This is a genomic window from Candidatus Erwinia haradaeae (assembly GCF_900698955.1).
In the GTDB taxonomy this organism is placed as follows: domain Bacteria; phylum Pseudomonadota; class Gammaproteobacteria; order Enterobacterales; family Enterobacteriaceae; genus Erwinia_E; species Erwinia_E haradaeae_G.
In genome coordinates this window covers 922,744-1,038,086 of sequence record NZ_LR217720.1, presented here as the reverse complement: position 1 = coordinate 1,038,086, position 115,343 = coordinate 922,744, and the positions used below count along the sequence as shown (strand labels likewise).

68 protein-coding genes, 7 tRNA genes, 3 rRNA genes and 1 pseudogene are annotated in these 115,343 nt (G+C 35.4%); 36 read left to right on the top strand and 43 right to left on the bottom strand.

The annotated features are described in order from the left end of the window. Window positions 1-18: 18 nt before the first annotated feature. From ERCILAFE3058_RS03380 to sdhC, 4 genes are read right to left on the bottom strand one after another with little or no spacing between them, the layout of a single operon-like run. Window positions 19-735, bottom strand: coding sequence for a succinate dehydrogenase iron-sulfur subunit (locus ERCILAFE3058_RS03380; protein WP_157990018.1), 717 nt, complete (start codon window positions 733-735; stop codon window positions 19-21). A gap of 28 nt (window positions 736-763) precedes the next feature. Then, entirely contained in the window at window positions 764-2,530 is a 1,767-nt protein-coding gene (gene sdhA, locus ERCILAFE3058_RS03375) for a succinate dehydrogenase flavoprotein subunit (protein WP_157990017.1), read from the bottom strand. Further along, on the bottom strand, window positions 2,530-2,877 hold the full coding sequence (gene sdhD, locus ERCILAFE3058_RS03370; RefSeq protein ID WP_157990016.1) for a succinate dehydrogenase, hydrophobic membrane anchor protein: 348 nt from the start codon (window positions 2,875-2,877) through the stop codon (window positions 2,530-2,532). The genes sdhA and sdhD overlap by 1 nt, the downstream gene beginning before the upstream one ends. After that, window positions 2,871-3,251 carry a succinate dehydrogenase cytochrome b556 subunit gene (gene sdhC / locus ERCILAFE3058_RS03365; protein ID WP_157990088.1) on the bottom strand — a complete coding sequence of 127 codons (381 nt, stop codon included), beginning with the start codon at window positions 3,249-3,251 and terminating at the stop codon, window positions 2,871-2,873. The genes sdhD and sdhC overlap by 7 nt, the downstream gene beginning before the upstream one ends. 529 nt (window positions 3,252-3,780) lie before the next feature. Between sdhC and ERCILAFE3058_RS03360 the strand changes: the two genes are divergently transcribed. From ERCILAFE3058_RS03360 to rrf, 11 genes are all read left to right on the top strand, one after another. Next, window positions 3,781-5,064, top strand: a complete 1,284-nt coding sequence (locus tag ERCILAFE3058_RS03360) for a citrate synthase (RefSeq protein ID WP_157990015.1) — start codon at window positions 3,781-3,783, stop codon at window positions 5,062-5,064. A 112-nt stretch (window positions 5,065-5,176) separates the two neighbouring features. After that, on the top strand, window positions 5,177-5,974 hold the full coding sequence (truA, locus tag ERCILAFE3058_RS03355; RefSeq protein WP_232037580.1) for a tRNA pseudouridine(38-40) synthase TruA: 798 nt from the start codon (window positions 5,177-5,179) through the stop codon (window positions 5,972-5,974). A 194-nt stretch (window positions 5,975-6,168) separates the two neighbouring features. Continuing rightward, the gene (locus ERCILAFE3058_RS03350) at window positions 6,169-6,846 is read left to right on the top strand and encodes a YggS family pyridoxal phosphate-dependent enzyme (RefSeq protein WP_157990014.1); all 678 of its coding nucleotides are present in this window, start codon (window positions 6,169-6,171) and stop codon (window positions 6,844-6,846) included. A gap of 154 nt (window positions 6,847-7,000) precedes the next feature. Further along, window positions 7,001-7,540, top strand: a complete 540-nt coding sequence (locus ERCILAFE3058_RS03345; RefSeq protein WP_157990013.1) for a YggT family protein — start codon at window positions 7,001-7,003, stop codon at window positions 7,538-7,540. A gap of 940 nt (window positions 7,541-8,480) precedes the next feature. Further along, entirely contained in the window at window positions 8,481-8,774 is a 294-nt protein-coding gene (locus ERCILAFE3058_RS03340) for a co-chaperone GroES (RefSeq protein ID WP_157990012.1), read from the top strand. Window positions 8,775-8,852: 78 nt separating this feature from the next. Continuing rightward, entirely contained in the window at window positions 8,853-10,493 is a 1,641-nt protein-coding gene (gene groL, locus ERCILAFE3058_RS03335) for a chaperonin GroEL (RefSeq protein WP_157990011.1), read from the top strand. A 320-nt stretch (window positions 10,494-10,813) separates the two neighbouring features. Further along, window positions 10,814-12,356: ribosomal RNA gene (locus ERCILAFE3058_RS03330) — 16S ribosomal RNA — on the top strand. A gap of 73 nt (window positions 12,357-12,429) precedes the next feature. After that, window positions 12,430-12,506 (top strand) — tRNA-Ile (locus tag ERCILAFE3058_RS03325). Between the two features lie 121 nt (window positions 12,507-12,627). After that, window positions 12,628-12,703, top strand: a tRNA-Ala gene (locus tag ERCILAFE3058_RS03320). Window positions 12,704-12,969: 266 nt separating this feature from the next. Continuing rightward, window positions 12,970-15,916: ribosomal RNA gene (locus ERCILAFE3058_RS03315) — 23S ribosomal RNA — on the top strand. A 105-nt stretch (window positions 15,917-16,021) separates the two neighbouring features. After that, window positions 16,022-16,137: ribosomal RNA gene (gene rrf, locus ERCILAFE3058_RS03310) — 5S ribosomal RNA — on the top strand. Together the 16S, 23S and 5S rRNA genes with 2 tRNA genes alongside form the textbook arrangement of a ribosomal RNA operon. Before the next feature lie 104 nt (window positions 16,138-16,241). Here rrf and ERCILAFE3058_RS03305 read toward each other — a convergent pair. The 9 genes from ERCILAFE3058_RS03305 to kdsD form a co-directional block, all read right to left on the bottom strand. Further along, window positions 16,242-17,462, bottom strand: a complete 1,221-nt coding sequence (locus ERCILAFE3058_RS03305) for an FAD-dependent monooxygenase (RefSeq protein WP_157990010.1) — start codon at window positions 17,460-17,462, stop codon at window positions 16,242-16,244. Further along, window positions 17,449-18,663: a 2-octaprenyl-6-methoxyphenyl hydroxylase gene (ubiH, locus tag ERCILAFE3058_RS03300; RefSeq protein ID WP_157990009.1), complete on the bottom strand. Its 1,215-nt coding sequence runs from the start codon at window positions 18,661-18,663 to the stop codon at window positions 17,449-17,451. Before ubiH ends, ERCILAFE3058_RS03305 begins: the two co-directional genes overlap by 14 nt. Next, window positions 18,660-19,976, bottom strand: a complete 1,317-nt coding sequence (gene pepP / locus ERCILAFE3058_RS03295; protein WP_157990008.1) for a Xaa-Pro aminopeptidase — start codon at window positions 19,974-19,976, stop codon at window positions 18,660-18,662. Before pepP ends, ubiH begins: the two co-directional genes overlap by 4 nt. Window positions 19,977-21,825: 1,849 nt before the next feature. Further along, window positions 21,826-22,293, bottom strand: coding sequence for a PTS IIA-like nitrogen regulatory protein PtsN (gene ptsN, locus ERCILAFE3058_RS03290; protein WP_157990007.1), 468 nt, complete (start codon window positions 22,291-22,293; stop codon window positions 21,826-21,828). Window positions 22,294-23,781: 1,488 nt separating this feature from the next. Continuing rightward, the gene (lptB, locus tag ERCILAFE3058_RS03285; protein ID WP_157990006.1) at window positions 23,782-24,519 is read right to left on the bottom strand and encodes an LPS export ABC transporter ATP-binding protein; all 738 of its coding nucleotides are present in this window, start codon (window positions 24,517-24,519) and stop codon (window positions 23,782-23,784) included. A 28-nt stretch (window positions 24,520-24,547) separates the two neighbouring features. Then, on the bottom strand, window positions 24,548-25,063 hold the full coding sequence (lptA, locus tag ERCILAFE3058_RS03280; protein WP_157990005.1) for a lipopolysaccharide transport periplasmic protein LptA: 516 nt from the start codon (window positions 25,061-25,063) through the stop codon (window positions 24,548-24,550). Then, on the bottom strand, window positions 25,032-25,616 hold the full coding sequence (gene lptC / locus ERCILAFE3058_RS03275) for an LPS export ABC transporter periplasmic protein LptC (protein ID WP_157990004.1): 585 nt from the start codon (window positions 25,614-25,616) through the stop codon (window positions 25,032-25,034). Before lptC ends, lptA begins: the two co-directional genes overlap by 32 nt. 1 nt (window position 25,617) lies before the next feature. Continuing rightward, window positions 25,618-26,181 carry a 3-deoxy-manno-octulosonate-8-phosphatase KdsC gene (gene kdsC, locus ERCILAFE3058_RS03270; RefSeq protein ID WP_157990003.1) on the bottom strand — a complete coding sequence of 188 codons (564 nt, stop codon included), beginning with the start codon at window positions 26,179-26,181 and terminating at the stop codon, window positions 25,618-25,620. Window positions 26,182-27,135: 954 nt separating this feature from the next. Further along, window positions 27,136-28,128 (bottom strand): arabinose-5-phosphate isomerase KdsD, encoded by a 993-nt coding sequence (kdsD, locus tag ERCILAFE3058_RS03265; RefSeq protein ID WP_157990002.1) that lies wholly within the window; start codon window positions 28,126-28,128, stop codon window positions 27,136-27,138. A gap of 3,299 nt (window positions 28,129-31,427) precedes the next feature. Between kdsD and recD the strand changes: the two genes are divergently transcribed. Continuing rightward, window positions 31,428-33,275: an exodeoxyribonuclease V subunit alpha gene (gene recD, locus ERCILAFE3058_RS03260; RefSeq protein WP_157990001.1), complete on the top strand. Its 1,848-nt coding sequence runs from the start codon at window positions 31,428-31,430 to the stop codon at window positions 33,273-33,275. 1,175 nt (window positions 33,276-34,450) lie between these two features. Here the strand turns inward: recD and ansP are convergent. The 3 genes from ansP to gmk form a co-directional block, all read right to left on the bottom strand. Further along, on the bottom strand, window positions 34,451-35,923 hold the full coding sequence (ansP, locus tag ERCILAFE3058_RS03255; RefSeq protein WP_157990000.1) for an L-asparagine permease: 1,473 nt from the start codon (window positions 35,921-35,923) through the stop codon (window positions 34,451-34,453). Between the two features lie 937 nt (window positions 35,924-36,860). After that, the gene (gene rpoZ, locus ERCILAFE3058_RS03250; RefSeq protein ID WP_157989999.1) at window positions 36,861-37,136 is read right to left on the bottom strand and encodes a DNA-directed RNA polymerase subunit omega; all 276 of its coding nucleotides are present in this window, start codon (window positions 37,134-37,136) and stop codon (window positions 36,861-36,863) included. A gap of 58 nt (window positions 37,137-37,194) precedes the next feature. Beyond that, complete coding sequence (gene gmk / locus ERCILAFE3058_RS03245) at window positions 37,195-37,818, bottom strand: guanylate kinase (RefSeq protein ID WP_157989998.1); 624 nt, start codon at window positions 37,816-37,818, stop codon at window positions 37,195-37,197. A 1,081-nt stretch (window positions 37,819-38,899) separates the two neighbouring features. On the opposite strand from gmk, the gene csdE reads away from it, so the two are divergent. The 6 genes from csdE to purB all read left to right on the top strand — a co-directional run bounded on the left by csdE (window position 38,900) and on the right by purB (window position 46,209). Beyond that, window positions 38,900-39,367 (top strand): cysteine desulfurase sulfur acceptor subunit CsdE, encoded by a 468-nt coding sequence (gene csdE, locus ERCILAFE3058_RS03240; protein WP_157989997.1) that lies wholly within the window; start codon window positions 38,900-38,902, stop codon window positions 39,365-39,367. A 129-nt stretch (window positions 39,368-39,496) separates the two neighbouring features. Continuing rightward, complete coding sequence (locus tag ERCILAFE3058_RS03235) at window positions 39,497-40,105, top strand: riboflavin synthase subunit alpha (protein WP_157989996.1); 609 nt, start codon at window positions 39,497-39,499, stop codon at window positions 40,103-40,105. A gap of 785 nt (window positions 40,106-40,890) precedes the next feature. Continuing rightward, window positions 40,891-42,099 (top strand): cysteine desulfurase CsdA, encoded by a 1,209-nt coding sequence (csdA, locus tag ERCILAFE3058_RS03230; RefSeq protein WP_157990086.1) that lies wholly within the window; start codon window positions 40,891-40,893, stop codon window positions 42,097-42,099. Window positions 42,100-43,034: 935 nt separating this feature from the next. After that, entirely contained in the window at window positions 43,035-44,144 is a 1,110-nt protein-coding gene (gene mnmA / locus ERCILAFE3058_RS03225; protein ID WP_157989995.1) for a tRNA 2-thiouridine(34) synthase MnmA, read from the top strand. Between the two features lie 21 nt (window positions 44,145-44,165). Beyond that, window positions 44,166-44,804 carry a high frequency lysogenization protein HflD gene (gene hflD / locus ERCILAFE3058_RS03220; RefSeq protein WP_157989994.1) on the top strand — a complete coding sequence of 213 codons (639 nt, stop codon included), beginning with the start codon at window positions 44,166-44,168 and terminating at the stop codon, window positions 44,802-44,804. Between the two features lie 37 nt (window positions 44,805-44,841). Continuing rightward, a complete protein-coding gene (gene purB, locus ERCILAFE3058_RS03215; RefSeq protein WP_157989993.1) occupies window positions 44,842-46,209 on the top strand; it encodes an adenylosuccinate lyase in 1,368 nt (455 codons plus the stop codon). A 393-nt stretch (window positions 46,210-46,602) separates the two neighbouring features. Here the strand turns inward: purB and cysQ are convergent, their stop codons facing one another. The 3 genes from cysQ to pitA form a co-directional block, all read right to left on the bottom strand. Continuing rightward, the gene (gene cysQ, locus ERCILAFE3058_RS03210) at window positions 46,603-47,370 is read right to left on the bottom strand and encodes a 3'(2'),5'-bisphosphate nucleotidase CysQ (protein ID WP_157989992.1); all 768 of its coding nucleotides are present in this window, start codon (window positions 47,368-47,370) and stop codon (window positions 46,603-46,605) included. Between the two features lie 1,548 nt (window positions 47,371-48,918). Then, window positions 48,919-49,356, bottom strand: a complete 438-nt coding sequence (locus ERCILAFE3058_RS03565; protein ID WP_157989991.1) for a SoxR reducing system RseC family protein — start codon at window positions 49,354-49,356, stop codon at window positions 48,919-48,921. An 802-nt stretch (window positions 49,357-50,158) separates the two neighbouring features. Then, complete coding sequence (gene pitA / locus ERCILAFE3058_RS03200; protein WP_157989990.1) at window positions 50,159-51,667, bottom strand: inorganic phosphate transporter PitA; 1,509 nt, start codon at window positions 51,665-51,667, stop codon at window positions 50,159-50,161. Window positions 51,668-52,576: 909 nt separating this feature from the next. On the opposite strand from pitA, the gene ERCILAFE3058_RS03195 reads away from it, so the two are divergent. Further along, window positions 52,577-53,431, top strand: a complete 855-nt coding sequence (locus ERCILAFE3058_RS03195) for an NAD-dependent epimerase/dehydratase family protein (RefSeq protein ID WP_157990085.1) — start codon at window positions 52,577-52,579, stop codon at window positions 53,429-53,431. Between the two features lie 839 nt (window positions 53,432-54,270). Here the strand turns inward: ERCILAFE3058_RS03195 and rpe are convergent. Then, a complete protein-coding gene (gene rpe, locus ERCILAFE3058_RS03190; RefSeq protein WP_157989989.1) occupies window positions 54,271-54,957 on the bottom strand; it encodes a ribulose-phosphate 3-epimerase in 687 nt (228 codons plus the stop codon). 1,828 nt (window positions 54,958-56,785) lie between these two features. Between rpe and pykF the strand changes: the two genes are divergently transcribed. Then, complete coding sequence (pykF, locus tag ERCILAFE3058_RS03185; RefSeq protein WP_157989988.1) at window positions 56,786-58,198, top strand: pyruvate kinase PykF; 1,413 nt, start codon at window positions 56,786-56,788, stop codon at window positions 58,196-58,198. A gap of 1,398 nt (window positions 58,199-59,596) precedes the next feature. After that, a complete protein-coding gene (locus tag ERCILAFE3058_RS03180) occupies window positions 59,597-60,346 on the top strand; it encodes a Nif3-like dinuclear metal center hexameric protein (protein WP_157990084.1) in 750 nt (249 codons plus the stop codon). Window positions 60,347-61,421: 1,075 nt separating this feature from the next. On the opposite strand, the gene djlA is transcribed toward ERCILAFE3058_RS03180, so the two are convergent. After that, entirely contained in the window at window positions 61,422-62,249 is an 828-nt protein-coding gene (djlA, locus tag ERCILAFE3058_RS03175) for a co-chaperone DjlA (RefSeq protein ID WP_157989987.1), read from the bottom strand. 1,639 nt (window positions 62,250-63,888) lie between these two features. On the opposite strand from djlA, the gene lptD reads away from it, so the two are divergent. Continuing rightward, window positions 63,889-66,243, top strand: coding sequence for an LPS assembly protein LptD (gene lptD / locus ERCILAFE3058_RS03170; RefSeq protein ID WP_157989986.1), 2,355 nt, complete (start codon window positions 63,889-63,891; stop codon window positions 66,241-66,243). 59 nt (window positions 66,244-66,302) lie between these two features. Continuing rightward, window positions 66,303-67,583 (top strand): peptidylprolyl isomerase SurA, encoded by a 1,281-nt coding sequence (surA, locus tag ERCILAFE3058_RS03165; RefSeq protein ID WP_157989985.1) that lies wholly within the window; start codon window positions 66,303-66,305, stop codon window positions 67,581-67,583. Window positions 67,584-68,777: 1,194 nt separating this feature from the next. Here the strand turns inward: surA and ispF are convergent. From ispF to cysJ, 10 genes are all read right to left on the bottom strand, one after another. Further along, entirely contained in the window at window positions 68,778-69,254 is a 477-nt protein-coding gene (ispF, locus tag ERCILAFE3058_RS03160; RefSeq protein WP_157989984.1) for a 2-C-methyl-D-erythritol 2,4-cyclodiphosphate synthase, read from the bottom strand. A 9-nt stretch (window positions 69,255-69,263) separates the two neighbouring features. Further along, window positions 69,264-69,974 (bottom strand): 2-C-methyl-D-erythritol 4-phosphate cytidylyltransferase, encoded by a 711-nt coding sequence (gene ispD, locus ERCILAFE3058_RS03155; RefSeq protein ID WP_414973857.1) that lies wholly within the window; start codon window positions 69,972-69,974, stop codon window positions 69,264-69,266. A 119-nt stretch (window positions 69,975-70,093) separates the two neighbouring features. Further along, on the bottom strand, window positions 70,094-70,381 hold the full coding sequence (locus ERCILAFE3058_RS03150; RefSeq protein ID WP_157989982.1) for a septum formation initiator family protein: 288 nt from the start codon (window positions 70,379-70,381) through the stop codon (window positions 70,094-70,096). 210 nt (window positions 70,382-70,591) lie between these two features. Further along, window positions 70,592-71,197, bottom strand: a complete 606-nt coding sequence (gene cysC, locus ERCILAFE3058_RS03145) for an adenylyl-sulfate kinase (protein WP_157989981.1) — start codon at window positions 71,195-71,197, stop codon at window positions 70,592-70,594. Between the two features lie 12 nt (window positions 71,198-71,209). Next, window positions 71,210-72,631: a sulfate adenylyltransferase subunit CysN gene (cysN, locus tag ERCILAFE3058_RS03140; RefSeq protein WP_157989980.1), complete on the bottom strand. Its 1,422-nt coding sequence runs from the start codon at window positions 72,629-72,631 to the stop codon at window positions 71,210-71,212. Between the two features lie 9 nt (window positions 72,632-72,640). Further along, window positions 72,641-73,549, bottom strand: coding sequence for a sulfate adenylyltransferase subunit CysD (cysD, locus tag ERCILAFE3058_RS03135; protein ID WP_157989979.1), 909 nt, complete (start codon window positions 73,547-73,549; stop codon window positions 72,641-72,643). 59 nt (window positions 73,550-73,608) lie between these two features. Continuing rightward, complete coding sequence (cysG, locus tag ERCILAFE3058_RS03130; protein ID WP_157990083.1) at window positions 73,609-74,985, bottom strand: siroheme synthase CysG; 1,377 nt, start codon at window positions 74,983-74,985, stop codon at window positions 73,609-73,611. 464 nt (window positions 74,986-75,449) lie between these two features. Next, a complete protein-coding gene (locus ERCILAFE3058_RS03125) occupies window positions 75,450-76,187 on the bottom strand; it encodes a phosphoadenylyl-sulfate reductase (protein WP_157989978.1) in 738 nt (245 codons plus the stop codon). A gap of 11 nt (window positions 76,188-76,198) precedes the next feature. Beyond that, window positions 76,199-77,914 carry an assimilatory sulfite reductase (NADPH) hemoprotein subunit gene (gene cysI, locus ERCILAFE3058_RS03120; RefSeq protein WP_157989977.1) on the bottom strand — a complete coding sequence of 572 codons (1,716 nt, stop codon included), beginning with the start codon at window positions 77,912-77,914 and terminating at the stop codon, window positions 76,199-76,201. Further along, window positions 77,914-79,728 carry an NADPH-dependent assimilatory sulfite reductase flavoprotein subunit gene (gene cysJ / locus ERCILAFE3058_RS03115; protein ID WP_157989976.1) on the bottom strand — a complete coding sequence of 605 codons (1,815 nt, stop codon included), beginning with the start codon at window positions 79,726-79,728 and terminating at the stop codon, window positions 77,914-77,916. Before cysJ ends, cysI begins: the two co-directional genes overlap by 1 nt. A gap of 803 nt (window positions 79,729-80,531) precedes the next feature. Here cysJ and queD point away from each other — a divergent pair. Further along, window positions 80,532-80,891 carry a 6-carboxytetrahydropterin synthase QueD gene (gene queD, locus ERCILAFE3058_RS03110; RefSeq protein WP_157989975.1) on the top strand — a complete coding sequence of 120 codons (360 nt, stop codon included), beginning with the start codon at window positions 80,532-80,534 and terminating at the stop codon, window positions 80,889-80,891. A 480-nt stretch (window positions 80,892-81,371) separates the two neighbouring features. On the opposite strand, the gene queE is transcribed toward queD, so the two are convergent. The 4 genes from queE to metK form a co-directional block, all read right to left on the bottom strand. Then, window positions 81,372-82,043, bottom strand: a complete 672-nt coding sequence (queE, locus tag ERCILAFE3058_RS03105) for a 7-carboxy-7-deazaguanine synthase QueE (protein ID WP_157990082.1) — start codon at window positions 82,041-82,043, stop codon at window positions 81,372-81,374. A 281-nt stretch (window positions 82,044-82,324) separates the two neighbouring features. After that, window positions 82,325-82,831: a DNA polymerase III subunit chi gene (locus ERCILAFE3058_RS03100; protein ID WP_157989974.1), complete on the bottom strand. Its 507-nt coding sequence runs from the start codon at window positions 82,829-82,831 to the stop codon at window positions 82,325-82,327. A gap of 173 nt (window positions 82,832-83,004) precedes the next feature. Continuing rightward, entirely contained in the window at window positions 83,005-84,537 is a 1,533-nt protein-coding gene (gene pepA, locus ERCILAFE3058_RS03095; protein WP_157989973.1) for a leucyl aminopeptidase, read from the bottom strand. A 308-nt stretch (window positions 84,538-84,845) separates the two neighbouring features. Then, entirely contained in the window at window positions 84,846-86,018 is a 1,173-nt protein-coding gene (gene metK, locus ERCILAFE3058_RS03090; RefSeq protein WP_157989972.1) for a methionine adenosyltransferase, read from the bottom strand. Between the two features lie 380 nt (window positions 86,019-86,398). Here metK and ERCILAFE3058_RS03085 point away from each other — a divergent pair, with 380 nt between their 5' ends. After that, entirely contained in the window at window positions 86,399-88,612 is a 2,214-nt protein-coding gene (locus ERCILAFE3058_RS03085) for a hypothetical protein (RefSeq protein WP_157989971.1), read from the top strand. 1,028 nt (window positions 88,613-89,640) lie between these two features. On the opposite strand, the gene ERCILAFE3058_RS03080 is transcribed toward ERCILAFE3058_RS03085, so the two are convergent. Then, window positions 89,641-89,784 (bottom strand): hypothetical protein, encoded by a 144-nt coding sequence (locus tag ERCILAFE3058_RS03080; protein ID WP_157989970.1) that lies wholly within the window; start codon window positions 89,782-89,784, stop codon window positions 89,641-89,643. 1,131 nt (window positions 89,785-90,915) lie between these two features. Here ERCILAFE3058_RS03080 and bioD point away from each other — a divergent pair. Next, window positions 90,916-91,605: a dethiobiotin synthase gene (gene bioD, locus ERCILAFE3058_RS03075; protein ID WP_232037576.1), complete on the top strand. Its 690-nt coding sequence runs from the start codon at window positions 90,916-90,918 to the stop codon at window positions 91,603-91,605. A gap of 1,546 nt (window positions 91,606-93,151) precedes the next feature. On the opposite strand, the gene ubiB is transcribed toward bioD, so the two are convergent. The 5 genes from ubiB to rpmE form a co-directional block, all read right to left on the bottom strand. Further along, window positions 93,152-94,813, bottom strand: coding sequence for a ubiquinone biosynthesis regulatory protein kinase UbiB (gene ubiB / locus ERCILAFE3058_RS03070; RefSeq protein WP_157989969.1), 1,662 nt, complete (start codon window positions 94,811-94,813; stop codon window positions 93,152-93,154). Beyond that, on the bottom strand, window positions 94,810-95,076 hold the full coding sequence (locus ERCILAFE3058_RS03065; protein WP_157989968.1) for a hypothetical protein: 267 nt from the start codon (window positions 95,074-95,076) through the stop codon (window positions 94,810-94,812). The genes ubiB and ERCILAFE3058_RS03065 overlap by 4 nt, the downstream gene beginning before the upstream one ends. Before the next feature lie 347 nt (window positions 95,077-95,423). Further along, window positions 95,424-96,179: a bifunctional demethylmenaquinone methyltransferase/2-methoxy-6-polyprenyl-1,4-benzoquinol methylase UbiE gene (ubiE, locus tag ERCILAFE3058_RS03060; protein ID WP_157989967.1), complete on the bottom strand. Its 756-nt coding sequence runs from the start codon at window positions 96,177-96,179 to the stop codon at window positions 95,424-95,426. A 1,373-nt stretch (window positions 96,180-97,552) separates the two neighbouring features. Further along, complete coding sequence (gene rmuC / locus ERCILAFE3058_RS03055) at window positions 97,553-99,109, bottom strand: DNA recombination protein RmuC (RefSeq protein ID WP_414973852.1); 1,557 nt, start codon at window positions 99,107-99,109, stop codon at window positions 97,553-97,555. Window positions 99,110-99,834: 725 nt separating this feature from the next. Beyond that, on the bottom strand, window positions 99,835-100,047 hold the full coding sequence (gene rpmE / locus ERCILAFE3058_RS03050; protein WP_157989965.1) for a 50S ribosomal protein L31: 213 nt from the start codon (window positions 100,045-100,047) through the stop codon (window positions 99,835-99,837). A gap of 1,843 nt (window positions 100,048-101,890) precedes the next feature. Here rpmE and proP point away from each other — a divergent pair. The 6 genes and pseudogenes from proP (at window position 101,891) to ERCILAFE3058_RS03020 (ending at window position 107,124) form a co-directional block, all read left to right on the top strand. Beyond that, window positions 101,891-103,411 (top strand): glycine betaine/L-proline transporter ProP, encoded by a 1,521-nt coding sequence (gene proP / locus ERCILAFE3058_RS03045; protein ID WP_157989964.1) that lies wholly within the window; start codon window positions 101,891-101,893, stop codon window positions 103,409-103,411. Window positions 103,412-103,896: 485 nt separating this feature from the next. Then, window positions 103,897-103,989, top strand: a tRNA-Ser gene (locus ERCILAFE3058_RS03040). Window positions 103,990-103,993: 4 nt separating this feature from the next. Beyond that, a tRNA-Arg gene (locus tag ERCILAFE3058_RS03035) sits at window positions 103,994-104,070 on the top strand. Window positions 104,071-104,857: 787 nt separating this feature from the next. Beyond that, window positions 104,858-105,643: pseudogene (murI, locus tag ERCILAFE3058_RS03030) on the top strand (glutamate racemase); the annotation flags it as partial. Window positions 105,644-106,121: 478 nt separating this feature from the next. Beyond that, window positions 106,122-106,197, top strand: a tRNA-Glu gene (locus tag ERCILAFE3058_RS03025). A gap of 851 nt (window positions 106,198-107,048) precedes the next feature. Further along, window positions 107,049-107,124 (top strand) — tRNA-Trp (locus ERCILAFE3058_RS03020). A gap of 233 nt (window positions 107,125-107,357) precedes the next feature. On the opposite strand, the gene tsaB is transcribed toward ERCILAFE3058_RS03020, so the two are convergent. Further along, a complete protein-coding gene (gene tsaB, locus ERCILAFE3058_RS03015) occupies window positions 107,358-108,029 on the bottom strand; it encodes a tRNA (adenosine(37)-N6)-threonylcarbamoyltransferase complex dimerization subunit type 1 TsaB (protein ID WP_157989962.1) in 672 nt (223 codons plus the stop codon). A gap of 598 nt (window positions 108,030-108,627) precedes the next feature. On the opposite strand from tsaB, the gene msbA reads away from it, so the two are divergent. The 3 genes from msbA to ERCILAFE3058_RS03000 all read left to right on the top strand — a co-directional run bounded on the left by msbA (window position 108,628) and on the right by ERCILAFE3058_RS03000 (window position 113,429). Then, window positions 108,628-110,376 carry a lipid A ABC transporter ATP-binding protein/permease MsbA gene (gene msbA / locus ERCILAFE3058_RS03010; RefSeq protein ID WP_157990080.1) on the top strand — a complete coding sequence of 583 codons (1,749 nt, stop codon included), beginning with the start codon at window positions 108,628-108,630 and terminating at the stop codon, window positions 110,374-110,376. Continuing rightward, entirely contained in the window at window positions 110,373-111,365 is a 993-nt protein-coding gene (gene lpxK, locus ERCILAFE3058_RS03005) for a tetraacyldisaccharide 4'-kinase (RefSeq protein WP_157989961.1), read from the top strand. Before msbA ends, lpxK begins: the two co-directional genes overlap by 4 nt. 1,857 nt (window positions 111,366-113,222) lie before the next feature. Then, entirely contained in the window at window positions 113,223-113,429 is a 207-nt protein-coding gene (locus ERCILAFE3058_RS03000) for a hypothetical protein (RefSeq protein WP_157989960.1), read from the top strand. 59 nt (window positions 113,430-113,488) lie between these two features. On the opposite strand, the gene ERCILAFE3058_RS02995 is transcribed toward ERCILAFE3058_RS03000, so the two are convergent. Further along, window positions 113,489-113,564, bottom strand: a tRNA-Ala gene (locus ERCILAFE3058_RS02995). Between the two features lie 1,184 nt (window positions 113,565-114,748). On the opposite strand from ERCILAFE3058_RS02995, the gene folA reads away from it, so the two are divergent. Continuing rightward, window positions 114,749-115,285 (top strand): type 3 dihydrofolate reductase, encoded by a 537-nt coding sequence (gene folA, locus ERCILAFE3058_RS02990; protein ID WP_157990079.1) that lies wholly within the window; start codon window positions 114,749-114,751, stop codon window positions 115,283-115,285. Window positions 115,286-115,343 lie beyond the last annotated feature (58 nt).

The window sequence follows — 115,343 nt, the reverse complement described above, 5'->3', positions numbered from 1 at the left end:
CATATGTTTATATATAAACTAAGCGCCTCGATGTAGCAGCATTAATTTAATCTCACCAATTGCGCGTGTAGGGTTGAGTCCTTTTGGGCATACGCTTGTACAATTCATAATGCTATGACAGCGAAAGACACTAAAGGCATCATTAAGATGATCTAATCGCCAATCTGTTGCAGTATCACGATTATCAACAAGAAAACGATAAGCGGCTAACAGACCGGCTGGACCTATAAACTTATCTGGGTTCCACCAAAAAGAAGGGCATGCTGTAGAGCAACATGCACAGAGTATGCATTCATAGAGTCCATCTAGTCGTGCGCGTTGCTCTTGATTTTGTAGATTTTCTCTTGTCGAGAAAACTTGGGTATTGTGTAGTAAGTACGGCTTGACTTTGGCATATTGTTCATAGAACGGCTTCATGTCTACTACGAGGTCACGAATGACAGGCAATAATGGTAGCGGTCGAAGAATAATGATCTTTTTCCCGCCGCCTAGTGCGGAAATGGGGGTGATACACGCTAATCCGTTTTTGCCGTTGATATTTAGTCCATCAGAACCGCATACTCCTTCACGACAGGAGCGTCTAAATGTTAGTGTAGGGTCATGTTCTTTTAAACGAATGAGTGCATCTAATAACATGAGATCTTGATTATCTTCTAATTCTAAAAAATAATCTTGCATGTATGGATGACCATCCAGTTCTGGATTGTAACGATAGATAGAAAATTCCAGTTTCATGTGTAGATGCTTTCCTCCAACGACTTATTTAATACGAACGCTCTTGAGGCGCAAAGGCTGGACGTAATACTGGTTGCATGTTAACGTTTCGACGAGTCATACATTGACGTTGTGGTAAATACAAAGTATGGCATAGCCAGTTATGATCATCACGCACAGGATAATCATAACGACTGTGCGCTCCGCGGCTTTCTGTACGGTAATGGGCTGCTAAAGCCGTAACATAAGCGGTTTCCATCAAATTATCCAGTTCTAGGCATTCAATGCGTTGAGTATTAAAGTCATCAGATCGGTCATCAAGTCGTGCCTTTTGTAGACGTTTACGGAGATCTTGTAATTCAGCTATTCCTCTTTGCATCTCCAACCCCTCTCGAAATACCGAGAAATTTTTTTGCATGCAGTGTTGTAAAGCTTTACGTAATGCTACTGGGTCTTCGCCTGTATTGTTGTTGTTCCAACGTTCTAGACGTACTAGGGAATGCTGAATTTCTTCTTCTGTAGCTTCTAATAAAACCCCTTGTTCTTGCATAGATTTCTGCATACATAAACCCACAGCTCTTCCAAAGACGATCAGGTCAAGTAGAGAATTCCCCCCTAGGCGATTCGCTCCATGCACTGATACGCAAGCGGTTTCTCCTACAGCAAATAGTCCAGGAATGATCATATCTTTCCCTTGTTCATTCACAGTTAATACTTGACCTGTAATTTTAGTGGGAATCCCCCCCATCATATAATGGCAGGTTGGGATGACTGGAATGGGGTCTTTAACTGGATCAATATGGGCAAAGGTACGTGACATCTCAAGAATACCAGGGAGGCGTGATTCTAGCACTTCTTTTCCTAGGTGATCTAGTTTTAATTTTGCATGCGGACCAAAAGGTCCCTCGTATCCGCGGTTCTCACGAATTTCAATCATAATTGAACGTGCGACTACATCACGACTGGCGAGGTCTTTAGCTTTTGGTGCATAACGTTCCATGAATCTTTCGCCATGTTTGTTTAATAAATAACCTCCCTCCCCGCGGCAACCTTCTGTTATTAAGACACCCACTCCAGCAATTCCTGTTGGGTGAAATTGCCACATTTCCATATCTTGTACGGGCACACCTGCACGAAGTGCCATTCCAATGCCATCACCGGTATTAATATAGGCATTAGTGGTGGATTCATAAATCCGTCCGGCTCCTCCAGTAGCTAGTATTGTTGCATTGGCTTTAAAGTATACCACTTCACTATTTTCGATATTTAAAGCAGTACAACCAACAATGGCTCCATGAGCATTTTTCACTAAATCGAGTGCATACCATTCTGCAAAAATAGTAGTGTTATTTTTTAAGTTTTGTTGATAAAGCGTATGCAGAAGTGCGTGACCTGTCCGATCAGCAGCAGCGGCGGTGCGCGCCGCTTGTTTTTCGCCAAAGTTTGTTGATTGCCCACCAAAAGGACGTTGATAAATGCGCCCATCTTCTAATCTTGAAAATGGCAAACCCATATGTTCTAATTCTAGAATGGCCTGTGGCCCAGTTTTACACATGTATTCAATAGCACGTTGATCACCGATATAATCAGAACCTTTTATAGTATCATACATGTGCCACTCCCAGTTATCTCTATGCGCATTACCCAATGCCACTGTAATTCCGCCTTGTGCGGACACTGTGTGCGAGCGGGTTGGAAATACTTTAGATAACAGAGCGCAATTGTGGCCCGATTGGGTAATCTGTAATGCTGCGCGCATACCTGCACCGCCTGCACCAATAACAATGGCGTCAAATTCTATTACTGATAACTTCATTACGTACTCCAGACAACGAGGGTACCATAAATAGCATATACAAATAGCACTACGATGATTGCTAGCTGTAGCAGCATACGCATTGCCAATGATTTTATATAGTCAGTTAATACTTGCCACATTCCAATCCAGCCATGTATCAGTATAGAAAATAGTGTGAGGCACGTGAAAACTTTAGTAAGTGGTAAGTGAAAAAATCTACACCAAGAACTATAGGTAATAGTGTCTGATATTGTCATCATAACGAGGATATAGAAAACGTAGAAGGTTATAATAATCGCTGTGGCACGTACTAGTAACCAGTCATGCAAACCGTGACGCCCCAATGCAGAAGCATTGTTTACCATATAAGAACTCCAGATAAAATTGAAAGCACCATGGCAATAAAAAATGATATTTGTGCAGAGAATTTTCCTACTTGCAGGGTGACTCCAAGTAGATTAAAGTCCATCATCATATGTCGAATACCACTAACAATATGGTATGATAGTGTGCTTAAAACCCCCCACATAAAAAATTTAAAGACAAAATTATCCATCATCAAGGATGCTCGAAGGAATCCTTTAGGAGAGGAGAGAGATAAATCTAACAACCATAGTATTACTCCAATCGATAAAAATATGATTACACCGGATATGCGATGAAGAATAGACGCAATGGCAGTTAAAGGAAAGTGTATTGTAGAAAGATCTAAATTAATTGGTCTTTTTTTTTTCACGATATTTCCATTAAAGTTTGTCGTATTGATGCAGACTCAGCTTATAGTACGGTATAATAATATTTACCATGCTTTCACAAAAAAGAAGATAATTTTTAATTAAATTATTTTACTAATGATTTTATGTCATGTTATCTTAAATTTTATTACAAGCAAGATGTCCGTGTAATTTAATACCTAGTTTACTTCAGATTTTATTTGTTTTTAAATTAAAGTGGATTCTTGAGTTAGCAAGCGGTTTTTTGATGCAACTGTTTTTCTTAGCATGCGATATTTTCATCGAAATATCATGACCGTGATTCTATCAATTCTATCAATCATTAAAATTAAAATTAATTTCGAAGGCTATCTACTTATTATACTATGATATAGTATGATTATTTTCAATTTATTTTTCATCATGAATAACGGTGTAGATGATAAATTTTTGTATTAGTGTTCAATAGATTATACCGTTAACACGGTACAGTGCTAGCAACTATAAATAGGATTTCAGATATATAGGATTAAGTGAGATGACGGAGGATGAGGAATGACTGGAAAAAAGGCAACGATGACTGTTGAGGGAAGATCCCCAATTGAGCTAGATGTTTTAACAGGGACTTTAGGGTGTGAGGAAATTGATATTCGCACTCTTGGTTCCCACGGATATTTTACTTTTGACCCTGGCTTTACCTCTACCGCATCATGTCAATCTAAAATTACTTTTATTGATGGCGATAAAGGAATTCTGTTACATCGGGGATTTCCGATTGACCAGTTAGCATTGTATTCAAATTATTTAGAAGTCTGTTATATTCTTTTACATGGAGAGCCACCCAATAGGGAACAGTTCAAAGATTTTCGCCTTGCTATAACTCGCCATACTATGTTACATGAACAGATTCATCATTTATTTCGTGGTTTTCGTCGTGATTCTCACCCAATGGCAGTCATGTGTGGAATTACTGGAGCGCTAGCTGCATTTTACCATGATGCAATGGATGTAAATATTGAATGGCATCGTGAAGTTACTGCCATCCGTTTGTTAGCCAAAATGCCCACCATGGCTGCGATGTGCTATAAATATTCTATAGGTCAGCCATTTGTATATCCTCGCAATGACCTTTCATACGCAGGTAATCTTTTGCATATGATGTTTTCTACACCGTGCGAAGAATACATCATCAACCCTGTTGTTGAGCAAGCCATGGATCGTATTCTTATTTTACATGCTGATCACGAGCAGAATGCATCTACTTCCACCGTGCGTACTGCCGGCTCATCCGGTGCCAATCCTTTCGCGTGTATTGCAGCAGGTATCGCTTCGCTATGGGGGCCGGCACATGGTGGAGCAAATGAAGCTTGTTTGCGTATGTTAGAAGAGATTAGCACTGTAGATCATATTCCTGAGTTCTTACAACGTGCTAAGGATAAGAATGATCCGTTTCGTTTGATGGGATTTGGTCACAGAGTGTATAAAAATTATGATCCTCGTGCCCGTGTGATGCGAGACACTTGTCATGCAGTGCTGAGAGAACTAGATCTCAGAAAAGATTTAATGGAAGTAGCGATGAAATTAGAATATATCGCATTACATGATCCCTATTTTATTGAACGAAAACTTTATCCTAACGTTGACTTCTATTCAGGAATTATTCTTAAAGCAATGGGTATTCCTTTATCTATGTTTACAGTGATTTTCGCTATGGCACGCACTGTTGGCTGGATAGCACACTGGAAAGAAATGTATGATAATGGGATTAAAATTGCTCGCCCGCGCCAACTTTATACTGGTTATGCGCAGCGTCCATTTAGCTCACAGGTTCAAAAATAATATACATTGATTGATAATATAGAGATATTTTCTATGTGTTTACACTGTAAACAGCCTTAGGTGCTTTGTTCATCTGTTGAAGTAACGTGTGTATTGGAGGATATGTTTAATATTGACTTTAAAAATAGCACTTGGTATAGAATATGATGGCACTCATTATTGTGGTTGGCAAAGACAGAGGGAGGTACATAGTGTACAAGAGAAATTAGAACAGGCATTGGCAAAAGTGGCTGATCATGCAGTCAGTGTAGTGTGCGCAGGACGCACTGACTCTGGAGTACATGCCACCGGACAGGTTGTTCATTTCCAGACTGTTTCTCGCCGTAAGGATAGTGCTTGGGTACGAGGTGTGAACGCTTTCCTGCCAGAAGATATCGCTGTACGTTGGGCTAAAGTTGTACCGGATATATTTCATGCTCGATTTAGCGCTCTTTTTCGACGCTATCGTTATGTGATTTATAATCAACCGCACCATCGCCCTGCTATCTTTGCTAATGGTGTCATGCATTGTCCTATCATCCTAGATACCAATAAAATGCAGCGTGCTGGAGCATATCTGATAGGTGAAAATAATTTCACTTCTTTTCGAGCAAGCCAATGTCAATCGCAATCCCCTATCAGACAGGTTATACATCTTCATGTGACTCGACATGACTTATACGTACTTATTGATATTAAGGCGAATGCCTTTTTGTATCATATGGTGCGTAATATTGTTGGTAGTTTGATAGAGGTGGGTTATGGTCATCAGACTGAAGATTGGATCCATGATCTATTATTAGCTAAAGATCGTAAATTAGCGCCTGCTATTGCATCTGCAAAAGGATTATATTTAGTATCAGTAGACTATCCTAGTGATTATGCAATCCCAAGTTTTTCAATAGGACCACTCTTTTTACTACCGGAATGACATCTATCTTGTATTTTTATAAGAATAAAATGATATAGTTTTTGCATAAAATGGTTGCATTAGGTGTAATAACGATATACAAGAGCCTTTCATACTTGAAAGAATATTCTACAGATGCATTAAATAGCTTGATATGCCGTGGATTACATATTGTAATGGCATAGTAGTATTGGGTTATGAGTGGGTAATATGTAATGATTAAAACAAACCTACAGAATATACATCAGAAAATCACGATGACAGCATTAAGATGTGGTCGTGACCCAAAAGAGATTACTTTACTTGCAGTGAGTAAAAAGAAAACTGTGAGAGAGATAGAACAAGCAGTCAGTGTTGGACAGAATTTTTTTGCTGAAAACTATGTACAGGAAGGAATAAGCAAAATTAAATTATTGTCTGATGTAAAATTGGTTTGGCATTTTATTGGATCACTGCAATCTAATAAGAGTCGACTTGTCGCAAAGTATTTTGATTGGTGTCATACCGTAAATTCTTTACACTTAGCCCATAGATTAAATTTTCAACGGTCAGGCATGCCTAATCCATTAAATGTATTAATTCAGATCAATATTAGCAATGAAGAGCAAAAATCAGGAATTTTATTAAAGGAACTCCCAAATTTAGCGCAAGCAATCAGTGTTTTACCGTGCCTAATATTACGAGGAATAATGGCCATGCCTATTTTACATCATAGTAACGAGCGCCAACTTGTCGCGTATCATAAGATGGCAGAAGTGTTTCAACAACTGAAAGATACTTATCCGAGTGTCGATACTTTATCTCTTGGCACGAGCAGTGATATAGATTCTGCTATTATAGTAGGTAGTACCATGGTTCGTGTGGGTACTGCTATTTTTGGTACAAGAGGGTAAGCTAGGCGCGTGCTTTTATATAATTTATGGTGACTTCAATATGTGTTGAGTTTAATAATTTAATAATTTCATAATTTAATACTGAAGTGAAATCTTTATTCATTAAGATATGCGTTATGATTAATACATGTACTATATATAGCTGAGGAGCTCCATGCTAGCCTTGATTTTTCTAGTAACTACTATAATGACGCTTTATATTAAAATATTATTACTACATACTTGGATGCAGTTATCGCGATGTGACTTTTATAACTCGTTTGTACAATTAATTATGAAAATCACTTACCCGATTGTTAATCCGTTCCGACGTATACTTAAATATAACGGTCCATGGGATATAGTCTCTGTGTTTATATCTTATGTTATTAGTGTACTCATGGTCCCCATCATGCTTAAATTAGTGCATTTTGATTTAATTTTATTTTACTTAGGATTGGTGATCTTACTGAAATCTTTTGGTGTTCTGGTTTTCTGGGTGATAATTGGGCGATCTTTAACAAGTTGGGTGAATCAAGGAAGTAATGCGGTAGACGAAATACTTTTACAATTAACTGAGCCACTTATGATTCCTATTCGTCGTGTAGTGCCGCCTACTAGTGGTCTTGATTTTTCTGTCATGATAGTAATTGGCATACTCTATATTCTGAATTTTATTGGGATAGAATATATTCCAGGCTGGGCTCATCTCTAGAGAAAGCATGTCACTTTAAATTAAAAGTATACTCAAAGCATATCACTTTACATGAATATTGGATGCGTATCACGTCACGTGCATATATTACAGCTTGTTAACAGAAGAAACGTAAAAATCATTATAAATTTGTGATTATGCTAAGATCTTTAAATATTGAAAGATACGTATTATAGTATAATATTATTATCTCTAAAGTTAGGTCTATACGATATTTCATCTTCATCTATGCTGTAAGTTTTGTTTTTGTTCTTTTGTCTTTTCTCTAATTTTTATGATCTTATATGTCATAAGATCTAGCTCTCATCTCTATCGTTCTATGCATCAATATCTATAAATGTTATATATTATAGCGTGTCATATACTTTATATACTATGTAGTGTAGCTTTATAATGTTATATGGTTTAGCTTAAACAGTTAGTGTGATGGGATTTAATTATATTAAATAGTAACAGTAAATAAATAGAAACAGTGATATAGAATTATAGAAATCTATTCAAGCTTATTAGCTTAATAAGCGCTGAATCATACAAATTGTATTTTGTAATGTAACACTACAAATAGTATACTATCATAGTCTTTAAGATTTTTATGATAACTGATCTTGATAACTGAGCTACATTTATTTGTCATACAATGAAACTATATGACTAAATGATAACATAAGGCTATAATAATAGAATCCAAAGATCATGTGAAGTTTATATGCAATCTTATGATGAATCTCTGCGTGTTACTTTTCTTCTCTAAGCAGAAAACATCTTATATTGATATTATATGTTTTTGGATGTCGCTAGACGTAGAGTATAATGAAAAAAAAACCTTACCCCCCTTGAAAGGTTGCAAGTATAACCGCATATACTAATTCATAGAGGTCTATTTTAGTAGTCGGTTTTTATCTGACATTCAAATTAAGGTTGTTCACAGGAGAGATTAAGAATGAAAATTCGTCCGTTACATGATCGTGTCATTGTTAAGCGTGCAGAAGCTGAATCTAAATCATCTGGTGGTATTGTGTTGACTGGATCGGCGGCAGGAAAATCCACTCGTGGTGAAGTGATGGCGGTTGGCAATGGTCGCGTATTAGAAAATGGTAATGTTAAGCCTATGGATGTAAAAGTAAATGATATAGTGATCTTTAACGAGGGGTATGGGGTTAAAACTGAAAAAATCGATAATGAAGAATTTTTGATTCTTTCAGAAAGTGACATTCTAGCGGTTGTTGAAGGATAAAGCATATCTATAAATGTATAGCATATCTATAAATGTATAGAGTTGAATGCACACTAACGAAGATAAGGAAAATACATAATGGCAGCTAAAGATGTAAAATTTGGAAATGATGCTCGCGCGAAAATGCTGTGTGGAGTGAATATATTAGCTGATGCAGTAAAAGTGACTTTAGGACCAAAGGGACGTAACGTCATTCTTGATAAATCTTTTGGATCACCAAATATTACTAAAGATGGTGTCACTGTAGCTCGTGAAATAGAACTAGAAGATAAGTTCGAAAATATGGGCGCCCAGATGGTAAAAGAAGTAGCCTCTAAAGCTAATGAAGCCGCTGGAGATGGTACTACTACTGCCACTGTATTAGCTCAGTCTATTGTAAATGAGGGTTTAAAAGCAGTTGCCGCTAGCATGAATCCAATGGACTTAAAACGTGGTATTGATAAAGCAGTTATTGCAGCGGTAGAGGAACTTAAAAAATTATCTGTACCGTGTAGTGACTATAAGGGCATCGCTCAAGTAGGAACTATTTCTGCTAATGCTGATGAAACTGTTGGTGAGCTTATCGCACAGGCAATGGAAAGAGTTGGGAAAGAAGGTGTTATTAGCGTTGAAGAAGGAACTAGTTTAAATGATGAGCTAGACGTGGTTGAAGGAATGCAATTTGATCGTGGCTATTTATCCCCATATTTCATTAATAAACCAGACACTGGTTCGGTAGAATTAGAATCTCCATTTATCCTTCTTGTAGATAAAAAATTATCCAACATTCGTGAACTTTTACCAACGTTAGAAGCAGTTGCTAAATCTGGTAAATCATTATTAATTATCGCAGAAGATGTTGAAGGTGAGGCGTTAGCTACTTTAGTAGTGAATACTATGCGTGGTATCGTAAAAGTAGCTGCAGTTAAAGCACCAGGTTTCGGCGACCGACGCAAAGCAATGTTACAAGATATAGCGGTATTAACTGGTGGTACTGTTATTTCAGAAGAAATTGGTATGGAATTGGAAAAAGCATCTTTAGAAGATATGGGGCAAGCAAAACGTGTAGTAGTTAGCAAGGACACTACAACTATTATCGATGGTAGCGGCAAAGAAAATTCTATTTCTGGTCGTGTAACTCAAATTCGCCAGCAGATAGAAGAAGCTACTTCAGATTATGATCGTGAAAAACTACAAGAACGTGTCGCTAAGCTTGCTGGTGGGGTTGCTGTAGTAAAAGTCGGTGCAGCAACGGAAGTTGAAATGAAAGAGAAAAAAGCGCGAGTAGAAGATGCTTTAAATGCTACTCGTGCTGCGGTAGATGAGGGTGTAGTAGCTGGTGGTGGTGTAGCTTTAGTACGTGTTGCATCATTGCTTGCGAATTTACGCGGTCAAAACGAAGATCAAAATGTTGGCATTAAAGTAGCTTTACGTGCAATGGAGTCCCCAATGCGTCAAATTGTCTCTAATGCGGGCGCGGAAGCCTCTGTAGTGACAAATACAGTTAAAGCAGGCTCAGGGAACTATGGTTATAACGCTCAAACTGAAGAATACGGGAATATGATTGATTTTGGTATTCTTGACCCAACTAAAGTAACTCGTTCTGCTTTGCAGTACGCAGCGTCTGTAGCTGGTCTTATGATTACAACTGAATGCATGGTCACAGATTTACCTAAAAATGATACCCCAGATGTAAATGCCAGTAATGGTATGGGTGGTGGAATGGGCGGCATGATGTAATGTCGTTTTTTGATAAAAACCCCTTGTTTAAAGCAAGGGGTTTTTTTATATATAATATAATAGAAAAATTTTTAAAAAGAGGTTGACTTTTAAGAAGAACAGTATAGAATGAAAATTCATAGCAGAAAGAATTTGAAATCTTTGAAAACTATGTAGCTCTTTAACAATTTATCAGATAATCTGTGTGGACACTCAAAAGATTGCTATCAGCATTGATATATGTAAAATATATAGAATCTTAAGAGTGAACGCATAATTCATTATGATGTCTTACACTTAAGACATATATTGCTGTATTTTTTGCAGTAAAATCGAACTTTTAATTGAAGAGTTTGATCATGGCTCAGATTGAACGCTGGCGGCAGGCCTAACACATGCAAGTCGAACGGTAGCGGAAAGAAGCTTGCTTCTTTGCCGACGAGTGGCGAACGGGTGAGTAATATCCGGGAAACTACCCGATGGAGGGGGATAACTACTGGAAACGGTAGCTAATACCGCATAAAGTCTATGGACCAAAGTGGGGGATCTTCGGACCTCACACCATCGGATGTGCCCAGACGGGATTAGCTTGTGGGTGAGGTAATGGCTCACCCAGGCCACGATCCCTAGCTGGTCTGAGAGGATGACCAGCCACACTGGAACTGAGACACGGTCCAGACTCCTGCGGGAGGCAGCAGTGGGGAATATTGCACAATGGGCGAAAGCCTGATGCAGCCATGCCGTGTGTATGAAGAAGGCCTTCGGGTTGTAAAGTACTTTCAGCGGGAAAGAAATTGAGAAGGTTAAAACCTTTCTTTCATTGACGTTACCCGCAAAAGAAGCACCGGCTAACTCCGTGCCAGCAGCCGCGGTAATACGGAGGGTGCGAGCGTTAATCGGAATTACTGGGCGTAAAGGGCACGCAGGCGGACTATCAAGTCGGATGTGAAATCCCTGGGCTTAACCTAGGAACTGCATTCGAAACTGGTAGACTGGAGTTTCGTAGAGGGGGGTAGAATTCTAGGTGTAGCGGTGAAATGCGTAGAGATCTGGAGGAATACCGATGGCGAAGGCGTCCCCCTGGACGAAAACTGACGCTCATGTGCGAAAGCGTGGGGAGCAAACAGGATTAGATACCCTGGTAGTCCATGCCGTAAACAATGTCGACTTGGAGGTTGTTCCCTAGTGGAGTGGCTTCCGTAGCTAACGCGTTAAGTCGACCGCCTGGGGAGTACGGCCGCAAGGTTAAAACTCAAATGAATTGACGGGGGCCCGCACAAGCGGTGGAGCATGTGGTTTAATTCGATGCAACGCGAAAAACCTTACCTAACCTTGACATCCGTGGGATTTTATAGAAATATAAAAGTGCCTTAGGGAACCACGAGACAGGTGCTGCATGGCTGTCGTCAGCTCGTGTTGTGAAATGTTGGGTTAAGTCCCGCAACGAGCGCAACCCTTATCCTTTTTTGCCATCGATTCGGTCGGGAACTCAAAGGAGACTGCCGGTGATAAACCGGAGGAAGGTGGGGATGACGTCAAGTCATCATGGCCCTTATGGTTAGGGCTACACACGTGCTACAATGGTGCATACAAAGAGAAGCTACCTCGCGAGAGCAAGCGGACCTCACAAAGTGCGTCGTAGTCCGGATCGGAGTCTGCAACTCGACTCCGTGAAGTCGGAATCGCTAGTAATCGTGGATTAGAATGCCACGGTGAATACGTTCCCGGGCCTTGTACACACCGCCCGTCACACCATGGGAGTGACTTGCAAAAGAAGTAGGTAGCTTAACTTTCGAGAGGGCGCCTACCACTTTGTGATTCATGACTGGGGTGAAGTCGTAACAAGGTAACCGTAGGGGAACCTGCGGTTGGATCACCTCCTTACAATATAAGGGTAGCATTCTCGAGTAGTGTCCACACAGATTGTCTGATGAAAAGAAACGAGCAAAACCTTTGTAGGCTTGTAGCTCAGGCGGTTAGAGCGCACCCCTGATAAGGGTGAGGTCGGTGGTTCAAGTCCACTCAGGCCTACCACATTTTTATAAACTCTATGGTAGACGCCCCAATTTTGAAGGGAAAATTGTATTTTGTTTCATACATTTTTAACCACCTGAGCATATACAGCATATTAATATAGAGATTTTGCTTATTTTATGGGGTTATAGCTCAGATGGGAGAGCGCCTGCTTTGCACGCAGGAGGTCAGCGGTTCGAGACCGCTTAGCTCCACCATAAATATAATTTAAATATATGTTGTATAAAAAGAATGAAAGTAATATACTATAAAAATATTAATAGTATAATAATAAGTATTCCGCTCTTTAATAATTTGAAACAAGCTGAAAAATGAGGGTTTTACAAAACCTCGAATTACCGATTGAATTACATCTTAATATAGAAATAAGATTTATGTTTTCTTTTTTTTAAAAAGAATCAATAGATTTTTTTAATTACAAGAGAAAATAATAGAAAAATAGTGAGACGCTTGTGGGTTGTAAGGTTAAGTGAAAAAGCGTACACGGTGGATGCCTAGGCAGTCAGAGGCGATGAAGGGCGTGCTAATCTGCGAAAAGCGTCGGGAAGGTGATATGAACCGCAATATCCGACGATACCCGAATGGGGAAACCCGATGCAATTTTTTTGCATCATTATGTTATAAATTCATAGTAACATAAGGCGAACCGGGGGAACTGAAACATCTAAGTACCCCGAGGAAAAGAAATCAATTGAGATTCCCTGAGTAGCGGCGAGCGAACGGGGATAAGAGCCCAGAACTACCATCATTTTTCGAATTAGCAGAATCGTCTGGAAAGTCGTACAATAAAGGGTGACAGTCCCGTATGCGAAAATACGTAAAGTGTGAGTTCGAAGAGTAGGGCGGGACACGTGACATCCTGTCTGAATACGGGGGGACCATCCTCCAAGGCTAAATACTACTGACTGACCGATAGTGAACTAGTACCGTGAGGGAAAGGCGAAAAGAACCCCTATAAGGGGAGTGAAAAGAACCTGAAACCGTGTACGTACAAGCAGTGGGAGCATCTACATGGTGTGACTGCGTACCTTTTGTATAATGGGTCAGCGACTTGTTCTCTGTAGCAAGGTTAACCGTATAGGGGAGCCGTAGGGAAACCGAGTCTTAAATGGGCGTTAAGTTGCAGGGTACAGACCCGAAACCCGGTGATCTAGCCACGGGCAGGTTGAAGGTTGGGTAACACTAACTGGAGGACCGAACCGACTAATGTTGAAAAATTAGCGGATGACCTATGGTTAGGGGTGAAAGGCCAATCAAACCGGGAGATAGCTGGTTCTCCCCGAAAGCTATTTAGGTAGCGCCTTGTGAACTCATCTTTGGGGGTAGAGCACTGTTTTGGTCAGGGGGCCATACCGGCTTACCAAGCCAATGCAAACTATGAATACCAAAGAATGTAATCACGGGAGACACACGGCGGGTGCTAACGTCCGTCGTGAAGAGGGAAACAACCCAGACCGCCAGCTAAGGTCCCAAAGTCATAGTTAAGTGGGAAACGATGTGAGAAGGCCCGGACAGCCAGGATGTTGGCTTAGAAGCAGCCATCATTTAAAGAAAGCGTAAAAGCTCACTGGTCGAGTCGGCTTGCGCGGAAGATGTAACGGGGCTAAACTATGCACCGAAGCTGCGGCATTTGATATATTTTTATGAGAATGTATATTTTAGTTCTTTTAGAATGAATGTGTCGGATGGGTAGGGGAGCGTTCTGTAAGTCGTTGAAGGTGTGCTGTGAGGCACATTGGAGATATCAGAAGTGCGAATGCTGACATGAGTAACGATAAAGTGGGTGAAATGCCTACTCGCCGAAAGACTAAGGGTTCCTGTCCAACGTTAATCGAGGCAGGGTGAGTCGACACCTAAGGTGAGGCCGAAAGGCGTAATCGATGGACAACGGGTTAATATTCCCGTACTGATTATGACTACGAAGGGGGGACGGAGAAGGCTATGTTATCCGGGCGTCGGTTGTCCCGGTTTAAGCATATAGGTTTGAGCGTTAGGCAAATCCTTCGCTCAGAATAGCTGAGGTGTGATGACGAAGTACTACGGTGCTGAAGTAACAAACGCCATGCTTCCAGGAAAAGCCTCTAAGTATAGGTCATAGTTAATCGTACCCCAAACCGACACAGGTGGTCAGGTAGAGCATACCTAGGCGCTTGAGAGAACCCGGGTGAAGGAACTAGGCAAAATGGTGCCGTAACTTCGGGAGAAGGCACGCTGACTTAGGTGAAACGATGTACTCGTGTAGCTAAAGTCAGTCGCAGATACCAGCTAGCTGCAACTGTTTATTAAAAACACAGCACTGTGCAAACACGAAAGTGGACGTATACGGTGTGACGCCTGCCCGGTGCCGGAAGGTTAATTGATGGGGTTATCCACACAAGGAGAAGCTCTTGATCGAAGCCCCGGTAAACGGCGGCCGTAACTATAACGGTCCTAAGGTAGCGAAATTCCTTGTCGGGTAAGTTCCGACCTGCACGAATGGCGTAATGATGGCTAGGCTGTCTCCACCCGGGACTCAGTGAAATTGAAATCGCTGTGAAGATGCAGTGTACCCGCGGCAAGACGGAAAGACCCCGTGAACCTTTACTATAGCTTGACACTGAACACTGATCTTTAATGTGTAGGATAGGTGGGAGGCTATGAAGCATGAACGCTAGTTCTTGTGGAGCCACCCTTGAAATACCACCCTTTACAGTTTATTGTTCTAACCTAGCACCGTTAACCGGTGTGGGGACAGTGTCTGGTGGGTAGTTTGACTGGGGCGGTCTCCTCCTAAAGAGTAACGGAGGAGCACTAAGGTCAGCTAATCACGGTCGGATATCGTGAGGTTAGTGCAATGGCATAAGCTGGCTTGACTGCGAGAGTGACAATTCGAGCAGGTGCGAAAGCAGGTCATAATGATCCGGTGGTGCTGTATGGAAGGGCCATCGCTCAACGAATAAAAGGTACTCCGGGGATAACAGGCTGATACCGCCCAAGAGTTCATATCGACGGCGGTGTTTGGCACCTCGATGTCGGCTCATCACATCCCGGGGCTGAAGCAGGTCCCAAGGGTACGGTTGTTCGCCGTTTAAAGTGGTACGCGAGCTGGGTTTAGAACGTCGTGAGACAGTTCGGTCCCTATCTGCCGTGGGCGTTGGAAGATTGAGAGGGGTTGCTCCTAGTACGAGAGGACCGGAGTGAACGCACCGCTGGTGTTCGGGTTGTCATGCCAATGGCATTGCCCGGTAGCTAAGTGCGGAAAAGATAAGCGCTGAAAGCATATAAGCGCGAAACTTGCCTCAAGATGAGTCTTCCCAGACTCTTAAAGAGTCCTAAAGGGACGTTGAAGACAACGACGTTGATAGGCCGGATGTGTAAGCGTAGTAATGCGTTGAGCTAACCGGTACTAATGACCCGTGAGGCTTAACCTTACAACACCAGAAGCGTTTTAATAAAAAATATTGGTTCAAATCATATCGATTCAGCTTGTATTGATTAAGAGAATAAAAATTTAATAAATTATAAAAAGAATTTTGTCTAGCGGCCATAGCGCGGTGGTACCACCTGATCCCATACCGAACTCAGAAGTGAAACGCCGTAGCGCCAATGGTAGTATGGGGCCTCCCCATGTGAGAGTAGGGAACCGCTAGACATCAAATCAAAAAAACAAAAGGCCGCCTGACAGTAATATTTGTTCAGGCGGCCTTTTGTTTTTTTGATTTGATGTCTAGCGGTTTGTATGGAGCGGTGATATTATCAACGCAATAACCATTGAGGGATATTTATAATTCCTTGTGCGTGTTGCAATAGATAGAACTTAACCGCTGGCATCTGATTTACGAGCATTAATAAACTGTTACGTAAAATTTTTTTTTCAGCATGGTTGCCATGAAATATTAAATAGAAACCTTGTGCTCCCATTAACATTAACAAAGCACTATATTTTCGGCGCCGTTCGTAAGCACGAAGGTTTTTATATTGACCAATATCACAACACTGGTAGTGAATGCGCTTTATTTCGCTAATTAACTCAGCCGCATCCATTAACCCAAGATTTAATCCTTGCCCGATTAACGGGTGAATAGTATGTGCAGAATTACCCACTAGTGCTAATCGATGCTGTGCAAAATTATGTGCATAACATCCCGTTAATGGAAGCGTTTGTCGCTTACTCGCTAGTCGACAAAGACCTAAGCGCAGATCGTGAGATATTGATAAATATTGATTAAATAAAATTTCTGATGTTGTTTGAAGGAAAGAAGCTTTCTCTGGGGATACAGACCATACAATAGAACTTAAATAAGGATCGCTAAGAGGAAGAAAAGCAAGGATGCTTTCGCTGTGAAAGATCTGATATGCGACTGATTGGTGTGGTTTTTCTGTTCGAATGGTTGCTACAAGAGCATGATGTCTATAGTCCCAAAAAGTTAGTGGGATATTAGCATGTTCGCGTATCCAAGAATGAGTGCCATCTGCTGCGATAACTAAATAAGTAGAAAGAACGCTACCATTTTCTAATGTTAGTATAGCGTGGTCACTTTCAAACGAGACATTGTGAAATTTTACTGAAGTGAAAATTGTAATATCCTTGCTATTTTGTACATACTGCCACAACATATGATGTAACTCTTGATTTGACACAATGTAGCCGAGTGGATCTTTTATTCTCTGTTTTTGAGAATCAAAATTAATTTTTCCGCAGCCATCCATATCCCATACTTCTACACCATAAAATGGATTAGTAGCATATATATCTAATATTTTTTGCCATATCCCTAAATGTTGTAAAAAACGTTTACTAGCTACATTTAGTGCCGAAAAACGTTCTGTATTTTGGATGATAGTATCATCATTTAACACTCGTTTATATTTCGTACATTCTACTATCAGTACCTGAAGACCGATGCCTTGTAAACCACAGGCTATTGCTAATCCAACAATGCCCCCTCCAGAGATGATGATATCATAATGTTTCATGTGTTTTATCTCTGAATAATGTATTCCACTGAATCCAACCTAAAGTCCATTGAGCGAGTAAATAACGCAATAGAGGGCTTTGATCTATCATGATTAAACCAAAAGATCGTCCAATGGTCAGTCCTTTATGTGTATTAGAAAATAAACGTAGTAGTTCATCGGTAATCTTGATGGTAGCCCTCACGTCTCTTTTTCTCGATTGTTGATAATATCGCAAGGTAGAGTAATCCCCAGCTCCTTTACCTTGTTGCCAAGCGGTTTGTAGCGTTTCTACTAACGAAATAATATCACGCATACCCAGATTAAATCCTTGAGCAGCAACTGGATGCAAAGTCTGTGCAGCATCACCAATTAACACAAGGCGATGAGAGATATTGTGAGTAGCAGATTGTAACTGCAAAGGATATATTTGTCGCTTCTCCGCATGCAAAAAACGCCCCAGACGCCAACCAAAAGCACTCTGAAGTTCAGTTATAAACTGTTTGTCATTCCATTGCGCTATCTTATGTCTACCGACATCAGATTGGCACCATACTAATGCACTATAGCCACTGGAAATGGGTAGCATAGCCAGTGGGCCTTGATCAGTGAATCGTTCAAATGCCCATCCATTATGAGATACTTGTGTAGAAACAGTAGATACTATTGCTATTTGTTTATAATTAACAGATTGTCTTTTAATTCCACACATTTTAGCGACTTCGGAGCGCCAACCATCAGCAGCTACCAATAATTCACCATAAATTTTTTCTCCATTATCTAATGTTACACAAACATGTTGTTCTGAACGTTTAATCTCAGAGACTTTGTGTGGACAGTACAAGTATACACCTGGTGCCTTTTGTAGGCAGGAAAATAGATTATTCATAACTTGAGATAATTCTATAACATGTCCTAATGCTGAAACATTGTACTCTTTAGAGTCAAGAGAGATGAATCCAAGTGATCCGCGATCACTAATATGAATATGTGTGATCGCGGTAGCACTGGGTTTGATGGCAGACCAAAGATCAAAAGAAGCTATTTTTTGACAAGTGTCCGCAGATAATGCAATGACTCTTCCATCATAGGTAGTAGGCACAGGTTTTTTTGGTTCGGTTTCTTCTATCAAAAAGACTGTTTTCTTACCTTTTGTTGCATGAGAAATAGCTAACGCGAGCGTAGTACCAACTAATCCACCTCCCGCAATAATTATACTCATGGTATATTTGCAGTCATCATAAAGTGTTCAATGGCGTTAGTCTCTTTGACTACAGAGGCAGTAAAATTTTCGTTACCATCTTTTGTGATAAGAATATCGTCTTCAATACGTACACCTATCCCGCGATACTCTTTGGGTACATGTGATCTCTTGGAGATATAAAGACCGGGTTCAATAGTGAGTGTCATACCAGGTTTTAAAACACGATGATCATTCTCACCATAACCACCGACATCATGTACATCTAACCCGATCCAGTGACTTAATTTATGCATAAAAAATGGATGTATGGCATTTGTGGAAATGAGAGTATCGAGATCACCTTGTATAATGTTGAGTTGTATTAAGCGTTTTACCATCATACGTACTACAGCTTGTGTAACCGAATAAATAGTCGTGCCAGGTCTGTAAAGCTTGAGTCCTAAAGTGATTGCATCTAATACTATATTATAAATAGCACGCTGTGGTGTACTAAATGTACCATTAACCGGCACGGTTCTAGTAACATCTGCAGCATATCCTTTAAATTCACAACCTGCATCAATGAGTACTAGTTGTCCGGCGTACATCCTTTGATCATTATTGGTGTAGTGTAAAATGCAGGCATTTTCACCCGAAGCAATAATTGTGTTATAAGCTGGAAATCGTGCACCATTATCATGAAATGTGCGTTGGATCTCACCCTCTAGCTGATATTCATACATATCAGGGCGTGCTATTTTTATAGCAGATTGATGGGCTAGCGCACTAATACGCCCTGCTTCTCGTAGAGCTCTCTGCTCTTCTTGTGATTTAAGCAAACGTAACTCACGTACCCATGGACGCCAGTCAAGTAATGTGATGGGAGAGGTCGTATGTGTAAGTGATTGGTGCCGGATTTGATTCAATGCATGTAAGACAATACGATCAGCAAAGTCGTATTGTCCTTGTGCGTGATAAACGATGGTGATATTTTGCAGAAAATGATAGAGCTCATCATTAATGCAATCCCATGGTAACGCATAGTTCACTGATAGTGTTTTCAATGCATCTTTTTGTCCCAGGTAATTGCCACACCAGATTTGGTTCTGTAAGCTATTTCTACGATTAAAGAGTACGCTGTAATCATTATTACAAGAAATTTTAATAAGTAATAAAGCTGCTTCTGATTCATTAAATCCAGTAAAATACCAAAAATCACTATTTTGCCGATAAGGATATGTGCTTGTATGACTACGAATTACTATTGGGGCGGCAAAAATTAACACTACACTAGATGGAGCCATATATGATAAAAGTGCTTGACGGCGACGTAAAAATTCTTTGTCAGTCATTAAATTCTCTTTATATATGCGATGACTTTCTACCGAAGTAGAATTGTTTTATTAAGGTGCCGTAGAGCATGCTAAAGATCGTGCATTGATACTACATAGCAAATATTATCATATATTATCACGATAATGATGATAAAATTATGCATTCACTCTATGTGCGTTTCTGTAAAAATATGTCACGCTATCAACGTCTTTCCTAAAATAATGTGTATTTATTCATAAACAATTCATCGTGTATTACACTTAACGATAGTATATATCTTTTTATATTAAAATTACGTAATATTCTCTTACAAAAAAGAGGTCATAAGTAAAAATTCATCGCATATTAGAGGGGTATGATTTTATAGTATGTATTATAGAATGGTCAGTAAGGGATGAATAAAAATATAATTAAAATTTCTTATGATATACAAAAATGATCACATGCGGTATTTTTTGTGCAATATAGAAAAAAATTTCTTTCGAATTTTTCTAAAGGATTAATGATTTTGAGGAAAGATGAATGGTGGTATATTTAAAGTTTATTTTCTTGCCTATGAATATAATGCGATAGTGACTTATTGAGCTTTGCACCATTATATTGACGCAACGTAATTTGCCTTAACTGAAGGTAAATGTTAAATCTTTAATTTTATATAGATATATCTTATGCATAATGAGCCATCGACACTTATATATGAGTACGATGATTGTTTAAAATATACCTATATCTTATATTGTCGATGTATATAATGATTCGAGTCATTTTTTAAAAATCTATCTTTGGTACGGTATACAATATAAAATATAATAATGGATATGCTATGTCAGATATAGTATAACTTATATTCTAAATGAATGCATAGATATTGATATAAAAAGATAGAAATAATATGATATATAATCAGAGTGTACAATAAATAATTTTTACGTAGCTAATATATCATAGTGTATGACTATAAATAAAGAACAAGATTATTTATAATAGATCATTAAAAGCTACTAAATATTATATTTTATTATTAATATACTTCCATCCATCGATTCTACAGCGTATTAATTTTGATTAATACAGATTATGAGACATATAATTATCGTTGATTTTGAAGAGTAATCCTTCGTACAATATTAGTCGAGGCATAGTACATGAGCTATACTATATTAGCACTTATCATATAAGAATCGTGTATTCGACTATACAATTGAAGTTGATAGGAAGATACGATAACTCTTTGTACATTAAAATAAGGATAGTAATATGTCGAGAGAATTAATAATAATATATATTTGCGGTTATGTTTACGCATAAGCTACCCTGTAGAACAAAAAGAAGCATTACATGTAACCGTAGAAGATCTTATAAAACGATTACAGGATGTAAAATTACGTACTAAGATTATACTAACGTTAATAAGTTTATTTTTAGTACTGCATGCAATCTTTGTTATGTGTTAGATCAAAAAAGATAAATACATATGAGAAAATCGCACATGCAGAATGTCGTATGCATAAGTTAAAAGTCATGCTAGAAAAAGCACCGCATGCAGCAGGTGGTTATACCAGATGTATTGAAAATACTATGAATAACCTTGACGTTAATAATGAGTGATGCATCCCTTTCATTAATATTAATTCCATGGTTAGTAATCTAATTAGCATTAGATATTGTTAGTTTTTTACGGATACAAGCACTACATAGGTGGCTTGAGTATAGAATGTGACTTCTAGTGCGTTTATACCCTTTGTGCACTGATTTAATATATTACTGAGACAATGCCATTAGCATAATATTTTTATATCGTACACATCGCTCATATCGTTTATGTCTAGTCATATCATGATATCTAAGTCATACGAGCATGTGATATTATTCCGTAATAATCTTATATAGGTCTTCATCACTACGTGCTGCACGAAGACGGCTTAAAATTTTTTTATCCGCCAATCTTTTCGCGACTATTGATAAGGTATGTAAATGAGTTTTACATTTATCAGCTGGTACCAATAAGGCAAATAATAAATCTACCGGTTGATTGTCAATGGCATCAAAAGTAATCGGGTTTTCAAGACGAATAAAGGCTCCAACAGTTTGTAAAGTATCATTTTCCAGTGTACCATGTGGGATAGCAATGCCATTTCCAATACCAGTGCTACCCATTTTTTCACGTGTTTGCATTGCATCAAAAATTGTTTTTTGCGGAAGACTGAGCTGTTTAGCTGCTAGTTCACTAATAATTTCCAGCGCTCTTTTTTTACTATGACAGTATACATCATGTCGCGTACATGAGACGCTTAATACTGCTCCTAATGCTAGTTTTTGTTCGTTATTTATCATATTTTTAATTACTTATGCACGGGTATAAGATAAATTTTTATTTTATTAAAAAGAGAACATACAGTCTGTAATGCCAGCTACGGTGTATAATTCAATGGTAGATGGTGCAATTCATTTAATTTGTTTAGAAAAGAGATGTCGCTATACATGACAGCGATTCTATGATGAATGAAGTCTGGTGCGATGCTCTTATTGCAGGTTATAGTATATTGCAGATAAATAATATAAGAGATCTCACCTATAGTAATCATATAGATTGCTTGATTAATAATTGTAATGTTGTTTGTTTTTTATAATTTCTCCCCTTCTATCCTAGACTCGCATGATCTGTAAAGTTTAACTATGCTGTTATAGAACACGTCTAAATGTACTCTTCTATAGTTTTTATGATATATCAAATATCTCACACATGTTTCTTTATTGTTAAAACAACCACTCCATAAGTCGTATATATCTTTAGAACAATTATAGTAGTATTCTTTTATATATTTTTTTCTTAGACTTCGTCTAATTATGAATCAACATAAACATCGATAAAATTTTCGGTACACATGCAGATAGCTCTAAACATGACGATTACTAGTGATTTATGAATGTTCATATGTATTCTTACTTTATATTTAACATGTATGTAAAAGAGTATACGAAATATATATTGAGTGTTTATTTAGCATACTCGCATTAGTATAGATACACAGAATCCCCACTTGCTATTGAGACAAATCGATCATCAGAGCGAGATAGGTTCCTCCATTCCAATTCGGCGCATGGAGGAGATATAAACATATCGGTTAGCAGCCACAGTATATATACTATTACGTGCAATAATCTAATTATAAGGATTTAAAATGTCTTTTGCATATGATTGATTCTATAAAAATATTTTATATATTTTATACCATAGAAGTTTATAATGACTATTGTGTCACACACCGATAGAGCTGTGTGAAATTATTTTTCTCTAAGGCATCATAATAAACACTGTGTTCATAATCTTACATTACAGATCTCACCTTTTTTATGTGTAAGTGTTGTAAAAACGGATAGTTTTGTAGCTTTTATCATTTTTTGTATCTTAACTGATATTATCTGTACATTTTACAAGCATCGTTTTTAGTATTGTAGCGTCCATAGCATTAGGATACATGTCATGAGTATACATATTCATCACGAGTGGTATATAGTATATAAATGCCGTGAGAGGTGTGTGGCTAAATATTTACTGTTCTAGAGATTATCATCTGATAGTCTAGACAATGTCAAAAATTGCATTAAAGATTCATACTTTACTAATGATAAATGCAATAGATCGATTGAAGGAAGAATATAGCGTGTTTGTATTTGTAGTACAAATAGGGATGGAAAATATCTCACAATAGACATAATATTCTTGCAATATATGCAGTTATTACCAAAGATGAGTAAATCATATCTAGGATTACATATTTTAACATGGGATAACGCTATTTTTGTAATTTATAAAATTATTTAGAGTTTAAACTCTTCGCCTAAATATACACGCTGTACTTGTTTATCTGCAAGGATCACTGCAGGAGTTCCATGAGAAATTAGACGTCCTTTATTCACAATATATGCGCGTTCACACACTGCTAGAGTGTCACGGACGTTATGATCTGTAATTAATACACCTAGACCATGTTCACTTAATTGTTTTATAATGTTTTTAATATCTGTGACGGAAATAGGATCTACGCCGGCAAAAGGTTCATCTAATAGAATAAATTTCGGGTTTGCTGCTAACATTCGCGCTATTTCTACGCGTCGTCGCTCACCCCCAGACAATGTATTCCCCATATTATTATGCAAGTGCGGTCCAATATGAAATTCATCTAGTAGTTCATGAGCACGATGTACGCGTTGTTGCTTGGTGAGATCATGACGTACCTGTAGCACAGCCATGATATTGTCATAAACACTAAGACCTCTAAAAATAGAACCTTCTTGCGGAAGATATCCAATTCCTCGACGTGCTCTAGCATGTAGAGGGAGCAGACTAATATCTTCTTTATCGATTATTATTCTTCCTGCATCACGTGATATAATTCCTACTACCATATAGAATGTTGTTGTTTTACCCGCCCCATTTGGTCCAAGTAGACCAATAATTTCGCCGGACTGTACATGAAGACTAACACCTTCTACGACTAGGCGACCTTTGTAACTTTTTACTAAATTATCAATAATTAAGTGTGACTGATTAATCATGTATGTGAACGCTATCGTCTCTTTTGCTTTATTTTTTTAGTTGTGATGGTGTCAGTGTACTAGTTATACGGTGACCGTGATTACTTATAGCATCTATTTTATTTTCTTTTATGAAATATACGAGATGATCGCACTGAATATTACTATTAAGTTGTTCCATGGAGGCGTTTCCGTTGAGCTCCACTTTATTAGTATTGAACTCATAGTGAATTTGTTTTGCATGACCTTGAATAGGTTTACCATTATTTTGCATTTGGTAGAACGTTGTGAAATTACCATAAGCATCAATAATAATCTTTTGGTTGTCACCATTTGGACGAGTTACAATTATTTTATCAGCCATAAGTTTAATTGAACCTTGCGTTACCAGTACATGACCAGTAGCGGTAGCAATATTTCCAAGCATGTCAACCATCTGATTATCCGCATGGATATGGATAGATTGACTAAAATCTTCAGTTAGAGATAATATTGGCATACTGCATATGAAACAAAAGCTTCCAGTAAGCCATTTAATGATGTATGCGCGTGTGATGCATTTCATAAGAGGTTTGCACTTGATCTATTAATTCAGCCGTTTTTTGTCGCAAATTTCCATGTATCTTCATACTAGTGGCATAAAATGTCCGACCATACAAGAATACATTATCCTCAGAGCTAATATCTTGAGTAATTAAACTAATTTTTGCGTTATGCATCTTAATTTTTTCTATTTCTGTTGTATGAGTTAAGCTATCTATTAGTACGTTTCCATATAAATACAGGATTTTATCATGTGTTAGCATAGCTGTATCTGCTTGTATCTTCCAGGATGGACTATGATCATCCTCGTATGTTTTTATAATAGGTTTTACAAAGTAAATATTTTTTTTATCAGAATAATATGTAGCTTGATCTGCACTAATTTTATTAGCTAAAGCTCCCTGCATGTTATATGTTAGCATATGTAAGTGAGTGCTTGTGTAAGCTGGTTCTAGAGAAGAGTGGTTTATGCGTACAATGTTATCTATATTGCTATGCTCGTTTAATATCCAGCCTATTAAAATGATTGAAAATAACGCCACTAATATCGTTATACAGCGTTGAATATTAATCACATCAACTACATAAACTATCCGGCGTAAAGTTGCCTTGCGACATTAATATAAGATCACATATTTCTCGTATAGCACCATCTCCACCAGCTAATCGTGTTACATAATCCACTCGAGGTAGCAATATCGGATGGGCATTAGATACTGCGATACTTAAACCTACCACTGTCATAACTGGCCAATCTAACACGTCATCGCCGATATATGCTACCTGTGTTTCTCTAATTTGCAGTTTTTCAAGCAATAGATGGAATGGTTTGATTTTATTAGAACATCCTTGATATAGGTGTTTTACACCTAGTGTGGCACAACGATCTTTTAAGAGCTGCGATTCTCTGCCAGTAATAACTGCTACTTCTATTTTAGAAATCAATAAACAATTAATCCCATACCCGTCGCGTACATGAAAACCTTTCAGTTCTTCACCAGCATTACCCTGATAAATGATTCCGTTAGACATCACACCGTCAGCATCACAAATTAATAATTTTACGTTTTTTGCTTTTTGCATCACGATTGGATTGATTGGTCCATAACAGGTGGTAAAAGCAGCTTGTTGATTATTCATAATAATTTTCCCGTGTTATATACATAGTGCAATGTGTTAAAATCTGCGCAGGATTTATTATCCTGACTTATGATGCCTATTAGGTAACATGGATCTATAGTAATGTTATTAATTATAGTTTTTATCCATAGTAGTATATTGATAAATGCATTTATATGAAAGATCATATAGATGATAATAGAAATATATATTGATGTATCATACTATATATAAAGGAAGCACAGTACGAACATTAAATCAGGATGCTTGCGGTATTTTTTTGTAAAACAGCATATAACTTTCTGCATTCTATATTTTCTAATTATAGTAAAATAACATTGACAATAATTTTGTCTATATAAAACTTCAGTTTAGACATATGGAAACTAAAAAGTTTTACATATTACAATAATAAGCATGGTAATATTATGTATTTGTACATTCAATGCATCAACGATGCTAACCTCAGGAGTCGTATATATGTACATTACATCATGCATGCATGGAGATACTGTTTCTATATATAAATTTATTAGCTACTTTCCATAGCGTGTATCTTTTTTTTGAGATATAGAAGATAATTATGCATAGATATAAAGACTACATAATAAATAGTAATATACTAGCTGCCTTTAAGTCGTGTGAGAAAATATGCTTTTATCAACATTCTCACGAAAGATCATGTATGATAGTTTTATCATAAATGCTTTAGAAATTGTTTTGTATTTTCAGTGAGTAGCGCGTACCGTTAATTGTTTTGGAATATCAAATAGATTTTATATGTGTAAACATTGAGCGGAAGGCGTATAAAAATATGATGTTCTCCAGATGGTATATCTGTTATTATATTTAATCAAGCAACCACCGAAGAACATGATACACATATTTTAGTATAATGTGTCATTATTATGTGCATTGATTTTCCAATAGATGGGGTTTGACGTTCGTGTAACAGAACTTCATATAACATTTAGATTAAAATGCGTTTGTACGAAGAATATCGTAAATATGTACTAATCCTATTAGTTTATTTTTCTCAGCTATGATAATACAGGTAATATTTTTACTTTGCATGACATTCATGGCCTCTATCACTAATGTATCCGGTTTTATACGTACCCCGACTGGGGTCATAATACTAGAAATACGTATACGATGCATATTAATGTTAGCACCCACATCTAGTAGGCGCCGTAAATCACCATCAGTAAAAATGCCTTGAATGAGTTTATTCGTGTTGCAAATTACAATCACTCCCATTTTTTTAGAGGTCATTGTTAGCAAAGCTTGGTGTAAGGAGGCGTCTGGATGTAGGTATGGAATAGCATGACCTACGCGCATAATATTATCAACACGAATTAATAATTTACGGCCTAACGCTCCCCCAGGATGGGAGAGCGAAAAATCTTTTTGTGTAAAACCCTTAGCTCTTAATAACGCAACTGCTAAAGCATCACCCATAACAAGCGTAGCTGTGCTACTACTGGTTGGAACCAGACCAAGAGAACATGCTTCTTGCGGCACCTTGGTGCATATATGAACTTCTGCGGCATCTGCCATTCTACTATTTGGGCGACTAGTCATGCAAATTAATATGACATGACGACGTTTTAAAATCGGAATAAGCGTTAAAATCTCTAAAGATTCACCGGAGTTAGAAATAGCAATAACGATATCATCAGAACAAACCATGCCTAGGTCGCCATGATTAGCTTCAGCGGGGTGTATAAAAAAAGCAGGCGTTCCGGTGCTAGCAAAAGTAGAAGCAATTTTTTTACCAATATGCCCCGATTTTCCCATACCCATAATTATTACCTTTCCACGACAATGGAAAATTATTTCACAAGCACGTACAAAATCTTCGTTGATATACTGATCTAGTTGTTGAAGCCCCTCACGTACAATCTGTAATACCACTTTCCCGGTTTTCTGAAAATCATAGGGATGTTCGGTAGAAAGATGTGTCATGATGCTAAGATCCTTGCGTTTAGGAAAAATTATAATATATTAACAATATTTTAATTATGACATACATGTGTTACATATTATATGTAGCATATCTGGAATAGAGACTCTTTGATTACAATGGGTAGCATTTTACTTATTGCAATGTAAAGAATTTTATCTTTTTCTGTTATGTAGCAATATGAAAGATATTGCAAAGCAATTATAGATACAGGTTATATAATTGTTATCTTTCATTGGAGTGTGAGAAATATACGCACTCCATACCAAATGTTTCAATTTTCAATAGAGCAGATTATGTACACTGTGATGTGAAAATATGCATTAATTGTATTTAATAAAATTATAGTACGATTACTTGCGGTGCTGTAAGTTTGCTTTTTCAGGTGGAAAGCGTTGTAGCATGGACGCTAGAATGACCAAGAAGATAATCTAGAGTATCTCATTATCTATTGGAGCATCTATTGACTGATATAATAAAGCAGTGTGTATCTAATATAGATACTTTGTATATTACACTATATCCATTGAAGATACCTAAAATATTCAGCTGATTAATTGATGGCATGGAAATGTAGTATGTATTTTGTTTAACAGCATAACTTTAATAGATCTATATATTTGAAAATAACTTATGATAGCTAAGTGTTTTGATGCTACATTTTTTGTTTCCACACAAGCGCCTATGCAGATTAACAGCAAACTTATGGTTAGAATACTACTCTATCTCAATACAATAATATACTATAGATATAGGGGCTATTCTTGTAGTGTTTTAATCCATAAACTATCATAGTACTGTACTATAAGTCTGTCTTTAGATTTGTGGATTATTTTAGTTCCATATGCAGCAATCAATGCATTGAAAGATCTATAGTATCATGCATATATGAAGATTTCTTAAATATATTTCATGCTAATGACCATTTTTATTTTTGTGAAAACATTAATTTATACTGTATGCATATAGTTTAGCTAATAGCTAATCTAAGAAGAAATCTAGATAGATATTACTTCAGATTAAAATAGTGTCTTTATAGTAAGATAGGATTAATTAGAATATAGAATATAGAATATAGAATATAGAGTATTGGAGGGATTATTAGAGATCAATACACATTCTGACACAATATTATGTACATTCCCCTTTGGTCTTCTGATAATCTAGAGTAGGTGGTAAGGTTCATATAACAGTTTATTGATATATAGAGAGTGCAGGTAGACATTGTCATGCTGTACATTTTGTGTTTCTTTTTATAACAGATGCACGCTGCCTATTTGAGATTTAATACTACCCTAATATACTCGATAGTAAATAAGATTACATACAACTCAAAAGAATGGGAAACATAAAGTGACTAGCTCATCGTAAGTGAGCTTAGTTGATGCATATTTGTTAATATGATATCAAAATTATGTGATAGGTTGCATCAATTTCTATCCATCAATAAGAGTAGTGTGGTATAGCTACTACAAGGGATATAAATGTATTGATAGATAACTACGCCGAATCATTAACAATTTTGTCTATATGTTTTTTGTTAATAAAAATATGGATAATTTTTGTGAGGACATGTCTCTATCTTATAGACATCCATTATAGGCATCACATTCACGTAAAGATGTGACAGCATTAGGTCGATACACCCATAGTATGGAGTGTCACTCAAGATCTATACACCACGCATTATCATCAGCCTAGCTCCTTCTTCACTAAAATTTTTATGTGAAACATTATACATAGCAATTTTAGATGTTATAAGAGCTGTAATATTCCTAGTGAATCCCGAGAGCTACGTATCTTATATTGGTGTATGGGGGATAACATGATGCATACCAATATACGTGCTGTATATGCAGTGTGTAGACTTGTGGTATGTGTCTTTGATGATGGTACAAAAAATATGAATATTTTATCTATGAGTGAAGTGCACACTTTATAGTACATTATATCATGATATAAACAGTAAAAATATAAGATTGATCATATTTATAGACTGTGAAGTAATATGATCGATGACCTAGTACGTGGGTAGACTTGTGAAGCATCCATGTTGCTCAATATGCGAGATGTATATATTATTGTGATGTTAGTGATTCTGATACATTGTGTTTTATGATTGTACTAAATATATACTATATAATATATAGAGTACGGCCATGATGGAGAGAGCGCTTCATAGACAAGAGAAAGTGATCTTTCTACATATATATCAGCAGCATCCTTACAGAGAAGATATTGTTTTAATGTCAATTGTGAATTCATGATACACAAGTGACCGCTATGTAGCGAGCTATTCTCATATATTAATTAGCGATTATGTTGCAGAAGAGACGTGCCTACACCGAAAAACGTAAATCTACATAGGTAGCTCATGCTAGTTTTTGGTGTTTTTTTTGTTATGTTAAACAAGTATGTGTATTAAATGCTATTAAGCAGTCGTATGATTTTGTCAGGAGTGATCAGAAAAACAAAGAATTTTCTCACGAGAAAACGTATAGCATGGTATGACTTATTGTAAATTGTGTATGTTTTTCTGTCTATTTTTACTATATGCTATAATAGTCACATTCATTGCTAATTTTAGCGTTTAAGTGTTATTAAATTCCGATAGCTTCGATTTGTATCTTATATGACATGTTTACATTTTATACAAATATAAATTTTTGCTATAATTTTATCTTTGTAGAGTACAATGGGCTCTAATACTAAAGAAAGAATTCATTCTCAATGCATGTATTATGCAACATGAGACTATAGAATCTGCAATTCATCCCCATGTCAATACATTATAAGGCACTAAAACTTTGTAGTCTAATACTGGAAGAGATGATGTTGACATGGATTAGATGAGCATTATCATACATACAATATCTGATGCCATATTAAAAAATAGAGAACGACTTGGCGGCATAATGCTAAAAATCTACTGACTGGAAGATGTATCAGTATTTTGATTTTATGAAATAACGCAGTATTAAATTTAATTTATATTCCATCATATGCATTATATATACTAATAAAAATGACGTGATATAAAGATAAAGCCGATAAAAATATTATAGTATTTATACTTTTATAAATTGAATCAAGTATTTATTGCCAAGAGAATCAGATCATTCACCGAGTAAAATGTGATTTCAAAATAGTTTTAAAAGATTTTTGTATGTGTTGTAATAAAAGATTAAAATTTATGTGTATAGCATTAATGTTATTTCATATTCCTGAAAATAGACGGCGTATTTTTCTATGTCTATTTAAATCAGTCTAGCGTATTTGTATGTATTGAAGAGCGTTAAGAATGCGATTACTAGAAGCATTATGTGTAGCAAAAAATAATGGTTTAATACACCCCCTTGATATACAGTTTGCACATATGATTGCCGGAGATTATCAACCTGTATTAATGTTAGCAGCTGTTTTCCTCAGTCGTGATACTCGAGTTGGTCATGTTTGTTTACCTCTAAGAAATCTATGTCCTGCAGCTTTTTTTTCTGGGCTTCATCAGGGTTTAGCTCACATGATATGGGAGTCTTCCGGCAATCCAAAAGATATTGAGCGCGTGTTATTAGCATGCCCGGTAGTCAGTAATGGTCAGACAGTAACACCGCTAGTTCTGGAAAAAAAATCTCTTTATTTATATCGTATGTGGCATAATGAGGTAATAGTTGCGCAGTTTATCCAGCGGAAAAACTTATTACTAGATGTAGAGGAAAAAAAAACACGTAAAATTTTAGATAGTTACTTTGATCAGAATAACATTTTAAATTGGCAGAAAATTGCTGTTGCTATAGCTATCACATGTAAGCTAGCAATTATAGCTGGTGGCCCAGGCACTGGCAAAACTACTACGATAGCTAAACTTTTAGGTGTATTGATTGAATTATTACCAGTACCCCAGCGGATTAAAGTAGTGGCATCGACTGGTAAGGCAGCGGCGCGGTTAACGGAATCTTTAAACCTTACTCTACAGAAGATTCATAGGATTGATCTTGTATCAAGAGGTTTTCCTCGTGAAGCAATTACATTGCATCGTCTTTTAGGGATTACACCAGGCGGTCAGAGAATTCGGTTTAATAAAGACAACCCCCTTCCTGTAGACGTATTAGTTATTGACGAAGCCTCTATGATTGATCTAGCCATCATGGCTTATTTATTTTCTGTACTTTCTCATCATACAAGAGTTGTATTTCTCGGTGATCATCATCAACTATCCTCAGTAGAGGCGGGATCAGTGTTCGGTGATCTGTGTTATAACGCAAGTAATCATTATAGCCTGTATCGTGCTGAGCAATTATCTCGTTTAACTGGTTATAAGGTGATAGGCAGGGAAGATTATACGCACAATGCTATATCTGACATGATATGCGTATTACCTACCAGTTATCGTTTTAAGCAGTCATCCGGTATTGGTCAGTTAGCAATCGCAGTAAATGCTGGAAAAGCACAATTATCCATAAAGATACTAAATGATAACTTCAGTGATGTCTGTTATTTTTCACTCAAATCTGCTGCAGACTATCAGCACCTATTAGATAATTGTATTGAAGGATATCGTATATATTTGCGTTTATTACAAGCTGGCGAAAAACCGCATAAAATTTTAATGGCTTTTAGAGATTTTCGGGTGCTATGTACAATTTGTCATGGATTATTCGGTACTGCAGGACTGAATGAATATATCGAAAAAATGTTACATCAGATAGGATTAATTTTTGCACATACCTCTTGGAAATATCCATGGTATATTGGACGACCAATCATGATCATGCGCAATAATCCTGCTCTACAGTTATGTAATGGTGATATCGGTATAGCTATTTTAGATGATGCTCGCGAGATGAAAGTGTGGTTTTTGTTACCTAATGGACACACTAAGGCATTTAATCCTTTGCTGTTACCATTGCATAGTACAGCTTTTGCTATGACCGTGCATAAAGCTCAAGGATCAGAGTTTGATCATGTGATACTTGTTTTACCTCATCAGAAAATATCAATTATAACACGTAAATTAATATATACAGCCATTACTCGTGCTAAAAGAAAAATAACCATTTATGCTGATCAGGGGGTTTTTCAGAAAGCAGTAAGCTTGGATATACTACGTCGCAGTGGTTTATTAGATAAACTTTATGCAAACGGATGTTAATGCTTGTATGGGAATTATAATTTTAGCTTTGAATTGGTTTGTTTATACAGAAGCGCGTTATCAATGGGATTATAATGCATCCGTATTATGCTTTCTCATGAAAATAAGGTGAATACTTCTTGTAGCGTGTAAAACTATACTGATAGTGACATCAAACAGTGAAGATTAATATCTTATATGGTTTAAAATATAGCATGGATCTTTAGATTTTTATTGTACACCTACTGGATGTGATATGTCTGTTATGGTGCATAAATTTATTCTTAATAATACATAAGGTATGCACATCTACCCCTATAGTGCATAATATTTATTACTGATCTTTTAGTGTATTTGCCATCTTTCTTGTTATCACATATGCAGATTCATCTTAAGTGCACAGTAAGTATGTTGAATTATCTTGACTATTCTGCATTCGGTATATATTACTGTGTAGTGTATATATACACGCTTATCTTGGATATTAATGAGTTAGTTGCTAACATAAACATATGTTGGTTTTATGACATAATTTTGGTATAACTAACAAGAGCGGTATATTTCTGAATCAAGAGTTGTATTTTATCGCCCTATAAAAACTCGATACATACATAGTTGCTCTGTCATTGCAATAGAGAAGAATCTGAAGGCACAGTACTAAAATACAAGAAATCAGTTAATAGGGAGCACGCATTTTCATAGCTTGTACATATATACATATCTCTTTTTCTTAAAAACAGTATATTTAGTCATCTAAAAATAGAAAGTATACAGTTGTAACTCATTGTCAAACTGCCACTTCTAATATCATAGGTTTCAAAAACTCGTGTGTTTAGTGCGTGTGTACAGTATATGCAGATACACCAATCATCATGTATAACTTTGGAGTGTTTCTGAATGCATGGAATACCCTATTATTTAGGGAAAAGAAGAGGAGATACTTTGTAATGTAGTGGTTGTGGTTGCAAATTTCTCTCGTTTCATGCGTACAACTATGATACAGGCTGATAGCCTGTATCATGATATAAACCTTCATGATTTGGAGATGAGATGCCTTGTAAGTAGTTACTTTTTACATAACTACAATGATCATCAAATTGTTCCTCTTTTCGTTATAACCCATATAAGATACTGAATTATTGTCTTAGATAGTCATCTATAATCATATTTCTTTCCATTTCAAGTTGTATAAACGTTTAATAGGGAGATTTTATGACGTTTGTAGGATTGACTTCCTCTTCTGTAAGAGAATGTACCCGTTTGCGCACACGGAACCACCCTAGAGTTAATACTAAGGCAAGAAACGGAATGGATGCAATCGTATAAGTGCCATTCGGGTAATCAAAGGCCATCAGAACTAGTACGCTAACTAAAAAAAGAAGAGTTAACCATGAGGTAAAAGGTGCGCCAGGTAGTTTAAAAATTATATCCTCTGCTTTACCTTCCTTAATAGCCTTGCGTAGGCGCATTTGACATATCACGATAAATGCCCAGGATGAAATAATTCCAAGTGTTGCGATGTTTAAGACAATCTCAAAGACACTAGAAGGTAAAATATAGTTGAGATATACACCAATAACATATACGCTAACAGTTATTAGAATCCCCACATATGGAACCTGGTGTTTGCTCATTAGAGACATGCATTTTGGAGCAGAACCACCCATGGACATGGATCGTAAAATTCGGCCTGTTGCATAGAGTCCTGAATTTAAACTAGATAGGGCTGCACTGAGTACGACGATATTCATAATGCTACCGGCGTATGGTACACCTAGTTTAGAAAAAAAAGTAACAAATGGACTTTGTCCTGCTTGGTATGCATTCCAAGGAAGAAGCAGTACCAATAAAACCACAGAGCCAACATAAAATAAACCAATGCGCCATATGACTCTATTAATGGCTTTTGGTAGTATGGTTTGTGGGTCTGTACACTCTCCTGCTGCTGTTCCTACAAGCTCAATGGAAGCAAATGCAAATACCACCCCTTGCACTAATACTAACGCGGGCAAAAGACCATTTGGGAAAAATCCGCCATTGTCAGTGATTAAATAAAAACCGGTTTCATTACCATCTAACATCTGTCCACTACCAAGAAATACTACACCAACAATTAAAAATATGACAATTGCTAGTACTTTTACTAGTGCAAACCAAAACTCCATTTCAGCAAACCACTTCACACCAACCATATTCATACTACCAACGATCGCTAACGCACCAAGGGCAAATACCCACTGTGGTACATCACTACAAGCGCTCCAATAGTGCATATATAGCGCTACAGCTGTAATGTCCACAATACCAGTCATTGCCCAGTTGACAAAATACATCCATCCAGTAACATAAGATGCTTTTTCACCCAAGAATTCACGAGCATAGGAGACAAAACTTCCACTAGAAGGACGGTGTAATACTAGCTCACCAAGTGCGCGTAAAATAAAGAATGAAAAAATACCGCATACTAAATAAACTAGCGCTAATGCTGGTCCAGCAATTTGAAGACGTGCGCCAGCACCAAGAAAAAGGCCTGTTCCAATGGCTCCGCCAATAGCAATCATTTGTACATGGCGATTATCCATTGCTTTGTGATAACCAGAGTCTTGGGCATTTAACCAACGTCTTCTTGAAGCGCGTTTTTCGGCGCTTGCTTTGTTATCTGCATTCATATGTAATCCTAATTATTCTGTTAACTAATGTTTCGGTTACCGTCCCGGGCCTTTAAATGCCTCATGTGGTATATTAAATACTAATATTGCTGTTTTATAAATCAGTAAATATTACTTTACACTTTGTACTTGCATAAGTGATTCCTCTATAATTTTAGTAGGATGCATATTATTCATTATGAATATAATTATGTTAAAATTGGAGAATTATCTTAATTTTTGTATGTATCATGATGCATAATGTTTTAAAAATCAGATTTTTTATAACATACTTCATTATTTTTACAGTTGTTACAATGGTAGACATATGAACTGTGTTTTTTGTTTTCTACTAATGACTCCATACATTCTACACAAAGAGTATGATGTCTGTGTTCAATCTTAGTAAAAAGAGACAGAATATTAAGCACTGTAGTGCAGAATACATATAATTAGCAAATTAACTTATACAAAAGAGATCGATTACTACATGCATGATTGTTATTGATACGGATGTAATATGCATTTACTATTTCGCAGCGCTACTTACGTTGAATAATACTTAACTTAATTCTTATGTATATAGTACATATTATGCTTACTTATATAGTACATATATAGCATGGAATATCGTAAATAATTTTATTATTTATAAGAGGTACAACTATAGCATGAGTGTATGAATAGATACCGTCACTAGTTATCGCTTTTATTCTAACGTTACGGAGTTAATGATTATGATTCTGTGTACGTTGGTAATATAGAATGTATTTTCTAGTAGAATTTCCAGATACTGAAAGGTTGTCATCATTGCTGCATTGGACAAAAAATATCATCTTTTCTTGAGCTCATATTAATTGCATGAAGATATATCGATGTGCACCATGTTCTTTCTTTATATGCCTCAAGTCTTTGTAAAAAAGACTGATAAATTATAAAATTTTTACTTAAAACTTTATTATATATAAAGTTCAGATTTAGTCATGAGTTTTGTAAAGGCATGATTCTGTCTTTCTTCTTTTTCTTTATGATCGAGGAGATCTACGGTATCATTAGTAATAAGACCTTCTTCTATTTCCCGAAGTGCAATTACAGTAGATTTATCATGGTATTTGGGGACTAATGGTTCTTTTCCACCAATTTGTATCTGACGTGCGCGTCGTGCGGCTACTAGAACCAGGTCAAAACGATTACCGATGTTTTTTACTGCGTTGTGTACCGTGAGTCGAGCCATATGTTTACTACTCCAATTGTAGTGATAAATAAATTGATTTTATGATATTTAGTTACTTTCAGTCTGCTAACAATTCATTGAGTAATATCTTATAATAAGATGCCTGATGATTAATACGAAAACGCTCAGCGTGGATGATAGACTGTAAGTCTATTAGTGCGCGATCAAAGTCGTCATTCACTATTAAGTAGTTGTATTCTATATAATGGCTAATTTCTTCTACGGCTTGAGTCATACGTCTCGTAATGATAGCTGCGCTATCTTGATCACGTTGCTGTAATCGACGCTGTAGCTCAGATTTCGATGGGGGCAAGATAAAGATACTACGTGCATCTGGCATGATTGTTCTAATATTCCTAGCACCTTGCCAATCTATATCAAGAAAGATATCGATGCCTTTTTTCAATTTATACATAATCGCCTGACGCGATGTTCCATAATAATTACCAAAAACTTGAGCATATTCAAGAAATTTTTGCTGATCAATCATGCTGCTAAACTCGTCATTAGTAACAAAATAATAATGCTCTCCTTGTTTTTCTCCTGGTCGCATATGACGTGTAGTATGAGAGATCGATATTTGAGCATGGTATGGTTGTAGTTTGTTTAACAATGCTTGAATCAGACTAGATTTTCCAGCTCCACTAGGGGCTGAAAAAATAAATAATCTTCCTAAGTTCATAATACTTCTTTGTATATGTTAATATATGTTTGGTGAGAAATAAAACTGCTCCTTTCTTTCTTGTTAGGTAGGTATTAGTTTCATATCTAAATACAGTACTCCTTAATGTTTTTTAGATGTCACTTATTACTAATATGTGAGCTGGCAATTTTGTTTATCAGCATGGCTATCTAACTTAACTATTGATATACTGATTGAATCACTTAGTATATAGAGTGACCGATATATACATGTCATAGTTAATGCTTACTGTTTTTTCTAGATGACATTGCTATGTATTAGTGTACATGGTGGATGAGCAGAGATATTTTCTTTCTTTGTATAAAAATACCTTCTTTGCTTTTTTTAAGCCTTTTCGTTAATACTTATATACGAGTTAGTATTATATCTATCCTATTGTTTTATGAAAACGTCTAATATCTTTGACTATAGGTTTAGTATATTTGGTGGAATAGATACAGTGTGTAATTTTTTAGCTTTGAACGAAAAAATTAAATTGAAAAGTAATATCATTATATAGATAATATATTTTGTACACAAGATAAAGATATTTTACTGTGTATGTTATGTATCCTACGCCAGAGATATACTCACTTTTTAAGAACATTAATAGATGACTATTAATAATATAATGTGAGATCTCAATATAATGACAGGGTGCAAAAGGTTATATTCATATTGTATTACATATGGTACGAAATTATATTCTCTATGTTTTTAATGTATAAATACCAGTTTGCATTGAAATGTTTTCCCAGTTGTTTAAAGATTGGTAATCTCTACCTCACTTCTAAATGAATTACTAATGATATATCACGTTTAGAGTAATCAATATGAGTCGTATGGACGTTTATAACTTATATATCCTGCTATCATATAGCATAAATTATCATTCATAAAATTAAAAGGAATACTACTTTTATATGAAATAAATTTGAGAAGTTGTATGCGTAGAAGAGTAATATCGAAAGTGTTCTAGCATTATCCTATAGTTAATAATTTTCATTATCTTCATCTTTATTGCTTAACACTACATTATTGTTCTTTTTCATATCTGATGCTGTACTTAAGGATGACTTGCATGTTTTTTACCACTATACATCCGTTTGGTACCATGATTACTGCAAATTTATTACTAGAGAAATTTTCTCAATGTCAATGTTGGGAAGAACGATATCGTTGTTTGATTCTGTTAGGTCAGAAACTTCCTGCTTTGCATGATGCATTGAAGAATAATGAAAGTGAACTTATGGGTTGCGAAAATAAGGTGTGGTTGGGTTATCAAAGGTATAAAAATAATAAATTACATTTTTACGGCGATAGTGAGAGTCGTATTGTGCGTGGGTTATTAGCAGTGCTTCTCACAACCATAGAGGGGAAACATCCAAGAGAGTTATATGGGAAAGATTTATTGACTTTATTTTTTAGACTTGGCCTTAAGGAAAACTTGAGTGCAGGTCGTACTACAGGCTTATATCTCTTGTCTGATAAAGTACTACAAATTGCGAAAAATGCTTTGCATAAGTGCGATGTAGTAGTGGATACCTGAGAATTAATGCTATATATGCGATATACTATATAGTATGAAGGCTGCAGTATTTTATGTGTGGATGCAAGGGTTCCTTAAAATATATTGTGTATGGGAAAATAAGATCCATCGTTATGTTGAGGTACAGAAATGTTTACCGGTATTGTCCAGGGTATAGCAGAGCTATGTGTGATTAAAGAAAATAAGTATGGCAGAACACACGTTATGAAAATGCCACAAATCTTGTTATCGGGATTAGAAATAGGCGCTTCAGTGTCTCACAATGGTTGCTGTTTAACTGTAACAAAAATTACTGGTGTATATGTAAGTTTCGATTTAGTGGCAGAGACGCTTATGCTAACTACTTTAGGTTCTCTCACCGAAGGGGAGAGTATTAATATAGAGCGAGCAGCAAAGTTTAGTGATGAAATTGGGGGTCATATTGTTTCTGGTCACATTACGACAATAGCTAAAATTAGTAAAGTCTGCAATACTAAAAATGATTATATAATGTGGCTGACTCTTGCGGATCCCTATCAGAGTAAATATGTTTTTTATAAAGGGTTTATTACCATTGACGGTATTAGTCTAACAGTAGGGGATATCATGGGGGACACATTTTGTGTACATCTGATTCCAGAAACTTTATTACGTACGACGATTGGTAGCAAAGATATTGATCATAGAGTGAATGTTGAAGTTGATTTACACACAAAGATTCTAGTCGATACTGCGGAAAGAGTCTTAGTCAGACGTTAGATGTTGTTGCATTCGATATCTATATTCTCTCCTCTGTGAATACCATGACGTAAACTTGTCAGGTTTGCATGCATTGTAGATATTAACTATACAGATTTCACATAGAAGTACTGCCCCTGGATATTCACTGAACATTCAGTATATGACCATAAGCATATACGAAGGATAGCAGAATATATAAGGCGTTTAATACCATATGTATTCGTCGCATTATCTAGTAACATTCCTAATTCATTATAGGACATTCTTCAATGTATGTAAATAGTATTACGGCATAGTTGTTTTCAAGCATCACGATGATCTGAATATGTTGAAGAGATTACATTTTGTTAAAATTAGGTTAAAATATCACTGATATGGTTCATGATGTTTTTATGGGGCCTGCGTAAATGTTTCTGTATTTAGCATTATCAAACGATTAACATAGTACTGTTGTGCTATACATATTCGAAAATTATTGACAATCCACCAGGCGATATCGTACTGATTTAGCTCAGTGTATCATATATACTTGAACAAGTACGGGGCAATAAGTGGTTAATCTAATAGTCCGCTTCATATAGGATGTAATGATACAACTCGCAGTTAATTATGTATACAGATTTTCTTAATATAGATATAAGGCGGTAGGGATAAACCTATCATGATGTAGATACATGATTAAAAATACATTATGATCATACGACATAAAAACGTTTTCTATCAGACAGTCAAGATGCTTGCAATTTGCATCATGGTCCATGACAATCTACTCAAAGTATAATGAATATTAAACAGATATGCGTATCCAGTTATTTAATCCAATAGATTTTCGTCAGGATTTTCCATCTCTTAAGGGTGAAGTGTGCTATTTAGATAGTGCAACAACTACCTTAACGCCATCAGTTGTTATTGAAACTATGGCAGATTTTTATCGTACACATGTAAGATCAATACATCAAAATAATTTTTCCCCAGGGCAAGCATTAACTAGACTTTATGAAGATGCTCGCGATCAAGTCGCACGATGCTTAAATGTCTCAGATGCTCAATCTATTGTATGGACAAAGGGTACCACCGAATCTATTAATCTAGTTGCACAAAGTTGGCTACGGTCTCGTTTACAACCAGGAGATGAAATAATAGTAAGTGAAGCAGAACATCATGCGAATTTAATACCGTGGTTAATGGTCGCTAAACAGACTGGTGCTACAGTTGTAAAATTACCGTTAGGCAGTGATCGATTACCAGATGTGAGTAAATTATCAGAACTTCTCAAACCTCATTATACGCGTCTTTTAGCCATCGGGCAGATGTCAAATGTTACCGGTGGTTGTCCAGATCTTGTGTCTGCTATCACGCAGGCACATGCTTGTGGTGCTGTGGTTATGGTTGATGGTGCGCAAGGCATTGCTCATTATCCTATTAATATAAAGGAGTTGGATGTTGATTTTTATGCTTTTTCTGCTCACAAGTTTTATGGCCCTGCAGGAATTGGGGTGTTATATGGTAAAACAGAACGGTTGAGAGAAATGGAGCCTTGGCAAGGTGGAGGGCATATGGTCAGCAACGTTAGTTTCTTGGGGTTTAAATTAAAATCTGTACCTTGGTGTTTGGAGGCAGGTACACCGAATATCGCTGGAGTTATTGGCACAAGTACTGCATTACAGTGGTTTAGTAAATTTAATCAATTAGCCTCCGAGCGCTGGAGTCAAGAGTTGGCTGAAACAGCAGAATCTTTATTGATTGCGACGATACCAGGTTTTGAGAGCTATAGGGTTCAGGGCTCTAGCTTATTATCTTTTAATATTGCTAGTATACACGGTAGCGACTTAGCCACCTTGTTGATGCATAAAGGGATATCTTTGCGTGCAGGTCATCATTGTGCTATACCTCTATTATCTGCATTAGGTATAACTAGTGCTTTACGAGCCTCTTTTGCACCATATAATACTTATCATGATATCCATGCACTTGTCCACGCGATTCAAACTACCCTACCATTACTAGGATGATATACGTCTTTCCTAATGTTTTTGCATAACATAACTGTTGCATAATTCATATGACAATTTATTCATATTTATCTAGCATCATGAGAATATAGAATTTAATTCTCTATATGGGAGAAAGGTAGATATGATTGCTTTTAGTGGATTTATACATTATTGATTTGTATTACACTCTTAATTTATTGTAATGAAATATGTTTTTTTCTTTATTTCTGAATGACTAGATGGTGGATCTTTAAATATCCGGCCTATTTTATAAATTAGATGCTCAATCTATACAATAAACATAGATGCAATATATTTTCCTCTCCTGATATTCATAATGATCTATAATCTTGTGTTATATAATCATAGAAGATTTGAGCATGCGGAAAACAAGATAAGGCATTTACCGGTTTATTTTCATAAACAACAATTAAATATTTTTTACTTAAAATAATGGCAAGAAATATTTGAATCTTTTAAAAGTAGGTAGAGTATGTCATATAAAATTATAGAAGTGAAAAGATAAGATGGATATGGACTCTATAATAACAGAGACATCTAAGTTTCTCTTAGACTGCAGCGCAGTATAGTGGTGCATGATAAGATGCCTATGGAATTCGCGTGCATGTGAGTGATAATCCCCATGCGAGCATGTATGCACGATTGCGATGAGAAAATGCTCTTTTCACATTAGAAAGATATATATATTTTATAGAACTGTAATTAATGTTTGTTGGTAATTCATGTAGAGACTTTAGCAAAGCGTATATGGAAGCAATCTAGTATAACTGATAGTCACAGTCAGTGTATTGTGTAGAATTTTAACAAGTCCTTATATATAATAGGAGTAGAATATTTGCCATCTAAACTTTATCCACTTACCGTGCGAACATTAAATAATATGTACTCTGCTTAAAATATCATTAAGAGGATTTATACTATTAGGTAAGGTTATGTCAAATCATCGTAAAAAAGTTATTGTTGGAATGTCTGGTGGTGTAGATTCTTCCGTGGCGGCATTTTTGCTGAAGGAAGAAGGCTACCACGTGGAAGGTATATTTATGCGCAATTGGGAGGAAGATCTTCATACAGGATATTGTCCGATAGCTGCAGATTTATCTGATACAGAAACTGTGTGTGATCAACTGGGAATAACGCTCCATACTGTTAACTTTTCTTCTGAATATTGGGATAACGTGTTTATACACTTTTTATCTGGATATAAAACAGGTCGTACACCAAACCCTGACATTCTCTGTAATAAAGAGATTAAATTTAAATCTTTGTTGGATTTTTCTATTAAGGATTTAGGAGCAGATTATATTGCCACTGGTCATTATGCGCGTCGTCAGGACATATGTGGGACAAGTCGTCTACTGCGAGGATTAGACGATAATAAAGATCAAAGTTACTTTCTTTATACGCTGGGGTGTCGACAAATTGAACAAATTTTGTTTCCTCTAGGCACTTTATCCAAACCTATTGTGCGTAGTATTGCTAAAAAGTTAGGTTTAGTGACAGCAGAGAAGAAGGATTCTACAGGCATCTGTTTCATTGGTAAGCGTAATTTTATGCAGTTTTTATCATCCTATATCCCAGCTAACCCTGGCATTATTCTTTCTGTAGACGGGGACCAAATAGGGCAGCATAAAGGTGTGATATATTATACTTTAGGGCAACGCAAAGGTTTAGGAATTGGGGGAAGAGCAGGCAGCACTCGATCTCCTTGGTATGTCGTAGAAAAGGATCTATCAAGAAATATATTGATTGTTGCACAAGGATCTAATCATTTTCGGCTCATGTCCGTAGGATTAGTTGCAAGTCAATTACATTGGGTCGATCGTCATGATTTGACTTCTTCTATCAGTTGCGTAGTGAAAACTCGGTATCGCCAACCTGACATACCCTGTAGGTTAACACCACTGAATAGTGATGCCATTAAAGTAGATTTTAATTATCCAATAGCAGCAGTTACACCAGGTCAGTCTGTTGTTTGTTATCTCGGTGCCAGATGCCTGGGAGGGGGTGTTATTGATCAGCGTATACCTTTATGTAATATATAACTGAGTACGCCAGGAGTCACTGTGACAAAAAAATATTACCATATTACTTTGGCGCTAGCGGGTATTTGTCAGGCAACATATTTAGTACAACAGGTAGCGCGTTATGGAGACTGCAACATAGAGGCACTTCAGACCTCGTTAAACAGTTTGTTAAATCTCAACCCACCTTCGATATTAGATATATTTGGTAAGAAAGAATCTAATCTACATTATGGATTAGAAACGTTGATAGGATTATTAAATGGTAGAAGTGATCAAGGATTAAGAGCTGAAGTAACTCAATACACTATGAGTTTAATGCTATTAGAGCGAAAACTACAGAGTACTCAGGGGGCATCAAGGGATTTAGCAAATCGTATTCATAAACTTAATACACAGTATACTAATTCTACGATCGAACTGAATGTAATCCTTGGTTTGATGGCAGATATATATCTTGATGTTATTAGTCCTCTAGGTCCACGCATTCAAGTAATGGGTTCTGCAGATATATTGAAAAATATACAGGTACAGCATAAAATACGTACACTGCTTTTAGCTGGCATTCGTTCAGTAGTACTGTGGCAACAAGTTGGCGGTCGTCGTTGGCAGCTCATGTTTTTACGTAACCATTTAATTAGTCAGTCTAAATTAATATTAAAGCTTGGCTGTGTAGACTGAATGTAATATTCTAGCTTTTTCATCCGGAGAAGATATCATGGAATTGTCCTCATTGACCGCTATTTCACCCGTAGATGGTCGTTATAGTGATCAGCTAATTTCACTTCGGAGTATATTTAGTGAATATGGTTTTTTAAAATTTCGTGTTAAAGTTGAAATACGTTGGCTTCAAAAGTTAGCTTCTTGTCAAGAAATTTCTGAAATTCCAATTTTTTCTGTTGTTGAGAATTCATTTCTTGAGAACATTATCACTGATTTTAACATAAAAGATGCGCTTCGTATTAAAACCATCGAAAAGAAAACCCATCATGATGTGAAATCAGTAGAGTATTTTTTGAACGAAAAGCTTTCTTCTATTCCTGTTTTGCATGGTATATCTCAGTTTATACATTTTGGATGCACTTCGGAAGATATTAATAACTTGTCATATGCATTAATGCTAAAAACTGTGCGTCAAAAAACTATACTTCCTCATTGGAAAGAAATTATTACTACAGTAAAAAATTTAGCTAAAAAGTATCGAGCGACTCCACTTCTTTCGCGTACTCATGGGCAATCCGCTACTCCAACGACTTTCGGTAAAGAAATGGCTAATGTGACATATCGTTTACAGCGTCAGCTAGATCAGCTAGCATGTATAAATATCTTAGGGAAGATGAATGGTACTGTAGGTAATTATAATGCGCATATAGCTGTTTATCCGGAAGTAAACTGGCGTCAGATAAGTAAGGAATTTGTTTTATCATTAGGAATCGCTTGGAATCCATATACTACTCAGATTGAGCCACATGATTTTATTGCAGAAATATTGCATTGTATAATGCGTTTTAACACAATTCTCATTGACTTTAACCGTGATATATGGGGTTACATTTCTTTAAATTATCTGAAGCAACAGACCATAGCTGGAGAGATCGGTTCCTCTACTATGCCTCATAAAATTAATCCAATTAATTTTGAAAACGCTGAAGGAAATCTTGGTATTGCAAATATTATGATGCAACACTTAGCAAATAAGTTACCAATTTCTCGTTGGCAGCGTGATCTAACTGATTCCACCGTACTTCGTAATTTAGGCATGGGGATAAGCTATTCCCTTATTGCCTACAATGCTACCCTGCAGGGATTATCAAAAATAGAAGTGAATAATACCAATCTACTGGATGATCTGAATCGTCACTGGGAGGTATTAGCAGAGCCGATTCAGGTGATGATGCGTCGATATGGTATTCCTAATCCTTATGAAAAACTAAAAGAGTTTACTCGTGGTAAACCTATTTCTGTTGAAGATATTCAATTATTTATCGATCACTTACCTCTTCCAGAACATGCTAAGTTACGCTTACAGCAAATTACTCCATCCAATTATTTAGGAGATGCTATGCACATGGTGGATGATTTATAAGCATCATCACCAAAAAGGTGAGTGCATAGCATAGAAATACTCAATGCGTATGTAAAACAATCTTTATCGTGTATTATAACTAAACGAGTAAGAGTAGTATAGCGCAGCTGTGAGTATAGATGGATATGGTGTTACCGCGTTCATATATTAACATAAGATGGATCATATATTAAGAAAATATTTAAGGATCTCAAGTAAATCTACGTCAGCATAACGCATTATCATTGCAGTATCCTGATTTTCATTTTGTCTGTATAGGTGGATGTCTATACTGTTAATTATTGTAAAATAATCATTTTACTCTAATGAAGACATGTATTTTACGCTGTATATTATGTTACGGCAGAGTGCATCCAACATTTGTATCGCTATTATCACGATCATTCAAGAATTTTATACAACTTTCAAGAGGTTTTCTTTTGGGATCACTGATACACAAAAACCTTGGTTAAGATACGATTTTTTCGGTGTATAGTCTAGCTCTTTACCTTGCCAATCATGCACTGCTGCTCCAGCTGCTACAGCTATCGCATGTCCTGCGCCAGTATCCCAAATATTAGTGGAACCATGACGTGGGTAAATCTGCGCTTTGCCTTCGGCAATCATGCAAAACTTTAATGAAGAACCCATTGCGATAATTTTATGCTCACCGATCGTATGTAGATAACGTGTCAGCTCACTATCGATATGAGATCGACTAACTACAATTATCGGCGGATGCAGTTCCTGTACATGGATTTTTGTATGATGCCCCTGATATTCTTTCCATGCTTCTTTTTTTGTTGCACAGTACATAATGGACAATATGGGTGCATATATTACACCGAGTATTGGTTGACCTTGATCAATTAGTGCAATATTCACGGTAAATTCACCATTGCGTTGAATAAATTCTTTTGTACCATCTAATGGGTCTACCAACCAATATTGTTTCCATGTTTTACGCGCCTCCCAGGATAGTGGTGCTTCTTCTGATAATATTGGAATTTCAGGGGTCAGTGCACGTAATCCTGCTGCAATGATTTTGTGTGCCGCTATATCCGCAGCGGTTACTATGGAGTGGTTTTTTTTATGTTGGAGGTTAAGTGGAATCTCTTTATCATATACCTTGGTAATAGCATTGCCGGCCTCACGAGCTAAGTGACATACGGTTTTTAACATTTTACCTCCTGAGTGTTGTATTGTGGTTATTCGTTGCTACTATATAGTGTAATGATGATGTCATACCGTTTTAGAACATTGACTCTACATTTTCTGGAACATAGGGATGCCGAAATGCAGGTACTATGGTATTTTCTATACTACAGTTATGAGTAGTAGTACTAGACTTTTATGCATTCATATTGTATATGCCAATATAAGGTTATTGTGCATGTGCACATAATCATCAAAGGCGGTATGAATCCTACAATAGTCAAAGACTACTTATTTTAGTGAGCGCGTAAGTGATTAAATAAGTTATACTACTCATTCTACTTATATGATACATATTGCTATATCATAGAAGATCATCGAGTGTGTCTGGTTTTTGCTCAAAGATTTAAGTGTATTTATCAGAATATTATTTAACTATCTCACTACACATATAAGAGAGTTACAGCTTTCTTATATTAATGAGAAATCCAAAGATTATTTTCAATTTAATATGTTTACTATGTGTATAAAAATGAATATTGTAAGTGTTTTGTACCCATAAGGGTTATTTGTGATGGTAAGTTATCTATCTGAATCCTCGGCTATATTGTGTGAGTATCACTATTGTGAAAAATGTAATAGAATGTATATGATGATTGATGATTGAAGTGATACAATACTTAATGCATGATTATAAGCAGATAAGAAGACTTAAGGTGCTATTGGTATGATCATTGCATATAGCAAAATAATCCTATACACCTAGAGATTTTAAATGATGTTTTGAAGTATGTATACACTAATAATAAGTATGTAATTTTTATGTTAGTAATATGTGATACATGCTAAAATAGAACTGATGCAGCATAAGCAAGAAAAGACATAATTCCTGTTCACATATTTTATCATAATAAACACTTACGATGTGTTATAGTAGGGAAATGGTATATATCAACAACAAGTGTTTTTTTTGGCAGTCACCTGTTGTGTTATGGAGTTAGTAAGTTTGTACTGGTATGTGATTTATTGTACTGGAGGGTTCTCAACGAACACGCTAACACTCTACATTGATACATCTAGATGTGTACATGTAAAATATAATACATGATAATCAATGTATGAGTAAATAAGAGTGGCTGCTAGCGGTAATGGTATATTGGTGTATTGGTGTATTGGTGTATAGTGAATCACTATAAAGCATATAATATTAAATGTGTAAGGGTAAAGTTCACTCAGTACATAATACAAAATAGATTATAAAATAATGACTGAGTAGTATACATTTTCTTTTGCGTTTCTCATGAGTCTAGAATAGCGCTCTATCCATCCTAAAATTCCTGTTATTTTAGATTATCACAACAACCATATCAGATACAGCGCACTTAGAAGCATCTAGTTTATTGTATTGTTAGCAGTTTGTTGTATATACATTTTAGATCGATGATCTATATTGGATAGATGTGTCATCAGTCTCATCATAAGAGTGGTCATTGTTATATATATAATAAACGTTAAGTAGAATATTCCATGGGAATATCTAATGTATAATAAAACAATATATAGGTGATTAAACCTTTATTTTTTAAAATTTGTAAGTATGATAGTGGGTTGAAATGATTCCAAATCCGTAAGTATATAAGCAATCTTTTTTGCAAGGAGCATACCGAGGATTCCTCCCAGACATGAAGCGAGAACTACCATTATTTCACTGTAAAAAAAATATTGACACAACCCCCCGAAAAGGAATAATCCCATCAATGGTGTAATATATACCAGGAACGCTGTGATCAGAAGAGTCTTATTGTGGATCCATAATTCAACATTTTGATCCACAGGATCTATTTTTTTATTGTGTACTCTTAGGGTGTATATCTGTGTTAAGTTCAGCGGGCACGGGCTAGATAAAATTAAGTATCTTTGTAGAGCACAATGTGTACATACTGTATTTTTTTTGACATATAGTGTAGCTATATTATTATCACATGATAGTATAGTTGCCTGCACCTTTATCATTTTATATAGTTTCTCGAAATAGTTTAGAAGGTATTCTATATTGTTGCTAGATTATAGCATCAGAATCTAGATGTTTACTAGATGTTCTAATTGTGCTTACCGCTATTTCGGGATGTCTTCCTCCTAAATGACTTCAATACACGAGTTTTAATAATGATTATAGGTGATTATTTCGTAATTATAGGAACACTACAATAATCAGAAATAAAATGATAATAATGCAAAAGATCTCCATAGAGAGTTGTTAATGAGAGCTGCTATTGCTAGCGTACATAGTTAGGTCGCAATATATTTAGTGCATATTCAAGGATGTACAAAAGGTATATTGTATGGCCGAGATTTACTTAGGTATGATAGCGTTAACTACATACATATGCTATTATAGGGTTTAGGATCAAGGATCCTATCCTGTTCATTAATATCAATACTGCATATACATGCGTTATGTTTAAATTAAAACGTACTGCTTAGGCTGTATGTGCAATATACAGAACTTACGTGTATAGATAATTTTCTCAACGATATATCTTCAGTGGGATTACTTAACACTAAATATGATTTTTAGTACGATGTGATTAGTTCATAGCTTGTAGTATTTAGTGGTATTCGACACAGGATTATAAGTTGGCGTGTAGATATAAATATACACCTGTATAAAAAGATATAGGTAGTTCATATATCCTATTTTCTATTACTCGAGTGGCAGCGTGCACTAATTAAAGTAGATATTTTTGTACATTTTCTATCATCAATATATGACAACAAAAAGTCCATATATAAAGAGGTTACATGTTGTAAGTTCTCAAATAATGTTTATAGCTAGAGCATATAATGTACCAGATAGTAGAATAGAGATAGGCAATGTCAGTAACCAGGCGATTAAGATAGTTTTCATTGTACGAATCTGGATGCCTCTACCACTTATAAGCATAGTACCTGCCACAGATGAAGACAGAATATGTGTAGTAGAAACAGGCATACCTGTATAACTAGCTACTCCAATTGATACTGCTGCTGTAAGCTGTGCAGACATCCCCTGAGCATATGTCATTTCCTTTTTGCCAACTTTTTCACCTATAGTGGTGGCAACGCGACGCCAACCTGTCATGGTACCTAGAGACAGAGCTACTGCTACCATTAAAATAATCCAGGTTGGAGCGTATTCGATGGTATTGAGTAAATCTTTCTTTAACTTACTTAACAAAATCTGATCTGCAGGTATGGTATTAGGCAACAACGAAACGGTATCTATAGTTTCAGCTATGCACATTAATAAACGTCGCAAGTATATTTTTTGTTCAATTTTTAAATCGTTATAGCTTACTATATTATTCAGTATTTTTTGTGCTTTGATGATAGATACTAATGTATCTGATACATCACAATAGAACTTCGTGCGATTGGAAGATCCGTACTCCGAGTGGATGATGCGTGATCCGCTCGGAGAGCTTGAAGGGATTTTTAAAGGAAGCGCAGAAGGGTGTTGGGCATAATACTGATGAAGGTGATTAACCGCACTTCTGGTACGAAATATATCATATCTGCTTGCGTTCATGTTTACGGCAAAACCAGCGGGAGCCACTCCAATAAGTACTAGCATAATTAAACCAATACCTTTTTGACCATCATTAGCTCCATGTGAATAACTAACGCCTATCGCTGACAGAATTAAGGCCACGCGGGTCCAAAATGGTGGCTTTTTTTTACCATCAAACTGCTCTCTTTCACTCGGAGTCATGTGAATCCGTTTTCTCTTTTTATTCCCGCTCCAGTATTTACGCAGAATAAAAATAAAACCACCAGCAATGATGAACCCTAAAAGTGGTGAAATCACCAAGGAAAGTAAAATATTAAGCATTTTTGGAATATTCAATGCATCTACAAGTGAATTCTTCGTCATCCAAGCGTTTGTAAGACTAATACCAATGATACCACCAATGAGGGTGTGGGAGCTGGAAGCTGGAATCCCAAAAAACCACGTACCAAGATTCCAGATAATCGCCGCAATTAGCATGGAACAGAGCATAATGAGTCCATGCGTTGATCTAATATTGAGAAGAAGATCAGCGGGTAGAAGATGAACAATTGCATAAGCAACGCTTAAACCACCTAGAAGAACTCCAAAGAAATTAAATATACCAGATATAACTACTGCTAAGTGAGAGCGTAAGGCCCGAGTATAAATAACAGTGGCCACAGCATTAGCCGTATCATGAAAGCCATTAATAGCTTCGTAAAATAATATAAATACTAGAGCTATAAATAATAAACAGCCAGTATGCAAATCTAGAGTGGAAAATAAATCTAACATGAGTATTATGCCATTTGTAGAAAAATGAATGTGTACTGTTATTAACAAGAGATCACACCCAGGAAAAGTGTAGTATAAATCTTAACATCTTATATATTAGTAAAGTACTGATTGTAATTAAAAATTTTTAGAATGACTGATGCTACGTATCTGTATTTTGTATTGTAAATCAGACTACTGTTTTATTTATCTACATGACCTACTTATAGTTCGTTGAGGATCGATTATGTGTTATAGATTAACGATGATTAAAATTATGATTTAATTTTTTCTTCATACCTATCTGGTATTTACTTTATCGTATGTGATATAGCGTCGATTATTTTTCACATCTATCTAATATCATTATACATTACAAGGATATAAACAGTGCACCGCTCTACCTATAGATATATAATTGTTTTTTATAAAATATTTTTACTCAGTTACGCATATATATAGCATTGCCAACAGATTTTATTTTATATACCGTTACTAGCATCGTTGTATATGTGTATTGTACATATCACTATTAGATGATTTCATGAACATATCAGGATAATATGTATTAAAAACAGATCTATCTCACATTTATCTTTTATTCGTAGCAAGAGATGTCACGTAATATGCGCCCATGAGTTTTAATTTTTGGTACCTGACTAGCTTTATTATCTACATCAGCAGTTTTGTAGGCCACTAAGTTTAGGAGTAATATCTAGAGCATGGTGATTATTTGTGAGTATTTGACTGATTCTTCCTAATGTATGAGAATTGATTTATCAAAACTAGCTGCAGAACTTTTATTCATTCCTGTAAGTCACTTATATACAGTAAGTACATAATTAGTAGTTCTCTCTGTTTATTAGCCTCGTGTAGCTTACAGTAATGAAAGTCTACTCAGGTAAGTTTGATTATAGGGGGATAAGAAGTATGAAACGAGTAGCTATTGTGGGCCTTGGTTGGATAGGCATGCCATTGGGGATTTCACTTATAGCCGCAGGTTGGCGAGTAAGTGGTAGTAAAACTACTCAGAATGGAGTGGATGCGGTAAGAATGTATGGAATCGATGGTTATTGTCTACAGCTAAAACCAATTTTAAGTTGTAAAGAAAGAAATTTACCGGCGCTTTTTAGTGTCGATGCCATGGTAATCATATTGCCCGTAACTCGTATGCTACTTTCTAGTACCAGGAAAGATAAGGACTACTTGCTTTCTATACAGAATTTAGTGAAAAGCGCTAGAGACTTCGGTGTTTCCCATATAGTTTTTACCAGTTCTATTTCAGTATACGGTACACGCTCAGAGATTGTCAATGAGAATACGGGTCTTTCACCTAAGAGTGTAGCTGGTAATATTTTACGAGAAGTTGAAAATTGGTTATGTCAGACAACGGGCATCGTAGTAGATATCTTAAGGTTATCAGGCTTGGTTGGACCAAATCGTCATCCTGGTTATTTTCTTGCTGGAAAAAAAGAATTAGAGAATGGATCACATGGGGTGAATTTAGTACATCGTGATGATGTGATTGCGGCTATTATATTATTGCTGAAGGATGGAATCGGAGGGCGTATTTACAATTTAAGTGCTTCAAAACATCCTGCGCGTAATGAGTTCTACCCTTATGCGTCTATGCAGTTAGGATTAAAACCGCCAACATTTACTACACCTTCTAGAGGGAGACATGGTAAAATTATTGATGGCAGTAAAATTTGCCGAGAATTAGGTTTAGTTTATCTTTACTCGGATCCAGTCTGTATGCTGCGTTCATCATCATATATTATATAATATCTTTTACATGGTAATAAATTTATTCAACTATATACATATTGTATAGAAGCCAATAATTGTATTCCTCAGATTACTTATAACAATTACTTTAGCATTCTTGATATATTTCAAATAACACACATATGTTTTTGTGCGATTCATAATTTTTCTTTAATTGCTTTTGATTGTTCTATTAGGTGTTACCTATGTAATATATATACATTGTACATTCTTAATCTGTATCTCAATATTATTAGCAGAATGCTTCAGACTATTTTTCACGAGTAATGAATCTAAGATCAGTGACACAAAGAAGCGAAATAATCTACTTGCGGCACACGCATAAATCTTACACGATGTAAGTATTTATTACTAGTTGATATAGTAAAGAAAAGTGTTTGGATCTTATCCAGGCTGAATGACACAGAGATGAAGATTCATCATTAATGATTTAGGATGATGATGTCGCGTGATAAGATCGTGGTGTTATGAATAATATAGGGTTGACATAACCCTTGTGAATGTGGACGCTGTTTTGTATTTCGGCATGCTAAGAACATATTATTCACCATATGCTCTTTTTTGGATCAAGATCCAGTACTCCTTCTTCGTGATACCTACAGGAAATGTAGGTATATTGATGAGCATCTCGATACTTTAGTAGTATATGGAAGGTTTCTTATAAAACAGGTATGTTAGAGTAAAATATGCTATGGACGGGCGTTCTATTTTCTGTATGTGCACACGGTATGTCGTGTACATTTTTATCTTTGAAATCATGAAAAGGGTATATACACTAGCGATATTTATAATTGACGTGATGAGAAAATTAAAAGGTATAGATTCTCACATAATATTTATTGAAAAGACGTATATTTATATTTTTCTAACTCATATCGCATGTCATCAATAACCTTTTTATAGTTAATGTGACTAAACAGTGTTGATCCTACTATGATCATATCAGCTCCCGCGGAAGCAATAGCCCCAAGATTACTGACTGTAACACCACCATCCACTGCCAGACAGATATCATAGCCACTTTTGTCAATCAGATGACGTACTTGACGTATTTTATGCAGTGTACCGGGAATAAATAATTGCTTACTAAAACCAGGATTAACAGACATTAGTAAAATAATATCAAGTTTATGCATTACATGATCTAGAACATTGAGAGGCGTAGCAGGGTTGAGCGCTAACCCCGCACCACAACCACTTTCAGTAATCAGCTGCAAGGTGCCATCAATATGTTCAGAGGCTTCTGGATGAAAGGTAATATAGCTAGCACCGGCTTTGGCAAAATCGGGCACTATACGTTCAACAGGTTTTACCATGAGATGGACATCGATGGGAGCAGTTACCCCATAATCACGGAGCGCTTTAACAACCATAGATCCCATTGTTAAGTTTGGAACATAGTGGTTATCCATAACGTCAAAATGTACTACGTCGCCTCCAGCGGCTAATGCTTTAGAGATATCCTCACCAAGTCGTGCAAAATCCGCAGAAAGAATTGAAGGGGCAATTAAACATTTTTTCATTTACGGTTTCCTTAGTTATATATTACAGGTGTTAGTTATGGAATATTATTTGTTTATAGGTGTATTTGGCTGTTATTTTTAATATTTATTGTTTAATAAAGAGATACAATAGAGGGATATCTGTACATTTTAGAGTTTCCTGGATTTTGGTATACACTTTGAGACAAGGATGTGTAATGAGCGAACATAAAAGAATATGCATGATATTTACAGACGATTAATAATGACTACTCCTCTGTTGGAAATGATAATCATATTATCAGTATTGAGGAAAGGGGTATGATATTGATATATATCATACCCTTTTATATATTATAGAAAGTTCTATGTTCTAGCTACAGTGTACGATGGTGCTTAAAAATAGCACATCTAGTCATATATTATATGACACAAACAATGCGATCATTAAGAACATAGAGTAGTCTGATACAGACCTACACACTATTACCAATGATAATCATGTTCCGAGAAAAGATATGTGTAAGATTACAATAAATTAATAATGTAACAAACTTTACAATGGAATCTGTGAGAATTTTGATGCAACTTGTATGAGTGGATCATTGTGTTAGCTGTATTATAATACTTGCAGAATACGAATAGACTTATTGTCTTTTTTTAGAGATATAAACTTTATTTGTCAGCATATTAGCACTTTGTTTATTAGAATTAGATGGTAATTTCTGCTATTTTTACGTATATCTAATGTTGATGATGAGTGAATCTTGAACTATTGATTTTTGTAGAAGAATGTTACGCTGTTATCACAGCTACGTTTGTTATTACGCTTTGTGCGCGTTGGTGGTGTTTGCAGTTTTTTGTGAGTGGAGAAATTATTTTTTGCGAACATAATAGCTTATTGTGTTTTTAATATTAAACACCCAATTTATCGAAGCCCCTGTACGATATATAATTTCTTGATCTGAATCAAGACATATTTGTTTCAATGATTAATATAAATAGATGTTTCAGTGTGCTTTGCTAGCACTGCTAGGACTTTCGAACATAAAAATGACCTTTATTAATATCATGTAATAGTCTATAAAGATTATTAATCTATATCCTGTGTAATTACTAGGTGTAGAGGGGGCACTCGCATATCTTGTACTATTAAGAACTTAGAACAGCAAGCATACTCGCAATCACGATAAGTTTTTAATGTACATATGGTAAAGATACCTATTAATATTACCACCATAGCGCACTGTTAGTTTTTTGAAAAAGATGAATAGTGTGTAAACTATAATAATATCATACCTAGAGAAGGATTAATGTCTGCATATTACAGTTATATGGTTGCCAGGTATGAATTACTATGTATATGATCATTTATGACCGTTCATATAACTAGCTTAGTGAATCATTTTGCGTTCTTGATAAAATTATTAAGTTTTTTAACAATCATTGTATTCCATATCACCGTGTGGCTGAATGATATGCATCTTATACTATCCACTGATACAGACTTTGTCGAAAGATTGCATTTGAGTTTATCCAGCAACCTTTCAGTGGATACAAGATAGTTAGATGATCTAAATTTTCATGTATGATAACTCTTAGCAATACAAATAAACTTGTTCTTTATGTATATATAAATTGGATATTAGGATTTTTTAGTCTTTTTTTGGATCCTGCTGGATATAGAGTGTTTTTTAAGTTTTAACTGAAACAATATTGCTCACATCAGTAGTTATGATATATCACGCATAATATTGAGGTAGCGTATATAAGATATAAATGTTATTCATGATAAATAAATTATGCGATGTATTAGATGCATATATTTTAATCAATATCTTCTTATTTATTATATTATAGATGAATACCCATGAAAAAAACGAAAATTGTTTGTACGATCGGCCCGAACACTGAGTCAAAAGAAATGCTAACAAAGCTTCTATGTGCGGGAATGAATGTGATGCGTTTGAATTTTTCTCATGGCAGTTATCAAGAACATGGTCAACGTATTATGAATTTACGTAATGCGATGAGAGACAGCGGGCATCGTGCGGCGATTCTTCTTGATACAAAAGGTCCTGAAATTCGTACGATGACACTAGAAGGTAATCAGGATGTATTCCTGAAAGCTGGACAGTTTTTTACTTTTACTACAGATCAGAGTGTTATAGGTAATTCTAATATTGTAGCAGTCACATATCCAGGATTTTCTACAGATTTAGAGGTTGGTAATACTATTTTAGTAGATGATGGTTTAATTGGTATGCGAGTAACATCGATTATCAATAATAGAGTTATTTGTCAAGTTTTAAATAATGGTGCGTTAGGTGCTCATAAAGGCATTAATTTACCAGGTGTCTCTATTCAATTACCTGCTTTAGCAGAACAAGATAAATTAGATTTGATTTTTGGATGCGAGCAGGGTGTTGATTTTATTGCTGCTTCGTTTATTAGGAGGGATTCAGATGTAATTGAGATTCGAGAGCATCTTAATGTTTATGGGGGCGAACAGATTCAGATTATTTCTAAAATTGAAAATCAAGAAGGTCTTTGTAATTTTGAAGATATCCTTACCGTATCCGACGGTATTATGGTAGCGCGTGGTGATCTTGGTGTAGAAATTCCAGTGGAAGAAGTGATTTTTGCTCAGAAAATGATGATTAAAAGATGTAATCATGAACGCAAAGTTATCATCACTGCTACCCAAATGCTTGATTCTATGATTAAAAACCCCCGTCCAACTCGTGCGGAAGCTGGGGATGTAGCTAATGCTATACTAGATGGAACAGATGCAGTGATGCTATCTGGTGAAAGTGCCAAAGGGAAATACCCACTAGAATCTGTAAGTATTATGGCAAATATTTGCCAGCGTACGGATCTTGTTATGCAAAGTCGTACTACACTACAAAAAGATAATAGCAAGATACGTGTTACTGAAGCTGTTTGTCGTAGTGCTGTAGAGATTTCCGAAAAATTAGAGTCTCCATTAATTATTGTAGCTACTGAAGGCGGTAAATCGGCTAAGTCTGTACGGAAGTACTTTCCACGGGCTACAATTTTAGCCCTCACTACTAATGATAAAACGGCACGACAACTGTTATTAAGTAAAGGGATCATTACATTATTAGTTGATAAAATTTCCTCTACCGATGATTTTTATAAACTCGGAAAAGAAGCTGCTTTAGCCAGCGGGTATACCCAGGTAGGTGATGTCATCATAATGGTTTCTGGTGTATTGGTACAAAGTGGTACTACAAATACTTTATCGGTGCATGTGTTATAAACATAATATGACCTAATTAAGGTTATTTTTAATAACAAGATTTCCAGATTGGGATCAATATCATATGATTAGGATCAGGCCATTATGGCATATTGCAAAGGTTATGTGAACTTTTATGCCCTTATTGTAAAGAATAGATACTTTTTAGTAGCATAATACACATGAAGTATAAAAATATTTTGAGAAGCATAGTGATTGATTGAGGAGAATGATATTCTCTCTTATGATAATATAAACGTGCGTATGTATTACGACACATTAGGATGTTCAATAGGTGCATATATGTATTACATATAGAGATGTTAATTTATTGTCTGAGATTTTATTTATCAGCCATTAGAGTAATCTGTATTCTAAAGCATATCTCTTACTGTATACCATGCTTTATATCAAAGTAATATTCATCTAGGTTAGTGATAAGAACCTTTCTGTAAAGAAACTACATGATTTTAATTTTTGATTACAGCTAATCACTATGTGTGTCCATGCATATAGTACAGAATGCGCTCTATATATCATTATCCTAATATATACGAAGTGGACTTTTTCATGAGGATGAAAAAGATAACAGACGCCTGTTAAAATATCTTATAAAACTGCATGGTTCTCAAGATCTGCACGTTTCATATGTAAATATCTTTAAGAGTGACAGTAGGGTATAATCGAAATTACTTACTTAATATACTATTCAAAGTATATGATATGTAAACATACAGACTGGTTTTTGGGCAGAGTATTTAAAGCGCCGTATAGTATAATATAGTATGTTATTTGACATCGTCAAGCACATAAAGTATAGATTGATTACCATGAGTGTTTGCAAATATAAATCTATAATGGTGAATGACATTTATTAGTAAAATGTGAATGTCTTTATTGAGCATTATCATCTTCCTTTAAATGTATTACTTTTAAAAACTCGCACTGTTAACCTGATAATGTTATGTGAGAGTATGCAAGAGATGGGTTGCAAATATTATGAGAAATTTGTACATCAGACAGAATAATACTCAGATAGATTGATTCTGTTATATGGCACTATTATGTAATCAAAGTCATTTCATGGATAGAAATATATTCGCTATTTAATCAGTTATTAAATAACCTAATAAGATTTGTTTATTATGGCATTTTTGTGTGTTATTACTGAGTATTTTCAAAGGAAAGATTATAGTAAATCTACATATATTATTGCAATAACAGAATGTGCATAAAAATAAAAACGGGAAGTATCGTAGGATTTTTCACAATAAAATAAATTTTGTCATACGAACTTTAAGTTTTTTATGAAAGTATTGACTTTAGTGATGGGGCATATATTTTCTCAGGAACCCTTTGACAGGGTGTACTAATAAGATGCATATAAAAAGTTTAAAAATGATAGGATTACTGATTATGATAATTAATTCCGAGCTAGAAAATCAGGTGAATAAGCTTTTACATAGCAGTTCGTGTAGTGATATTGTACCCAATGGTCTGCAAGTGGAAGGGCGTAGGCAAATTAAAAAAGTGATTACCGGCGTTACTGCTTGTTATGATTTACTGCATGAAGCCGTTTGTGTCAAGGCAGACGCAGTGGTAGTGCATCATGGTTTTTTTTGGAAAAAAGAATGTGTGCGGATTAAAGGCATGAAGCAAAGGAGATTAAAAATACTTCTAGAACATGATATTAATCTTTTTTCTTGGCATTTACCGCTGGATATACACCCAAAATTTGGCAATAATGTGAAGTTATCAGAGTTATTAGGTATTGACATTAAGGGTGAAGTAGTGAAACCCCTTGTGCTTTGGGGGGAGCTAAGGCATGCGCTCAGTGTAGATAGCTTAACGCAACGGATTAGCAAGGCACTCAGTCGCGAACCTTTATATTGTGGTGCTAGAAATGCCCCTTCTCTTATTAAATCTATTGCCTGGTGTAGTGGAAGTGGTCATGTTTTTGTTGATGCAGCAGCTGCTTTCGGGGTTGATGCGTTTCTTAGTGGTGAGGTGTCTGAGCAGACAGTACATAGCGCACGAGAGCAAGGATTACATTTTTTTTCTGCAGGACATCATGCGACTGAGCGGGGAGGGGTGAAGGCATTAGGAGAGTGGCTTGCGCGAGAATATAACCTTGATGTGAGATTTGTGGATATTGATAATCCTGTTTAATATCGACTACTCGTTGAGCTTAGGTGATAATATAAGCATTAACATATACTAGAATACAGAACAGAAAGGTATTTCTGAGTATTATGAGAAAAATTATAAATAACTGTATATGTGTGAAAATATAATCTGTCAATGGATTAGATATATCAAAAATTTATAGTATATATAAATGGCTCTTAATGAGCGCAAACTACATTTTGTATATCATACATTATTATAGTGTCATGTTATGAAAATATATAGTTTATGGTAGTGTAGCACAGAAGCATTGCATTTTTTGCAATGAATCCATTAATAATAAAATACACTGAGCAATTATATATCGACATCAGTATGAATCTTGACCTCTCTTGTGATAGATGTTCAATTTTATCATATGAGTTGAAAGGTTCTTATAGGCAGAAATAGACTGGAGGTCTATGTCATATTCTTAATTAATCTAGATAGTATATAACTTTTGTGAAGGTATATATAGGAGGCATATCTTGTGATTTACTAATATATTTTATATAGATACTATTAAATAGAACGATTTCCGCACAGATTATTGGCTATAGTGTGTATAAAGTATAAAATATATGGTAATTGTTTATTTTGGATAGAGAGACGCAGTATTATAGACGATTTTTGTCACTTTTAATTCTGATATTGTATGTAGCTTTTGACATCTTAAAGGATTAAAATGATTATAATCATAATATAATATAGAATATTTCCTATAGTAAAGAGATCATACGCACTTATAAGAAGACATATGTTGAAATAGCTTATGTGATATAATAGATGATATGATCAATGTATGCATGATCAGAGTGGATGGTTATGAATTTATTACTGGGAGAACAAAGCATATTTATTAACCTTTTAGTTTGAAGATGAACCTTTTTTAATAGAATGTTATTCAGATTACATCGACGCACATAACGCGAATGTAGTATGATTAGCTTTCTCGTGGCATCATTATAATGAGCAAGGATATTACGTACTAAATAAAAAGAGATCGTATGGTTTTTGTCAGGCAGCCTCAATGATATGCTTGTGCATACTTTTGTAAGTTTATAATATTAGTATATTATTACTTAAATCCTTTTTCACGTTTAATGAGATTATAAGCTGCTTGTAGTGCTTGTGTTTTTTGTTTTGCCATTTCCATCATTTCTGGAGGTAGACCTTTAGCTACTAATTTATCCGGATGATTTTCACCCATTCTTTTGCGGTAAGCTCGTTTGATCGTAGTTATATCATCATTACTGGATACTCCTATCATCGTGCAAGCATCTTCTAATGTAGGACCTGTATTTTTCTGTGTATGGTTGTTTGTATGTCCTGTGTAGTTAGTATTTTGATAGTTACTACCAAATTGCTGTCCACTTTCCATCATTCGTAGAAATTGCGTAAACTGTGTGTATGATATCCCGAGCTCCTCAGCAATAATATACAGTATCTTGCGTTCATTAGGGTGTAATAAACCATCTGCAAATGCTGCTTGAATTTGAATTTCCAAAAACATGCGGAGTAGATCTAAACGATTCATGCAGGTGATTCGTAGTTCACGCAGTTTATCACGCATTGGGTAATCTACTTCCTTTCCTTCACGGAAAGCGCGTTGTGCCGCTGTGCGGCTGTCTCCATGTAATCGCATACGATCCATGAGTGTAGATGCTACCTGAATATCTGTGTCGGTAACGCGTCCCTTAGATTTTGTTAAATGCCCCAAGACTTGAAAAGTCGTGTGGAAAAATAGAGACTGACGTTTGTGCTGATCAGACGTATTGTTTTTGTAAGTAGACAGGTGTATTCTATCAAATATGTACCCTGTCAGTAATCCGATTAGTATACCCCAAAACCCTAAACCGGATAGCAACCCCCAAATTAGTCCTAATACTTTGCCCCAATAGTGCATAAACCCCTCATTAGGCCATGATTTGTGTGATATAAATTAAGAATTTTCATTCTTATCTCTTTTGCATGGGAGGTATTTTAATATATAAAAACGCACGACATCCCTTGTTAAATAATCCATATTTCTGCTTGTAGTTATCTATCGTTTTACATCTTATGCTAAGAGATTGTAGAAGGTGTGTATCACAAGAATATATGCGGCTATCTTGTGATCGTCAGCAGAAAGTATTAACTCTCTTTTACAAGAAAAGCTGATGTATTGTAATCGTATAATACTGATAAAATTATGGTTATTTTTACAGCAGTAGTTGTTTTAGTTAGTGCTGTTATTAATATTAGCTAAATGTATGGTATATTTCTATACCATCTAGTAGATATATTGTTTTATTTTAATGCATGAACTAGACTTTTATCTATGATAAATACCCATGACATATTGTATGATTACTTTTATTTTAAAAAAATTGCTTTAGTCACTTTACTCTATGAATGAGTGCAGTTGCCAACCTTGAAAAAACATAGCTCGATCAAATCGCATCTCCAAAGGTTATTTTGATGCATACAATATAATTTTATTTTATGATTAATGCTTTCACTTTAACATATGTTCCTTGAACTGCCTGATGATATAAAATGATTGTGACGGTAATGGTTTTTCAACTTAAGCAAGAAGTATATTAAGAAACACTCTATAGTATACTGTAATAATGTAGAGAGAATGGATGTTCTATAAGTAGTATATAGATACTTAAAAATAAACACTGCTAATGAGTTAGAACGTTTCTTACATTTTTATTATAGTTTAGTAGTACTGTGACTATATGGCAGTAATATAGAGTAATAATAGATTATACGGTACGTTATATTATGTATATTTTTAAGGTACAACGTTATGGTATTGTGGGGATTTATATGTTCGTTCTATATCCTTGTATGTAGTTTTTATTGTTGCACTTGATAGTAAATACTAAATCTTAGATATCATTAATATATAATAAATTCTTCAATATTTTTCTCTGCTCGATCCAGTATAGTATATAGAGCGGAATAATGAATTCTGATGCTTTCCATGAGTTTCACTATAGTAATGTAGAATGTGCACTTAATGTAGAGAGGGTAATCTACTAAGATTACATTATGAGTTATGATATTTTTGCATATAATAACATGGCGCAATAATACTAACATTATAGGTGTCTACATTATTAATGTATAAAATATATTACGTTTTTACATCAGAAGATAGTTATTGGTCATAAAGTGCTAATTTTTTAAAGAAATATGTTTTCATCTGCACATTTGTTTCTTTGTACCCTCACCGTTTGACTTCTGCGATGCTATATCAATCTTGACGATGAGCGCACTAAATTTAATGATATTAGTGTTGATAGTAGATGCGTTAGAGTAGTGTGTATGAAAGAATATAATGCTGGTAGATATGTAATCTTACTGTTAAGCATATAGTGTCTGAGTGTCAATAGATTTAATCATTCAGACTTCTTGTAAATGAATAATGTATTATTACGTTTTTTCAGACGTTTTGATGACGATAGTAATCCATCACTATTATAGTACAGTATAGATAGTGTGATTATTGGATGAGCAGTTAGATGAGTGCTTAGGAAATATGAAGATTGCGTATGAATATAAGACTACCTTTATTGCTTGGTATGCTTACGAGCTTGGTATGTGTTAGCCAACATGTGGTGGCAGATGATTTAACCGCATTAAGTATACGTAAAAGTAGTAACGATGATCATTATCTAGTAGTACAGAGAAAAAAAATGGATCAGGTTCCTGTAATTATTAATGCAGATACAGCGCGTGCCACTTATCCAGATCAAGCTATATTTAGTGGTCACGTTGAAATTCAACAAGGAAGAAGACATTTTACATCAAAGCATATTCAACTAAATCGCAGAGTACTCCAAGGAGATCAGAATCCGACGCATACTATCGTCGCCTCAGGAAATGTATGTTATGATGATCATCAGATTATATTGAACGGTCTAAGGGCTTGGTCTAATTTAAATACTAAAGATACTAATATTTGGCATAGTAATTATCAGATGGTAGATCGCCAAGGACGTGGCGTTGCTACTCAAATAAAACTACGTAATAATAATCGTTATACGATTCTTGAAAATGGCACTTTTACTTCCTGTCCAATGGGGCAGGATAGTTGGATGCTAAAGGGGTCTCAAATTATTTATGATCGCCACGAACAATTGACGAAGATTTGGAATGCGCGCTTTCAATTAGGCGTAGTGCCGGTGTTCTATAGTCCTTATCTTAATATACCAGTAGGTAATAAACGTCGTTCTGGTTTGTTAATGCCTCATGCTTACTACAATAAAATTAGCGGTGCACAATTTCTATTTCCGTATTATTGGAACATATTACCCGAGGTGGATGCAACGCTAGTGGCACACTATATTAGTCGACGTGGCATGCAGTGGCAAAATGAATTACGATACTTGACAGGTGGTAAAGGCTTAGTAGAAGTTGATTATCTTCATTCTGATCGCTTTTACCGGGATAATCACAAGCACGTAGCGCATTCATCCACTCGATGGTTGGTGCATTGGGAGCACGCTGGTATATATTCAGAACATTGGCGTTTTAACTCTGATTATACAAAAGTTAGCGATCCTTATTATTTTACTGATTTACAGTCAGCTTATGGTACAACAAGTGATGATTATTCTACTCAGAAGTTTGTCTTAGGATATAGAGATCGTAATTGGGGTCTAGTTTTGTCAACAAAAAGATTTCAGATGTTATCTTTAAAGGATCAAAAGGATATTTATTATTCTGAGCCACAAATGGATTTTAATTATCATTACCGTAATTTTAAACCATTGGAAGCTTACTTATATGCACAAGCTGTAAGATTTACTAATATGGATGCACGTATGCCGAACGCGATACGTCTGCACATGGAACCAGTTATAAAATACTCTTTAGAAAATAAATGGAATACATTACAAGGTGCGGCTAAACTGCTCATGACACATTATGAACAACATAATATTCAATACTATAATAAACAAGTAGGACCGATACCTCAGTTAAAAGGTTCATTTCATCGTATTTTACCACAATTAACCTTCGACGGAAGGATGTTATTTAGTCGTGACATATCGTGGTTACCTGGTTACAGACAAACACTAGAACCCCGCGCACAGTATCTGTATATACCGTATCGTAATCAGAGTTGGATACGCACTTATGATTCCGCTTTATTGGGTAGAGATTATGACGGGCTGTTTCGAGAAAAGACATATAGTGGTTTAGATCGGATTACTTCTGCTAATCAGGCAGCTACTGGTATTACTATGCGTATTTTAAACGCAAAAATGCTAGAAAAATTTAAAATTTCTATTGGGCAAATCTATTTGTTTAATTCGGAGCGTAGTATTCTTGGTAGAGCGAATGACAATACTAAAGGGAGTTTAGTATTAGCGGGTGATAGTTACTGGAGGATGAGTGATCGTATAATATTACATGCCGGTATGCAGTATGATGTACATATAGATAGCATTACACAAGGTAACACTATATTAGAATGGCGTTATCATACGAGTCATATGATACAATGTAGTTATCGTTACACGAGTGCAGATTATATGAAAAAAACTTTAGAAGAGGGGAGCAATGAATATCAATACCGTCAAGGCATTTCACAGGTCGGTGCAATTGCTACCTGGCCGATTATCAATGCGTGTAATACGTGGTCAGTAGTTGGCGCTTTTTACTATGATCTTAAGAACAAGATGATAGCAGACCAATTAGTAGGCATGCAATACAGTTCTTGTTGCTACGCAGTACGATTTGGTTATGAACGTAAAGTTAACGGTTGGGAACAGAATCAGAGCAAATATGACAATCAAATTTCTTTTAATATTGAATTGCGTGGCTTAAGCCCAGGTCATGATCTAGATATGAATCAGATGTTACGTCAAGGTATGATGCCTTATCGAAAGATTTTTTAATTTGTGATTTTACACACTACTACTAACCCATACAGCCTGGATACCAGAACGGAAAAGGTATGATTAACTGGAATATATTACTCTTTACTGTAGTTTTAATACCTAGCATGGCGTATTCCAAAGTACAAGTGCTAGATAAAGTTGTTGCTATTGTTAATAATAGTATCGTTTTAGATAGTGATGTTAATAGAATCATGCAATCTGTACAGAGTCAGGCTAAACAGTTTGGTCAGAGCCTACCTGATGAAAAAGAAGTGCGTTTTCACATTATTAATAAACTAATTACAGATAATATTTTTTTACAAAAAGCAGAACAAGTTGGACTACGAGTTAGTGATTCGCAACTAGACCAAGTAATTATTAATATCGCCAAGCAAAATAAAATGAGTATAGACCAACTGTATAAAAATGTGGCTGATCAGGGATTAGATTATTTTCACTATCGTGAACAAATTCGTCATGATATGACTGTATTAGAATTTCGTAATCGAGAGTTACGTCATCGTATTAGGATTTTACCTCAAGAAGTTGATTCATTAGCAGATCAGATCCATTTGCAACGTCGTTCCAGTGTAGAATTTAATCTTAGCAGTGCTCTATTTCCCTTATCAGGTAACCCAACTAATAAACAATTATATGATCAAAAAAATATAGCAAATGAGTTTGCCCGGAAAGTGAAAGATGGTTTTGATTTTCGTAGAGTTAAGATTCCTCATGTGTTAGATGAGGAGGTAATACCCACAAGAGAGATGGGATGGCGAGGAGTACAGGAGCTACCATTTTCTTTTATTCCTGAACTTTTAAATGCACATATAGATAGTGTAATTGGCCCAATTCAATCTAGAATTGGGTGGCATGTTTTAAAAGTGAATGATATTCGTGGTGACATAAAGAAGAATTTAGTTACTGAGTTGCATGCTATGCATATAATGTTAAAGAACTCACCAGATATGTCATCTCAGCAAGCGAAGCAAAAAATTTTTCGAGCCTCAGAAGACATTAAGTCTGGTAAATCATTGCATCAGGTATCGCAAGAGTTATATAGGGATGTGAGAGCTGTATATAAGGGCGGGGATTTAGGTTGGGTTTCCATTGGAATGTTTGATCCACAGTTTCACGCGACTCTTCGTAAAATGAAAAAAGGTCAGATTAGCAACCCAGTGCACTCTATGTTTGGGTGGCATATAATGTATATTATAGGCACTCGTACAGTAGATCAAACAAATGATATGTACAAAAATGAGGCTTATCATTTGTTGTTAAATCGTAAATTTTCTGTCGCACTCGAACAATGGATAGCGGATGAACGGGCCGCAGCCTATATACAAGTGTTGCCTTAGAAAACAGTCCAGTCGGATTATGTGATTGTATACGTGCTAGACTAGGCATCAGAATAGTATATACATCTATAATAATAGTCTATAGGAACAGTCTTGGCGAATGTTTAAGATATTAGTATAACATATTGTAGTGTCCCCACATTCCACATGTTTTTGATATTTTGTGATACATTATCAGCAATTACGATATTGTCAGTCTTTTTGAAAGTTTAAATAAAATGTATTTTTCATGAGCTGGTGAAGGAGTAATATTATTTAATATAATAGTCATTACATATAAACATTATGAGTGGAAATTAGCAGTAGTATTTGTTTTGAATTATTCTGCAGAGGGAAGCTATATTAGGCTCTATGCACATAATACTCATATTTATCTTATTTTTATCCACATAAGAGCGGGAGATATGAGTTCAGTTTTCTCATCTCCCAATCTATTGGAAAATTAGTGAATATGTAAACTCGATGGTAGTATCTGTATTGTGGAGTTCTTGAATGCTAGAGCAAAAGCAGATTATTGAGACTGCTATCTTATACATTATGTAATTTAATAGATATTTTCATCATTGATTTATAAAAATCTGCGATTGTCATGGCAAATATCAAGTAGATTTGTTAATTTTTTTCAGAAATCAGTAGTATAATATTGATTATTTATTATAATCAAAAAGGACACATACTTACAGATATATTGCGCGATAGATACGTAAGTAGAATATATCATCAATGATAGTGATTTCTTTTGATGGATCATATACCATCAATAATTGCATGATTTAGCATGTTATGAAAAAATTTAACATATATAGTGAGCTTACGAATACAAATAGATCTGTGTGATTGCAAAACGATAGCAGTTATACATAAAGTAAAATAAAATTTCAGCCATGCCATTGCTAATGATAGAGTCATCATCTTTGAGGTGATATAGATCGTTGATCATGCGAGATTGTAGAGTGATTTTTTATTAATAAGAGTAGTTTGTGAGTACACTGTAATGTCAGGTGCCTTGTTTTTGTTACAGTTATTTTATGCGCATAATAAATAAAAAAACAAGAGGGCTTAAATATTGCAAACAATGCATGTTTTTATATTGTTATGATGTATGATATATGCTACAAGCCATTCAAGAGAACAACTATCATCATAGCATAAGGGCATCTATATACGATAGAGATGCTACATTCTTTTTCTCTGCTAAACTCTAGTTAATAATACGACAGCTTCACAGGCAATGCCTTCATTATGTCCAATAAATCCTAGATGATCTGTAGTGGTCGCCTTAACATTCACATTATCTATATTTATACCTAAATCCTTGGAAACATTTATACGCATTTGCATAGTATATGGTAAAATTCTTGGTTTTTGAGCAATAATAGTCATATCAATATTATTCACAGAATATTTTTTTTCTGAAATAGTGTGTATGACTTTACGAAGAAGCACGCGACTACTTACATCTTTATAAGTAGGATCGGTATCTGGAAAGAGTTGGCCCATATCTCCTAGTGCAGCTGCGCCAAGTAGCGCATCAGTTAATGCATGCAAACATACATCCCCATCAGAATGGGCCACCAGACCTTTTGTATATGGAATAGTAACGCCACACAAAATTAATGTCTTCTTCGTGCCTCCAAAAGCATGTACATCAAAACCATGACCAATGCGCATATCGTATCCCTATGAATGTTCTCGTGTTGTAATATAAAAATGTGCTAAGGCTAAATCTTCTGGATGGGTAATTTTTAAATTATCGCTACGTCCGCTAATTAATTCAGGATAATATCCACAGTATTCTAAAGCTGACGCTTCATCAGTGACATCTTTACCATCACTTAATACTTTTTCTAAGCATTTTCTTAGTAATTTGCGTGGAAATAATTGCGGTGTTAATGCATGCCATAGAAATTCTCGTTTAACGGTATAGTGAATATGATTACACCCTTCTATAGCACGTTTTATTGTATCACGTACTGGCACTGCTAAAATGCCACCGATCTGACTACTTATGGTAAGAGTCAGAAGGCGATGTAGGTCTTCATGGCGTAAACAAGGGCGAGCTGCATCATGAATTAAAACCCATTCCGCAGGAGGTGATGCTTGCAGAGCTGCTAATACTGAATCTGTGCGTTGTGGGCCACCTTGTACAGTGGTAATACGTAAATCACGTGCTAATGAAAGGTGCTGAAAGTGTATATCGGAGGGGTGTAAAGCGACCACTATTCTTTGAATCTTTGGGTGCTGTAATAATACATCTAGACTGTGTTCTAGAATCGTTTTGCCGCAAATAGTAAGATACTGTTTAGGAAATTGCGATTTCATGCGACGACCGTTACCTGCAGCCGGTACTATAGCCACTAAGTCGATTAATGTCGTATTATTATTCATAATCGTCGATATTTCTATTTATATAATTTTAATTGGTTATACAATGCTTTCATAAGAGTGTTATATCATGATGATAAAATATACTGTTGTAGTTTATATAACATAGTTAGTATATTACACAACTATGCATCAATAGATTTTTTTACTGTTATACTATTATCAGTCTTCTGGACTGGGGTAATCTCCGTTGGAGATAATTGTCTTTCTTCAGGATTTTTAACACTATGGTATAAGTTATTAATTTTTGCACAGAGTTGTTCATTGCGTATTTTAAGCACAGCATTACGTTGTTGCTGACACATAAGATTTTTCTTGATATAAATAAAATCATTTAGCCCATTTTTTCCTAACCAGAGCGAATATTGAAGCCAGCTTAAAGTCACTAGTAATAACACTGTTAATTTTTTCACATGGCCTCTTTGAAGAACATTGTGCTATATAGTATAGCGTAGTATGGCTATTTATTGGATGATCCGGACATAACATGGTGAAAAAACTTCCCTACACTGGTTTGGTGTTTATCACCATATGATGATCACTTTATATAAAGAATATAAAAATCCATGGTATCAATCTAGATTGTCTTAATACAAGTTGCCATTTATCTGGCATGATGTTTTTTAGTATGTGATGATTTTGCACACACGTAATAGATCTAATACCTGATGCGTTAAAGATGATAACTTATGGGTTCCATCTAATCGAATATCAGGTTGCAATGGAGCTTGGTATTCTGTATGAATACCAGTAAAATTCTGCAAATCTCCCCTTCGAGCTTTTTTATATAGACCTTTAGGATCACGTAATTCGCAGATTGAAAGTGGTGTGTCAACAAAAACCTCTAAAAAGCATTCTATTGGTAATACTTTGCGTACTAGTTGACGTTCAGCACGATAAGGCGAAATGAGCGCAGTTAATACTACCAATCCAGCATCTACCATCAGTCTTACAACTTCGCTAACTCGACGAATGTTTTCCTTACGATCATGATTAGTAAAGCTAAGATCTTGACATAAACCATGCCTAAGATTATCACCATCCAATAAATAACTGCTCACACCCATTTGATACAGCTCTTTTTCTACTTCACCTGCAATAGTAGATTTACCAGAACCAGATAAGCCAGTAAACCACAATGCCATACCTTTATGCCCGTGTAGCTTTTCACGCAATGCCCGAGTGATTAAATGAGAATGCCATACCACATTCTGATTATCTTGGATCATATTATTTACCTATTATTTTAGATCACATACGCCCCAGTGTGGAAAATAGCGACATATTAAAGCTTTTAATTCCACCTCAAAAGAGAGTGGATTGGTACTGTTGTCTGTCAGTGGATTAGGCAATATTTTATGAATCATTCCAGCACCAACGGTAGCATTATTTAGACGATCAATGATAATCATTGCACCAGTAACTTTGTTTTCTTCATAAGGATCTACGGGAAGCAGCTCATCAAAGATGACATCTATGCGGCCAATGGCATTAAGTGAAAGATTTTTAGTAGGATGTTTAGTTAAGTTATTAATATCAAACTGATACTCAATATTTTTTACATGTATCGAGGTAGTTTTGTTAGCGAGTTTCACATCATAAGTATTACCGGGAACAAGTGGTTGTTCGGACATCCAGACTACATCTATGCTTACTGTTCTAACTGGTATTAGTGTTTCCTGTGCATCCACCACGAGATCCCCGCGGCTAATATCAATTTCGTCCTTCAAGACTACTGTAATAGCTTCTCCTGCGACCGCATGATGCAGGTCTCCATCAAACGTAGCAATACGCATAACAGTAGATTGTATTCCACTAGGTAAAACTTTAATAGGCTGTCCTATGTGTAGTCTACCAGAAGATAACGTACCAGAATAACCGCGAAAATCGAAATTTGGACGATTTATATATTGTACCGGAAATCGCATGGATTGTGTGTCTGTCTTGCGATATATGTCAATATTTTCTAACATATCCAGAAGAGTGGGGCCTGTATACCAAGGTATTTGTCCGCCAGGTTCAGTAACATTAGTACCTTCTAGGGCTGATACAGGCACACAATATATGTTAATATCATTGGGCAGCTGTGTAGAAAAATGAAGATAATCCTGTTGTATTTCGTAAAATTTCTCCGAACTATAATCCACTAGATCCATTTTATTAATGGCTACAATTAAATATTTAATCCCCAACAGAGTAGAGATTAAGCTATGACGACGAGTTTGACTAAGCACCCCTTTGCGTGCGTCAATTAATAGGATTGCGAGATCACAAGTGGATGCACCAGTAGCCATGTTGCGTGTATACTGCTCGTGTCCTGGTGTATCAGCAATAATAAATTTACGGCGATTAGTAGCGAAATAGCGATATGCAACATCAATAGTAATGCCTTGCTCACGTTCAGCTTGCAATCCATCTACTAGAAACGCTAGATCTAGTTTGTCTCCTTGTGATCCATGACGTTTGCTATCACTCTGTAATAAGGCTAGTTGGTCTTCGTATACTTGCCGTGTATCGTGTAATAATCGACCAATAAGCGTACTTTTACCATCATCAACACTACCGCAAGTAAGAAAACGTAATAAGTGTTTATTTTTTTGTTTTTTAATCCATTCTTCTGCGGCTATTGGATCGATAATATCTTGTTGAATTCTAGTGCTCATGCTTGCTCCTTAGAAATAACCTTGACGTTTTTTAAGTTCCATAGAGCTAGTTTGATCGTGATCAATCATGCGACCTGTGCGTTCACTTGTCGTAAAAAGCAACATCTCTGCGATAATAGAAGGTACTGTATATGCTGTTGACTCCACTGCTCCGGTTAATGGCCAGCATCCGAGGGTACGAAATCTTATCATGCGTTGTTCAATCTGTTCACCAGGCTGAAGATTAATACGATGATCGTCAATCATAATTAGCATTCCATTACGTTTTACAATAGGACGCATAGCTGCTAGATAGAGAGGCACAATCTCAATTTTTTCTAGGAAAATATATTCCCAAATATCTATCTCCGTCCAGTTAGAAAGAGGAAAGACACGGATACTTTCACCTTTATTAATTTTTCCATTATAATTACTCCATAATTCTGGACGTTGATTTTTAGGGTCCCAGCGATGAAACTTATCACGGAAAGAATATATTCTTTCTTTAGCACGCGATTTTTCTTCATCGCGCCTGGCACCGCCAAACGCTGCATCAAAGCCATATTTATCGAGTGCTTGTTTAAGCCCATCTGTTTTCATAATATCTGTATATCTAGCGCTGTTATGTATAAATGGGTTTATACCCATTTCTTTTCCTACAGGATTGCAGTGAACTAATAGCTCCGCGTTAATTTTTTTAATAACACGATCACGAAATTCATACATTGCATGAAATTTCCAGCCAGTATCTATATGTAGAAGGGGAAATACTATAGTGCCTGGATAGAAGGCTTTTCGCGCTAAGTGCAACATGACTGAGGAGTCCTTGCCGATAGAATACATCATCACCGGATTAGTGAACTCTGCCGCAACTTCGCGGATAATATAAATGCTTTCTGCCTCTAATTGACGTAAATGAGTCAGTTTGTTAGAATCCATAATATATCCTTAAAAAATATACAGAAAAATTTATCATAGAGTGGTCATGGTTCATATCATTATTCTGTAGCCTGATACCAGGCTAGGTGGCGATGCAAGTTAACAACTGCACCTATGATAAATAATGTTGGTGCAGCGGCATAAAGTGCTAGTTCTGGTAGATTACGCAGTGTTCCTATGAGCACATTCTGATCTTTACGTGTACCGCGACTAATAACAGCTACCGGTGTAATGGGATCGCGACCATGCTTAATTAATTGACGAGAAATATCAGTTACTGCTATAGAACCCATATAAATTACTAACGTTTGGTATGGATGCACTAGTGTTTCCCAATCTGGGACTATACCATTAGAGTGACAATGTCCAGTCATAAACAATACGCTTTGAGCATAGTCTCGATGTGTTAATGGAATACCTGCATAAGCAGTGGCACCAAGGGAAGCAGTAACACCAGGTACTACTTGGAATGGAATACCAGCCTCTGCTGCGGCTTGTATCTCTTCGCCCCCTCGGCCAAATATAAAAGGGTCGCCGCCCTTTAAGCGCACTACACGTTTGCCTTCCCGAGCTAGCGTGACAAGCATGTTATTAATCTCTTCTTGGGTGATACTATGATCATGAGCACGTTTTCCCACACAGATACGGTCAGCATCACGTCGACCTAAATTAAGTATTTCATCACTCACTAGATAGTCATACAATAATACATCAGCTAATTGCATAACCTGTAATCCTCTTAACGTCAGAAGACCGCTGTTGCCTGGACCGACTCCTACCAGTATGATTTCACCTCTTGAAATATTTATATTAGATAACTGATGGTTGAGCGTGCGTTTAGCTTCCTCTAGCTTACCCACGGCCATTTGACTCGAAAAAATACCAGTAAAGGCTTTATCCCAGAAATGACGACGATCTGATGGGATAGCAAAACGTTCTTTAACTTTGTCGCGCCATTGATCAGCTATTTCTGCCATCTTACCTAGGTGCGATGGCAGTAGTGCTTCCATTTTTTCACGTAAAAGTCGTGCTAAAGTAGGGGCGGTTCCGCTAGATGAAATAGCTATGATTATTGGGGTTCTATTAATAATAGAAGGAAAGATAAATGAACAGAGTGGTTTATCGTCAATCACATTTACAAGAAGATACCGATTAGTAGCATCTTGGTAAATTTGACCATTAAGTTGAGAATTATTTGTAGCAGCGATAACTAGAAATACCCTTTCTAATTGCTGAATATGATAATACTTCGCTAACCATTCAACATTTTTTTGTTCTGTCATGGTTATTAATGGTTTACATAATTTACAAGCAACTATTTGTACGCATGCTCCAGCTTGTGTTAGTAGTTCAATTTTACGTGCAGCTATATGGCCACCACCAACTACTAGTACTGGTTTTTTTCTTAGATCAACAAAAAGAGGAAGATAATCCACATGAACCTTCACGGTAACATAAGCTGGTATATAGTACTATATACGCTAGATTACAGCATAGTAATAGTACTACTGAGAATAAGTCATTACTAAATAATGTCATGCAGCCATCAATGTCATTACAAAATTTCTTGAGGATATGAGACTGTCCATGATATGAATATGATAAATATGCTTTTACTAGTTTTCTAGTTACGTAGGTAACTTGTCATTGCCTTTTTCATCTTGGTAAAGTTCTCCCATCAGTCAGTGCAATAGATTGTTTTTCTGGTATGATTATTTTTAATCGTACGTTATATGCTTGAGTAACCACTCAACATTTCATATATTTACATGGTTTTATAGTGACAAATAGCGTCTCTTTCGGGATGTTTATTTCCATTAAAGCCAATGATATATGTGACTGTTAGATTAGGATGAATTAATCGCTTCTGTAGTTGAAAACTACATTTTTTCCTCTTTTATTATGGGTCTTCGTGGATACCACATTCACGTTTTAGGCTAAAAAAACGTGTTTCTTCGTCTGTCATTCCTGGTTTCCATTTTTGAGTAGTGTGCGTATCTCCAACTGATACATAACCTTGTTCCCATAAAGGATGATACTTCAGATTGTGTTTTTTTAGATATTGAAATACTTTCTGGTTATTCCAGTCAACGATAGGAAGAAGTTTAAAAATACCTCTCTGAATAGTAAGAAAGGGGAGGTGTGAGCGACTACGAGATTGATCGCGGCGTAAACCGGCAAACCAAGTCTGTGCTTTGAGTGTTTTAATCGCTTGCTGTAGGGGTTCTACTTTATTCAGCTGGTTATATTTTTCAATCCCCTGTATCCCTTGTTCCCATAATTTACCGTATCGTGCTTCTTGCCACGCAGGGCTATATGTGTGACGAAAAACCTGTAAGTTAAGGTGCATCTCTTGAGTTAACTGATCAATAAATCGGTATGTTTCTGAAAAGAGATAACCGGTATCAGTGAGGATCACTGGTATGTCTTGTTTTTGTTGTGTCACAAGATGTAAACTAACTGCTGCTTGTATACCAAAACTAGAGGTTAAGATCACCTGTTCTGGTAGGTTTTCTAACCCCCAGCTCACGCGATCTTCGGCGGGTAGCTGAGAGAGTTTTTTATTCATACTATCCAGTGTGACTTCACGTTCTATTTTTGACATGCTATTTAGTTCTATTAACGTCACTGTGGCCATCTATCCCTCCATTAATTCCAGAAGTCATGAGCTGGGTTCAGTATTGGTTGAACGATACCACTGCGTATTGCAAAATCACCAAAACCTTCTTCTTGAGCACGCTCTTGTACCCATTCTTTAATTAAGCCATCTAGGATGACAAGGCTATCCTGTAAACTAACGTTTTCGCGGTATATGCGAGGAATTCTCGTACCAATACGATTTCCCCCTAGGTATAAATTATATCGCCCAGGGGCCTTACCTATTAAGCCAATTTCAGCTAGCAGTGCACGAGCACATCCGTTGGGACAGCCGCTAATACGCAGAACAATGTAATCGTCTTCTATTCCGTATTTTGCCATGATTTCCTCTATACATGTTATAAATTTTGGAAGAATGCGTTCTGCTTCCGCCATTGCTAGAGGGCAGGTTGGAAAAGAAACACAAGCCATAGAGTTTTGACGTTGATGACTAACATTTCTCATTAGGCCATATAAGCGTGCTATATGTTCAATGTTGTTTTTTTCGAATTCCTTAACCCCCGAAATAATTAAGTTTTGATTGGCGGTTAAGCGAAAGTTTCCTTGATGAGCTCGGGCTATTTCTGCCATGCCTGTTTTTAACGGGCGATTATGGTAGTCTAGTAGACGACCATTTTCAATAAATAGAGTGAGGTTCCATGTATTGTCAATTCCTTTTATCCAGCCAAACCTATCCCCACGAGTCGTGAATTGATAAGGGCGTGTTGGCTCAAAATTCACACCAGCACGGCGTTCTACTTCAGCCTTAAAGATATTGAGGCCGACACGATCCAGGGTGTATTTAGTTTTAGCATTTTTACGATTAGTACGATTTCCCCAATCGCGCTGTATAGACACCACTGCTTCTGCGATATCAAGAACTTTGTTTACTGGAAAATAACCAAATTCACTGGCTGTGCGAGGATACGTAGCCTTATTGCTGTGCTCGATAGAGAGACCGCCACCAATGAGCAAGTTAAAACCGGTTAAAGCCCCCTGCTCAGTGATTGCAATAAAGTTCATATCGTTAGCGTGCAGATCAACCTCGTTGTGTGGTGGAACGACGATAGTAGTTTTAAATTTACGAGGTAAATAAGTTGAACCAAGAATTGGTTCAACATCGGTAGTCTTGATCTTTTCCTTATTAAGCCATATTTCAGCGTAAGCTCTGGTATGCGGCAATAGATGTTCAGATATTTTTTTAGCCCATTCATATACTTCTTGATGAAGTGTAGATTCCATAGGATTAGAACTACATAATACATTGCGATTGACATCATTTGCAGTACCTAATGAATCTAAATCAATATTATGTAGCATTTGATGCACAGATTGGAGGTGTTGTTTTAAAATACCATGAAATTGAAAAGTTTGACGATTTGTTAAACGAATACTTCCATATAGAGTTTTTTCTTTAGAAAATTTATCTATAGCTAGCCATTGTTTCGATGTTATAACACCACCTGGTAATCTACAACGCAACATCATCGCATGTCGTGCGTCTAGTTTTTGTTCTGCGCGTTCAGCGCGGAGATCACGGTCATCCTGTTGATACATACCGTGAAAGCGAATAAGAGAAAAGTTATCTCCGTTAAAGCCACCGGTTACATGATCATCTAGATCTGCAATAATACTTCCACGAAGATAATTGCTTCTTTCCTTTATGCGTTCCGCATCGACTAGTTTACCTTCTACAACCAAGGGACCCAGATATTGTTTATTATTCATTAGTAGACGTCTCTCTGATAGCGACCTTGAGTGCGTAGATCGTTTAAAAATTCCTCTGCCTCTGCAATATCCATGGCACCAAATTTTAAAATCACTTCTAACAATGCTTTTTCGACATCTTTAGCCATATAGTTTGCATTACCACAGACGTAGATGTGTGAGCCTTCCTGAATCCAGCGCCATATTTCTTTGCTATTGTCATGAATCGCATCTTGGACGTAAACTTTATTTTTTTGATCACGTGACCAAGCTAAATTAATACGAGTTAGCAGGCCATTTTTTACATATTTTTGCCATTCAACTTGATACAAAAAATCTTCTGTAAAGTGTGGGTTACCAAAGAATAACCAATTTTTTCCGCTCGCTCTGTCATGTTCACGTTGCTGCATAAAAGCTCGAAAAGGTGCAATACCAGTGCCAGGGCCAATCATAATTATTGGCGTACATGGATTATTTGGTAAGCGAAAATTGTTATTTGGTTCAACAAAAATACGTATTTCATCATCTACCTGAAGTCGGTCTGCTAAATACCCCGAAGCCCCACCAGTTCTAGCACGTCCATCTATAGAAAAACGCACAATGTTGACTGTAATATGAACTTCATTTTTATTCTCAGCTTGTGAGGAAGAAATAGAATATAATCGTGGTGTGCATGGACGTAAGATACCGATAAGTGTTTCCGCATCTATTGTACTGGGAGCATGTCGAATCATATCAACAATTGGTGTATTTTGTGCATATTTTTGTAGTGTGCATCTATTATTATTGATCTGTTCAATTAAGTATGGATGCTTGGAAATCTTTGCATAGTTTTCAACTATACGAGTGGTATTTACAGTTATTTCATAATACTGGCGTAGCGCTTTTTCTAGAGGGGTAGAACATCCCTTTATTGTAACACTTTCCTCTCCTGTGAGTGAGAGTAGTTCTAGTAATTCTTTCACTAAATCTGGATCATTTTCAAACCATACTCCCAGAGCATCACCTGGCTGGTATTGTAGATTAGACTGCATGAGGTCAATTTCAAGGTGTCTAACATCTTTATCCGATCCTCGGCCAGTGATTTTTTGATTTATTAACAATCGTGCATGTAGTGGATGGTCTTTATCATAAGAGATATTGTTACTATTATGAATATTATCTTTTGAATGAGAATGAGATAGTGGGTAAACCAGAGGTATGAGAACGCGTTTTGTTAAGACTTCAATAAGCTTTATGCGCCACACATGAGCTGTTTCAGAATATTCTACATCAGCATCTACTCTCTCTAGAAGACGTTCAGCACCTAGTTCAGAAAGTCTGTTATCAAATACTTTACCAGCTTGATTAAAGTGTTCGTAGGAAATATCGCCTAGTCCAAATACTGCATATGCACTTGATTTCATATCAGGTGCTTTTTTGGACATCAAGAATCGATGCAATGCTATTGCTTCTTCTGGTGGTTCACCGTTACCCTGAGTACAGGTAATTAAAATAAATATCTTTTCTTGATTAATATTTTTAAATTTATAATCACGAGCGTTTACGAGATTAGCTTTGAATTTAGCCTCTAATAAAGCAGTGTAAAGTTGCTCGGCAAGACCACGAGCATTCCCAGTCTGGGAAGCGGACACTATAGTAATAGTGGGGGTGTCTGTTTCTTCTGAGTGAGAGGTATTACGATTTAGATTGTTTGCTTGATTGCTGAGCCCCCAGAGATAACCAGAAAGCCAGACTAGCTGGAAGGCAGAGCACTCATCTATCACTGTTTGAATATGAGCCATCTGTTGTGGAGTAAGTGGCGATATATTCTGCATAGGTACTTGAATAGTCATTACATCAACAGTTCCCGAGTTAGAAATTAATATGAATAGGGTAAGGTAAGTACGCCAACCGTGAAAGACGGGTTGGTGCTAATTCATAACAAAAATAACTAAACAGTTTTCAGTAAACATACGATGAATACATCATGCATCATGATTTTTGTGTCTTTCAATTAATATTACTATATACGCTGCTTCTCAAGAGATTCATGATGTGACCTGTATTCGATAAGTGTCATATGACTATGGGTAGCGATAATGGTTAATCTATAATAGGGTCCAAATGCAATACCGATATACTAGATGCCATGAAGATTCTTATTGTGTAATTATGATTGCTATCTATATATTACATCATAGGCAGCAGTATGTTTCGAAATTTTTCTATACCCAATCATATAATTTCCGAAAGATATCAAACAGTTATCTTTTAGAATGTTTTTATATTTTCGATCTAGAATGGTGCCGAATGAGTACAAATAATAGTGTATAGATTACTGTTGCATAACATAATAGGCAGCATATATTGTGTAGTATGTAATAAGAGTTTTTATTTATATAGAAGTGTCAATGTAGTCAATGTATAAGTTTGTATTGCATGGTATACATACTAATAGAAAAATTTTATCGCTATAATATATAATATTGTATACATACAACCTCCTTTGAGCATACAAGTACTCGTAGTAGTATTTAAATAGCGAATTATATCCAATCAACTTGAGGTAGGAGTGAGCCGATAAAAATATATCAGTAGTTCTTGTGAAGGTTTACACTATTTTAGTACGATTTCAATATCACATAAGACTAGGTTTATGGCGATTACTTTATTTAAAGATTTTACATTTGAAGCTGCACATTATTTACCAAACGCACCTGAGGGCCATCAATGCGCTAACCTTCATGGGCATTCTTTTAAGGTGCGCTTAGAGGTGACTGGTGTTGTAAATCCTTATACGGGATGGGTTGTAGATTTTGCTGATATCAAGCGGGTATTTCAACCAATACATGATCAGATAGACCATTCTTGTTTAAATAAAATCGCAGGACTGGAAAATCCTACTAGCGAAGTATTAGCGGCGTGGATTTGGCAGAAAGTGAAGCCAGCACTTTCGACACTCAGTACTGTAATCGTACAAGAAACTTGCAGTTCTGGGTGTATATATCGAGCTTAAAAGCATATTTTGGTACACGGGGTGTTTTGTTCTATAATTACTTGCAGTGAGTGCGTAGGTTCAAACGAAGTATGATCGTATAGTACACATGCTCTTCGATTCTTTGAATGGTATGTGTATTTTTTACGTAGAAAATGTATGGTTATGAGCATGCCCTTTTTCTTATTCATTTCCACCAGAAGGAGGGCGTGCATTCTAATTGACTACGAAGATGAAAGAGGGTGTATTTTTTTGTTAAAAGCTTTTTGAAAGTGTATGAATGGTATTAGTTTATATACTGCTATAGATATAAGTTATAGCTATAAGTATAAGAATGGTAAGTGTGTATAAATATTAAATACATTTATACTTTCATCTATTATAAATAGTATAGTTGTATATTGTAGTAATCTTAAGAAGATTATTCTAGAGACTATTCATTCCCAGGACAAAAGAACGCATGTATTGCATTTTCATAGTTTTTGTGGTTACTTGATATTTTTAAGAAATATTTAAATATTTATGCGTCTGAATGGATAGACGCCAGTTTCGAGACAGACAGGTTTTGAGACAGAGTTGTATCGCGGAATCTATATTGTTAATAGGTTGGAGTGAAATCACGCGTTTTTTTTGATCCTTAAGTATGTTCAGACAAGCAATTAATGCATCTATGTCTCGTTGACGTGCGACCGGATGTTTAATTTCATCTGCTCTTACTAATGCCTGTTGTAAAATACTAGATTTACTGCGCATATTGATCTTGGGGGATACTGTCACCCATGTGTCTACAGTACAGAGTACAGTGTACGTACCACTAGTTTCAATCTGACATATAAATCCAGCGGATTGCAGTGCTATTGTTAGTGGTCTTAGGTCGTATAAACATGGTTCACCCCCAGTGATCACGATATGTTTAGCTGTCCAGCCTAGGCTAGCTATGGCGTTAAGTACTGCAGTGTCATCGGTCATTCCCCAATGCTCGTTTTCTTCTGTTTTTAATAGCACTTCTCTCCATGGTATCTCTAGATTGGCTATCTTCTTCCAAGTGTATTGGGTATCACACCAAGCGCAACCTATTGGGCATCCTTGCAATCGAATAAATATTGCTGGAACGCCAGTATAAAAACCCTCTCCCTGTAGGGTTTGAAAGATGGAATTAATAGGATATTGCATATGGATATCTCGATTAGTAATTTTTACAGGGGTATGATTTTCCCTAATACTGTTACGCATAGAATGTTTATATTAATCCTTGTGTATAGTACAGACAAGGGTGGTACTATTATAGTATGTAGGCATACGATATGTTTATATCATATATTATAAATAAAGATGATTTTTAGATAGACATTATGTTTCTTTGACGTAAGTAGGAGGTAGAGTGTATGCATAAACTGAAATTGAACACCAGATATGTAGTGATTCTTTGTCGTTCATTATATGTTTCTCAGAGTTTATAACAGTGAGTTGTAAGAGCGATCTCTAGTGGTATTTTTTACTGAATCGAAACATGTCTTTGGTAACTGTTTTGTATGTAATGTAAAACCGAGGTTGCGGTATGTTTTATATCGCGCGCGTGCTAATGCTTTACATGATTCTGCTAATGGTACGAAGTCTATTACTTCAGAAAAAGAGCTAGCATAATTTATACATTGCGGCAAGAGAGTAATCAATAAATCATATGAGGTATCAGGACATTGTGGGGGCCATATGAGTTCCACTGGTGCACCATGTGTGGGCCCTTGTCCTACAAGGTTGTGTGGTAAGAAGGTATGAGGTGCCCATGTCCATAGCGCTTGATCCAATTGGATGGCTTGTTGTTGATCCAGACACGCCACAAGAATGCCTTTTCTTTTCTCACGCCATTGTGCATGTACTAAATTACAGATCCATTGTGTTTGGTTATCTATCAAGTAAGATGCTGTACTAGACCATAACAGATAAAAAGTAGCTCGTTTCATAGATATTTTAGATCACATTATATTTAGTGTAATATTATATAGAGCGTTTTTTGATACGTGTGTCATGAACATTATGCAAATTGACGGGGATATGCTAGAAAGCATATCCTGTATCTAGTGGCGATTGATCATATACTAACCTTCTGTTTTTGTATCTAATGCAGCAATGTGGATCATTGAGTGGATTCTATCTGTTCATTTAAATTAGATCTATTTATTAAAAACTGAGATAGCAGAGATACTGGACGGCCGGTAGCGCCTTTATTTGTAGTGGATCTCCATGCTGTCCCAGCTATGTCTAGATGCGCCCAGTGATATCTTCGAGTGAAGCGCTCAAGGAAGCAGGCGGCAGTAATAGCTCCAGCATACTTTCCGCCAATATTTTTCATGTCAGCAATATTTGACTCTAACTGTTTTTGATAGTCCTCTGTTATTGGAAGGCGCCAGACGTAATCCCCAGACTGCTCGGCAGCTACCATTAACTCTTTTGCTAGTGGATTGTAGTTCGATAGCAAACCGCTATGATGATGTCCAAGTGCAACAACACAAGCACCGGTTAAGGTTGCTATATCAATCACTATTTCTGGTTTAAAACGTTCAACATAAGTTAAGGTATCGCAAAGTATCAATCGGCCCTCTGCGTCAGTATTTAAAATTTCTACTGTTTGACCGGACATAGTAGTAATGACATCCCCTGGGCGATAAGCATACCCTCCTGGCATATTTTCACATCCAGCCATAACACCAATGATATTGAGCGGCAAGCGCAGTTCAGCAACCACTTTCATGATACCACATACAGATGCTGCACCACACATATCATATTTCATTTCACCCATCCCTTCAGCTGGTTTGAGTGAGATTCCACCAGAGTCAAAGGTAACGCCTTTACCAATAAAAACAATAGGGCGTGCATTTTTATCTTTATGCCCGCGGTATTCAATGACTGACATTAGGGATTCATTGTGCGAAGAACGACCTACGGCAAGATAGGCATGCATCCCTAACTCTGTCATTTTTTTTTCTCCAACCGAATAAGTAGTCATAGTATTACTATATAACTCAGAAAGTTGTTGAGCTTGTAAAGAAAGATAAGTGGCATTACAAATATTTGGCGGCATGTTACTTAGATCTTTTGCTATTTTTATACCGGCCACTACAGCTAAGCTATGATGCATAGCATTAGCGCCAATTATTATTTCACGGCGCGTAGGGATGTTGAGTGTTAGTTTACGCAAAGAGAGCAGGGGTGCAACTTTCTTACTTTTGAGGTAATGAAATCTGTAAAGTGCCTCGTGAGAAACCTCGACGGTGTGGCGTACCTTCCAGTAGGTGCTGTATCCTTTAATATGAACGTTAAGATCGGTTAAAAAACATATAGCTTCTGCTATGCCTGTATCATTTAATGTACTTATAGTCTTATCAATAACTGTTTTATATTGTTTGATGTTCATGTCACTGGTTTTACCACAGCCAATGATCAAAATGCATTTAGAACGAATATTTGGTACATCATGTAATAGCAAGGTTTGACAAATTTTTCCTTGCACGGCGCCACGATGGAGTATAGAACGAATATATCCATTACTGATTGTATCCAATTGTTCAGCAGCAAGAGAAAGCCGTCGAGATTCAAATATGCCTACGACAATGCAAGTGGTGTTTTGTTTTTCTAGGTTATTGTGAAATTTTACACTAAACTTCATGTACTCTCCTAAATATTAAAAACTAAAACAAAATAAATATTAGAATAATCTTTTTAAGAATCTGAGTGAAGGGGTTTATTTTGTATAAATAATTGTAGCCATGTAAATAATAGCGTGTCCCTATATAGAATAATTTATTACAATCAGCGGTGTCTTATAAAAATATTCACTCTATTTTTTGTCATCGTGATAGAAGATAACAGCGTTCTGTGGAAGTTAATTTAAAGATCCGGTGGTATTAGTAGAGCACAGAGATGCGTGCATATAAAAATAGAGCAGGATATTATGCTGTAATCTTTCTTGATACATTAATTACATTGATCATGTGATTTTAAGCCCGCCGCTTCACGTAGCTGGAGTGCTTTATCTGTTTTTTCCCACGGAAAATTTTCACGGCCAAAGTGGCCATAAGTAGCTGTTTCACGATAAATAGGGCGAAGAAGATCTAGCATTTGGATTATACCATAGGGCCTGAGGTCGAAATACTCGCGTACAAGCTGGTGTAACCTTGTAATATCTATCGCTTCTGTTCCAAATGTTTCTATCATTATGGAGGTAGGCTCTGCTACACCGATTGCATATGAAATTTGTATTTCACATCTTTCAGCTAGTCCAGCAGCAATAATGTTTTTGGCAACATATCGTGCGGCATAAGCAGCAGATCGATCAACTTTTGAGGGGTCTTTGCCTGAAAACGCCCCACCACCATGGCGCGCCATACCTCCATAGGTATCAACTATAATTTTACGACCCGTAAGGCCACAGTCGCCCATGGGGCCACCAATAACAAAACGACCAGTTGGGTTAATGTGGTATGTAATGCCGGTATGTATCCATTCAGTGGGTAGAACTGGTTTAATAATTTCTTCGAGTACCGCTTCTTTTAGTTCTTTTTGTGATATATTCTCTGAATGTTGGGTAGATAGTACGACGGTATCAATACCGATAATCGTGTTGTTTTCGTACTGAAAAGTAATTTGACTTTTTGCATCGGGGCGTAACCATGGTAATAAACCATTTTTTCTGACTTCAGATTGTCGCTGGACTAACCGGTGTGCATAGGTTATGGGAGCTGGCATCAAAACATCAGTTTCATTTGTTGCGTATCCAAACATTAGACCTTGATCGCCAGCTCCTTGTTCTAATGGGTTTAGGCGATTTATACCCTGATTAATATCTGGTGATTGCTTACCAATAGCATTAAGTACAGCGCAGGAGTTTGCATCAAAACCCATATCAGAATGGATATAACCAATATCGCGTACACTTTGACGAGTGATTTCTTCGATGTCTACCCAGGCGCTAGTAGAAATTTCACCTCCAACCATCACCATACCTGTTTTCACATATGTTTCGCAGGCTACGTGGGCTTCGGGATCCTGCATGAGAATTGCATCTAATATTGCATCAGAAATTTGATCGGCAATTTTATCAGGATGCCCTTCCGACACAGACTCAGATGTAAAAAAATGTTTAGCCATATCTCTTTTTTTTGCCTTAATTTACGCTAAAGTATACATTGGTAGAAATATATTGTAATGTGTTTATCTTAAGATATATTTATTCACAGCAGCATCAATATATTTTATGATTTAGTGGATTATATTATAATATCATTTTGAGTATTTTGGTAATTGAGGTTGGTGAAAAATGTTGTGAGTCATCGATATGGTGATGGCTATTAAAAAATAGCTATCGAGAGAGATATTTTAATCATAAATTCATCCATGCAGTAAATTTATCTATGTGTGCAAAAATAATCCCCACAAGGGGGTCACTTAGTATGAAATTTTTTAACAGCATTATATGTATATGCATATATAACAAAAACATACAGTCTGTATGTTGGATTTTATTTCTTTTGATCAGTTCTACTAAGACAGTAGATGCCGTTGTTACAGCGTCATCTGTTTTAGATTTCGACCATTATACTGATAATAAAGCAGATAATAAAACACATATAACCACACCGATTGGCAGTTCAACAGAAACCCCTATTACTAGTCCACTAAATAGTGGTCCAATAAAAGCTAGTATATTTAATATGTCCTCTGATGGAAAGGTAGCTGGAGGGAATATATATACGGATGGTGAGTGGACGCAGGCAACAATATGGTTTGGACCAGCTTGGGATACTAAAATATTCTTACCTGTAAAAAAAGGTGGTCATGTGGGTCCCTGGTATTTTTCTACTGTGCGCAGTTTTTCTGCAGATGGGAAGATAGCAGGCGGTAATGCTCCTGTTGAGACAGATACACAGCATGCAGTGATTTGGTCTGGTGAAAATTGGCAAACGATCACAAATTTAGATGAATGGAAGCCGGATGATGTAATCGTTTCGAAAGTAAATAGTCTGTCGGCGGATGGGCGAATAGCAGGAGGCTCTTCTACTGAAAATATATACCATAAGGTTCATGGTATGATATGGTCTGGTGAAAACTGGGGGACTAAAACTGACGTAGGCCTTTTACATACTACTGTCCCTGTACATTCTGTAGTAAGTGTATTATCTGCTGATGGGAAAGTGGCAGGTGGTTATTTTAGTGCCGCCTCTGGCGAGGAGGTGCACGGCATTATTTGGTCTGGTGAAAACTGGGCGACGCAGACTCATTTAGATAACGCATCTGGCAATGGTGTTATGCCATCTGAGTCATCTGAGGTGCTTAGTCTGTCTGAGGATGGAAAGGTAGCGGGTGGATATTACGCTGGAGAAGATAAGAATCCTCATGCAACAATTTGGTATGGTGCGAAATGGGAAAATAAAGTTGATCTAGAAGCTGCCAATAGTAGCAAGTCTGGATCTTCTAAGGTCTATGCTGTGTCTAGTGATGGTAAATTAGCAGGTGGCGGTTCAGATATTATTGACAATGATTACATGCGTCGTGCAATAATTTGGTATGGTGAGAAATGGGCTCAGAAGATAGATGTAGGAACATTAAACAGTGATGTTTCTGGGAGTTCTGAAATTCTTGGGTTCTCGCGTGATGGTACACTGGCTATAGGTACATCTTCGTCAGATTCCATACACGAACACCCATTTATTGTGAGACTACCAAGGTATGTAACTCATCCAACTACTGATAAGCCTACTATGATCACAGAATCAATAACGCCTGAAAAGACTACATCGATTGTAAAGGATCCTGCTGTGATCCCACCATTCATGATCGATGTAACCAATACTCGCTCTACTCTTAATGCTACGGCAAGCGATTCTTTTTCATTAATGAAGGCACAGCAAAGTACGCTGACTCACTTACAACAAGGATGTGTTGCGAACGGTAATAATTTGTGTTGGTTAATACACGCGAATCCTACGACCGTCATTTCAAAGGATGTGCTACCTATAGTAAATGTAGGATACGGGCTTACAGAGGTATTTTCTGTTGGTGGCGTTATCACACGACCGTTATCTAGCTCTCTACCCAAAAGTCATAAAATTAATGGTAATAACGTTGGTATTGGGTTGTATGCTGATTGGCATGCTTTGCGGAGATTTGGGGAGTTCTATTTTCGCCCAGCGCTTGCATTTAGTCAGTATAAACTAGACATTCAACGTTCTATGTCTTTCAACACTGAATACGGAGAAGGTAATAGTACATTTAACGGAGTCAGCTCTTCGCTAGAATGGGGGGGTGGTCATCCTATTTTTAACAAAGATCTTGGATGTTTTTGGCACACAGGTTTGCGTTATAATAAATTATCTCGTGGGTCCTACAGGGAGGCGCGCACTATGAACCTTCCGATATCGTACAGTAAGATTAATTATAGCACTATTATAGGTGATATAGGAGCTGATATACGAGTTTCGATATTAAAGCCAATTATATTGGTATCTGGTATTAAGGTAGAGCATATTTTAAAGGAGAATTCATTGATTTCTGATGCAGATATAAGCGGTCTATCTATCAATAGAAGCTCTAGCCACGCACCACAAATTGGTCGCACACTAAAGAGTGGTATTATATATGTCTTTAATCAAAATCTTTCATTGTCTGTCTTGGAGTCGCTCACTAAAACTAATGCTGGTCATCAAACTTGGAGGTTGGCATTAAGATTAGCAGGAACATTTTAATCACTTTTTATAGAGCAGGGCCTCAATGGAAAAGTGGCGCAAGATGGGTATTGTAAAGTCATATATAGTCAAATGACTACTTAACTTATCTCTGTTTTGTATGCGTGTAATGGATCTGTTTATTACTAAGTAATGATTTTTGGATCAGATGATAATGAATTATAAGGTATGATGTGATTGGTTGCGCAATAAAAATTTCAGATTATATATTACAAATACCATGCAAAAATGTGCACCAAAGGGCAATTGATTATAATTATATATGAATATATATTAGTCTTTTCACACGATATGGTATAAAAATATCTTTTATTTTTAATAAAATCTGGAAAATATACTTATAGTTAATGGAATGCATTATTTAAAATTTAACGTGGGGCGATGAAAAGAGAACAGGAGCCTATTTCTATATCTAGAACACTGTGATTACTAATAAATTAAGTTACTTATAAGTAATTATCTTATTAGCTCTAAGTGTGCTTTATCAGTGTTATTTATTTTATGGCAACGAATGTAGGAGTGTAAGAAAAGGTACCTGGATTTATGTTATTGATTATTATGTGCTTTCACAATAAAGCTCATTGTCAGTATTAAGAGATATGATATATAAAAAGGACTGCCACAAATCTATCACAGTAGTGGATATGTATATCATGATGTATGTATCAGGATAAATATTGCATATTTTTAATATTCTGCGACTTTTAAATATTTAACATCGTCGAAATAATATATGATGATATCATGCAGAATATCTCTATCGTGCATGATACTGAATGATGTACATATGATACTGGTGTGTAATTGATCTTGACTTCTGTCGCATATCCTCATGTGATACAGCATCAGATGATCAGGCTTTTACTACCATTTTGCTGAATGTAATGAGATTATATTACCGTTTTGTTTTATCAGTGTTTTATGATGATACACGCTGTAGCTAGTATCGTGTGACTATCTTTCACAGTACATTTCTTAATTATAGTGGATAACAACGAGCGCGGTTATCTTTTGATATGTTATATGAGTTAAGATATTAAGATATCGCGAGTCAATCGTTCTGCGTTGCTCCAGGTTAGGTTGTTTATTTTTGGTTTGTGATTCTGTAGGCTATATTTAGAACTGAATTCTTGTGTGCATGGATCAATTTTGGTGTGCGTATGATGATTCATGATGTAAAATAGTCATATGTTATGTATTCCCTTGAAGTCGCGATATGCTAGAAAGGAAATTTTTATACTTGATAGTCATTGACGATACCAGCTTTTTCTCTCCACCAGATTTGTATTATACCCTGCCTCTTTCTTTCATTAAGGTTAAATTATATATAGTAGTTAGTCTATTTATCATCTGTAATCGGTGCTAGATAGAGGGGCTGCAAGAGCATATAAAGATAGAGGTTGATGAGAAGAGAATAGTGGAAAAGTACTTTATACAATGAGGTTTGACTGAAATAACTGTCTTAAACATATATAGACCATGAATTATAATTTCAATAAAAAATAATGTCTTTCTATAATAGCGCATTATGTACATACAATATTTTTACAGTGATTATAATGCTGCGTCTACATCAGTATTACTATTATCGTATGATGTGTATCAAGGTATAAAGAAGTTGATAGGATGGTATCTTTCATACAAGTTGTGAGATGTGTTTTAAATCTTATTGTTTTCTTTTAAAAAATAGCGTCATGATTTCACATGTCTGTGTCCATTTGGATAAGATTTATGAAATATTAAGGTCCGAAGTGTATAGTTATTGTGATGCCTATCTTTGATACTCTCTCCATAGAGACATAGATATCAATGTAATTGTATATATAGTGATATGCATTAATGCATAGTACATGTTTTATGGTATTTTAGAATTAATGTTATGATTATTTGTAGAATGACCGTGATCAATCATAACTCTATAGTTATGAGTATAATGTTTATTATCTTCCGTTACGATTATCAGATGTGCTTAAGTAATGAGAATATTTATCACAAATTATTAGAAATAGTAGTCTGAATTTATAATGACATATATTAACTAAAGTTTCCATCATATGCAGAAAGATAGAACAAAGTTTTCTTATATTTTATACCATTCAGTATATGAGCAACAAGATGATTATTCCATTGTTCTATTTTATTAGACATAGTATAAGTGTTCAGAGATATGAATAATCTTTTCTGAGAGTATTAAAGAAAGGTAATAATTTAATTAACCATTAGAGATCTAAAGACATGTAGTATCATTAAATATGTGTTTTACGTATGAGTAAAAGCAGTGATCAGATCAAGGATATGTATCTATGGATTCTATGAGAGAGACTAAATGTTTTTTTATTACTGGAACCGATACTAATATTGGCAAAACTCTAGCTGCTTGTTCGTTACTGCAGGCAGCTATACGTATTGGTTATCGTGCTGTAGGATATAAACCTGTTGCTTCAGGATCTAAGGTGACCGACAAAGGAATACGTAATGCTGATGCGTTAGCTTTAATGGCTAATAGTAATGTAGAGCTAGAGTATCACCAGGTTAATCCATTTGCATTTATTGAGCCAACGGCACCACATATAGCTAGTAATGACCAAAGCAATTTAATTGATCTTGAGGTGTTATCTGCAGGGCTACGATCTTTAGGTGTTTGTGCGAACTGGATTGTAGTGGAGGGCGCAGGTGGTTGGTTTACCCCTTTGGGTAATAATGTTTTATACTCTGATTGGGTTATTTCTGAGGGATTATCAGTTATTTTAGTGGTGGGAATCAAGCTTGGTTGTATTAATCACGCATTACTTACAGAAGCAGTGATACGTCAATCTGGATTATTTTTAGCTGGATGGATCGCCAGTCATCCTGAAAAGTCTAATAATCGCTCTCAGGATTATATAAAAGCAATAGCATCGAGATTAGATAGCCCATTACTAGGAGTTCTTCCTTGGATTAACGAAGTCAAGCAGGCACCATTAGCCAGTTATATTAACTTATCTCTTTTGTAATTATTAAGAGAGTATTTGTTATCAGAAGTTTGGTGCATAAAACCTTGTAAATAAAATTATAGATAAATAGAATAAAATAGGGCAGCGGATGCAACAGATATTACCATTAATCAATACGTTTTGCTTATGATATGATATTGTATACAAGCAATAAAATGTTTTTAGGATGCTGTAGCATAGGCATATAGATTTTTTGATCTAGTATATTCAATATGCAGGATATTATCCGTTGTGCTATGGTAGAGTTTATGGATAATATTATCTAAAATAATCTATTTAGTATAGCACTATCATCGTGTATTTAAAATCTGATCAATATCTTAATATATTGCTTTTACTTTTTATAGCATTGGATAATATACATGCATCTTATAACCTTTTATCTGTGATTTTAGCAGATGAAAATGACCGATACCTGTGTAGTAGAGGCAACATTATACAATAACTTACTGTATATATAGTATCAGCAGAACAGGGTGTGAATCGGTGATCAGAGGTATGTGGATCGTCGTAATTGGTACAGGCTGATATAATCTAATAGCGATACTTCAGATTTAAGAAAAAAGTAAGATTACTTAGCATGTGCATTTACACCATAAATCAGTTACATATTTGTCATATATGTTTTTATATGCACACTCTATGCACTGTATATTATCTAACTTTCTAGATGACTGTAGTGGTAAGATTTTTCTAGATGTGTTTATCCGATTATTGTGTGCTGTATATTATTGCAATACCATTGCAGAGCTTACGAATTATCATCTACGATATGCTTATCTTTATATTTTCGATGTTTGGATATATGCCAATAATAAACAGTGTAAATGAAGTTGCGATCTATTTTCTTTGTTATACAATACTATTGATGAGTCATATTCTTTATAGATGACTCTATCTCATAGAAAACTTAGTGTAGTCGTGCCATGAAATAGATAACCTATGAACTTAGGAACAGATGTTTCGGCTGAAATTTGTTAGAAACAAATATACAGTAAATCTGTATAATAGCTAAGAGTGTTTTCCTAAGAGTATTCTTGAGTGGTGTGTGCAGTCGATCTTTGGAATATATTTACAGTTATGCATAAGATTAATGATGTTTTTATGAAGTTAACAATATATTATATTCTCAATATGTTCTTTTCTATAAAGAAATTATTAAGACTGCTCTTCTTTAATTGAAACGTGAGTATTGTCTGACTTACAATTCATCAGCGATAAAAGCAGCATCTTGTTTTATGTTATTAACATATCAAAAAGTTGAGATGTTATGGTGATATTGAGATAAAATATCATGCGATGATAACTATATGCGGCTAGTATATTAGAGTATAGATCATACTCGTATATATTGGCACTACTCAGAAAGGGATGGATGTCAAGAGTTTGTGATGGCGAGAATTAGTAGCCATAGCTTTATGATATAGCATGATGATATAGCACATGCTATAATTTTTAGAATCGTGATTCTTTTTTCTAGTATCATCGGATAGGTATAGATAAATTGTGTAATATAGCCAGAAAGTGGCTAGTGATCTTGTCATCGTTAATGGTGATGAGATGTTGGTGTATTATTACGACATTTAGTTAACCATACGCGAATACTAAAAGTAATTAGTCCCAGCGCAAGAATGTCCCATCCGGGTCTCCATATAAAAATCATTGTTCCACTTAAGAGAAGTAGCTGATCAAAACTAAACAAATAATATGACGAATATTTCTGAGGATATTTAATTTTCATATTTCCAGTAAGGAGCTGCACATTATCTTGTAGTGGTACATGGTGGTTTTTCTTGAGATTTTCATAAATGAAGTCAGGTAGTTCAGATAGTCTGTCAATCCAGAGCGGTACTGTATACTTTAATGTATTTAACAGAGTGGCTATACTAGCTTGATCTTTTATCCAGTCTTCTAGAAAAGGTTTAGCTGTTTTCCATAAATCTAGATGTGGGTCAATTTTACGACCTATGCCTTCAACATACAGTAATGTTTTCTGTAATAGTACTAACTGTGGCTGCACCTCCATATGAAAACAACGTGCTGTATTAAATAAGTTAATTAGTAAATTACCAAAGGAAATCTCTACTAAAGGTTTTTTAAAAATAGGTTCACAGACACAACGAATAGCAAATTCAAAATCTACTATATTAGTATCACTTGGTACCCATCCTGAATTTATATGGAGTTCTGCAACTTTTCGGTAATCACGATTAAAGAAAGCAACAAAATTTTCTGCTAGATATTGTTTATCTTTTTTGCTTAAAGTACTGACGATACCATAGTCAACTCCAATGTATTGTGGATCTTGTGGGCGTTGGTAACTAACAAAAATATTCCCGGGATGCATATCGGCATGAAAGAAGCTATCGCGAAAAACTTGCGTAAAAAATATTTGTACACCGCGCTCAGCTAAAAGAGACATATTTATACCATATTGTTCTAATACTTTAATATTAGAGATTGGAATACCATAAATACGTTCCATTACTAAGACATTTTCACTACAATAACCCGAGTAGATTTCTGGTACATATAAAATTTTGCTTTTTTCAAAATTACGACGTATCTGAACAGCATTGGCAGCTTCATGTAATAGATTTAGTTCGTTCATGAGGGTGTATTCATAGTACGAAACGACCTCTTGAGGACGTAAGCGTCGCGCATGAGGGATAAAACGTGGTATCCAGAAAGCTAGTCTATAAAGTAATTTTATATCTGCTTTGATTACTGATATGATGTCAGGACGGATCACTTTAATAATCACTTCACGCCCATTTTCTTTTAATATGGCAGTATGAACTTGAGCAATTGATGCGGTGGCTAACGGAATGATATTAAAATTATCAAATTGTTCTTGAATGACTATTTTGCATGAGCGCTCAATTAATTCGATTGCTTTTTTTCCATCAAATGGAGTCACATGACTCTGCAGAAGTTCTAATTGTTCTGTAATTTGAATTGGAAATATATCACCACGGGTAGATATGAGTTGACCAAATTTAATCCATACTGGCCCCAAGTGTTCTAATGCCAAACGTAAACGTATACCAATAGATTCATTAATATGTTTTTTAGGAACCCAAAAAAAACACCTACGAACGATTTTTAACAAGCGAGATACACCTCTATGAGGTAGTAGCTCATCCAAGTTATACCCAAGAATCACAATGAGAATACGATAGAGACGAGACAGGTCACTACAAGTCATAGTTTCTCCAAATTTTGAATACGGTTCTCCATTACATTTAATGCATGCATGAGCGTATCTATCTCTCTTGTAAACCATATGAACTCCACGGAGCCTAGCATTAAGTTCCACTCTTCAGTTAAAGCATAAGATAGATATTTTTTGTTATGTTGTACACTACGATGTATAAGAGTCCAATGATAGTGAATACACTGCTCTATGCTTTGAGCGGCAACATCTCTTATCCAAATAGAAATCCATTGTTCAATATTTAATTTTGTCATATCTAATACAGTTAAGAATTGATATATAATCTGCAGATTACCATCTACTTGCAGAGCCTGATTATGTGTTATTTGTTTAGTTTGTAATGATTATTTAGTTTTAGCAGTGCGGTGACATTAGTGGTCACCATGCAGTCTGTCTTATAATGGAAAGATCTTAGAATATGAATGTTATGGTCGTGAAAAAAGTACACAATTTACATATTTAGTCCTATCAAATAATTTTAAAACTACGTTCATGGGGAGGCGGAAAGATGTCCTCGAGCATTGTGTCATTATACAGAATTCTATTAATCATATTTTCTGATATTTCTGTAAATATTCTAGGTAGTATCACGTAGAGCCTGTTAAAATTTAAAACCCCGGTGTAATGCCACCACCCCCCCTGTAAAATTGTGATATGCTGTATGGCAAAACCCTATATCTATCATGATTTTTTTAAGAGTTTCCTGATCAGGGTGTACATGAATTGATTCTGCGAGATAACGATAACTATTTGCATCCTTTGCTATAAGAGACCCAAGAAGTGGTAGAATTTGAAAAGAGTACATGTCAAAAAGTTGACTTAATAATATAGATTGAGGTTTAGAAAACTCTAAGATGAGAAGACGCCCCCCTATTTTTAGGACGCGTAACATGGATCTTAATGCTTTATTAATGTCAGTAATATTACGCAATCCAAACCCAATGCTGATACAATCAAAAATATTATCCGGAAATGGTAAGTTTTCTGCATTTGTTTGTATATAGAGCACATTATTAATAATACCTTTGTTACGTAATTTATCTCTACCTATTTTGAGCATGGTGCTATTAATATCAGCCAGAATGACTAAACCAGTATTTCCCACTACGAGTGAAAATTTTTCTGTGAGGTCGCCAGTTCCACCTGCTAAGTCCAAGACATGTTGACCAGGTTGGACACCGCTGTATTCAACAACCCAACTTTTCCAAATACGATGAATACCAAAAGACATAAGATCATTCATAAGATCATATTTAGATGCTACTGAACGGAATACTTCAGTGACGAGATGACTTTTTTCTTCTTTTGACACTGTTCGATAACCAAAGAGAGTGGTATCCTTTAAGGTTTTTTTCATCGAGTATTCTTCCTGTAGTATTTTTCTATTTTTATATTTGACACCTAAATTGGAGTATATTCTGATTAGTTGTAATATTCTATCATGCAATGTTATACTAGTATGTCGAGATGTACTCGTGTACATAACACACTATACATACCAAAATGCTATATTGACATGTTGCTTTTTGTAGGTGTGTTTTTTTAATCAGTTCGATGATGATAAATGTGAACGCTGGATCCCCTGCAACCACCTAGAGCGTGATGCTCGGTTTTAGAAAGTTCTTTTTGTTATTTATGTGTAATAGTATACCATGTAAATCTTTTTTTCATCTTTGCACTCATATTAAATGTTTTTATATTTTAAATATCGGTCATCTTGGATTCGATATGTATTCTAATAAGTGTAATTGTAGATGTATGTGTGCAAAATGTCTCTTAGAGTCAAGAAAACTGAAAAATATAAAAAATAAGTATAACTTTTGTGAGAGAGGCTATTAGTATTTTTTTAACTTTTATGTACGAAGCGGAGATTGGTTATGAATGATTGTATTTTGATTGCGATATTAAGCTTAGTACATAGGACATAATATCTTTAACACCTCGTAGTACAAGCATTAAGTACATGAAGTTATAATTGTGTTATTGTTTCGTGTTTATCAGTTTTGGTTGTATATTTTGTGTATTGTAGGTGTAGAATGTACTGTTTGTTCGACGCTGCTCTCTTAACTATCAGAAGTAATAGAATATAACACTGCATGTGGCTGAATTAGCTCATTTCAAAAATATTTCTATGTATGTGTATAGATAGCAGCATCTTTGATGCTAATGGAAATATATGATATAGTATCATGTGAATATTGAGTGATTTGTAAAAATTATGCATACATGATGTGTGTTCTTATTTTACATATGATAAATAGTTTTTATCGTTTGGTAGGGAATACCTGATATATTTAGATAGCTAATGTATTAAAATATCAGTCATATTCTAATATTTTTCGTGGAATGTTAGCCTATATATATGCTGCGTATAGAGCGTATAATAATATTTTATAACCTCCATTAAGGTGGAGTATTTTCAAGATATAAATAAGATCACCTGTCTAATATTGACAAGAGAAGCGATATAAAGATGTGTGTGCTCTGTATACACGATATAATATGTGCATGCATATTAACAGTAAGTGTCGGTGTGTCTTTAGCTTTGACTATAACGTGATATATCAGTATGCATATGGGTAACACATAATCAATATGGCGTTTTACCAGAAATACAGAATATACATGTGATAGATATATAATCTGGAATTAAGATGTTAACTTAATATTCAGGATATTAAATAATGTCTGTGTGGTTTTGGTAGAAGGACTTACTCGAGATGTGTGAATTTATTGAGGTGTCTCGCTAGTCTTGTTTTTTATATTAGATTTAATATGTTGTGAAGCATACTCAGCATGGCTTGCATTGTAGGTAGATTGAGCATTCTGTTCTATATTATGTTCTCGGAGAGAAGCTGATTCCACTAACTGTGGGTTAATAGGTTTGGTGATTTGTACACCCATTTTGCGAAATTCTTCTGTTTGTGCAATTAAGTTACCTCGTCCTTCTGAAAGTTTCTTCATGGCTTGTTGATAACTATATTGTGCTTTATTTAGGCTGTGCCCAATATGACTCATGTCATCTATAAATAAACGTATTTTATCATATAGGCGAGTAGCATGATCAGCAATTTTTTGTGTATAACGATTTTGATTCTCATAACGCCATAGATTATTGATGGTACGCAATGCCACTAGTAGTGTAGTGGGGCTAACTATCATAATATTTTGCTTAAACGCTTCATTAATCAGTTCGGGTTGTTGATCAATAGCAAGAAGAAAGGCTGATTCTACTGGAATAAACATTAGGATATAATCTAGTGAACGTACATTTTGTGATTTTTGATAATCCTTTTTATGTAACTGTCGAAGGTGTCCGCGAATAGCAGTGATGTGCTCTTTGAGAGCCGTGGCGCGCTGTATATCATCAGTGGAGTTGAAATATCTTTCATAAGCGACGAGCGTCATCTTGGAGTCAATAATGACATCCTTACCCTGTGGTAATTGGATAATTACGTCCGGTTGTACGTATCCATGAGTGTCTAGTGGAATACTTACCTGAGTGAGGTATTCATGGCCTTCGCGTAGGCCGGCAGATTCTAATATTTTTTCAAGAATCATTTCTCCCCAGTTTCCCTGTGTTTTATTTCCTCCTTTTAATGCTTGTGTTAAATTAATGGTTTCTTGCGCCATTTGGGAATTTAACTTTCGCAGGTTGTTAAGTTCATGAATTAATACATGGCGTTCACGTGCTTCTTGGTTTAATCCTTCTTGGATTTGACGCTTAAATGCTTCCAGTTGTTCGCGTAACGGCGTAATAAAACTATGTAAGTTTTGGCGGTTTTGTTCATCAATACGGTGTCCATTATTTTCTAAAATACGATGTGCTAAATTTTCAAATTTCGCGTTGATGTTTTGTTCATTATGGACTAAAAGTCTCTGCCGCTCTTCTGCAGCTAGGCGAGTGTCTTCTAAACGAATCCGCATTTCATGTATTTCTATTATTTTGGCGTGATTAAGCTGTATTTGTTCGTTTTTTTCTTTGGTTAATTGTTCATTTTTACTACGTAGCAACTCTATATTTTGAAGTTTTTCTTCAGTTTTAATGAGCGTATTGTATAGCTTTTGATATTCTTGTTCGTGTTTATTTTTCTTTGTATTGAGATTTTCTAGCTGTTGATTCAAGATGTGTATTTTACTATGTGCTAATGTATATGATTGCATGAGTAGATTTTTTTCTGTATTTATTTTTTTTATCCTTTTTTTCAAGTGAAATATGGCAAATGTACAACCTAGTTGTATGCTAGATATAGCTAGAATAGCGCTATAGGTTAGTGCAAAATGCAATTTATGTCTCCAGTGTATATGTATATATAAAAGAGTATATGATGTTTAGATGTGATAAATCTACATACATGTAGATAGCAAATTAGATATGCTTTTACGCTGCGCGTCATATCTTAATAAGATTTTCCAAATACAATGCATATGTATGCTGTTATTCTGTACTGTATATTCTCTGTCTATTATAAGTAAAAATTGACATGTGTGAAGATGGCTGTAGTGACGTGTGTAAAAAATGCAGAGAATGGTTATTTTTTATTGATATTCTTATATCTCACCTTATTATCAGAGCTTTTGTTATACTATGCATAGATAAGAAATTTATTATGTTTCTTGATTTATCATAGGATAGGCAGTACTTTTGGTGTGATCTATTTCGCATGCACATGATACGGGTCAAAACATATCTGCAGAAATATTATTTTTGTGCTTTCATGTTAATATAGTTGAATATATCCGAACATATTTATACTGTATTTTAATTTTTTATCTAGGCAGTAATGTGTCACATATAGTCTATTTTATAGACGTATACAGAGCATGAACCGTATCATATATCATATCTTATAGTGTGTTTCTTATGGGTCAAATATGTCTTGAGAGGCTCTCCATTAAAAATTTTTTATTTCCTTCAAGCGAATACTGTTTATACAAAAAATCTTCAATCAATTTATTCAAAGTTCATAAGATGCTTTTATGTCTCAACTAGCTATGATAGTGGGCGTAGATTATTTATTTTGTGGCATCCCAAAACGTTTATTAAAACGATCTACTCGTCCACCACTAGCTACATCACGTTGTTTACCAGTATAAAATGGGTGGCAGTTACTACATACGTCTAGAGTGAGGTTATGGCAGGCCGTAGAACGAGTGTGAATTTCATTGCCACAAGAGCATTTCGCAATAATACTATTATAGTTAGGGTGAATATTTTTTTTCATATATTATCTCCTTTTATGTTTTCTTAGAAATGTAGTTTTTCATTATCATCTTGTGATGATGATCATAAGATTATACAAAATATCGATTTATTGCGATGTGTATTGTACTGCATGCAGTATATGCATCGCACCTCTAACGTAGTTTACATAACGCTATCTGATATGGGATGTGAGTGTTGTTATGTGAAAACCACCTATCTATTTTCTCGCTGTAACTGTTTTTCTTTAAATATGCATATTCTAATAGATGAGTATTATAGTGACAGGTGTATTTATAATAGGCTATAGCAGCCCATTACATATGATGTATCATATGATATATTCTGCACCAGAAAGAGGGTAATAGCTATAGACAATTGCTATTTTTACCACACGTTTTTATGATATGGAATTGTTTTTTCTTCATCCTGAGTAGGTGAGTGATTTTTATTTTAGGCATCTTAAGGAATAAAGTGCTGTCATATAAATGATCCTAATGCTCATTCTTTCCAGTGAGTATAGTATAGCATTAAGTATTATATGTAACATGGCGCTTAATAGGATGTCATGTATTTATATAAATCTATCAAATTGACTGATTATAATAATTTTTATATAGCACTATCTTCATGTCCTCAGTTAGAGGAAGGGTTTGCATTGTATGCATACATGTTATTTATTTTAGTAAATACGATCATCCAATTATTACTCATACTTATAGAAATTAATTCCCGCAAAGAGCATTGGGTCAGTAGCTTACTAGTTGATATTGATAAGTTACAGCATTGCATGCGGAAACATTATTTTCAGATAGTAGATAAAATCAGTGTATACCACAAGATAATAACTGTTTTTTTAAAAAATCTTTTTAATTTCAATGATAATAGTATTTTCCTCAGATCTTGAGTAAAAGGGTGGTTCTGTGTATAAGGCTTTTCTATTTTTGGTAGTTTGTTTGTAGCATGACACACAGTGTGCAGAGAATTACATTGATGTGTTCAAATCAATTTAGAAATCTACTTATTTGGAACGCACTCTCTACTTTTTAAAAATGATATCAGAGATATAGATTGTCTAATGATAGTAGATGATTAATATTTTATAATCATACAACAATACATATCTACTAATATATTATGTATGAGAGTATGTAGTCCAAGTCAACCTATCGAGAAGCATATTAGATGATAATTGTATAATCACAATTTTATTACATGTTATATGTTTTTTATTGTTTTTATGTGAGTACATATCTTAGTAGTCCAAGTGTTCAATAGATAGAATTTATCGCATTATGTATTTTTACTTTGCATGTAATCTGGGTACTTTAGAAGTAGTGCGATTTCTGGAGTGTTGAGCGTTTGGTTAGTGATCGCCGCATTTATAGATGTTTTATTATGCAACAACCAAGGTAAGATAGTTTGTTACATCTTTTCTTGATATGCATGGATGCAACATAAAAAATGATTGTATTCTTATAAAGAAAATCCTTTTTACTTTTCATTTTTAACCATGCAATAGTAATTTCAATGTGTTTTATCTCAGGACAATGGGGTGTTAATTATAATATCTGGGTAGATTTTAAACCACTCCATTTTATGACTATTATTTATATCATAGCATTTAGAGGTGAGATAGAGAAGAGATTGGGTATTTGAGAATAATACAGTCGTCAGGGAGGGATATTATAAGGATATGAGCGGATCGATACTTGTAGTCACGACATGCTGTATAGAATTATTTTTTTGAAAATAGCTCGCGTCATATACTTATAGAATTATATTCTATAAGTATATTTAGTCAGTATCATCTGGACTGCTGTATGTCAATTGAAGTTTAAAAAAGATCATATAGGATATGACATATGACATTAAATAAACAACATGGAAATTTTCTTGGATTAAAGGATGTGATGATTATTGATGATGTGAGGTTACATAAAGCAATAAAAGCCGCTGCATTAGGAAATATCATAGAGTGGTTTGATTTTAGTATATATGGTTTTGTTGCTTATGCATTAGGAAGAGCTTTTTTGCCTGAAAGTGAGCCCGGCATGCAAAGAATTGCAGTATTGGCAACTTTTGCTGTTCCTTTTTTAATTCGACCACTAGGTGGTTGGTTTTTTGGAGTATTAGGAGATCGGTATGGTCGTCAAAAAATACTTTCATTAACTATTATTATCATGTCATTAAGCACTGCTTGTATTAGTATCATTCCATCTTATCACTCTATAGGAATATGGGCGCCTATTTGTCTTGTTCTCTGTAAAATAATTCAAGGGTTTTCAATAGGCGGTGAGTATATTGGAGCATCGATCTTTGTAGCTGAATATTCGCCAGATCGCAAACGTGGCTTTATGGGTAGTTGGTTAGATTTTAGCTCTATTGCTGGTTTTGTGCTAGGAGCTGGACTAGTCGTCTTAGCTGCTTTTATCACTGGTCCAGATGATTTCCTGAAATGGGGTTGGCGCATGCTATTTTTAATGGCCCTACCTCTTGGGGTGATTGGGCTATATCTCCGTCGGGGAATAGGGGAGACACCTGTATTTCAGCAGCATATTGCACATTTACAACAAAGAGGTGGTTATGCATTGTCTTCTGGTACGAGAGTTTCTCATTATACAATGTCTTTTAAGGAGGTTTTTACTACATACCGGAAGAGTATTCTCACTTGTATGGGTTTAGTGATTACAACTAATGTTACTTATTATATGTTGCTGACATATATGCCAAGTTATTTATCGTACAATCTGCATTATTCTGAAGATGATGGCATTAGGATAACTATAGCTATTATGGTTTGTATGTTATTATTACAACCTATAATGGGGTTGATGAGTGACAGGTTTGGCCGCCGTCCACTAGTAATTACCGGTAGTAGTATGCTGTTATTGCTTGCGATACCTTGTTTTATGTTAATAAACAGTAGTATGATTGGCTTAATGTTTTGTGGTTTACTAACACTATCCTTAATTCTTAATAGTTTTACTGGCGTTATGGCATCAATATTACCAGCGTTATTTCCCACGCGCATCCGATATAGTGCATTGGCTGCTTCATTTAACATGTCAGTATTGATTGCTAGTTTTACTCCAACAATTACTGCGTGGTTAGTGGAGGTCACTAATAACTTGTATATACCAGCATATTATTTAATGATAGTAGGAGGAATTGGTTTAGGTACTGGTGTGATGATGCGAGAAACTGCTAATTTACCTTTGCGCGGCGCTAGTCCTGTGGCTTCAGATTTAGAAGAAGCTAAAGAACTCTTGATAGAACATCATGCCTATATTGAACGCAAAATCACCGCAATTAAAAAACAGATTATTCTTCTAGAAAAAAAACGTTCACATTTAATTAATCAGCATCCATATATTCAAGAATAAGGTAAGTAATAAATATATAGTTGATGTATATGGTACATTTAAACTAACTAGTTGTATCTCAATACAAGATTTATGGTTCATTTATCACAATATAATATGAGTAAAGTATGCATATTAAGTGTAGTATATTCTTCAAATATGCATACCAACACTCTTTGTCTATACGACGTATAAATATAGTCTGGATATTACATATAATGATGACTCAAGGTAAACTGTACAACATAAGAATATATTTCTGTTGTGTCAGGTATATTGTTAGGTAACAATATAAAATTACTGTTATTTTGGCTAAGTAAATATTTCTTAGGATCGCATGTCACGCTACTTTAGACATAAAATATTATGAATCAATAGTTGTAGGTAGCGAAATGATTTGACTTTAAAGAGCTAAAAAGTAAAATAGATATTACAGTATTGATGTGTCTGAGAAAACTAACTATTTTTTGAGTTTTGAGAGATATGAATTGTAAAGAATTTTTAGTGGTGAGATGGCCGAGAGGTTGAAGGCGCTCCCCTGCTAAGGGAGTATGCGGCTAAAATCTGCATCCGGGGTTCGAATCCCCGTCTCACCGCCATTACGCATCCATAGCTCAGTTGGATAGAGTACTCGGCTACGAACCGAGCGGTCGGAGGTTCGAATCCTCCTGGATGCACCATATTGAGAATGAACAAATATCTAGAATGATTGGATGATTATAGTAAAATAATAAATAGGGCTCTACACTACAAAAAATGTTTTTATATAGCGTTGATGATTTGGAGTACTAAGATAGGTCAAATAACGTGTAGTAGGTATATTTTATTCTGACATGTAATTTTATGTAATATTCATATTAGTGCATCTGTTTACATTTTATCTGTCTAACTAGATAGTGTAGTGGATTGATATAACTTTATATTATTATCGAGAATATCCGTGTAGTTTTTCACTATCCATAAAAATTGTCTTAATCGCATCTCTAGATGCGCATTTTGTGTAAAGCGATTTATGATTGCGTTACAATTAGCGCATATAGTGATTTTTATTTTATGCATTATATGTATCTGTTATAAGTTATTTTCTTATGGTCGAAGGTGTATTCAATGAGACATTATGTTCCGTATAGATATTTTACCAATGGTCATCAAGTCTTGATCTGTAATGGTTATTAAAATAACTAGAATACAAAAAGTCATGCAGTAATCACATATATTCTATATGCATAGTAAGAAAATTCTCATTTGTACGATAATACGACTCTATGAAGAAGAGTCTGCATTTTTATCCCTATGTTGAAAAATATGATATATTAATGGATGGACTTTATTAATCGGCGTATATGTTGTAAAAATCTTTAAAATAGATGCCTATGTCTTAAAATTCATAGAGGATCTAATATGATTAGGCATAGAGTATGTTGTGTTAATTTTTCAAATATAGCGAGACTATCGACTATTTGCTCTACAGTACTGATATTAGATTCTGGTGTTGGTGGTTTATCTGTCTATAATGAGGTATTTAAATTATTGCCAAATCTGCATTATTTATATGTATTTGATAATATTGTTTTTCCGTATGGTGAAAAATCTGCAGAAATTACCACTCAGAGGGTAATGTCAATTATTACGGCAGTTACACGTTTGTATGTCCTGGCACTTGCGGTTGTGGCATGTAATTCAGCCAGTATTGTGAGCTTACCTGCACTACGAGCTCGTTTTACATTCCCTATAATAGGGGTGGTGCCGGCCATCAAACCTGCTGCATGTATAACTCGTAATGGTGTAATAGGTTTATTAGCTACTCGTGGCACTTTACAGAGATCTTATACGCATGATCTTATTGCGCGATTTGCGAGTGCATGTAAAACAACTCTATTGGGATCGAAGGAATTAGTAGAATTAGCTGAAAGTAAATTACGTGGTGGGCTAGTATCTCTTAATACAGTTAGAAAAATATTACAGCCGTGGCTACATATGTCCCCACCTCCTGATACAGTTATACTAGGCTGTACACATTTTCCTCTTATTCGTGATGAATTACAAGCGGTCTTACCTGTAGGTACACAGTTAATTGACTCCGGGGCAGCAATAGCTCGGCGTACGGCATTCGTTTTAGGGTATCCATCCACTACAAACATTGCTATTGCGCATAATGTGGCATTGTGTATGGATTTGACACAGCACGCAAAAGAGTTAATACCTACACTACAATATTATGGATTTCAAACATTGAAAAAACTAACATTGTAAAAATTTAGTGAGGTGTAGTGGCGGAAATCCTGTAAAGTTTTTATTTTACTCTTGTACTCCACGTGAGAATTGATATAATAAGGGTCGATGTAAATGGGAAGTTGTATGCGAATATTTTCGAATTGCGCGTTTTTTTCTTTTAGTCAGAAGTTAGTCTGTAGTCAGTATAAAAAGTGAGTCAGATGTTATGTGATTTATTTTCAAGAAAGCATATTAACTACATATCTAACGTTACTAATCAGATGAAGTAGTTGTTTAATACACAGAAATCACCGCTTATTTCATGAGTAGTATGCTACTATAGGAGATAGTATCGTCTATTGTAGTAGACGAGAATAAGCAGAGGTGTAATATTGCTTTTTAAAATGTAATATGTGAGCACTATTTTAATATTTTTCTCATCGTATAAATTTTTTTCTACAAAAGATAAATAAGTTGTCGAGAGAAATATAGTGGTGTAGTGAAAAGTAATATATACGTCCCCATCGTCTAGAGGTCCAGGACATTGCCCTTTCACGGCAGTAACAGGGGTTCAAATCCCCTTGGGGACACCATTATGGATATTTTGTAAAGATGAAAACCTATTTCCTATATTAGACATATAGGTTTTTTCTTTATTTTAAAAATTGTACAATGCATCATACCTAAAAAACAGATAAAGGTTCTTCATTCGCTATGTCCGTGACATAAAATCATGAGAGGTATAGATAAATAAATACGTACTGTTTTTTGTATAGCATGGTATGAGTATTATGAATATATGTAGGTTTGAGAATAATGAACGCTTTCATCGAAATAAGATCATATGTATCGGCATATTTTTCTTAATGTATGCGTTATGTATATCAGATGACAGGTATCCTTGAGATATTATGGAGTGATTCATATAAACGGTATATCGTGGTTGGATCGATGAAGGTCGCATATGGATGGCAGACGAAGTATGACATTGTCTCAGAAGTCTAAAACAAGCTATATGCTTATTAGCATCAATCACAAATATAGTATATAGAATATAGAATTACAGTAGTAATAATATTTATATATAACCTATCTGTATAGGAATATAAGATTCTTAGACATTTAAATAGACTTTATACACAACATAAAATATATTTTAAATAAATTTTGTATTACGCATGTTTTATAAAACAGCATTGAGCTATATGAATTCATATTCATAACGAGCGTGTTTATCTATAATTATTTTTAAAGAGTTGACTGGTCAATAATCTTCTACATCCAGAAGGGCTAGATGTAGAAATATAACAACTATATTAATATCATGCCGTCTATATAGATAAATATTGATTTCTAAAAAACTAGAATGAGGATTAAGAAATATATTTACAAACTTAAGATAAAGGTAGGTATGATAATTATGCTTGATGTGATTTAGGTATTTAGGGGCGTAGTTCAATTGGTAGAGCACCGGTCTCCAAAACCGGGTGTTGGGAGTTCGAGTCTCTCCGTCCCTGCCATCATATCATATTATCTTTGTATTAGAATGGGTATCTCAAGAATCACTTATTATAAAAGGATGGACACCTATTTTTAAATTTTATGCAGCGTGAAAATTTATATTAAAGATTTAATTTCCAATTAGGAATAGAGAAAGAAGTAATTATAGTTACAGAGATTTATTTCGCCCTAAGTGTATCATACATACATTTTTATCTATATGCACGATGTGTTTCCCTGAGTAGAAGGGAAACTAGCATACCTTATGACGTAAGTAATAAGGTTTGGCATTGCGGGGTAAATATATACTTTCTAAAGAAAGATTGTTTTGTACTAAAGGTATCATGTCTACTGCATGTGGCGCTTTGATGATTGTAACCATTAAATCAATATTACTAATATGAGTCAATTGTGGATAAAGTTTCCATCCTGTACCTACACAAAACCACTTTCCTCTCAAAAAAGTCATGCGTTTTATTATTTCTGCGGGTTTAAGTAGTGATTCAGTGTCCTCGCCACTCCAATTTCCATCATTTTTACGTTGATATTCAGCCCAATATATATCACCCATATGTGCATCATTTGCTACTAGCACTTTTTTTGCACCATGATGTCTCCAGGCAGTTTCTGCCATTATTTTCAGTGTGGAAATTCCTGTTAATGGAATATTTGCGCCTAGAGCGAGTCCTTGTGCAGTGGCAAGACATATGCGGACACCAGAGAAACTACCAGGACCACGAGCAAAGGCCAAGAGATCTATTTCATGTAAGGAAACTTTACATTTTTGTAAAATATCATGTATAAACGGAAGAAGATATTGAGTGTGCTCACGAGCGCAGTGTTCACAATAAGAGAATTTTCCCTTCTGAGTGAGTAATGCTACAGAACAATGTTGTGTAGTCGTGTCCAACGCTAATATTTGCATGATTTTCTCATCTTATGGCGCAAGAAAAAAATATCTACTATTATAGACTTTTTCTGTTAGGTTTATATAAACGTATTAGTTTGTATTTCTTCTGCAGAGTCATATGAATTGTAGTAGATAATCATATAAACTTCCATGTATACCACAGAGCCTCATATGCAATCATATTGTATAACAAAACATATAGGATGTGCTTTTATTGTATGTTCTAGGGGTTTTGTCAGCAGGATACGCAGTTTCTATATTTTTATATACATGTTGCATATGAATTTTATAGTGTATATGAATGCTGTATAAAACAAGACTACGCTGATGTATTATCTCAGCGGTTACTGAGAAAAATTTTAGATAGCATCTATTATATATTTTATGGATGATTGATAGAGGTATAATTTTAATTATACAGTTCTCTCTAGATTCATCTCTTGAAGATTCTATTCACAGGGAACGAAAAACGCTCCAATAATTTGTGGTCCACCCTCAATACTCTTTTCGATGCAAAATTTATAATATACAACTAGCATCCTCAGCTCCATTTTGTGCTGCGTGATCCCGGCTAGAATAAATGGTGACATTTCAACTACAACTGGTTAAAACCATGTACTTAGATCCAGATATTTCTACTTCTAAAACATTTCATCGACTTTGGCCTATGATTAAACCGTATAAAATAGGATTAATTATAGCTGCTATTGCACTAATTCTTAATGCAATAGGGGATACCTTGATGTTATCACTGCTAAAGCCTTTACTAGATGATGGTTTTAGTCAATCAGGTAATTCAGTTTTACTATGGATGCCTCTAGTAATTATTGCTCTTATGCTTTTGCGTGGTTTGACTAGTTACGCATCTAGTTATTGTATTTCTTGGGTGTCTGGCAACGTTGTGATGCAGATACGTCGGAACTTGTTTAACCATGTGATGGGTATGCCTGTATCTTTTTTTGATCAACAGTCGACTGGGGTGCTCTTATCTCGTATTGCTTATGACGTGGAGTATGTGGCCTCCTCTGCCTCAGGGGCCTTAGTAACAATGGTGCGTGAAGGTGCGTCTATTATTGGTCTTTTTATACTGATGTTATATTATAGCTGGCAGTTATCTTTAATTTTAATGGTGTTAGCTCCTTTAGTATCTTTATCTATTCGCACTGTGTCTAAACGTTTTCGTGCTATTAGTAAAAATATGCAAAATACGATGGGACAGGTCACTACCAGTGCTGAACAGATGCTGAAAGGACATAAAGAGATTTTAATTTTTGGGGGTCAGAGAATGGAGAATGAATGCTTTGAGCGTGTTAGTAATTGTATGCGACAACAAGGAATGAAAATGGTATCCGCTTCATCTATTGCAGATCCTATCATTCAATTGATTGCGTCATTAGCATTAGCATTTGTCTTATTTATCGCTAGCTTTCCAAGTGTTATGGAAACTCTGACTGCTGGAACTATGACGGTAGTTTTTTCATCTATGATAGGTCTTATGCGGCCTTTAAAAGCTTTAACGAATGTTAATTCGCAGTTTCAACGAGGCATGGCAGCGTGTCAGACAATTTTCTCTATTCTAGATAGAGCCCAAGAGGTGGATAGCGGGCAATATAGTGTAGGGCGTTCTCTGGGAGAAATTGAATTTCGTAATGTAACTTTTAGTTATCCTGGTCGTGATTATCCTGCTTTAACAAACATTAGCCTACGGATCCCAGCTGGTAAAACAGTTGCTTTAGTAGGGAGATCTGGATCAGGCAAATCAACAATTGTCAGTTTACTGACTCGGTTTTATGATATTCAATATGGCAATATTCTTTTGGATGGTCATGATTTACGTGAATATAAACTTAGTTCACTGCGGAAACAAGTTGCCTTAGTGTCGCAGAATGTACATTTATTTAATGATACAGTAGCAAATAATATCGCTTATGGTTGTCACGAGAAGTATAGTCGAGCAGATATTGAAAGAGTAGCTATGATTGCTCAAGCTATGGATTTTATTAGTAAAATGGATGATGGACTAGATACTATTATTGGTGAAAACGGAATCTTACTTTCTGGAGGTCAACGTCAGCGTATTGCCATTGCGCGTGCAATGTTACGTAATTGCCCTATTCTAATTTTAGATGAGGCAACTTCAGCCCTAGATACTGAATCTGAACGTTCTATACAGACAGCATTAGAAGAACTGCAGAAAAATCGAACTTCTTTGGTTATTTCTCATCGTTTATCTAGCATTGAGAATGCTGATAAGATTATTGTTGTGGAAGATGGGAAAATTGTAGAAAGTGGTACGCATAGAAGGTTATTGGCTGCGAACGGTAGCTATGCGCAACTGTATAAAATGCAATTTTCACAATGATTTGTCATTTTTGGAGTGCAAGCGTTGCGCGTTATCTATTATTTCCTTTATGTCTTGTCTATGGTTGTACAAGTCACATGTTGCGTCTGAGTTATCTGTTAGGCCTACGAAAGGTATGGCGCGCTCCTATTCCAATCGTTATAGTAGGTAACCTAACTATAGGCGGGAACGGGAAAACACCTCTGGTTATTTGGCTTGTGGAAGCATTACAAAACCGTGGATTGCGTGTTGGAGTGGCTTCACGTGGTTATGGGGGGAAAGCTAAGCATTATCCATTAATAGTCCGACATAATACTACCACTCATCAAGTTGGCGACGAGCCCATATTGGTTTATCAGAGAACTAGAGCTATAGTAGGAGTAGCACCAATCCGCCAACAGGCTGTAGAGGCTATTCTGGATTATTCAACTGTCGATATTATTATTACTGATGATGGATTACAGCACTATGCACTAGCTCGTGATATTGAAATCGTAGTCATTGACGGTACGCGCCGTTTTGGAAATGGTTGGTGGTTGCCCATGGGCCCGATGCGTGAATTGGAGAGCCGCCTGCTAAGCGTAACAGCGATTATAACTAATGGTGGAGTAGCGTTACCAGGTGAGTTATCTATGCATTTGCTTCCAGGTTTGGCGGTTAATCTCTTTTCTGGAGAAAAAAAGCCTGTAGAGAAATTAGAAAATGTAATAGCTATGGCAGGTATAGGGTACCCAAAACGCTTTTTTAACACTTTATACACAGAGGGAGTACGGCCACTTAAGACGATATCTTTTGTTGATCATCAGAGTTATAACTTACAAGCTTTGACTAAATTAACGACAAGCGGACAGATCCTTCTAATGACAGAAAAAGATGCAGTAAAAGTTCGTAGCTTTGCTAAGAAAAATTGGTGGTATTTACCTGTAAAAGCCGTGTTACCAAGTCATGAGGCTCAAGTGTTGCTAAATACTATTTGTGGTTTACTCCCCTTTTCTACCACGATAAAGTGATTATTTGTATAGAAAACACAACTTTTACCATGATGATCATCGTACAGAGATCATGTTTTTTGGCATAGTTATTATAGATTTTCTTCTATCATTTTGATATATCTACAGGTATCAAAATATGTGAGTTACATATCATTAACCTGTAATGGATAGGATTATGAGAATTGCGCGAAGCGTTATCTTGTATCATAGGCTGTAAATTGATATATAAATTGAATTATGCATTTTGATATATTGCGCTTGTATATCTAGCATGCTGTATCTAGTGTTCGACTATATATCACTTTCATTATCATCTTATACTCTTCAGTATATAATCCATTATTGAAAAATTTTTCTCTCTTTGGATCACTAGATTTTAGAAATATCCTTCATCATGGATAGGTTTAAACTTTATATGAAAAATACGAGTTTTTTATTATATTTCCAACTTGTTTGTTAGAATATGATGTTAAATATATCTATTTTTTAATAATTGATATTATAAAAGTATCTTTTATGAATTCTGTATTTGTATAATTAAAGTGTTTAAGTTTTGTAGCACAATGGTGTTAGATTAGAGAAAAAAAGAGAAATGTACTTTATTTATGCAGATACTTTTTAAAATATACACTAATATTGATATATTTAAGAGAATATACGATCTAAAATAGTTTCTAGCAAGAAAGAGTGGTTGATCTTTGTAGTAGTATATATTATGAAGATTTAATAATTACTTTTTTGGTTATATTAAAAATATTATTTTTTGAATTATACACATATCTATGTGTTCAGTGATCTAGTTTCTGATGTTAGGTTGGTTTACGGTGTCTATCAAAATTTTTATTTCGAGCGGCGTCTATAATTGAATGGTGGACAGTGAATTTTAGGATAAAAAGACAATAAAAGAGATACATATACCTCTATATAGGGAAGTATGATGAAATATATATTTGTTTGTAGTTGATTACTTAATTATATAGAGAGTGGTGCATCACCGCTACCTTGCAGTCTGATAATGCATATAATAGGTTATCGCTTCGTTGAGTTATTGATGTTATATATTAACATCGACAGAGTGGAATAAGTGTAGATGTCATTCAATGTTGACTACTATTTGAAACCAAGACTGGTATTGTACTGAAGTACGAGTATGAAGATACTACATGTAGTTTTTATAGTTATCACAGGTCGCTTGAAATCATTTTATGATGTTTCTGTAAAAATACTTTTGTTCTGGTATAATCAATAAAAAAATAGAATACAATAACTTTAATATAGATCTTTAGTAATGTATATTACTGTGATACACAATAATTATTATGTTGTCATTGATATCAGTGCATAATGGCAGGTCATAATACCTTCATGCGTATGGTTTCTATATTTTCGAGTAAAACTCTTGATGTATTAATAATGGTATGTATTACCAATCAGTACTCAATATCTCTTTATGTTTTTTATTATTGCCATATAGAAGTACTTTTTAGAATACATACGATATAGAGCACGATATATTTTATGTATTTGTTTAATGTCTTATACAAAATACACAATTCTTACTGGAATATATATATCTTATTCCTCTTATTCTGAGTCTCGATAACATAAATTTATATGCATGTTTATTGCGAAAGTTATGTAAAAGATATATTGCATGGTGCGTATTTTCCATGATCGTAATATTTATATTTTTCCAATGTACATTATTAATGATAAGGAAATATGCTTTGAGTCGTAGAATCTAGTGAACACGAATGCACGGTGCAATTTTTAAGTTTTGTAGTACATTTCTAGTATTATGGGGCGTAATAATAATTATTATCACGTATTGTCTTAGACATTTCTATATGGATAGATGTAGTTTAGTTTAAAGAAATGACAGCATTTCATGCACGATGTGATAACTATTATATAGATCGTGGTGATGGTCATAGATTTGAAAAATTATTACTTGACGTTGTGTCTTTAGATGAGATTGGTAATCTATGGAGTCTTCTATGGAAAGCGATTGTATACCCCATGATGAACCTTCTTCTTTTATTTTGCCATATGTGTATGATAAGCATGGGCATGCGGTTGTGAGTGTATGTACGATTGTTGGTAGGTAGGTACACTATTTTAGGAATGATTTATAGTAAACATGGTGGAGATAAGCGGGTTCGAACCGCTGACCTCTTGCATGCCATGCAAGCGCTCTCCCATCTGAGCTATACCCCCATAATTTGTAGCAGTACTTTATACAAAGACGATACCATTTTAGCATACAAGAAAAGAGAACCTAAAATGGCACGAATCATATTGAGATATAATATCTTTTTTATGAAGTATAAAACGATTATTGGCATACCACAAGTAATGATGCATGTAACCGCTTTTCTTTTACAATTAATTACCCTCAAGTAGGTGATTTTAATCTTCGATGCGATATTTTTATATATATTGTATGCATTACAGATGATGAATATTTAAAATGACATTTATTTTATTATACTTTTGTTTTTCATAGTATACCATTGATTGTGTTTTCTTTTATATATAATGTATAAATACATCTTTAGTAGATGATATCTAAATATAGTTATATTATTATGTATATTTATCACCATTGTTATTTTCTACATATTTTGATATTTACAGTTTTCTATAAAGTGAACATCGTTTAGAGAGTGTCTTCTCGTTGTGCTGTTGTAGAAATATTGCACCAAACAAGTGGATTAGAAGGTGAAGAAGATAAGCATCATCGTTATATAGATTGTATCTAATCATTTACTACATAAGTATGTTGTCTATATTAAGTTTTAGCATGTGTCAGACATTATTGACCCAAGCAGTGAACGGATAACTGAGGAGATTTTTTTCATTACAAATAAATATGCAATGATTTTCTACGATATGAAGTGAGTAAATGATGCGTTCGTTCTAGATGTATACACAGTTTCTTAGTTGGCTTTATTTAGACAGTACACGTCTTATATACGCACTTCTGATGGAAATTTTTGTGATTATTACAACAATAATGTGCATATTTTCTGAATCATGAGATTATGAAGGGCTGTCTATTTAATAGATTCATAAGATATGCAAAGATAATTAAAATAATACAAGGTTTCCATACATGATTTAAGAAGTTAGTGTTATACAGTATCGTACACTACTTCTTTATGACTATTTTTGTATGATTGACATGAATAGATCATGTTATTGGAGTGGGTATTATATAAGAATTTCAATCCGTTTATTGAGGACGATTGTATAATAAAAAGATAGTAAGGCATATTAGTTTTTACATATAATCGTATTTTATAATTGATAAAAATAGATTGGATAAGATAATTGTCTGCTATCTCTGATATTAAGAGATAGGATGTTCATGGTTCTATTTTTTCAAGGTTGAGAGTATGATGATTAGTTTAATAGCAGCTGTAACTATCAATGATATTATTGGCCGCCAGAGCACTATACCATGGTTTTTACCTGCTGACTTAGATTGGTTTCAAAAAAATACACTTAATAAACCAATAATCATGGGACGTTGTACATGGGACTCCCTTCCCTTTCCTTTATCAGGGCGCGTTAATATTATTTTAAGTCGTTTTCCTAGGATAAGCACTGCCATGGTGAGATGGGTGACGAATATCGAAGATGTCTTTAGCGCTGCCGGAGAAGTGCCAGAGCTTATGGTAATTGGTGGCGGGGAAGTATATCAACAGTTTATATCAAGTGCGCAACGATTATATCTCACACACATTAATAAAATAGTTATAGGCGATACTCATTTTCCGCACTATGAGCGTACTCAGTGGAAAGAGATATTTAGTCAATATTATGAGAGAAATGCGCATAATAAGTATGACTTGTTTTTTGAAATTCTAGAACGATCTACTATACCTGAAAAAGTCTTCTCGGCAGAGAAGACTACTTCTAGCGTTAAGAATTAGACATAAATAAAGATGTATATTATTAGCATAATATACTCATAGTTATCTATACGATAGA

Excerpts from the sequence above, each read along its gene's own strand:
- ERCILAFE3058_RS03380 (WP_157990018.1), bottom strand. The coding sequence starts at position 735 with ATGAAACTGGAATTTTCTATCTATCGTTACAATCCAGAACTGGATGGT.
- sdhA (WP_157990017.1), bottom strand. The coding sequence starts at position 2,530 with ATGAAGTTATCAGTAATAGAATTTGACGCCATTGTTATTGGTGCAGGC.
- sdhD (WP_157990016.1), bottom strand. The coding sequence starts at position 2,877 with ATGGTAAACAATGCTTCTGCATTGGGGCGTCACGGTTTGCATGACTGG.
- ERCILAFE3058_RS03360 (WP_157990015.1), top strand. The coding sequence starts at position 3,781 with ATGACTGGAAAAAAGGCAACGATGACTGTTGAGGGAAGATCCCCAATT.
- ERCILAFE3058_RS03350 (WP_157990014.1), top strand. The coding sequence starts at position 6,169 with ATGATTAAAACAAACCTACAGAATATACATCAGAAAATCACGATGACA.
- ERCILAFE3058_RS03345 (WP_157990013.1), top strand. The coding sequence starts at position 7,001 with ATGCTAGCCTTGATTTTTCTAGTAACTACTATAATGACGCTTTATATT.
- ERCILAFE3058_RS03340 (WP_157990012.1), top strand. The coding sequence starts at position 8,481 with ATGAAAATTCGTCCGTTACATGATCGTGTCATTGTTAAGCGTGCAGAA.
- groL (WP_157990011.1), top strand. The coding sequence starts at position 8,853 with ATGGCAGCTAAAGATGTAAAATTTGGAAATGATGCTCGCGCGAAAATG.
- ERCILAFE3058_RS03305 (WP_157990010.1), bottom strand. The coding sequence starts at position 17,462 with ATGAAACATTATGATATCATCATCTCTGGAGGGGGCATTGTTGGATTA.
- ubiH (WP_157990009.1), bottom strand. The coding sequence starts at position 18,663 with ATGAGTATAATTATTGCGGGAGGTGGATTAGTTGGTACTACGCTCGCG.
- pepP (WP_157990008.1), bottom strand. The coding sequence starts at position 19,976 with ATGACTGACAAAGAATTTTTACGTCGCCGTCAAGCACTTTTATCATAT.
- ptsN (WP_157990007.1), bottom strand. The coding sequence starts at position 22,293 with ATGATAAATAACGAACAAAAACTAGCATTAGGAGCAGTATTAAGCGTC.
- lptB (WP_157990006.1), bottom strand. The coding sequence starts at position 24,519 with ATGATTAATCAGTCACACTTAATTATTGATAATTTAGTAAAAAGTTAC.
- lptA (WP_157990005.1), bottom strand. The coding sequence starts at position 25,063 with ATGAAATGCATCACACGCGCATACATCATTAAATGGCTTACTGGAAGC.
- kdsC (WP_157990003.1), bottom strand. The coding sequence starts at position 26,181 with ATGAATAATCAACAAGCTGCTTTTACCACCTGTTATGGACCAATCAAT.
- kdsD (WP_157990002.1), bottom strand. The coding sequence starts at position 28,128 with ATGACACATCTTTCTACCGAACATCCCTATGATTTTCAGAAAACCGGG.
- recD (WP_157990001.1), top strand. The coding sequence starts at position 31,428 with ATGCGATTACTAGAAGCATTATGTGTAGCAAAAAATAATGGTTTAATA.
- ansP (WP_157990000.1), bottom strand. The coding sequence starts at position 35,923 with ATGAATGCAGATAACAAAGCAAGCGCCGAAAAACGCGCTTCAAGAAGA.
- rpoZ (WP_157989999.1), bottom strand. The coding sequence starts at position 37,136 with ATGGCTCGACTCACGGTACACAACGCAGTAAAAAACATCGGTAATCGT.
- gmk (WP_157989998.1), bottom strand. The coding sequence starts at position 37,818 with ATGAACTTAGGAAGATTATTTATTTTTTCAGCCCCTAGTGGAGCTGGA.
- csdE (WP_157989997.1), top strand. The coding sequence starts at position 38,900 with ATGTTTTTTACCACTATACATCCGTTTGGTACCATGATTACTGCAAAT.
- ERCILAFE3058_RS03235 (WP_157989996.1), top strand. The coding sequence starts at position 39,497 with ATGTTTACCGGTATTGTCCAGGGTATAGCAGAGCTATGTGTGATTAAA.
- mnmA (WP_157989995.1), top strand. The coding sequence starts at position 43,035 with ATGTCAAATCATCGTAAAAAAGTTATTGTTGGAATGTCTGGTGGTGTA.
- purB (WP_157989993.1), top strand. The coding sequence starts at position 44,842 with ATGGAATTGTCCTCATTGACCGCTATTTCACCCGTAGATGGTCGTTAT.
- cysQ (WP_157989992.1), bottom strand. The coding sequence starts at position 47,370 with ATGTTAAAAACCGTATGTCACTTAGCTCGTGAGGCCGGCAATGCTATT.
- ERCILAFE3058_RS03565 (WP_157989991.1), bottom strand. The coding sequence starts at position 49,356 with ATGATAAAGGTGCAGGCAACTATACTATCATGTGATAATAATATAGCT.
- pitA (WP_157989990.1), bottom strand. The coding sequence starts at position 51,667 with ATGTTAGATTTATTTTCCACTCTAGATTTGCATACTGGCTGTTTATTA.
- ERCILAFE3058_RS03195 (WP_157990085.1), top strand. The coding sequence starts at position 52,577 with ATGAAACGAGTAGCTATTGTGGGCCTTGGTTGGATAGGCATGCCATTG.
- rpe (WP_157989989.1), bottom strand. The coding sequence starts at position 54,957 with ATGAAAAAATGTTTAATTGCCCCTTCAATTCTTTCTGCGGATTTTGCA.
- pykF (WP_157989988.1), top strand. The coding sequence starts at position 56,786 with ATGAAAAAAACGAAAATTGTTTGTACGATCGGCCCGAACACTGAGTCA.
- djlA (WP_157989987.1), bottom strand. The coding sequence starts at position 62,249 with ATGCACTATTGGGGCAAAGTATTAGGACTAATTTGGGGGTTGCTATCC.
- lptD (WP_157989986.1), top strand. The coding sequence starts at position 63,889 with ATGAATATAAGACTACCTTTATTGCTTGGTATGCTTACGAGCTTGGTA.
- surA (WP_157989985.1), top strand. The coding sequence starts at position 66,303 with ATGATTAACTGGAATATATTACTCTTTACTGTAGTTTTAATACCTAGC.
- ispF (WP_157989984.1), bottom strand. The coding sequence starts at position 69,254 with ATGCGCATTGGTCATGGTTTTGATGTACATGCTTTTGGAGGCACGAAG.
- cysC (WP_157989981.1), bottom strand. The coding sequence starts at position 71,197 with ATGATCCAAGATAATCAGAATGTGGTATGGCATTCTCATTTAATCACT.
- cysN (WP_157989980.1), bottom strand. The coding sequence starts at position 72,631 with ATGAGCACTAGAATTCAACAAGATATTATCGATCCAATAGCCGCAGAA.
- cysD (WP_157989979.1), bottom strand. The coding sequence starts at position 73,549 with ATGGATTCTAACAAACTGACTCATTTACGTCAATTAGAGGCAGAAAGC.
- ERCILAFE3058_RS03125 (WP_157989978.1), bottom strand. The coding sequence starts at position 76,187 with ATGGCCACAGTGACGTTAATAGAACTAAATAGCATGTCAAAAATAGAA.
- cysI (WP_157989977.1), bottom strand. The coding sequence starts at position 77,914 with ATGAATAATAAACAATATCTGGGTCCCTTGGTTGTAGAAGGTAAACTA.
- cysJ (WP_157989976.1), bottom strand. The coding sequence starts at position 79,728 with ATGACTATTCAAGTACCTATGCAGAATATATCGCCACTTACTCCACAA.
- queD (WP_157989975.1), top strand. The coding sequence starts at position 80,532 with ATGGCGATTACTTTATTTAAAGATTTTACATTTGAAGCTGCACATTAT.
- queE (WP_157990082.1), bottom strand. The coding sequence starts at position 82,043 with ATGCAATATCCTATTAATTCCATCTTTCAAACCCTACAGGGAGAGGGT.
- ERCILAFE3058_RS03100 (WP_157989974.1), bottom strand. The coding sequence starts at position 82,831 with ATGAAACGAGCTACTTTTTATCTGTTATGGTCTAGTACAGCATCTTAC.
- pepA (WP_157989973.1), bottom strand. The coding sequence starts at position 84,537 with ATGAAGTTTAGTGTAAAATTTCACAATAACCTAGAAAAACAAAACACC.
- metK (WP_157989972.1), bottom strand. The coding sequence starts at position 86,018 with ATGGCTAAACATTTTTTTACATCTGAGTCTGTGTCGGAAGGGCATCCT.
- ERCILAFE3058_RS03080 (WP_157989970.1), bottom strand. The coding sequence starts at position 89,784 with ATGAATCATCATACGCACACCAAAATTGATCCATGCACACAAGAATTC.
- bioD (WP_232037576.1), top strand. The coding sequence starts at position 90,916 with ATGGATTCTATGAGAGAGACTAAATGTTTTTTTATTACTGGAACCGAT.
- ubiB (WP_157989969.1), bottom strand. The coding sequence starts at position 94,813 with ATGACTTGTAGTGACCTGTCTCGTCTCTATCGTATTCTCATTGTGATT.
- ERCILAFE3058_RS03065 (WP_157989968.1), bottom strand. The coding sequence starts at position 95,076 with ATGACAAAATTAAATATTGAACAATGGATTTCTATTTGGATAAGAGAT.
- ubiE (WP_157989967.1), bottom strand. The coding sequence starts at position 96,179 with ATGAAAAAAACCTTAAAGGATACCACTCTCTTTGGTTATCGAACAGTG.
- rpmE (WP_157989965.1), bottom strand. The coding sequence starts at position 100,047 with ATGAAAAAAAATATTCACCCTAACTATAATAGTATTATTGCGAAATGC.
- proP (WP_157989964.1), top strand. The coding sequence starts at position 101,891 with ATGACATTAAATAAACAACATGGAAATTTTCTTGGATTAAAGGATGTG.
- tsaB (WP_157989962.1), bottom strand. The coding sequence starts at position 108,029 with ATGCAAATATTAGCGTTGGACACGACTACACAACATTGTTCTGTAGCA.
- msbA (WP_157990080.1), top strand. The coding sequence starts at position 108,628 with ATGTACTTAGATCCAGATATTTCTACTTCTAAAACATTTCATCGACTT.
- lpxK (WP_157989961.1), top strand. The coding sequence starts at position 110,373 with ATGATTTGTCATTTTTGGAGTGCAAGCGTTGCGCGTTATCTATTATTT.
- ERCILAFE3058_RS03000 (WP_157989960.1), top strand. The coding sequence starts at position 113,223 with ATGACAGCATTTCATGCACGATGTGATAACTATTATATAGATCGTGGT.
- folA (WP_157990079.1), top strand. The coding sequence starts at position 114,749 with ATGATTAGTTTAATAGCAGCTGTAACTATCAATGATATTATTGGCCGC.